We start from the raw sequence: 110,569 nt of genomic DNA, 5'->3' as shown, positions 1-110,569 counted from the left end.
GCTCTCCGGGGCGCGGCTTCTCCAGAATCGCGTGCACGCGGCTGAGGCTCTCGGCCTCGATCGGCAACTCACAGGTCGGATCGCGGCCGATGCGATAACGCTCCTCCCTCAGCACGGTTCGGCTGATCCGCCGCTCCCCCAGCCAGAGCTCCGCCACGGCCTGGCGCTCCAGCAGCTGGCCCCAGGCCGAGCGGATGGCGGCGGGGCGTCCGTCGGGTCCGCCACGGCTCCAGGCGGTCAGAAAACGCCGCCATGCCGCACGACGACCACCGCCCCGTGGCGGCTCGGCAGGGGGCTCAGTGCTGGATCCCGAGACCGGCTCGCAGGCACTCTCAGCAGCGGAGCGCTCGACCATGCGGGGAGGACCAGACGTGCCCGGGAATACGCTACGCGCAGCGATGTCCCCGCCCCGTGCTGCGCCAGCGCGATCCCTGGGAGCCCTTCAGGCTCTGGCTGGCCATCACGATCGGGCTCTATGCGATCAGGGCCAGCTTCGCCGCCACCTGGGTGGGGGCCATCCCGGGCTGGGTTCTGCTGGTCATGGTGCTGGTGGCCCTGCTGCTGGCCAGCAAGGCCCTGCTCTTCCCCGGCCGGGTCACGCCGCAGCGCACGGGCGATGGCGGTTGGTGGAGCGATCTCCAGGACGACTGGCGCCTGTGGTGGCGCCGCCGCCGCGGACACCCATGACCCCGTCAGCAGCCCAGCTGCGGTTGCGGGATCAGCCGGGCAAGGTGGCCCGGCTCGATCCGGCACGGCCCCTCACCATCGGGCGTGAGCGCAACAACCGTCTCTGCATGCCTGAGCAAGCCGGGCTCTCACCCCATCACGCCGTGGTCCGCCACTCCAGCAGCCATCAGAGCTGGGTGGTCTGCGACTGGCAGAGCGCCGATGGCACCTTTCTGCAGGGGGAACGACTCCAGAAGTGCCGCCCCCTGGCCGATGGCGACGAGATCCGGCTGGGACTCAGCGGTCCCGTGCTGATCTTCGAACTCGCCGCTCCGGCTCCCGCCGCCACAGCCCAGCCAGCGGCCAAATCGGTGGTGGCCACGGCCAAATCAGTGGCGGCCGCGGCCAAAACCGTGGCGCCGGTGGTGAGCAGCCTCGACTTCGGCGGTCAGCAGATCGCCCTGGATCAGATCCGCTCGGCCACCGTGCAGAGCCTGCCCCGCCATCCCCACATCTTCAGCTGGTGGCTGCTGGTTTGCCTGGGGGGGCTGCTGCTGCTGCCATTCCCTTTCCTGTTCTGGCCCCTGGAAGTGGCGGCCCTGGCCGGCTGGATCCTGCTGGGTTCCCGCAAGGAGCACACCCTCACCGTGGTGCTGCGTGATGGCCGCGCCCAGCGCCGCAGCTTCGCCAACCGGCTCACGGCCCTGTCCCACCGCAACGGGATCCGCAAGGCCATCGGCCAGAGTCTGGAGTCCTGAGACCCCAAGCCAGCCCTCCGTGACCTGGATCCTGCCGGAAGGCGCCAGTCTTGACCTGGAGGGGATCTCCAGCCCGCTGCGGGTGCTTCGCGGGCTCGGGGGCGGCACCCAGGGCCAGGTGTTCGAGGTGGAGGTGGCCGGCGAGCGGCTGGCCCTGAAGTGGTATCTGCCAGCGTGCATCGCCCGCGATCCCCACCTGAAGCGGCGCCTGGGCGAGAGCATCCGCGCCACGGCCCCCAGCGAGGCCTTCCTCTGGCCCCTGGCCCTGGTGACGCCCGGCCCTGGTGCCTTGCCGTTGCTGCGCCTTGGCGAACCAGGCTTCGGCTACCTGATGGAGTTGCGCCCACCGGGGTTCTTGGGGGCCCATGAACATGTGGGCGGCCACCTGGACATCGGCCTGCTCCAGGTGCTGCGGGCCTGCTTCTTCCTGGCTGAAGGCTTCCATGCCCTCCACCTCAAGGGCCTCTGTTACAAGGACATCTCCCTGGGCAATCTGTTCCTCGAGCCCTCCAGCGGCCGCATCCTGATCTGCGACAACGACAACGTGGATGTGGATGGGCGGGATCTGGGCAGCGTGCTGGGCACCCCGGGGTTCATGGCGCCGGAGATCCTGATGGGCATCGCCCGGCCGGGAGCCAACAGTGATCTCTTCTCCCTGGCGGTGCTGATCTTCCGCCTGCTCACCCGTCACGACCCACTGCGGGGTCGCCGCGAACTGGAGATCCGCTGCCTGGATGAACCCGCCCGGCGCCGGCTCTACGGCGAAGACCCGCTGTTCATCTTCGATCCCACAAATCCGAGCAACCGTCCCGACCCGATCGAGCACGCCGCGGCCCTGATCACCTGGCCGATCTATCCCGAGCCGATCAAGCGGCTGTTCGAGCAGACCTTCTGCGCCGGCCTGCACGCGCCCCAGCGCCGGGCACTCACCGGCCAGTGGATGGCCGCCCTGGCCGAGGCCCTCGACCAGCGTCAGCTCTGCGGCCACTGCGGCCAGGAAACCTTTCCGGCAGCGAGCGATCCAGGTCCCTTGTGCTGGAGCTGCGGCTGCCCCATACCGCCGCCCACAAGGCTGCGGCTGCCCCACGGCCAGGTGACGGCGGCAGCCGGCAACGAGCTGCATCCCCATCACTTCGACCGCCTGCTGCCCCTGAGGCTGGATCAGCCGCTGGCCCGGGTGGAGGCCCATCCGAGCGATGGCTCCCTGCTCGGGCTGCGCAACCTCAGCGGCCAGGCCTGGCAGGCCGAGCTCAGGGCCGGCAACCGGGTGGTGGTGGTGGAGTCTGGACAAGCCTGTAATCTCGCGCCACTGGTGCGGCTGACCACACAGGCCGGAGCGGTCGAGCTGCCCACCTGAGCCTCTTCACGCGCCCGGATCCGATGCCCTTCCCCAACGTCAGGCTCGCCAACCGACCCCTGCATTTCATCTACATCTGCGATTGCTCCGGCTCCATGGCGGCCCAGGGCAAGATCCAGGCCCTGAACCAGGCGATTCGTCAATCGCTGCCGGGGATGGCCGCGGTGGCCCGCCAGAACCCCGAGGCGCGTGTGCTGGTGCGGGCCGTGAGTTTCGCCGACCGGGCCGCCTGGCACCTGGAGGAGCCCACGGAGGTGGAGCGGCTGCAGTGGCTGGATCTGCAGGCCGGCGGCATCACGGCCATGGGCGAAGCGCTGGAGCTGGTGGCGGCGGTGCTGCGGTCCCCCCCGATGGAGGAGAGGGCGCTGCCGCCTGTGCTGGTGCTGATCTCCGACGGCCAGCCCACTGACGACTTCGATGCCGGCCTGGCCAGCCTGATGCGTCAGCCCTGGGCCCAGAAGGCGGTGCGCCTGGCGATCGCCATGGGCCACGACGCCGACACCGACGTGTTGCAGCAGTTCATCGGCAGCGATCCCTGCGGTGGGCTTCCCTCCGGGGAAATCCCAGGCGCCAGCGGGAAGACGCCCCTGCACCGCTCGGGCCGCTCGCCTCGCCGGCCCCTGCAGGCCAGCAACGCCACCTCCCTGGCCCAGTACATCCAGTGGGCCTCCACCGCCGTGGTGGGCGCCGCCTCGATGCCGGCCAGCCGCATGGCGGGTCTGGGGCCCCAGGCCAACATCCCCCTGCCGGATCTGCCTCCCACCCTGATGGATCCCACCGACGACGTCGGTCCCCTGGTGTGGTGAGCGGCTGGAGGCCGCCGCTGCAGGCCCGGCGCGTCGGTGCGGCTCACCAGCGAAAGGGCCGCTCCTGCCAGGACGCGGTCGCCGTCGCCCGCTGCCGCAGTCGCGACGGCCAGCCCGTTGAGGTGATGGCTGTGGCCGATGGCCATGGAGGTGAGCACTATCCCTTCAGCGACGTGGGCAGCGCCCTGGCCTGTGAACAGGCGCTGCTGGCGGTGGAGGAGCAGCTGAGCCTCTGGTCGCTGCAGGGCACACAGGCCCCGGGGCTCGATGCCTGGGCCCACTGGCTGGGCGCGGAGCTGCCCGAACGGATCCACAGCCGCTGGCTGGCACGGGTACGGCAGCACGGGCAGCAGCAGTCGATGGACTCGGAGGCCGAGGTGTCACGGCTTTATGGAACCACCCTGGGCGTGGTGGTGATGGCCCCCCGCTGGTGGGGTTACACCGGTCTGGGGGACTGGGATCTGGTGCGGGTGGACGCCGATGGACAGGGGGCACTGCTGAGCGAGGAAGAGGCTGCAGTCGGCGGCGGTGAGGCCACAGGCAGCCTCTGCCTGGAGGAGGCCGCCCAGCTGTTCCGCAGCGGGCTGGAGCCGATCAGCCCCCCGGAAGCCAGCTTCGGCCTGCTGCTGAGCACCGATGGCATCCGCAAGTCGTGCGCCACCGACGCGGACTTCCTTGTGCTCGCCGCTCACCTGATGGCCACCCCCGCCGCCGGGGCCAGCGAAGTGCTGTGCGCGAACCTGGATCAGATCACCAGCGAGGGCAGCGGAGACGACGTGTCGGTGGCGATGGCCCTGCACGGCAGTTTCTCCCCCCCCTGCGAGGTGACACCCGCTTTCGATCCATCCATGAAGGCCAGCCCCTTGCCGGCTCGGAGACCCCTCCTGTTCGGGGCCTTGCTGGTGGCCAGCACCGGCCTCGGGGCGGGCTGGTACTGGCTGCAGCAGCGGAGCCTGCCGTCACCGCCGGCGGCTGCCGTGCGACGCCAGATCGACCAGCTCTGCCAGGGCCCCGCCGGCGCCATCGCCGGCACCCTCAGCAGCCGGCGCAGCCAGTTCACTGGGCTGCGCCAGGGGCGCCTGGCGGCAGCACCGCTGTTGCGCGGAGCCGATCTGGATCCCCTCGGGGCCCTGATCGCCAGCAGCTTCGATCCCGCCACTGGTGGGATGGTGCAAGGGGAGGCCCTCGGGGCCCTCAGCCTCTGCCCGCTCCTCGCGGCTGCCCTGCAGCAGCAGTGGCAACCCCCGACCATCCCTGATCTCCCCGCCCGCCGATGAACGACCACCAGCTCGGAGCCGCCCTCAGGCAGCAGGTGCTCAGCGATCTCCAGCACGGCCGCGGCGCCGAGGGGCGCCGCCTGCAGGCGCTGGCCGGCGACCTCTGCGGCGAGGAGCAGATCAAGCTGCTGCCAGCCCTGCGCCATCTGGTGCTCTCGGCCGCCTTCACCAGTGCGGCCAGCCAGAGCCCGCCTCTCTCGGGCTCGCGGTTGCTGCCCAGGCTGATGCAGGAACTCGAGGAGGTCTTCAATCCCGCCATCTGCACACGCATGGAGCGCGTGGTGGAAGGACTGCTTGACCTGCCACCCAGGGAGGCCCCAGACCCCCCGACGGCCACGATGCCCATGCCCAGCACGGAGTCACGCAGTCCGGCAGCACGCCGACCGGCCAGGTCAGTTCCGGTGAAGCCGGTGGTGAAGACGATGCCCGCTCCAGTCACTCCATCCGTGCAGGTTCCGGCCAGTCGAGGCGGAGGCAGCCATGCCCTGCTCGGTGTCCTTGCCTTCCTCACGGGCGGTCTGGCGGTGGCCCTGGTGGGGGCCGTGATGCTGCTGCAGCAGCCCCCCCGCAGCAACCTGGAGAGCCCCTCCACCCCAAGGCCCAGCCCGGCGCCAGCCGTGACCACCGCCAAGCCCGTCACGCCACCCCGGGAACCGAGCCTGCCGGAGCCCGAGCCAACCACTCCGCCGCAGCCGCCGGCCGCCAACACCGACCAGGCCATCGCCAGCGTTCAGGGTCTGTACGCCGCCCTCAGCGGCAAGGCCTACAACCAGGCCCGCCAATTCTTCGGGGGAGCGGCGGCGGATCAGTTCGATCCCGCCTTCTTCAACCAGTTCGAGCGGGTGAGCGTGTCCGACCTGCGCGAAACCGGCCAGGAGGGCTCCAGTGTCACCCTCGAAGGCGTGGTGACCTTCGCCTATCCCGACGGCAGCGTCCAGAGCGAAAGTCGCCGGTTCACCGTCGACACCGCCAGCACTCCCGCCCTGATCATCGCGAGCGACTTCGGGGGGGTGATCAAGGCTCGCTAGCCGGGAGACGTCCCACGAGGTTGTTCAGGGGCCGGCGAGGGGCCGCCGCCAGGTCCTTCAGGCCGGACAAAGCGCCCCAATGGAGAGCTGGAGGGATGGAACCCTCCTTCCCATCAGACGCTCAGCCCGTCAACAGCCCCTGTCAGGCCGTGCCGCAGAAGGTGACATCGGGGAATTTGACCTTGGCCTCCTCGAGGGCCTTGCCCTTGCCCTCTTCCTGCCAGTAATTGATCACCTCGGTGGCCTTGTTGAGGATCTCCACCCGCTCGTTGTCGGTGATCCAGGATTTGGCTTCCAGCTCACCCTTGAGGGTTTCCCAGGCATCTTCCCGGGGCCAGAAGAAGTAGGCCGTGAGGGGGCTGGGACCACCACCCACGATCTGATCGACCGCCAGGGCGACGTTGTCGGGCAGCCAGAGGATCTTCAGCAGGAAGCGGCCCTCATCGGCCTTGGGGGTGTGACCGGAAGGGACCCCGTCCTCATCAACCGTGGCCGTGGCCAGGGCGGCACTGGCTCCGCGCAATGGAGGGCGACCCTGAGTGGGAGCCTCATCAGCGGTGCTCACCGCCACGGCCGCCTCAGCGGTGGTGTCTGTCGTGGCAGCGCTGTCAGGGGCCGTCATGGTTTCGGCGCTCAAGGCAAAAAGGCAAACAACTAACGTACCAGCTTCCGAACCACTCTCCCTGCAGCCGCGCGCCGTCCTCCTCTTCGACATCGACGGTGTGATCCGTGATGTCAGCGGCAGTTACCGCCGGGCCATCATCGAAACCGTGCACCACTTCGGCGGCTGGCGGCCGGAACCTGCGCAGATCGACGCCCTCAAGGCCGAGGGCCACTGGAACAACGACTGGCAGGCCTCGCTGGAGCTGCTGCGACGCCGGGGACTCCAGCCCCTGCCTTCACTCGACACGGTGGTGGACGTGTTCAGCCAGCTCTATTTCGGCGGCGATCCAGATGGTGATCCCAGCGGCTGGAAGGGCTTCATCGGCAGCGAACCGTTGCTGGTGCAGCAGGGCTTCTTTCAGACTCTGGAGGAGGCCGGCATCGCCTGGGGCTTCGTCAGCGGAGCCGAACCCCCCTCCTGCCGCTACGTGCTTCAGGAGCGCCTCGGCCTTGTGGATCCGCCCCTGATCGCCATGGGCGAGGCTCCCGAGAAGCCTGATCCCACCGGCTTTCTGCGGCTGGCCCTGACGCTCGGCACCACCCCCTCGGGCGGCGCGCTGCCGGTGGCCTACCTGGGCGACACCGTGGCCGATGTCCACATGGTGATGGCCGCCCGGCGCGAGCGCCCGGACCTGACTCTGCTCAGCCTGGCCGTGGCCCCGCCACACCTGCACGGACCGGAGCTGGCCAGCGCCCGTGCGCGTTACGAGGAGCGGCTGCGCTCGGCGGGGGCAGATCGGGTCCTCCCCAGCACCGCCAGCCTGGAACCAGCCCGGCTCCTGAACTGGCTGGGTGCGGGCCGGCTCAACGCTCCATCGCCGCCGGCGTCTTGAGGGCGGAGGCGGTGAGCACCTCATGCCCCACCTCGGTCACCGCCACGTCATCTTCGATGCGGATCCCGATCCCCTTCCAGCGCTCGTCGATCTGAGGCTGTCCATCGGGCACTGCCAGGCGGTCGCTCACATAGAGCCCCGGCTCCACCGTCAGGACCATGCCCGGCTCCAGGGGCTGGGGATGCTCCCCGAGGCGGTAGGCGCCCACGTCGTGGACATCGAGGCCCAGCCAGTGGCCGGTGCGGTGCATGTAGAGGTGGCGGTAGGCCCCCTGCTCGATCAGGTCGTCGACCGACCCGTTGAGCAGGCCGAGGTGAAGCAGGCCCTCCACCAGCACCCGCAGGGCCGCGCCATGGACCTGCTCGGCATCGGCGCCGGGGGCCACGCTGGCGATGGCGGCCAGCTGGGCCTCGAGCACCAGCTCGTACAGGGCCCGCTGCTCGCCGCTGAAGCGGCCATTGACAGGGAAGGTGCGGGTGATGTCGCCGTTGTAGTAATCCGACACACTGCAGCCGGCGTCGATCAGCAGCAGGTCACCGTCCCGAAGCGGTGCGTCGTTGCGGGTGTAGTGCAGCACACAGGCGTTGTCGCCGCCGGCGACGATCGAGCCATAGGCCGGTCCGCGGGCTCCCTGCTCGAGGAAATGCTGCTCGATCACCGCCTGGATCTGGCGTTCGCTCAGCCCTGGTCGGGCCACCTCACGGGCCAGCTCATGGGCTTCAGCGGAAATTCGCGCGGCCTCCCGCAACCGGTCCAGTTCAGCCGGACTCTTGCGCAGGCGCATGTCCTGCAGGATCGGGCAGGGGGCCACCAGCCCCAGGGCTGCACGGCCCGTGCGCGGCGCACGATCCAGCTGCTGGCCCCAGGCCTGAAGCACCAGAGACTCCACCGCGGCGTCGCGGCCCACACGGAACGCGATCCCTTCGGCGCCCTGGAGGTAGTCGGAAAGACGGGAGGCCAGCTCGGCTCGAGGGTGGGCCAGATCAGCTCCGAAGTGCTCGACCGCCCCCTCGCAGCCCCAGCGGAAGCCGTTCCAGACTTCGGCGGACGGATCCCTGGGCTCAACGAAGAGCACGAAGGGATTGTCGCTCTGGTGGGGGAGGAAGAGCGCGACGGCCCCCGGCTCATCGAAGCCGGTGAGGTACCAGAAGTCGCTCTGCTGGCGGAAGGGGTACTCCACATCGGCGTGGTGCCGCACCAGCGGTGCGGCCGGAATCACCGCCGCCGCACCGCCCAGGGCTTCCAGGAAACGCACACGACGCTGGTGGAACTCGGTCTGGGGGATCACCATGGGGTCTGCGCCTCTAGCGAGAAGATGGCATACCCCATTGAATGAACGTATCCCCATGCCGCGATCGGCCGCGACGACAACCCGATGAATGAACTCCTGGGTCTGGCGGCCCTGGTGGTGGTGATCCTGATCGGGTCGGCTGTCTGCTCCGGAGTGGAGGCGGCTTTGCTCACGGTCAATCCCCTGCGGGTGCATGAACTGGCCAGCAGGCCGAGGCGGGTGAGGGGGGCCAGGGCCCTGCTCGACCTCAAGAACCGCATGGGCCGCGCCCTGGCCGTGCTGGTGATCCTCAACAACGGCTTCAATATCTTCGGCAGCCTGATGCTGGGCAGCTACGCCGGCTGGGTGTTCTCCAGGCTCGGCGTCGACCGGATCGCCCTGCCGCTCTTCTCCGTGGGGCTCACCGTGCTGGTGATCATGCTCGGGGAGATCCTGCCCAAGGCCCTGGGCAGCCGCCTGTCGCTGCCGGTGTCGCTGGCCAGCGCCGCACCGGTGAGCCTTCTCCTGAAGCTGATGCTGCCGCTGGTGCTGCTGCTGGAGCGGATGATGCCGGCGATCACCGCCGAGAGCGAACTCACCACCGACGAGGAGGAGATCCGCCTGCTGGCCCGCCTCGGGTCCCAGAAAGGCCAGATCGAAGCCGACGAGGCCGCGATGATCGCCAAGGTGTTTCAGCTCAACGATCTCACCGCCCGGGATCTGATGGTGCCCCGGGTGGCCGCTCCCACTGTGTCGGGCCATGCGCCCCTGGAGAGCGTGCGCGATCTGTTGCTCACCAACACCGCCGGCTGGTGGGTGGTGCTCGGTGAGGAGGTGGATGAGGTGCTGGGGGTCGCCAGCCGCGAGGCCCTGCTGGTCGCCCTGGTGGAGGGCCGCGGCCGCGAAAGCGCCCTCAGCCTCACCGAACCGGTGGAGTTCGTGCCGGAGATGATCCGCGCCGACCGGTTGCTCACCGCGTTCCGCCGCAGCAGCCATTCGGTGCGGGTGGTGGTGGATGAATTCGGCGGGTTCGTGGGGGTGATCGGTGCCGACGCCGTGCTGGCGGTGCTGGCCGGCTGGTGGCGGCGGCCCCAGCCCGCCGGGGAGGCCCAGGGATGACGGCCACGGCCACGGCCCCGCCACCGGTTCTCGAGCGTTGCGAGCAGCTGTTGCTGCGCTGGCGTGGCCAGCTGGCCCTGAGCGCACGGGAGCGCTCAGCCCTGGGGCCGGAACTGGCCGCCTTGGATCGCCAGCTGGGGCGGCTGAGACGGCGGGAGCTCCATGTGGCCGTGCTTGGCCGGGTGGGCGTGGGCAAATCGAGCCTGCTCAATGCCCTGCTCGGGGAGGACCGTTTCGCCACCGACCTGGCCCATGGCTCCACCCGGGAGCAGCAGCGGCAGCTCTGGCCCGGGGCGATGGCTGTGCCACTTCAGGTGCAGCTGGTCGACACCCCCGGCATCGATGAGGTGGCCGCCGCCGCCAGGCAACGCCTGGCGGCCCGGGTGGCCCTCGGGGCTGATCTGGTGCTGGTGGTGCTCGATGGCGACCTCAGCCGGGTGGAGGCCGAGGCGGTGCAGCAGTTGCTGCGCTCGGGCAAGCCCCTGCTGCTGGTGGTCAACCGCATCGACGGCTGGCCCGAGGAGGAACGGGAGGCCCTGCTGGCCAGCATCCGCCGCCGGCTTCCCGCCGGGGCCCGTGAGCTGGAGCTGGTGGCCGTCGCCGCGGCGCCTCGGGGTGGCGTGCTGCGGCCGGACGGCCGGGTGCGCAGCGAGCCCCTGCCACCGCTGGTGGAGCCCCTGCGCGAGCGGCTCAGCGGACTGCTGCGGACCCATGGGGAACTGCTGCTGGCCCTCAACGCCCTGGCAGCCGGCGATCGCTTCAACCAGCGGCTCTCGCACTGGCGTCTGCGGCAGCACCGCCGCCAGGCCCAGACGCTGATCGGACGCTTCGCGGCCCTCAAGGCCACCGGTGTGGCCGCCAACCCTCTGATCCTGCTGGACCTGGCCGGAGGCCTGGCCCTGGACACGGCCCTGGTGCTGCAACTGTGCGACCTCTACGGCCTGCCGCTCAGTGGGCCCCAGGCCAGGACCCTGCTCAGCCGCCTCTCCGGCCACAGCGCCTTGCTGGGGGGCGCCCAGCTGGCCCTGCAGCTGCTGCTCGGAGGAGTGCGCCAGCTGCTGCTGCTGGCGGCGCCGGCCACCGCCGGGCTGTCCCTGGCACCGGCGGCACCGGTGGCCCTGGCCCAGGCGGCCCTGGCGATCCAGACCACCCGCCGGACCGGGCGGCTGGCTGCCGCCGCCCTGGTCCATGGAGCCAAGCGCGGACGGGCCCGCCCCGGGGCGCTGCTGCTCCGCCTGGGGCGCCATGACCCCCAGGCACGTCAATGGCTGGAGCAGTGGCAGCTGGAGGGCCGCGAAGCCGTGAACGCCAGCCTGCTGCCGTGACCGAATCCGGCGGCCAGCCAGCCTCGGTGGCGCTGTTCGGCACCAGCGCCGATCCCCCGACAGTCGGTCACCGCAGCCTGCTGGCGGGGCTCAGCCGGCGCTACCCCCTGGTGAGGACCTGGGCGAGCGACAATCCCTTCAAGAACCATGGGGCACCGCTGGACGTGCGGGCGGCCCTGCTGGAGGCGGTGGTGGCGGGCCTGGAGAGCCCCAACCTGCAGGTCGACCAGAGCCTGAGCAGCCCCAGGGCCCTCGACACCCTGGAGCGGGCGTCACGGCACTGGCCGGAGGCGGAGCTCGTCTTCGTGGTGGGCAGCGACCTGCTGCCCCAGATCCAGCGCTGGTACGCGGCCGAAGAGATCCTGCGCCGCTGCCGACTGGCGGTGGTCCCGAGACTGGGCTGGCCGCTCGATCTCCGGCAGATCGAGCAGCTGAACCAACGGGGCGGCCGGGTGGAGGTGCTGCCCCTGCAGATCCCGGCCACGGCCAGCTCCGCCATCCGCCGCCACCCCGACCCCCAACTGGTGCCGCCGGAGCTCTGGCCGGTGCTGCTGGAGCAGAATCTCTACGGTCTGCGCTCCTGTCTGGCCAGCCGCCCTCCTCCGCGCTGATGCGTCTTGCCCTGGCACAGATCAATCCCCTTGTGGGGGATCTGCGCGGTAATGCCGCCCAGATGCTGGAGCACTGTCGGCGTGCCGCAGCGGCGGGTGCCGATCTGGTCATCACCCCGGAGCTTTCACTCTGGGGATACCCCCCACGGGATCTGCTGCTGCGACCCTCCCTGCTGCAGGAGCAAGGACGGGTGCTCGAGGCCCTCGCCGCCGAGCTGCCACCGGGACTGGGCCTGCTGCTGGGCCTGGTGGATCCGATCACCGGACGCGAGCTGCCGGCCCTGCACAACGCCGCCGCGCTGGTGCAACGGGACAGCTGGCGGGTGGTGGCGCGCAAACGGCTGCTGCCCAGCTACGACGTCTTCGATGAACGGCGCTACTTCCAGCCAGGTGACCAGGCCTGCCTGCTGGAGTGGCCGGTGGGCGATCGGGTCTGGCGGCTGGGTCTCACCATCTGCGAAGACCTCTGGGTGGAGGAGCGGGTTCAGGGGCACCGGCTGGCGGGTGCCGACCCGATCGCGGAGCTGGCACCCCAACGCCCCGACCTGCTGCTGAACCTCTCCGCCTCCCCCTTCGCCCAGGGCAAACCGGACTTGCGGCTGGAGCTGGCGGCGGCGGCGGCCGCCCGGTTGGGCTGTCCGGTGGTCTACGTGAACCAGGTGGGCGGCAACGACGAGCTGGTCTTCGACGGGGGCAGCTTCGTGATCGATCCCCAGGCCCGGGTGCTGCGTCAGCTGCCCTGCGCCCAGGTGGCCCTCGAGCTCTGGGAGCCCAGCCCCCCGGAGAGGCCAGAAGCGGCCCCAGCGTCGCCGCTGCCGGCGCCCCTGGAGCAGCTGTTCCGGGTGCTGGTGCTGGGAGTGCACGACTACGCCCGCAAATGCGGCTTCCAGCGGGTGGTGCTGGGATTGAGCGGTGGCATCGACTCGGCCCTTGTGGCCGTGATCGCGGCAGCAGCCCTCGGACCCGAGCAGGTGCAGGCCCTGCTGATGCCCTCCCCCTACAGCTCCGCAGGGTCACGGCTCGACGCGATCGATCTCGCCAACCGATTGGGACTCCCCCACCAGACGGTGGCGATCGAGCCCTTGATGGGGGCCTTCGACCGGAGCCTGGATCCCGTTCTGGGGGGGGCTCCCCGGGGGCTGACCGCCGAGAACCTGCAGTCGCGCATTCGCGGCACGCTGCTGATGGCGGTGGCCAACCAGCAGGGCCGCCTGCTGCTCTCGACCGGCAACAAGTCGGAGCTGGCGGTGGGCTACTGCACCCTCTACGGCGACATGAACGGCGGGCTCGCGGTGATCGGCGATCTCTACAAGACCACCGTGTTCCGGCTCTGTGAATGGCTCGACAGCGAGGCTGCAGCCGGTTGCCGCCAGGCCCTGGGCCTGCCCGCCAGGGACGAGCTGATCGGCGCCGCCATCCGCACCAAGCCCCCCAGCGCCGAACTGCGCCCCGACCAGCGCGACACCGATTCCCTGCCCGACTACGACCAGCTCGACCCCCTGCTCAGGGCCTACATCGAGGCGCTGCTCTCTCCGGAGGAGCTGATCGCCCAGGGGCAGGTGGATGGCGAGCTGGCCCAGCGCGTGTACCGGCTGCTGCGCACGGCCGAATTCAAACGCCGCCAGGCAGCACCTCTGCTGAAGGTGAGCGGCCGGGCGTTCGGCGGGGGCTGGCGCATGCCCATCGCCGCCGGCCCCCTCACCTGAGGGGTCAGTGCCCAATCCGTGGCGAAAGCTGGCGATCCGGCGGCCAGCCCGCCAACCTGGAAGGAGCTTCTCATTGGCATGGCCAGCATGGGCCCAGCGGCACCGATCGCGAGCATCGGTGTACCCAGGGAGATCAAACGGGATGAACAGCGGGTGGCCCTCAGCCCGGATGGGGTGAGGGAACTGGTGTCCCAGGGCCTTGAGGTGCGTGTCGAGGCGGGAGCAGGCCAGGGGGCCGGCATGGAGGACGCGAGCTATGCCGAGGCCGGAGCGCGCCTGGTGGGGCGCGATGAGGCCTGGGGCGCCCATCTGGTGGTGAAAGTGAAGGAACCACAGCCGGAGGAGTTCGCCTTCCTTCGGGGTGATCAGGTGCTGTTCACTTACCTGCACCTGGCGGCCTACCCCGAGGTAGGCCGTGCCCTGCTGGAGGCTGGCACCACCGGCGTGGCCTACGAAACCGTCCAGCTCGACAACGGCAACCTGCCGCTGCTGGCGCCGATGAGTGAAATCGCTGGTCGCCTGGCCGCCCAGGTGGGGGCCCATCTGCTCGAGAAACCCCATGGCGGCAGGGGGGTGCTCATGGGCGGCTGCGCCGGGGTGCGGCCGGCGCGGGTGATCGTGCTCGGGGCCGGCACCGTGGGCTGGCATGCCGCCCGTGTGGCCGCGGCCATGGATGCGGAGGTGTTCCTGCTGGATCACACTCCCCAGCGCCTGCGCCTGCTCGAACCCCAGCGGATCGGCCGGATGGTGAGCCTGGTGAGCAGCAACAGCCTGATCGAGCGGCTGGTGCCCAGCGCAGACCTGGTGGTGGGCGCCGTGCTCACCCCCGGCAGCCGTGCCCCCACCCTGGTGGAGGAGGACGTGGTGAAGCGGATGAAGCCAGGCTCGGTGATCGTCGATGTGGCCATCGATCAGGGGGGCTGCATCGCCACCAGCCGCGAGACCACCCACACCGATCCCGTGGTGACCATCCACGGTGTGCAGCACTACGCCGTGGGCAACATGCCCGGCGCCGTGCCCTTCACCTCCACCGAAGCCCTCGTCAGCGTCACTCTCCCCTACATCATGGGAATCGCCGGACGGGGACTGGTGGAGGCGGTCACCGAGCGGCCGGAGCTGCTCTCCGGCCTCAACACAGTGGATGGGGCCGTCTGCCATCCCGGAGTGGCCAAGGCCCTGGGGATGCCGACCCGCCATCCGATGGCCTGTCTGCGCTGAGCCACTCCAGGGCAGGCAAGGGCCGCCTCAGGGCCTCGGGCTGCAGGCCCTCGCGCAGGGCCAGCACCAGACCGGCGGCTTCCGCATAGCTGGCTGCGGCGATCGCGCGCAGCCCAAGACGCTCGGCGCTCACCTCCAGAAGGGACGGGTTGCCGTCCACGGCAATCAGGGGAACGCCACGCTCCGCGCAGGCCAGAACAGCCTCGCCGCCCATGGCTCCGGCCGGCACCACCACCGCGCCGATCCGGCTGGGATGAATCAGGGCCTCAGGAGGGAGGAGCTGAGGCCCGGACGCGGGCCCCAGGGCGATCAGATCGGGGGCGCGGCTCAGACCCACCAGCACGCAGGGGAGGAAGGTGTGGCCCAGTTCCTCGGCCGCAGCCAGGGGATTCAGCCCCGGATCCAGCGCCAGGGGGGCCAGGGCCGGGGCATGGGCGCAGGGAATCCCCAGCTGACGGCTGAGCAGATGGCTGATCACGGCCTCGGCACCGGCCAGGGCATCCACGCCGCTTCCCTGGCGGTAGGAGGCCAGGACCTCGCTGCCCATGTCATCCGGGAACCGGGCCACCACGGCGATCGCGGTGGCTCCGGCCTGATGCAGGCGTTCCCCCGCCCGGATCAGGGCATCCGGCCGGCCGATCCGGCCGCTGCTCACCCCGCTGGGGCCGAGCGAGAGGGTCACCTCCAGGGGAACGTCGGTGCTGAGCACAGGGCCGATCGCGAGGCCCAGGCTGGCGCGGCAGGCCTCGGCCACCTGCAGGTGACGCAGGCGCAGGTCCTCGTCGATGCCGGCATCGAGCAGCAGGCCCACCCGCTGTGACGCGACTGGAGCCAGAGCCAGGTCGCCCGCCGCGAAGCGATTGAGGGCCCAGCCCTCCACGTAGTGGATGCGCGGATCACTCCAGTAGAGGGCCGCGGCGTTGAGGGCATTGGGATGGGTGATCAGGCAACCGGAGGCTGCCGCCAGCAGCCTCGCCGCCGGCAGGCCATCGCCGGCATAACCACCGATGGCGCAGCCGATGCCGGTGGGGATCACCAGCAGGGTGGGCAGCGGCCTGCTCAAGGGCTCTGAAGCAGGACAGCTTCGACCCTCAGCCTCCGCCGCAGCTGGGAGCCCTCCTCAGCCGGCAGGGCGGCGGTGATGGCCCAGCGCAATGCCTCTCCCCGCTGCTTCCTCAGGGCTGAGCGCACCTGGGGAAGCAGCGGACCGGGAGCAGCCTCCATCCAGAAGTCCACGGTCTCGAGCTGGGGCACAGACGAAAGGTTCAGCGCTGGAACCGTCCGAACTGAGCCTCGTAGAGCGCATCCTCCTGGCCGGCCAACAGGTTCAGATCGCTGCGGGGATAGGCCACACAGAGCAGGGCATAGCCCTCGGCCTGCAAGTCGGCCTTGACACCCATCGCATCGGGCTGGTGTACGTCCCCCTGGAGCAGACGGGCAGCACACGTGGTGCAGACCCCGGAACAGCAGGAGCTGGGCAAGGGAACGCCGGCCTCCTCGGCCGCGGCGAGCACGGTCTGATCCGCCCGGCAGGAAAAGGTGTGGATCACGCCGCCGAGATCGGCGGTCACGGTGAAGCTGTCACTCATGGCGTGGGGGGTACGCGGCAGGGGGCTGTCGATCCAGCGGTTCACCCCTCCATCTTCCCGGACGGCGGGGCGGCATCGAGTGGCAGCTCCAGCCACTGGCCGGGATGGGGCGCCAGGTATTCCGCCGGCTGGGGCTGCCCGGGGCCACAGGCGGGAGCGGTGAGGCAGAGATCGAAGCTGATCGAGAGGCGCAGGTCCTCCTCGTCCTCGCTGGGCAACACGGCGTGGTCGGTGCTGGAGGGGAAGATCACCAGCAGACCCGCCTGCGGGGCCAGGTCGTGCCAGCCCGCATTGAGGGGATGGCATGAGGCGATCGGGCCGTCATGGCCCACCGCCAGGCCGGGCACGAGCTCATTGCTGCAGCGCCCGTCGAAGAGGCGCAGACAACCGCTGCGGCCGCTGCCATCGCCGTTGAGGTAGTACACGGCGCTGAGATGGGCATTGGGATGGTGGTGACGCCCCACCACCTGGCCCGGCTCGGCCACCACAGGCCAGCAGCGCTGCAGATGCAGCCTGATGCGCCGGAGATCGAAGCCGAGGGCCCGGAGGTAATGCTGGGCTTCGCAGGTCACCTGGTCCAGCAACCATCGGAACTCAGGCTGGTGATGCAACTGCCAGACACCATGAAAATCCCCGGTCCAGGCGCATGCTGGATCGGGGTTGGCGTCCAAGTCGCCGCGCAGGGCCAGCACCTGCTGCAGCATCAGAGCCGAGTCGAGAGGATCAGGCCGCAGTTGCACCCTGGCGACCGCCAGGGGGAACAGCCTGAGGAGGCCCCGATCCGTCTCAGGCCATGGCTGTGGAACCACCGACCACTTCCAGGATCTCCTGAGTGATGGCCGCCTGGCGGGCCTTGTTGTAGTCGAGGGTGAGGCTCTTGGCGAGGGCCTTGGCGTTGTCGCTGGCGTTGTTCATGGCCGTCATCCGGCTGGCCAGCTCACTGGCCGCTGCCTCCTGGAGGGAGCGCAGCAGCTGGTTCTCCAGATAGAGCGGCAGCAGAGCGTTGAGCAACTGATCCGGACTCTGCTCGAAAACGAAATCAGACTGGAGTACAGGCTCCTGGTTCGGAGCGGTGCCGCGCTCCACTGCCAGCTGTCCTTCACGGGTGGTGAGACGGAAGATCTCATCATCAGGACTGGCGATGCCCTGAGGGTCGAGAGGCAGCAGCGTCTGGGAGATCGGAGAACTGCTTACCAGGTTGACGAATTTGGTGTACACCATCTCCACACGGTCGGTGGATCCTGAGAGGAATTCAGCGAGGATCTGATCGCCGATGGCACGGGCTTCCTCGGCGTTCGGGACCTGATCGAGGCCTGTGAACGTGGCCGTGATCGGATAGGAGCGGTTCTGGAAGTAGGTGGTGGCCTTGCGGCCGATCAGGACGAGAGAAATCTCGAAGCCCTGCGCCTTCAGCTCCCCGAAGCGCTGCTCCGTGCGCTTGATGATGTTGGCGTTGTAGCCACCACAGAGACCCCGGTCGGCGCTGACCACCATCAGGGTGATATGGCTGACGGGGCGCTCCTGTTGGAGCAGGGGCGTGTTGGCGACATCTTCAAAGCGCATGCGTGATTGAAGATTCTCGAGAACCCGGGCCAGCCGATCAGCGAAGGGCCTAGAGCGCAGCACCTGTTCCTGGGCACGGCGTACCTTGGCGGCGGCCACCAGCCGCATGGCCTCGGTGATCTTGCGTGTGTTCTTGACCGAACTGATCCGGTCGCGGATTTCCTTGAGGTTGGCCATGGTAGGGGGACCTCAGGCTGCGGCCAGAAGGGTGGACTTGACGTCGGTGATGGCGTCCTTGAGCATCGACTCAGCCTCACTGCTGAGCTGCTTCTCGGTCTGCACCTTGGTGATGAACTCGGGCTTGTTGGTCTTGAGGTACTCGCGCAGTTCACGGCAGAACTGGACCACCTGATCCACAGGCACGTCATCGATCAGGCCCTTGACGCCGGCATACACCACAGCCACCTGTTCGGCCAGGAGAAGAGGGCTGAACTGAGGCTGCTTGAGCAATTCGCGCAAGCGCTTGCCCCGTCCGAGCTGTGCCTGGGTGGCGGCATCAAGATCGGAGGCGAACTGGGAGAAAGCGGCCAGTTCATCGAACTGAGCCAGCTCGAGCTTGAGCGTGCCGGCGATTTTCTTGATCGCCTTGGTCTGGGCGGCGCCACCCACCCGGCTCACCGAGATGCCCACGTTGATGGCAGGACGCAGACCGGAGTTGAACAGGTCGGAGCTCAGGAACACCTGGCCATCGGTGATCGAGATCACGTTGGTGGGGATGTAGGCCGACACGTCACCGGCCTGGGTCTCGATGATCGGCAGGGCGGTCATGCTGCCCTTGCCCATGGCGTCGGAGAGCTTGGCGGCCCGCTCGAGCAGACGGCTGTGGCAGTAGAAGACGTCGCCGGGATAGGCCTCACGGCCGGGGGGACGACGCAGCAGCAGCGACATCTGGCGATAGGCCTGCGCCTGCTTGGTCAGGTCGTCGTAAACCACCAGGGTGGCCTTGCCCTCGTACATGAAGGACTCGGCGATGGCGGCACCGGTATAGGGGGCCAGGTACTGGAGGGCCGCAGGCTCAGAGGCACTGGCGGCGACCACCACGGTGTAATCAAGGGCGCCGCGCTCACGCAGCACTTCGACCACGTTGGCCACCGAGGCCGACTTCTGGCCGATGGCGACGTAGACGCAGATCACATCCTCGCCCTTCTGGTTGAGAATGGTGTCGATGGCGATGGCGGTCTTGCCGGTCTGGCGGTCGCCGATGATCAGCTCGCGCTGGCCACGGCCAATGGGGATCATCGCGTCGATGGCCGTGATGCCGGTCTGCATCGGCTCGTGCACCGACTTGCGCTGAATGATGCCTGGCGCCATCGACTCGATCAGTCGAGTCGAGGTGGTGGCGATTTCACCCTTGCCGTCGATCGGCACCCCCAGGGGATTGATCACCCGGCCGAGCATCGCCTCGCCGACAGGCACCTCAGCGATCCGGCCGGTGGCCTTGACGGTGCTTCCTTCCTGAATACCGATGCCATCCGTCAACAGCACGACACCGACGTTGTCGTCCTCGAGGTTCAGGGCGATGCCCTCACTGCCATCATCGAACTGAACCAGCTCGCCGGACATGACCTGCTGAAGGCCATAGATCCGGGCGATGCCATCACCCACCGAAAGCACGGTTCCGACGTTGCTGACCGAAACGGACTTGTCGTAGTCCTCGATCTGCTGCTTGAGGATGGCGCTGATCTCGTCGGGGCGGATGGAAACCATGGGTGGAGATCCCCGGGCGGGGAGACGATGGAAGGAAGGAGAGAGGCGGTTGGTGGAGGAGGGCTAGCCGGCCTTGGCCAGCGCCAGTCCGAGACGGCGCACCTGGCCGGCCAGGCTGGCATCGATCACCTGGGACCCCACGCTGACGACGAAGCCACCGATGAGGGACGGATCGATATGGAGATCGAATTCGACCTTGTCTGTGCCGGCGACGGCCAGGACCTTGGTGTGCAGGGCTTGCTGCTGCTGCTCACTGAGGGGGGATGCGGACGTGATCCGGGCGAGGGCGATGCCGCGCTGCTCCCGGTAGAGCTCGAGGAACCGATCCAGCACCGCATCGAGGATCGCAATGCGCTGACGGTCGGCCAGCACCTTGAGAAGCGTCAGGAAGGTCGGGGTGATGTCGTTCCCGAAGAGGGTGACCAGGACTTTCCTTTTGGCCTCGGGTTCGAGCACCGGGGAGCTGAAGGCAGCCCGCAGCTCAGGGGAGGAATGCCAGACCTCCAGCAGATCCTTGGCCTCCTGGGCCACCTGATCGGTTTCCTGGCGCTGATCGACGACCTGAAGCAGGGCTTCGGCGTAGGGCGTGGAGATGGAATTGAGGAGCGGCATCAGGCTTGCCCGAGGCTGTTGATGGATTGGTCGATGAACCGGGCCTGAGCTTCGGCATCCAGCTTGCCGGGCAGGGAAGCGAGGGCCCGCTCGACGGCCCGGCGGGCGGCTTCGCGGCGCAGCAGTTCACTCACCCTGGAGGCTTCCGACTGAAGGTCGGCCACAGCACCCTGCTTGAGGCGAGCCATTTCCTCGACGGTCCGTCGCTCGGAATCGAGGCGCAGGGCATCGGCACGGGCCTTGGCATCACTGCGGATCTTCTCGGCCTTCTTCTGGGCATCGGCCAGATCCTGCTTGGCGGCCGCCAGGGCCACCGTGGTCTCCTGGAGGCGCTGCTCGGCATCCTGGAGATCGGAGAGAATGGCCGCACGCCTGGTTTCGAGGATGCCGCCGAGCACCTTGGGTAGAAACCAGACCAACGCGGCGATCACGATCGCCAGGTTGATGATGTTGGTGTCGAAGAGGTTGAGGTTGAGGCCGAAGCCCCCCTCACTGGCCAGAAGGGCCGGAATCGGGTTGACGATGCTCATTGGGCAGCCAGCAAACGGGTGACGATCAGATCGCCGAGCCGGTCGGCTTCACCATTGAGAGTGTCTTCAGCCAGGTTGCGCTGAATGTCGATCTCCCGCCGGGCGGCCTCGCGGCTGCCGTTCGCTTCCGCCTGGGCCGCGGCGAGGGCACTGCGATAGAGACGATCCATCTCCTGCTCGGCCTCCACGATCAGGGTCTGGGCCTGCTGGCGGGCTTCGCGCAGCTGATGGCGCAGATCAGCCTCCAGTCGCTCGGTCTGAGCCAGCTGCTGCTTGGCTTCGGCGCGGCTGGTGGAGATGTAGCTCTCACGCTCCTCGACGGTCTTGCCGACAGGGCGGAAAAAGAGAGCGTTGAGAATGAAGGTGAGGAGGACGACCTGCACCGCCATCAGCGGCAAGGTGGCATCGAGGTCGAAGAGACCTCCCTCGGGAGCACCTGCTGCGGCAAGCAGTAGCCAGCTGGTCATGGGGCGGGGACGCTGGAGGGATCGGGTGGACCGCGCCGACCTGGGGCCGGAGGGGAAGGATTGGAGACGTGCGACAAGGGATCGGGGACCGTGGCCTCAGCCCCGGTGCCCCGTTCCTGCCGGAGGCGATCAGCCGGCGAAGGGGTTCGCGAACAGCAGCACCAGTGCGACGACCAGGCCGTAGATGGTGAGCGCTTCCATGAACGCCAGGGAGAGCAGCAGGGTGCCGCGGATCTTGCCTTCGGCTTCAGGCTGGCGGGCGATGCCCTCGACGGCTCCGCCTGCAGCGGTGCCCTGGCCGATGCCGGGACCGATGGCGCCGAGGCCGACGGCCAGACCGGCAGCCACAACAGACGCTGCAGAAGTGATGGAATCCATGGTGGAACGTTGGGGATGTGGGGCGCCGGAAGAGCGCGGGTTGAACCTGGCGCCTGGGACATCTCCGCTTGGGAGACGGGCCCGGTTCAGACCGGACCTGCGCGCAGGAGATTTAGCAGAACGGCCGACCGGCCCGGAGGCAGCTGATCAGCCAAGAGAGATCAATGGTGCTCTTCGTGCACGGCCTCACCGATGTAGTAGGCGGCGAGAGTGGCGAAGATCAGGGCCTGAATGGCACTGGTGAACAGCCCCAGGAACATGGCCGGGAGGGGCACGACCAGGGGCACGAGGAAGGCCAGCACCGCCACCACCAGTTCGTCGGCAAGGATGTTGCCGAACAGACGGAAGGAGAGAGACAGAGGCTTGGTGAAATCCTCGACGATCTTGAACGGAAGCATGATCGGCGTGGGCTCCACGTAGTACTCGAAGTACCGGAAGCCCTTGCGGCTCAGGCCTGCATAGAAGTACGCCAGAGACACCAGCAACGCCAGGGCGATGGTGGTGTTGATGTCGGCGGTGGGAGCACCGAGCTCGCCGCTGGGCAGGTGAATCAGTTTCCAGGGCACCAGGGCACCGCCCCAGTTGCTCACGAAGATGAACAGAAACAGGGTGCCGATGAAGGGGAGCCAATCGCGGTAGGCCTTCTCGCCGATCTGTTCACGGGCCAGATCACGCAGATACCCCCAGATGAACTCCAGCAGGTTCTGCACACCCCGGGGGTCACGCTCCAGGTTGCGCGTGCCGGCCACGACGAGGGCCAGCAGCGCGCCTATGACGAGCCAGGAGCTCAGGAAGACCTGGCCATGGATCTGAAAACCACCGACGTGCCAGTAGAGGTGCTGACCCACCTCCAGTTCGGCGAAAGGAAGAGAAAGAGGCAACGGAACCATCGAGGGGTACAGAGGTGCCGCTGAAGCGACGGATGGGGTGATCAGGAGATCACAGGATCGCTGATCAGGGGCGGACGAAGGCCTGGAGCAGAAGCGCCGGCTTGTAGAGCAGGAACCCGATCAGGGCGGGAAGGATCTCGAGCTGCGGGATCCGGGAGCAGCCCAGCACGAGCACCACCGGAACCAGAAGCTGACCCTTTCCCACCTGCTTGGAGTCGGGACCGATACGACCCACGCTGCGAGCAAGAAGGCGCAGGTAGAGCATGCCGGAGACCGCTCCAACCGAGAGGCTCAGAGCTGTGGTCCGATCGAACAGGTAGGCCGCCACGGGGACTGCCAGCACTGAAACGAGCAGAGTGGACAGCAACAGACGCCGTTGCAGGCGCCGGTACTCGTCCATGCCGTTGTCCGGTGTCTCCGCCACGGGGGCGGACTCGGGGGATGGGGCCGGCGGCACCAGAATGGGGACCGCCAGATCTCTCCCGGCCAGGCCACGCAGCAAGGTCGACCGCAGATCAGAAGCCTCCTGGGGGGAGACCTCAGGGGAATCAGGCCCGGCTGGAGGGCCGGATGCGGGGGTGGCCTGCAAGCGCGTCAGCACATCGGAAAAGGCGCGCGGAATCTATCACAATGCTGTTACATGTCAGTGGCGGAGCGGCCGCTGGCAGGGGCCAGCAGCAGCAGACGGCGGCTCCAGAGAGTGCGCGCCACGGAGGCCTGCTCAACCGGCGACCAGCCCAGGGGCAACCGGGCGATCGGAGTCGACTCCGGCGCGACCTCCACGGCCTTCAGCAGCGCCAGTTCCCGATCGTCGAGCTCGATCGGCCTCAGGTCAGGATCCAGCAGCGTGGCTCCCGGCCAGCCCCAGAGGCAGGGGTTGCGTCGTCCGCTGGCCGAGAGCAGCTCCTCGTCGCTGTCCCAGGTGCTGACGTGCAGCGGGTCTCGGCTGAGAAAGAACTCGAAGTGGCTGATGTCGGGATCGAGGCTTTCCACCAGGGCCCAGCGCTGTCGGTCGGGCAGGGCCCTGGCCCGCTCCAGCAGTTCCCCCTGCAGCAGGCGGGCCGGATCCCAGATCTCGGGGTTGGAGAAGCCGGCGAACTCGAGGCCGGCACTGGCCACGAAGCGGAAGAGGCCCGCCAGGTCGTAGCTGGTTTCCTGGGGATGGAGGTACATGTCGGCGAAATTGGCATCCGCCGCGGTGTCGAGGGCCCAGCGCTGCTCATGGTGGCGGCGCAGGCGGTTGGTGTCCGGCAGCTGCTCGAGCAGTGCGCGTCCCAGGCGCAGGCCGTCGCCATCGCCCACCACCTCCAGGGCCGTGAGCGCCCGCTGCACCCGGTGGATCTCCCAGCGGCCGCCATCGGCATACAGAAACAGATGGAGCAGGCCGCCGGGCCTGAGCAGTGACGCCAGGGCCTGCAGCCCCGCTTCGGGCTCACGCAGGTGGTGCAGCACCCCCACCGAATTGATCAGGTCGAAGGGGCCTTCACCCTCGAGCTCCAGCAGACTGCGCTGCTCGAGGCGCAGGGAGGAACAGTTCCGGGCGCCTCCGGAGCGGCGCAGACGCTCGCGGGCCACCTCCAGGGCACCCGCGCTGATGTCGACAGCGAGGATCTCCGCCCCGGGATTGAGGTGAGCCAGGTAGTCGGTGCTCACGCCTGTGCCGCAGCCGGCATCCAGCAGGCGCGGAGGCGGGCCCTCCTCCGGCAGCCGGCCTGTGCAGGCACTGCTGACGCAGGGGTAGCTCCAGCGCCAGTTGTAGCCGGGGGGAGGGCCATCCTGGAGTGGATCCCCGGGATAGGGGAAGCGGTCGTAGAAGGCGCTCACCGCCGGCGTGGCGGCATCGGCGGGGCCTGGGCTCATCGGCGAAGGGTTGCGGTCCATGGGGAGCTTTTCATGGGCCGGGCCCGGCCGAGGCCCATCCATGGCAGCCGGGGACGATCCGCGGGCAGTCCGCTGCAAACATTTGTTCATGCCAGGCGGGAGGACAGGACCACAGCCGTAACGTGACTCCGCCCGGTACACGCCCGTTCATGACCGTGACCGCCAGCAGCGGCAGCACCAGGGTCAGCCCCCAGCTCTACGACACCCTGCCGCTCTCCAGCGTCCGTCAGGCGGAGCAACAGGACCGCTTCCCCGAGAAGGTGGAGCTCGAGACCCTCCTCAACTTCTACCGGAGCGGCTCGGCCCGCGTGGAGGCGGCTCGGCTCATCTCCGCCAATGCCGACGCGATCGTCGCCAAGGCCGCCAACCGGATCTTCGCCGGCGGCACACCGCTCTCCTATCTCGATGCTCCGCTGACCCCCTTCAACGTGGGACAGACGGAAACGACACTTCTGGCCAGCGACCAGGTGGCCGCCGCCACCTCCGTGCGCACCTTCGCCCAGGGCAGTGGCGGCACCGGTCTGCTGGGCCGGATCCTCGAAGGGGTCCAGGCCGATGCCGATGTGCGTGTGGTGCTCCCTCCCGGCTTCAGCCCGATCAGCGTGGCCCGCTATGGCACCGAGCGCATGCGCAAGTCGCTGCGCGACATGGGCTGGTTCCTGCGCTACGTGGGCTATGCCCTGGTGGCCGGTGATCCCAGCATCCTCGAGGTGAACACCCGCGGCCTCCGCGACGTGCTCGAGAAGGCCTGCTCCCTCGCCGCCACCAACGTGGCCCTGCAGGAGATGCGCGCCGCCGCCGCCACCCTCTTCCGCAAGGACTCGGGGTCGAGGCAGCTGGTGATCGACTGCTTCAACGTTCTGCTCAAGGAGCTGGAGGTTCCCACCCCCTCCGCGCGTCAGCGTCTGGGAAGCCCCGAGAATCAGGGCCTCCAGCTGCCGGCCATCTACGCCCTGGCCGCCGAATCCCGCCAGCGTTTCGTGATGAAGCCCGGACTCTCCGGCCGCGAAAAGGCCGAGGTGATCCGTGCCGCCTATCGGCAGGTGTTCCAGCGCGACATCGTCAAGGGCTACTCCCAGGTGGTGGCGCCCGTGGAAGCCACCCAGGTGTCCCAGGGTCAGCTCTCGATGCGGGAGTTCATCCGTGCCCTCGGGCGCAGCAAGGAATACAGACGACAGTTCTACGGCCGCTTCTCCAACAGCCGGGTGGTGGAACTGGCCTTCCGCCATTTCCTCGGCCGAGGCGTGAGCACGATCGAGGAATTCCGTCGCTACTTCGCCATCGTCAGTCAGCAGGGACTGGCCGGCCTGGTCGATTCCCTGATCAACACCCAGGAGTACGCCCAGACCTTCGGGGAGGAGACCGTCCCCTACCTGCGCGGTCTCGGTGAAGAGGCCCAGGAGAGCGCCGGCTGGGGATCGAACCGCAAGCTGTTCCGCTTCAGTGCCCCCTTCGAAGGAGCCCCTCAGTACATCACCCTCTACGCCTCGTACCGCCAGCCCCTGCCCGATCAGCACCCCTACGGAGGAGGCAACGATCCCCTGGGTCTCAACTACGGGGCGATCTTCCCCTCGGGAACGGCCTCGGTGGCCACCCGGCCTGCCCCCTTCAACGACGACACCCGGCGCATCCTGGTGGGCAACGGCATGGCCGAGCCCGGTCAGATGGACAGCCCCCAGTTCCGGGCCTCCGTCCCCCGGCGTGTCGGTCCGAAGGTGGTGCGATTGCAGCAGATCGCCACCGGTGGCTCCTCGGTGCCCCGACGCGGTGGCCAACCCAGCATCCGCGGCACCGAATCCAGCACCCAGGCCGTGATCAGGGCCGTCTATGTGCAGGTGCTCGGCACCACCGGCTACGCCGGCGAGCAACTCAAGGTCGAGGAGATCAAGCTCGAAAACGGCGACATCAGCCTGCGCGAGTTCATTCGCCAGGTGGCTCGCTCGAACGCGTTCCGTCGCCGCTACTGGGCCAACCTCTACATCACCAAGGCCATCGAGGTGATGCACCGTCGTCTGCTGGGGCGGCCCACCTTCGGGCGGCGTGAGATCAACAGTTACTTCGATACGGCTGCGCGACTGGGCTTCTACGGCGTCGTCGACGCCATGGTCAACAGCCCGGAATACGTCGCGGCCTTCGGGGAGGACACCGTCCCCTACGAGCGCTTCGTCACCCCCTCCGACCTCAATGCCCGCAGGATTCCAGCCCTTCGCCGCGCCCTCGATCCCTCGGCCACTCCCGACCTCACCCCGGTGAGCCGGCCTCAGGTGGCTCCGTCGAACACCTTCCGCAGCAGTGGTGACATCACACCGCGCAACCTCCCCGACCGCCGCCTTCGTCAGGTGGTGGGTGGCTGGACGGCCCGTTTCGCCGAAGGTGAGGAGGCTCCCGCCACATCGGCAGTCAGCACCCCACAGAGCCTGCGGCAACCCCCCGAACCCACTCGCCGGTGGAGGATGTCTCCATCCAGTCCCGGCACGGCGTCCAGTGGCTGGAGTGCCAGCATCGGCCGCTCTGCTCGGGGCTCTGCCTCAGGGGCCCTCGGCCAGATGGCAGGCGGCTGGAGCGCCCAGGTCAGCGCCAATGGCTTCAGCGCAGCGGCGGCTCCCCAGCCCGGGGCCGCCATGTCCAAGGCCCTCGATGGAGCACGTCCCCAGGGCTTCAGCCGACGCCGCAGCCTCGGCCAGCCGGTGATGCTGCTTCCCGGAGCCGATGAGGCCATGCTCCAGCAGGTGATCGACGCCACCTACCGGCAACTGCTCAACCGGGTTCCCCTGGCCGCTGAGCGCCTGGGTGATGCCGAGTCGCAATTGCGCGATGGGCGTCTGTCGGTCTCTGAGTTCGTGGCGGTGATCGCCGGCTCCGATCTCTTCCAGCAACGGCTCAACCGCATGGCCCCGCTGCGGGCGGCCTCGGCCGCCTACCTCGCCCTGCTCGGCAGAGCCGCCCAGCCCAGGGAGGTGAGCCGCTACCTGGCCACCCGGGGCAAGAAGGGTCAGATGGCCGCCCTCGACGATCTGCTCTCCGCCAAGGAGTTCGCCAACAGCTTCGGTCGCGACACGGTTCCCTACCTCAGGGGCATGGCCACCGCTGATGGCATCCCCCTCGCTACGGTGAATCGCACGGCCCTGCTCTACGCCGGCAACGCCGGACTGACCCCGGCACCACGCGGGGCGATCTGAACCCGTGGCCATGACCCATCCCCCCGGACGGAAGTTCGGGGGATTTCTTCATGGAAAGATGATTTCTTCAGCTTCATCGTTGATCAGGAATGAGCCAGGGACGCGGCGACAGGCCTGCAAAGTGTGAACAAACTCAGAGGCTTTCCCTTAGGCGCAGAACAGGCCAGAGCCGTTGCCGGCCAAGGGGTTTGACCCAATCACATCGCCGTGAAGAACTGTTACCGGCCCAGGGAGGGGTGGCCCCCTCTGCCGCAGAATGACTCGGCGGTCGGCAAGCCTGATCGCCAGCCCACTCTCCCGATCAAACCGTCGGCGTTCACGTCAACGAAGTGAAGGAGCGAGGGGCATCCCTTACCCACCGGATATCGGTCTCCATTACGGCGACCGCTTGTTTCGAGGCAGAACTGCATGAGCATCGTCTCCAACTCGATCATCAACGCGGACGCCGAAGCCCGCTACCTCAGCCCTGGCGAACTCGACCAGATCAAGTCCTTCGTCGCCGGCGGTCAACGCCGTCTGCGCGTGGCTCAGGTCTTGGGTGAGAACCGCGAGCGCATTGTGAAGCAGGCCGGCGGCGCCCTCTTTCAGAAGCGTCCCGACCTGATCTCACCCGGCGGCAACGCCTACGGCGAGGAAATGACGGCCACCTGTCTTCGTGACGTCGACTACTACCTGCGCCTGGTGACCTACGGCGTGGTTGCGGGTGACGTCACCCCGATCGAAGAAATCGGCATCATCGGCGCTCGCGAGATGTATCGCGCGCTCGGCACTCCTCTGGAGGCCATGGCCGAGGTCGTCCGTGAGCTCAAGAACGCCTCCCTGGGGCTGCTCACGGGAGCCGACGCCGAAGAGGCAGGCTTCTACTTCGACTACGTCATCGGCGCCCTCTCCTGAGGCTTCGCCTCTCCTTGCCCACCGCCTCTTCCCAGGACACATGCAAGACGCGATCACCAACGTCATCAATCAGTCCGACGTCCAGGGTCTCTACCTGGACGATTCCTCGATCGGACGGCTGGAGCAGTATTTCTCCAGCGGCGAACTCCGTGTCCGCGCAGCGGCCACCGTCGGTGCCAACTCGGCAGCGATCATCAAGGAAGCCGTCGCCAAGACCCTGCTGTATTCGGACATCACCCGTCCGGGCGGCAACATGTACACCACCCGTCGCTATGCAGCCTGCATCCGCGACCTGGACTACTACCTGCGCTACGCCACCTACGCCATGCTGGCCGGTGACACCTCGATTCTCGACGAGCGGGTGCTGAACGGGCTTAAGGAGACCTACAACTCCCTGGGAGTGCCCATCGGCGCCACCGTCCAGTCGATCCAGGCCATCAAGGAAGCCGCTGCTTCGCTGGTGGGCCCCGAGGCCGGTCGTGAACTCGGCACCTACCTCGATTACATCAGCTCCGGCCTGGGCAACTGATCCCGACCCGACGCCCAACCCGCGAGGATCACCACATGCGCCTGTTCAAGATCACGGCCTGCATTCCCTGCCCTGAAAAGGTCAGGACCCAGCGGGAACTGCAGAACACCTTTTTCACCAAGTGGGTGCCCTACGAGAGCTGGTTCGCTGAACAGCAGCGGATCATGAAGCAGGGGGGCAAGATTCTCAAGGTTGAACTCGTCACGGGTCGCCGTCAGGTCAACGTCGGCAACTGACAGGTCTCAGAGCTCTCACTCCTGACTGGTCAATTCTGCACAGCCCGGCTATGGCCGGGCTTTTTTTTGTCCCTACCCCCTTCCCCCGAGGCTGCCGCCACGGCTGAATGGGGAACTGCGCCGCTGGCGCAAGTCCTTGCCGGCCATCATGACCCGACGCCCCAGGAGCCAAGCCAACTCTCGATCGCGCAACCAGCTGAGCGTGGCGGAGCCCAGCCAGTCTCCCCCGGCCCTGATCTGGTCCCAGTGGCCCGCGGAAGCCAGGCTGCTGCTGGTGATGGTGGCGATCTGGTGCGTGGCCGGACTGCTGATTCTCGGCTCGGCCAGCTGGTGGGTTGCCGCCCGTGAGAACGGGGATGCTGCCTTCTACATCAAACGCCAGGCCATCTGGCTGGTCGCCAGCTGGGGACTGCTCTGGCTGGCGATGCGCACCTCCCTGCGGCGCTGGCTGCGGCTTGCCGGCCCGGCGGTGCTGATCGGGGGGGCCCTGATTGCCTTCACCCTGGTGGCCGGCAGCACGGTCAATGGGGCCAGCCGCTGGCTGGTGATCGGACCGATCCAGATCCAGCCCTCCGAGCTGGTGAAACCCTTTGTGGTCTTGCAGGGGGCTTCCCTGTTCGCCCGCTGGAAGCGCATCGGCCTGGATCAGAAAATGCTCTGGCTGGGCACCTTTGCCATCCTGCTGCTGCTGATCCTCAAGCAGCCCAACCTCAGCACCGCCGCTCTCACAGGATTGCTGCTCTGGTTCATGGCCCTGGCGGCCGGTCTGCCCCTGCTCTCGCTGCTGGGCACGGCGGCGGCCGGAGGAGCCCTGGGCATCGCCAGCATCATGGTGAACGAGTACCAGCGGTTACGGGTGGTCTCCTTCCTCAACCCCTGGCGCGACGCCCAGGGTGACGGCTACCAGCTGGTGCAGAGCCTGCTGGCGATCGGGTCCGGTGGGGTGCTGGGCGAGGGATACGGCCTCTCGACCCAGAAGCTGCAGTACCTGCCGATCCAGTCGACCGATTTCATCTTCGCGGTCTTCGCCGAGGAGTTCGGGTACGTGGGCTCTGTGGTGCTGTTGCTGTTCCTGATGCTGTTCGGTTTCGTGGGGCTGCGGGTGGCTCTGGGTTGCCGCAGCAATCAGCAACGGCTGGTGGCCATCGGAGCCACCACCCTGCTGGTGGGACAGTCGATCCTCAACATCGCCGTGGCCAGTGGCTCGATGCCCACCACGGGCCTGCCGTTGCCGATGATCAGCTACGGAGGCAACTCCCTGCTGGCCAGCCTGCTCACAGCCGGCCTGCTGATCCGCTGCTCGCTGGAATCCCGCGGCTGGGAGAGCCGTCCCCAGCGCAACCGATCGACCCCAGGTGACGGGTCCAGCCCCAACCCTGCCCCGATAGGCTGAGTCACCCTTCCGGATGACAGGCCTGCCCCTCTCGGATCTCGCCCTCTGGAGCGAGCAGCTGCTTCAGCGCTCCCTCTCATCGCCTGGGCCGCTGACCTTCACGGTGGTGTTCAGCGCTGGTCTGCTCACCAGTCTGGGCCCCTGTTCACTCTCGCTGCTGCCGATCACTGTGGCCTACATGGCCGGCTTCTCCAGCCAGGAGGCGCCTGGGCGGGCCTGGCAGCGCAGCCTCAGTTTCGCCGCAGGAATCGTGGCAGCCCTCGTGCTGCTGGGGGGGACCACCTCTCTGCTCGGGCGGCTCTACGGCCAGGTGCCCGGGGTGGTGCCCACCGTGGTGGCCCTGCTGGCGGTGGTGATGGGTCTGAACCTTCTGGGTCTTGTGCGGCTGCCCCTGCCTGCCGGTCCCGATCCCGAGCTGTGGCGGCAGCGGGTGCCAGCGCCTCTGGGCCCTCTGGCGGCCGGTGCCGCCTTTGGCCTGGCGGCCAGTCCCTGCACCACGCCGGTGCTGGCGGTGCTGCTTGCCTGGATCGCCCAGCAGGGACAGCCCATGGTGGGCATGCTGCTGCTCACCTGTTTCGGCGCGGGCCAGGTGATTCCCCTGATGCTGGCGGGCACGGCGGCTGCGGCCATGCCCCGACTGCTGGCCCTGCGGGAGGGCAGCCGCTGGATCCCGCCGATCAGTGGCGTGGTGCTGCTGGCCAGCGGCGGGCTGACCCTGCTGGCCCAGCTGCCATGAAGGTCCTCAGCCGCCTGGCCGCCTGGATCTCGGATCTGCGGCTGGCCATCGGACTGCTTCTGGTGATCGCCCTGGCCAGTGGCCTGGGCACGATCATTCCCCAGCAGGACACGGCCGAGGTGTACCACCAGGCCTACGACGCCCGCCCCTGGCTGGGGCTGCTGGATGGCGACTGGATCCTGAAGCTGGAGCTGGACCACGTCTATGCAAGCACCTGGTTCCTGGCCCTGCTGGCCTGGCTGGGGCTCTCGCTGGTGCTCTGCAGCTGGCGGCGCCAGTGGCCCGCCCTGCAGACGGCCCTGCGCTGGATCGACTACCGCTCCCCCCGTCAGCTGAGCAAGCTGAGCCTGGCCGAATCGCTGCCAACAGCCCAGCCCCGCGCCGACCTCGACACCCTCGCCCAGGTGCTGAAGAGCCAGCGCTGGCAGCTCAGGACCCAGAGTGATCGACTGGCCGCCAGACGCGGGATTCTCGGCCGGGTGGGGCCGCTGCTGGTCCATGCCGGCCTGGTGGTGCTGATGGTGGGGGCGTCCTGGGGGGCCCTGGCCGGACAACGGCTGGAGCGCTTCCTGGCCCCCGGCCACGACCTGCAACTGCTCAACCAGCGCGGTGAGAACCAGATGACCCTGGCGGTCGACGCGTTTCGGATCGAGCGCGATCCCGCCGGGCGGCCGGAGCAGTTCCGCTCCGAGCTGCGCCTGCTCGATGCCGAAGGAGAGCCCCTGCGGCGCAGCGAGATCAGCGTCAACCATCCCCTGCGCTTCCGTGGGATGACCGTCTATCAGGCCGACTGGGCCCTGGCGGCGATCACCGTGCAACTGGGGCGCAGCCCTCTGCTGCAGCTGCCGTTGCGCAGCCTCCCTGAGCTTGGGGACCAGGTGTGGGGCCTGGCCCTGCCCACCAGGCCGGACGGATCCGAACCGGTGCTGCTGGCCCTGGGCAGTGAGCTGGGCCCGATCGATGTTTACTCGGCCCAGGCCCAGCTGATCGGCCGGATCACCCCCGGGGGCGAGGCCCTGGAGATCGCCGGTCTACCGCTGAAGGTGGTGGAGGTGATGCCAGCCAGCGGGCTGCTGCTGAAGCGGGATCCGGGAGTCCCGCTGGTGTACGGCGGTTTTGCCATTGCCCTGCTGGGCGGGGGCCTGAGCCTGATCGCCACCCGTCAGCTCTGGGCCATCGCCGATGACGACCAGGGCCAGCTGCATGTGGGCGGGCTCTGCAATCGCAACCTCACGGCGCTGGCCAACGAACTGCCGCTGCTGCTGGAGCACCTGAGGGCGGGGGCTGAGCTCAGCAGGGCTGCCGCTGACCATGGCTGACCCGGATCACCGTGTGCACGTTGCCACGGGGATTGAAGTCGGCCTCCAGCTGCATCCAGACCGGCGCGGCGGCGGCCACAAGATCATCGAGGATGCGGTTGGCCACCTCCTCGTGGGAGATGCTGCGGTCGCGCCAGCTGTTCACGTAGAGCTTGAGGGCCTTGAGTTCGAGCACACTCGGGCCGGGCTGGTAGATGAGGCGCAGCACGGCGAAGTCGGGATAGCCGGAGAACGGGCACTTGCAGGTGAACTCCGGCAGCTCGATCGACACCTCATAGGCACGGCCGCGGCGGGGATTGTCGAAGCAGATCAGCGGGGCCTCCTCGCTGATCAGTCGCTCGCCATAGCGCGGGCGGACGGTCTCCTCCTGGACATCCACGGCTGAGGTGGCGCTGGAGGCGGAGCCTGAGCTGGCCGTGCTGGAGCTGGCAGGGAAGGACATCAGCGGTGAACGAACGGGAGACGACGGGAAACCGATCGTAGGAACGGCCTTTTCATGAAGAATACTGAAGCAGAGGATGATTTTGTTCGCTCTGAACAGTGCGATTCGCTAGAAATGGCCTGAAGGACAAAACGTTGGACATCTTTGGGAGGGCCCTTCAGCCCTCCTGTCGGAAGTAGCCCCACGCCAGGCGAAGCAACGCTCCTTCCCACGACTCGGCACCGCACCTGCGGGGACGGTGTGCTCCATCCCTTCGAGACTTCAGTCATGACCCAGGACCAACTTGTCTACCGGGGTGTCCCCTACGACACCCACCAGCACCAGGTGCTCCTCAGCGTCGAGCCGGTGGAGCATGTGTACCGAGGCGTTCACTACCGCATGCCGCTGAAGCATGAGCCCCAGCCCGTGGACGAAAGCCTCGAACTTCACTACCGCGGGCACAGCTATCACCACCGCCGGCAGCAGGCCCAGCGCGATCTGCAGGCGGCCTGACTCTCGCCCGCCGGATGGCGAGTAGCAACAGCTACGCCGGAGCCCAGCGCACTCAGGCCTAATGGCCGCAGTGCGCTGGGTCTCCTTATGGACCTCCTCCTCGCCAGCAGTCACGGCGGTTTTCGCCTCAAGCCCCAGTCGGCATTGGGGATGGTCTGGCTACAGACCCACTTCGACGATGCCGTGTGGTCCCACCTGGCCACCGGCAGGGTTCAGGTGAGTCCGAGCTCCGCCGATCGCCTTTGTCAGGATGCCCTGTCCGCAGGGCTCCGAGTGAACCGCATCCCCAACCTTTCCCTTCCTCTCAGCGATCCCTCCTGAGAGACTTGATCCGAACCATTGGAGACTCCATGAAAAAAGTTGAGGCCATCATTCGTCCGTTCAAGCTGGAAGATGTCAAGGTGGCTCTGGTGAATGCCGGCATCGTTGGCATGACGGTGAGTGAAGTGCGCGGCTTCGGCAGGCAGAAGGGCCAGGTGGAGCGCTACCGGGGTTCTGAATTCACCGTGGAATTCCTGCAGAAACTCAAGCTCGAAGTGGTGGTCGACGACGACCGGGTCGACACCGTGGTGACCGCCATCCAGGATGCAGCCCGCACGGGCGAGATCGGCGACGGCAAGATCTTCATCAGCTCCGTGGGTACGGTCATCCGCATCCGCACCGGCGACCGCGACAGCACCGCGATCTGACTCGGCGACCAGTCACCGCTTCAGCACGGTCCAGCCGGGGATCCCTTGGGGTCTCCGGCTTTTTTTTCGGACCGCTTGATGGTGGTCAGCCGGCCGTGAGGGTGCGGCTCACCAGGGCGCGGATCGAGTCGTCCGCCACCAGGGCATCCGCCGGTGCAGGATCCGAACGCAGCCAGAGCAGATATTCGTGGTTGCCGGCGGGACCCGTGAGCGGTGAGGCGATCAGGCCCCAGGCCCAGAGGCCAAGCGGGGCCGCGGCGGCAATCACCGCCGTGATCGCCTCGGCATGGGCGAGAGGGTCACGCACCACGCCGCCTTTGCCGACCCGCTCGCGACCCACCTCGAACTGAGGTTTCACCAGAAGCACGGCCTCGGCCCAGCCGGGCTGAAGCAGGGCTCGCAGAGCCGGCAGCACCAGGGCCAGGGAGATGAACGAGACGTCGGCGACCGCCAGGTCTGGCCAGGGATCCTCAGGGCCATAGAGCTGCTCGGGAGTGAGGCGGCGCAGGTTGGTGCGCTCCCTCAGCACCACCCGAGGGTCGGTGCGCAGGCTCCAGGCGGTCTGGCCGTAGCCCACATCGATGCCGTAGACCCGCTCGGCGCCGTGCTGGAGCAGGCAGTCGCTGAAGCCACCGGTGGAGATGCCGCCGTCGAGGCAGACGCGCCCCGGCACCCGCAGGGGGAAGGCCTCCAGGGCCGCCACCAGCTTCTCACCGCCACGGGAGACGAAGCGGGGCGGGTGCTCCACCTCGGGCCGCAGATCCGGAGCCACCTCCTGGCCGGGCTTGTCGAGCACCCGGTCGCCGCTGCGCACCCGTCCGGCACGGATCAGCTGCTGCGCCTGCTGACGGCTTGCTGCCAGGCCCAGCCACACCAGATGCTGATCGAGCCGCTGCTTGCCTGCCATCGGGATCCCGTTGGGGTCGACCCATAGATTGACCAGGACGTTGCCACGCGCTGGCCCTTGATCGAGCGTTACACCCTGCCCGAGATGGGCCGCATCTGGAGCGAAGAGGCCAAATTCCAGAGCTGGCTTGATGTGGAGATCGCCGCCTGCGACGCCAATTGCCAGCTGGGACGGGTGCCTCAGGACGCCATGGCTGAGATCCGGGAGCGGGCGCGCTTCGAGGTGCCCCGCATCCTGGAGATCGAGGCCGAGGTCCGCCATGACGTGATCGCCTTCCTCACCAACGTGAATGAGCACGTGGGCGATGCGGGCCGCTTCATCCACGTGGGCATGACCAGCTCCGATGTGCTCGACACAGGCCTGGCCCTGCAGCTCAAGGCCTCGGTGGCGGCGCTGCGGGTCGAGCTCGATGAGCTGGCTGCCGCGCTGAGGACCCTGGCCACGGAGCACAAGGACACGGTGATGATCGGTCGCTCCCATGCGATCCACGGCGAACCGATCACCTTCGGCTTCAAGGTGGCGGGCTGGCTCGCCGAAACGGAGCGCAACCGGGAACGGCTGGAGCGGCTGGCCCAGGTGGTGGCGGTGGGTCAGATCAGTGGGGCCATGGGCACCTACGCCAACACCGACCCCCAGGTCGAGGCCCTCACCTGCGCCAGCCTGGGGCTGGAGCCCGACACCGCCAGCACCCAGGTGATCGGCCGTGACCGCCATGCGGAATACGTGCAGACCCTGGCGCTGGTAGGCACCTCCCTGGAGCGGTTCTCCACTGAGATCCGCAATCTGCAGCGCACCGATGTGCTGGAGGTGGAGGAGAACTTCGCCAAGGGGCAGAAGGGCAGCTCGGCGATGCCCCACAAGCGCAACCCCATTCGCAGCGAGCGGATCAGCGGTCTGGCACGGGTGCTGCGCAGCTACACGATCGCCGCCCTGGAGAATGTGGCCCTCTGGCACGAGCGCGACATCAGCCACAGTTCGGTGGAGCGGATGATGCTGCCCGACTGTTCCTGCACCCTGCACTTCATGCTGCGGGAGATGACGGAGGTGGTGAAGGGTCTCGGAGTGTATCCCGAGAACATGAGCCACAACCTGAATGTCTACGGCGGGGTGGTGTTCAGCCAGCGGGTGCTGCTGGCCCTGGTGGAGAGCGGCCTCAGCAGAGAAGACGCCTACCGGATCGTGCAGCGCCACGCCCACGACGCCTGGAACCGCGACGGGGGCGACTTCCGCGCCAACCTGGCCGCCGATCCCGTGGTGGTCGCCAGCCTTGACCCGTCCCAGCTCGACGCCTGCTTCTCCACCGACCTGCACCGCGCCCAGCTGGAGGTGATCTGGGAGCGGCTGGGGATCTGAACCGGCTGGATCTGCACTCCCGCTGTGCTGGCGGCTGATGGCTGATGGCACCGCAATGGCACCCTGATCAGGCCGTTTGGGGTGCTGCTGGACGGGCCGTGGCCGGAGTGGCAGGAACGGACGGCGGTGAGACGGGGACCGCTTCGGCGCGCAGGTCGAGGAATTCCGACACCGGAAAGCGGTTGATCGCCTGGAGCGCCTTGCGGGCGGTGGTCCGCAGCTGCTCGCTGATCGCTTCGGCGTAGGGCACCTGGGACAGAAGATCGACGGTGCGGCGCAGAATGCGCACGACGTCGCCTTCATCGAGGGAGGTGTTGGCGATCACGTCGTTCCAGCTGCTGCCGCGGGCCCAGGCATGGACCAGCCCCATCAGCTCGGGCTCCCACCAGGCCGGCACCACCACATGGGCCCGCTCCTGGTGGCGCAGCAGCTCCCGGCGCAGGCCACTCAGGTCGTGCAGGGCCTCCTCCGCCCGCGGCGGCGGCGGAAAACCGCTCCAGAGGTCGGGGCGGTTCACTTCGGTGCTGATCGCCTCGAACACCGCCGCCAGTTCCGCCGGGTTGAGTTCATCCAGGTGGCCGCTCATCAGGGCCAGACCCAGCCAGAGCTCGTTGTCGCCGCGCAGGGCGGCCACGGTGCGGCCCACCTCGGTGGGCTCCAGACCATCGGCTCCGGCGAGCGCACCGAAGGCGCGCAGGATCTCGATCAGGGCCAGGAACGTGTCCCAGTGGCGGTTGGCGCGGTGGTGCAGCAGCCTCTGGCGCTCCTCGATCTCCTCGCTCAGTTCCTCCATCCGCCGCCGCTGCTTCTTGAGCTGGCGCCGGTCGCCCCAGCGGTGGGCGGGATGCTGCTCAAGCTCCTCCTCCAGCCGCTGCACCAGCTCAGCCTGGCTGCGCACCTCCCCCGCCAGGTCGTACTGGGGGGTGTGCATGTCATGGCGGCGGGCCATCGACGCCACCGCCAGGGCCAGGCCACCGCTGGCGTTATCGCCATGGCGAATCTCCCCGGCATGCTCCAGGTGGGGCGCCGCGATCGAGTCCACCTGCAGGCAGCTCAGCTCGGCATGGAGGCTCACCACCCCATGGCAGGGCACCAGGATCCAGACGTTCTCCTCGGTGAGGCAGAGCAGCAGCGGGAACTGGCCGGAGCCCTTCTGCTTGGCCACGATCACCGCCGGGGTCACCCGGCCCCGCAGCTGGGGGGCCTTCAGGCTCACCAGAGTGCCCTCACTGGCGAACTGCAGGGCCAGGGTGAGTTCATGGGCCAGGGTTTCCTCGGCCTGCTGCTGCAGGATTCGCTGGATGCGCCGCTCCTCCCGCAGCCGCTCCCGCTGCTTCTCGTAGGCCTCGAAGTCGTCCCAGGGGATGTCTGCGTTGGGACCAGCCAGCTGGGCCAGCTGAGCGCGCAGGGAGGCGATGTTGGATTCGTCCTCCACCAGATCCAGGGTGGCCAGGTAGCGCCCGAAGCTGCGCTCCACCAGCTGCTTGGCCTTGGCCAGGTCGTGGCGCTGCAGGAGGTTCAGCACCATGCCGTAGCTGGGGGTGAACTGGCTCACCAGCGGATCGGCTGGACTGGTGGCCAGCTGTCCCGCCTCGCGCACCCCCTCGAAACGGCTCTGCACCGTGACCACATAGCCCTGCACATCCAGGCCGCGCCGGCCGGCCCGGCCGGCCATCTGCAGGAACTCGCTGCCCATCAGCGGCCGGTGACCCCGCTCGGTGCGCTTCGAGAGAGCCGAGATCACCGTGGTGCGCGCGGGCATGTTGATGCCGGCGGCCAGGGTCTCGGTGGCGAAGACCACCTTGACCAGCCCCTGCTGAAACAGCTCCTCGATCAGTTCCTTCCAGGCCGGCAGCACGCCGGCATGGTGGGCGGCGATGCCGCGGGTGAGGGCCTCGGCGTGGCCCCCCTCGCGCACCGCTTCCGGGGTGGCGGCCACGAAAGCCTCGAGCCGGGCCACGATCAGGGACTGCTCCGCCTCGCTCACCAGACAGACGCGGCCCAGGTCGCGCACCGCCTTGTCGCAGGCGCGGCGGCTGAAGATGAAATAGATGGCCGGCAGCATGTCGCGCTCGGCCATCTGCGCCACCACGAAGGGCAGTGGCGCCGCCTCCGGCTGGGGCGGTTTCGGGCTCCTGCCCTTGCGCCTCTCCCCCTTCGGCGCCCGCCACACCTTGCAGTTGGGGTGCAGACCCGTTCCCTGCTCGTTGAGCAAGGGGTGCAGGCCCTTGGCGCTGCAGAAACTGAAGGCCAGCGGCACCGGCCGGTGGTCGCTCACCACCAGCGTGGTGGGGCCATGCACCCGCTCGATCCAGTCGGTGAGCTGCCCGGCGTTGGCCACCGTGGCCGAGAGGGCCACCAGCTGCACCGGCGGCGGGCAGTGGATGATCGATTCCTCCCAGACCGTGCCCCGCTGGGAGTCGTTCATGTAGTGGCACTCATCGAGCACCACCGCCTCCACATCAGCGAGGGGATCGTCTCCCCGGTCCACCTCCGCGTAGAGCATGTTGCGGAAGATCTCGGTCGTCATCACCACGATCGGCGCTTCGCGGTTCACGCTCAGGTCTCCGGTCATCAGCCCCACCTGATCAGCCCCGAACTGCTCGCGGAAATCGCGCAGCTTCTGGTTGGAGAGGGCCTTCAGCGGCGTGGTGTAGAACACCTTCTGGCCATGGGCCAGGGCCCGGTGGATGGCGTACTCGCCCACCAGGGTTTTGCCGGAGCCGGTGGGGGCGCTCACCACCACGGAATGGCCCTGGTTGAGGGCGTCGATCGCCTCCAGCTGGAAGGGATCGAGGGGGAACGGGAAGAGCTGATCGAGGGGGGGCACCTCACTGGGGACCACAGCCAGATCCTTGCTGGAGCCCAAAGACAGATCCTTCACCGCCTCAGGCCTGTAGCTCTCGGCCAAGGATGCTGGAACCGCCGCTGGAACCGCCGCCGGATCAGGAGGAGCGTTGGAACCGGCGGTTTGCATCACCCAATCTTATGGGCTGCCCAGCGAGCAGAGTGGTTGAAGTGCAACTGCCCTGGCGGTGCCTTCCGCGTGGCCCGTGATCCGCTCGATTCGATTCAGCAGGCCCTCGCGGGGGTGCCCGAGCAGCGTCGGCGAAGGCTGCGCACATTTCGCCCCGGCCCCGCCGCCACCCTCCTGCCCGTCGATGCCGGCCCACTCCGAAGGCCCCTGCTTGATCTCGCCAGCAACGACTACCTCGGGCTGAGCGCCCACCCCAGCCTGAAGGCGGCGGCCATGGCCGCCATCGGGAGCGAAGGGGTGGGCTCCGGCGGATCACGGCTGGTGAGCGGCACGCGCCCCTCTCATCTCCGGCTCGAGGCAGCCCTCGCCCACTGGCTGGGGCGCGAGCGGGTCCTGCTCTTCCCCAGCGGCTTTCAGGCCAACCTGGCCGCGGTGCTGGCCCTGGCCGACCGCCACAGCGAGGTGATCGCCGACCGGCTGATCCACCACTCCCTGCTGGTGGGGATCCAGGCCAGCGGCGCCCGCCTGCGCCGCTTTCGTCACAACGATCGCTCCGACCTGCGCCGTCTGCTGGAGCGCGGAGCCCGCAGCGAGCCCGACCGGCGTCAGCTGGTGGTGAGCGAAAGCCTGTTCAGCATGGAGGGCACCAGCCCCGACCTGGCCGGCATCGCCGCAACCTGCAGGGAGTTCGGCGCCCTGCTGCTGGTGGATGAAGCCCACGCCCTCGGGCTGCTGGGCCCCGGTGGCCGCGGCCTGGCCTGGGGTCTGGCGGGGGTGAGCCTGGTGAGCGGCACCTTCGGCAAGGCCTTCGGCGCCGGCGGGGCCTTCCTCGCCGCCGATGGCCCCCTGGGCCCCTGGCTGCTGCAGAGCTCCGGCGCCTTCCGCTACACCACCGCCCTGGCGCCGCCGCTGGCGGCCGCGGCCCTGGCGGCCCTGGAGCTGCTCCAGGCTGATCCCGGCCAGGGCGAAGCCCTGATGCGCCGAGCCCGGCGCTGGCGGGACGGCCTCGAGGACGCCGGCTGGCGGCGCCCGCCCGGCGAGGGTCCAATCCTGCCGCTGCACGTGGGCGATGACGCCCTGGCCCTCGACCTGCAGGGCCATCTGGAGCAGGCCGGCCTGCTGGGGGTCGCGATCCGCCCGCCCACGGTGCCGGCGGGAACGGCGCGCCTGCGGCTGGTGCTGCGCCGCGACCTGCCCCACGGCAGCCTCGATCGCCTGCTCCAGGCCCTGGCCGCCTGGCCTCACGCCCCCGCCTCAGCCTCCGCCCCCGCCCCATGAACCGTCGTCCCCTGGAGCTGATCGCCATGCATGGCTGGGCCGGCGACAGCCGGGCCTGGCGGCCCTGGCAGCAGGCCGCGGCCCGCCGTGGCTGGAGCTGGCAGAGCGGAGAACGTGGCTACGGCCAGCTGCCCCCCCAGACGCCCCAGTGGCCGGAGCAGGGCGGCCCCAGGGCCGTGATCGTGCATTCCCTCGGGCTGCACCTGCTGCCGGCCCCTGTGCTGGCGGAGGCGCAGGCCGTGGTGCTGCTGGCCAGCTTCGGGGGCTTCGTGCCCCCCGGGCCCGGGGGCCGGCGCTGGCGGCAGGCCCTGCGCGGCATGGGCCGGCGCCTGGAGGCCGGCGACAGCGCCGCCATGCTCGCCGACTTCCTGCGGGAGGCCGCCGCTCCCGCGTCGGTGGAGCTGCTGCCGCCGGGGCCCTCGTCCGGGGTGATGCCCGCCGAAGGGGTGGAGCGGTTGCGCCAGGATCTGCTCCTGCTGGAGCAGTGCAGCGCCGTGCCTCCCACCTTCCCCAGCGGTGCCCGAAGCCTGATCGTCGAGGCCGGGGCCGATCGCATCGTGGCTCCCGAGAGCCGAGCGGCCCTGAGCAAAGCCCTGCCGGACGCAGAGCACTGGTCCCTGGCCGCTGCCGGGCACAGCCTGCTGGGCAGCGATCTGGTGGAGCCGGTCCTGAACTGGCTGGAGGCCGGACACTGATGGTCCTGCTCCGACCAGCCCCCTCGATGACCCAGCGGGTGCGACTGGCCTTCAGCCGCCGTGCCCGCCACTACAACGACGCCGCCAGCCTGCAGCGGGCCGTGGCCTGGCGTCTGGCCCGCCACTGCCGCGACCTGCCCCTCCCTGAGGGCCCGATGGCGGATCTGGGGGCCGGCACCGGTCTGCTCGGCGGCGCCCTGGAACAGCAGCGCCCTGGCTGGAGCCTGCTGCGCCTCGATGCCTGCGCGGCCCTGCTGGAGCAGGACGCCCGTCAGGGCCGCGCCAGGGCTGCCTCGCCACTGGCTGCGGCACCCCAGCTCCTCTGGGACCTCAACGACGGCCTGCCCGCGGCCCTCGGCGGGGCGGCGCTGCTGGTGTCGAGCTTCGCGCTGCACTGGCTGGATGATCCCGCCGCCAGCCTGCGCCAGTGGTGCGAGGCCCTGGCACCGGACGGTTGGCTGGGGCTGGCCGTTCCCACCGCCGGCAGCTTCCCCCAATGGCGCCAGGCGGCCGCCGCCGCCGGCGTGCCCTGCACCGCCCTGGCCCTGCCCGAGCGGTCCCGCCTGCTGGCCGTTGCCGCCTCACGTCTGGAGCTGCGGTTGGCCACGACCCTGCGCTTCAGCCAGCGCGGCCCCAGCGGCCGGGCCCTGCTGCGGCCCATGGGGGCCGTGGGCGCCGGCAGCACCGCCGCCCCACCCCTGGGGGTGGGGGCCTGGCGGCGGCTGGAGGCCCACTGGCCCCGCGACCATGACGGCCACAAGCACCTCAGCTGGGAGGTGCTGCTGCTGATCGGCCACCAACCCGCAACGGAGCTGAAGCGATGACACGCCTGGTGGTCTGCGGCACCGACACCGATGTGGGCAAGACCGTGGTGAGCGCCCTGCTGGTGCAGGGGCTTGGCGCGCAGTACTGGAAGCCGGTGCAGTGCGGCCTGGAGGAGGGGGGTGACACGGCCAGGGTGGCGGCCATGCTCGGGCTCAGCCCCGCTGAAGCTGCCGAGCGCCTCCTGCCGGAGGCCTACCGCTACAGCCATCCGGTCTCGCCCCACTGGGCCGGTGAGCTGGAGCAGCGGCCGATCGAGCTGGAGCGTCTGGCGCTGCCCCGGGTGAGCGGTCCGCTGGTGGTGGAAACCGCCGGCGGCCTGCTGGTGCCCCTGCGCCTCGACAGCCTCCAGATCGATCAGATCCGCCGCTGGGACCTGCCGGTGCTGCTGGTGGCCCGCAGCGGCCTGGGCACCCTGAACCACACTCTGCTCTCGGTGGAAGCCCTGCGCACCAGAGCCATCCCCCTGCTCGGCCTGGTGCTCAACGGCCCGCTCCACCCCGACAACCCCCGCACCCTGGAGGCCATGACCGGGGCGTCGGTGCTGGCCTGCCTGCCCCCCCTGCCCCGGCTGGATCGCAACGCCCTTGCCGAGCAATGGCAGGCCAGCGGCCTGGCCCGTAGCCTGGCCTGATGACACGAGGAAATCTGCTGGTCAGCGCATCAGTGGCTCTGCTCTGCACCGGCATCCTGGTGCTGTTCACCGATGTGGAGCTGGGGATGGTGCGCTGGTTCAACTGCGGACCCTGGGCCTCCGACATGTCCCGCCTGGAGAAGCGGTGCCGCTGATTCAGCCGCAGAGCGACCCTTGAACTGGCATCCCCATCTCTGGCACCCCACCACCCAGGTGGCCCGGGCCGATCCCCCCCTGAGAGTGGTCGCCGGCCGCGGCGCCGTGCTCGAGCTCGACGACGGCCGTGAGCTGATCGATGCCATCAGCAGCTGGTGGGTGACCCTTCATGGCCATGGCGAGCCGACCATCGCCACGGCCGTGGCGGAGCAGGCCCTGCGGCTGGAGCAGGTGATCTTCGCCAACTTCCGCCATCCCCCCGCCGAGCGTCTGGCCGAGCGGCTCAGCGCCGCCGCCGGGCTGGAGCGGTTGTTCTTCTCCGACGACGGCTCCACCGCCGTGGAGGTGGCCCTGAAGATCGCCTGGCAGTGGTGGCGCAACCAGGGCTCCGAGCGGCGTCAGCTGATTGCCTTCGAGGGCGCCTATCACGGCGACACCTTCGGGGCCATGGCCCTGGGGGAGCGCTCCCTGTTCTCCGCGCCGTTCGAGCCCCTGCTCTCCCCGGTGGCCCGTGCCCCCTGGCCCGCCACCTGGTGGGATGACCCAGACGTGGAGATCAAGGAAGCCGAGGCCCTTGCGGCACTGGAGCGGCTGCTGGAGGAGCCCACCGCGGCCGTGATCCTCGAGCCGCTGGTGCAGGGGGCCAGCGGCATGGTGATGGTGCGCGAGCGCTTCCTGCGTGAGCTGGAGCAGCGGGTGCGTCAGGCCGGTGCCCTGCTGATCGCCGATGAGGTGATGACCGGCTTCGGCCGCACCGGTGCCCTCTTCGCCTGCGGACGGGCCGGCATCCGCCCTGATCTGGTGGCCCTCTCCAAGGGCCTCACCGGCGGCTTCCTGCCGATGGGTGTCACCCTGGCGAGCGAGCGGATCTACCAGGGCTTCATCAGCGACGATCCAAGCCACACCCTGTATCACGGCCACAGCTTCACGGCCAATCCGCTCGGCTGCGCCGCCGCCAACGCCAGCCTGGATCTGCTGCTGCACCAGCCCGCACGCCACGAAGGCTTCGAGGCCCGCCACCGGCCCCATCTGCAGGCCCTTGCAGCGCACCCACTGGTGCGGCGGCCGCGGCTGTGCGGCACCATCGCCGCCTTCGATCTGGCGGTGGAGCGGCCGGGCTATCTCCACCCCGCCGGCCGCCGGCTGCAGCGCCATGCCATTGAGGCCGGGGTGTTCCTGCGGCCCCTGGGCCATGTGGTCTACCTGCTGCCGCCTCTCTGCCTCAGCGACGGCCAGCTGCGGCACTGCTATGCCGTGATCCGCTCAGCCCTCGATCAACTGAACTGAGTGAGGACCCTTGGCTGAAGCCCGCCCTCAGGGGCCCGCCAGGATCGCCGATTCCACGTCGGCGCGACTGAGGCCATAGGGGAACAGGCGCACCGTGATGCCGCCGCCGTGCTCCCAGCTCACCTTGAGTTCCTCCACCTCAAGCTCGATGCGGGCACTCCACGAGGGCTGCTTCAGGTCCCAGAGGCAGGGCTCGGCGGCGTCCCGGCAGGCACCCAGATCACTCAGCCACTGCTCGAGGGCCGGCAGCGGGTGGTTGTACAGGGGCGTCTGCAGGGGGGGTAAGGAGCTCATCCGCGGGCAGGCGTGCGGTGATGTCCTCAGTGTGCCGCTCGATCGGATCACTGGCCGAAGTGCTGAGCGGGGGCTGGGTGACCAGCTCCACCCCGCGCCACCAGGCCAGGCCCAGCCCCAGCACCAGGCTGAAGAGCAGGGCCAGGGCCAGCAGCACCAGGGCGAACCATTCCCCCCCCGAGAACGCCCGCCGCACCGAGAGGGGGCGACGCTCCGCGGCCGGCCCCGGCATGGCCAGGCCAGGAGCGGGACTGGCGACCGGCGGGCCCAGCGCCTCGACGCGCTGCAGCAGGGCGAGACGCAGCTGGCTGTCGTACGCCGAGCGGCGCTGAGGATCGCCCAGCACCAGGTAGGCCTCCTGCAGCCGGCGGAACTGGTCCTGGGCCTCAGGCAACGGCAGGGTGGTGGTGTCGGGGTGATACAGCTTGCTGAGGGAGCGGAAGGCCTGCCGCAGCTCCTGCGGCGTGGCTGTGCTCGGCAGACCAAGCAGCGCGTAGAGAGATGGGCCCGTGACCGGGTGCTCGCCGCCTGTCACCAACCACGCGCCATGGTTGGCTGATCCTAGAGAGCTCGACCAACGGTGCTGCAGTGATCACAGCCCCCGCCGATCCCGTTCCAGCTGGCCTCTGGGACAGCCTGGGCTGGGAGCCCACCCCCGAGCAGCTGCAGCAGTTGACGGCGTTGCAGCAGCAGCTGCGCCACTGGAACGCCCGGCTCAACCTCACGCGCCTGGTCGATGGCGACGACTACTGGATCGCCCAGGTGTACGACAGCCTCTGGCCCTGGCGCGACCAGCTCAACGCCCCGACCCAGTCCCTGCGCTGCCTCGATGTGGGCACCGGTGGCGGCTTCCCCGGCCTGGCCCTGGCGATCGCCCTGCCGGCCGCCCAGCTCACCCTGGTGGATTCCGTCGGGCGCAAGGCGGAGGCGGTGAAGGCCATGGCCGCCAGCCTGGGCCTGGGCGAGAGGGTGCAGGTCCGCTGGGAGCGGGCGGAGACCACCGGTCACACCCCCAGCTGCCGCGGCCGCCAGGACTGGGCGATGGCACGGGCGGTGGCCGCCGCCCCGGTGGTGGCGGAGTATCTGGTGCCCCTGCTCAGCACCAGCGGCCGGGCCCTGCTCTATCGCGGCCAGTGGAGCCCGGAGGATCTGGCCTGCCTGAAGCGGGCCGCCACCTGCCTGCGCGCCGAGGTGGAGCAGGTGGAGCGGATCGACCTGCCTGGAGGACGGGGGGTGCGCCACGCGGTGGTGCTCAGGCCGAGCGCCCCCTGCCCCGCCATCTATCCCAGGGCCGTGGGTCTGCCCGCCAAGCAGCCCCTGGCCTGAGCCCGATCACGCATCCGCCATCAGCCGACGGACGCTGGTGCCCCCCAGCCGCTCGCGCAGGCTCCTCAGCAGCGTCGGAATCCGCTCGGCCCAGGGGCTGGCCGTCAGCACCGCCAGCAGATCGGCTTCGCTCACCTCCCGGTCCAGGGCCTCGGCATTGGCGCCGGGGAACCAGTGGCTCCCCTGGCCCAGCAGGCCGTAGCGAGCGCGGGCGTAACCCTCCAGGTCCCAGGCCTCCAGCAGGTTGTGCAGCCAGAGCAGCACCGGCAGGTTCAGCCCTCCGGGGGTGGCCTCCCAGGTGGGCAGACCATCGCTCCAGCTCTCGAGCCAGCGAGCGCCGAGGGACTCGAGCCTGGCGCGCTCCAGCCGCTCCTGCACCGGGGCCAGCCAGCACTCGGCCTCGGGCAGACGCGCCACCGCCTGCAGATGCAGGTCGAGATCAGCCGGGCCGGCGGCGCCCACGCTGATCGTGTGGATCGCCGCCTCACGCAGGCAGAACAGGTCGTTGAACTCGATGGGGTGAAGCGGAGCGCACAGCCGGCTGATCCGCTCGGAGGGGGTGTGCAGGTGGCCGCCCTTGTCGGTGGGGCTGATCACGAACACGCCCATGTCGTGGCGGCGGGCGGCCTCGAGAGCCGGGCGATTGTCCTGGCGGATGTAGTACCAGTGCAGGTTGATGTAGTCGAAGGCATCACTGGCGATCGCCTCGAGGATCAGGGGCAGGGGCGCGTGGGTGGAGAAGCCCACATAGCCGATGCGGCCCTGCTGCTGCCAGCGCCTGACCACGTCGAGGCAGCCGCCGGGCCGCAGGGTCTGCTCCAGATGCTCGGGCAGGTTGAGGCCATGGATGCCGAGCAGATCGAGCCGCTCGATGCGCAGGCGCTCAAAGCTCAGCTCCAGCTCCGCCTCGAACTGGGCGGGATCCTCATGGGGCGGCACCTTGGTCTGGAGGATGCGCCGGGGATCGGGCACCTCCCGCAGCAGATCACCCAGTTGCCGCTCGGATGTTCCGTAATGGCGGGCGGTTTCGATGTGATGGAACCCGGCGGCCACGGCCTTCTCCAGGGTGGCGCGCAGGTTGGCCTGGCTGGCGGCGGTGATCTCGCCGGCCGGCAGATCGCTCCAGCTCTGCTGGTAGCGCATCCCCCCCAGAGAGAGAACCGGCATGGCCAACTCCGTGCGCCCGAAGCGACGGCAGGGCAGCTCCGCCGTCAAGGCCGAGGCAAGGTGCGCTGAACCCGGGATTGGCTCGGATAGCCCAGAGGCAGCAGCTCCTGGGAGCGCAGGCGCTCATCGAGCTGGGCCACGTCTTCGTACGGCACCCAGTGGATGCAATCAACCGGACAGGTGTCGATCGCCTCCTGGATGATCTCGGTGCTGTCGCCGTCCTGGCGGATCGCCCGGGACCGACCCCAGACCGGTTCCACCAGGAAGGTGTTGCCAGCCACATGCGCGCAGTAGCGGCAGCCGATGCAGACGGCCTCATCGACCCAGACGGCCTGCTGACGCAGGCTGCCCCCAAGCAACGGCTCATGGCCGCTGGGTTGCACCCTGGAGCGGGCCGGTGCCGCGTAGGCCAGGGAGGGATCGACCTCAGCCATCCCAGCGGGTGACCACGAGCTCGATCGAACCATCCAGGCTGGAGGTCTGCTCGCTCACCTGGAAGCCCTCCTGGGCGGAGGCGGCCAGAACCTGGTGCAGGGCATAGCGCTGGGTGATCTGGGCGAGAAAACGTTCGACCGGAATCGGCTGCTTCCACAGCTCCAGGTCGGTGACGAGCTCATAGGTGCCGGATTCGGCATTCCAGCGGAAGCCGATGTCGCAGCCGTCGTTGCGGGTGAGGGCCACATCGGCGAGCACGGTCTGGCCGCGGTATCCACGGACCGGCCGCTGCCCCAGCTCAGGGTCGTGGCCGAGGTCCCGCAGGGCCTCGAGCAGGGCCACGCGGTCGCGCAGTTCGGTCTTGACGGTGCTGAAGTGGGACATCGGGGCGGCCGAAGGGTATGGGTGAAACTCAGGCGGAACGCTGGTGCAGGCTCACCGAGGGGGTGACAGCCTGAGCCGCGGCCTGAAAGGCCTCGGACGTGGAGCGGCGCTGTTCCAGCGAACCGAGTTGGGTCTCGATCCGCTCGGTGAGCCGCTCGCAGGCTGCACCCTGGACGCCTTCCACAAGCTCCTCGACCCGCCCATCGGGGCGAATACGGAAGCGGATGGTGGTCTGGGCCATCCAGGGTCACTCAGGTAGGCAAATGTTAACCAGCTTCCCGTTACGCTGCAGGGAGCCGCCTCAGCGGATCAGGCCCTCGTCCACCAGGGTCTGCAGCCGCTCCAGCACCGCCGGACTCTCCAGCTGCTCCAGGGCCACCCGCGCCTCGTCCCTCACGGTGGAATCAGCGTCCTGGAGCATCACCGCCACCAGCGTTTCCACCAGTTCCCCCTGACGTGGATCCACCAGGTGGTCGTAGAGGCGCCCCAGCGACCAGGCGCTGTTGCTGCGCACCACCGGCTCGGAATCGATGCGCAGGCTCACCAGCAACTGGGCGGCGGCCTGATCGGCCTTGGCCGCGCCCGTACCGCCCACATCCGCCAGGGATCCCGCCGCCCACAACCTCACGGCCGCGATGTCGTTCTGCAGGGCCCGGATCAGAGGATTGAGCACGGGCGACTCGGGGTAATTGCCCAGGCTCCAGGCCACGGCCTTGCGCACGTAGCCGTTGCTGTCGTCCTGCAGCAGGGCCAGCAGGGGGGCCACCGCACGCGGATCGGGGTTGCGGCCCAGTGCATAGACCGCGCTCATGCGCAGGATCGGACAGGTGGCCTCCAGCAGGGGCAGCAGCAGCGGGATCGCCCGGGGGTCGCGGTGCTCACAGAAGATGCGCAGCCCCTGCATGCGCTGGTCATGGCCGCCCCTGAGCCACTCCAGCCCCAGGTCGCATTCCGCGGCGATGTCGGCCTCGGCGGGCTCGAGTGCATCGAGATCCTCGAGCGGATCGCCCAGCAGCTCCTGGGCCAGCTCGCCAGCCAGCAACTCCGGGTCGAAGGCCAGCTCGGCCGGACCGTGGGCGTAGGGGGGCAGGGAACCGCCGGGATCGGGGTTGGCTTGGTCGGTCATGGGCCTCAACCGATCGGAGCGGGGGCGGCCATGTCACCCGGAAGCCAGATCCTGGCACTCACCGCAAACAGAGCCAGACCGAACAGCACGATGATGGCGGCCGGCAACAGGGTGGAGCGGAAGAACGACACGGCACTGGCCAGGGAGGTGCCCCATTCTGGATGCTGGGGTCATCGGACTTCCGTAGGGTTCGCCCAGTCGCGTCCGGCCCTTGGCACCCGAACCAGCCAGCGAGCGCATCACAGCGGTCGAGGCGGCCTCCGGCCCCCGCCGCCGCCTGGTGGCGGTGACGGCCCAGGGGGTGGCCAGCGGCACTCCCTACATGGTGGGCAGCAAGCTGCTGCAGGGTTGGCTGGCGGCCAACCAAGTGCCCCTGAGCCTGATCGGCCTGCTCGGCCTGGCGGAACTGCCCTACACCCTGAAGATGCTCTGGGCGCCGGCCCTCGACCGCTGGCCACTGCCCTGGCCGGACCGCAGGCGTGGCTGGTTGCTGCTGCTGCAGATCACCCTGGTGGTGGTGATCGCTGCCATGGCTCTGCTGCGACCCGGCACTGGCGGGGGCAGTCTCACGGTGATCGGCCTCATGGCCGTGCTGCTGGCCGTCTGCAGCGCCACCCAGGACATCGCCGTCGACGCCTACCGCACGGACCTTCTCCCGCCGGCGGAGCGGGGCGGCGGAGCGGCTGCCTCCGCCCTGGGCTATCGGGGAGCCATGCTGGCCATCGGTGCCGGGGGGTTCATGCTGGCCGGCCGCTTCGGCTGGCCAGCGGCGTTCCTGGCCTCGGCCGCGCTGCTGCTCGCGGTGGTTCCGTTCACCCTGGCGGCGCCGCGGCTGGCACCGATCGAGCATCCCGTCACCAGCCTGCGGCAGGCGGTGGTGGGCCCGGCACGTGATTTCCTCCGCCGCACCGGCTTCGGACGGGCCGCTCTGCTGCTTCTGCTGGTTCTGCTCTACCGCTGGCCCGATGGCCTGCTCAGCCTGATGGCGGTCCCGTTCCTGATTCAGCAGGGGTTCAGTCCCGGGCTGATCGGGGCGGTGCAGGGGGGCTGGGGCATCGCCGCGACGATGATCGGCACGGTGCTCGGCGGCGTGCTCTTCAGCCGTCTGGGCATGAACCGTTCCCTCTGGCTGTTCGCCCTCATCGGAGCGATCGGCAACCTCTCCTATTGGGCCCTGGCCCAGTTCGGTGGCGGAAAGACCGCACTGGTTCTGGCTGTCGGCATGGAGAACATCGGCGGCGGGATGGTGGGAGCGGTGTTCGTGGCCTTGCTGATGAGCCTCTGCAACCCGCGCTTCTCCGCCACCCAGTACGCCCTGCTCTCCGGGGTCTATGCCCTGAGCCGCTCAATCCTGGCCGCGCCAGCCGGGCTGGTGGCCGAACGGGTGGGCTGGAGCAGTTTTTTCCTGTTCACGGTGGGAGCCGCACTGCCGGCCTTTCTGCTGATGCTGCGGCTCACCCCCTGGAACGGCGCCGGCCCCCGCGGCGCCTTCGATCCAGCGAAGGATCCCACCTGAGGCGACCTCCTGGAACGACCCCCACCGGGTCTGAGAACAGCGCAGCCAGGAGGCGGGCGGTGGTCAGAGTGACGTGACCGCCGCCCGCCGCCTGAGCTGACCGCAGGCGGCATCTTCATCGAGACCGCGGCTGGCTCGGACACTCACGGCCACATGCCGCTCCTGCAGCGCCCTGCGGAAGGCCTCCACCCGCTCAGGGCTGGGGCGCTGAAAATCCTCCTCCTCGATCGGGTTGTAGGGGATGAGGTTCACGTGGCTCTGGAACCCGCGCAACAGCGCCGCCAGGGCCGATGCCTGGCGTGGGTGGTCGTTGAGGCCCCCCAGCAGGATGTACTCGAAGCTCACGCGCCGGCCGGTGATCTCCACATAGCGGCGGCAGTCATCGAGCAGCGTCTCCAGCGGGTAGGCGCGGGCAGTGGGGATCAACTGCTCCCGCAGACCCTGATCCGGAGCATGCAGACTCACGGCCAGGGTGAACTGGGCACGGCCCAGTTTCTCCAGGGCAAGCTCGGCCAGTCTGGGAAGGGTACTGGACACCCCAACGGTGCTGACCGTGATCTGGCGCTGGGCCATGCCCAGGTCGGTGCAGAGGCAGTGAATGGCCCCCAGCACGGAATCGATCGTGAGCAGGGGTTCGCCCATGCCCATGAACACCACGTGGCTGGGACGGCGGCCCATCACCTCGCGCACGCACAGCACCTGATCGACGATCTCGTGCACCGCCAGGGAGCGCTGCAGCCCGCCCTTGCCGGTGGCGCAGAAGCGGCAGGCCATCGGACAGCCCACCTGACTCGAGACGCAGACCGTGAGGCGATCGCGGGAGGGAATGCCCACGGTTTCGAGGCTGAGGCCATCGGCGGTCCCCAGCAGCAGCTTGGTGGTGCCATCGTTGGCCACGCTGCGCTGCAGTTCCCTGGATCGGCCGAGCGGATCGGCGCCAGCAGGGTCTGCCTGAGCAGTGAGGCTCTCCCGCCACGCTTTTGGCAGCACGCTGATGTCAGCCAGGCGCCGGGCCCCCTTGGCATAGATCCAGTCGTGCAGCTGACGGCCACGAAAAGCGGGTTGCCCCTGGCTGACCGCCCAGGCTTCCAGCTCGCCCAGGCCCAGGCCCAGCAGGGGCACGTCCTGGGGCGAGGGCGCCGCGGCGATCACGACCAGATCAGCAGTCCATGGCCGAGCCAGCGCTCCACCGCCACCAGAGCGATGAAACCGAGCATGGCCAAACGACCGTTGAGCCGTTCGGTGTGGGTGTGGAAGCCGAAGCGGGGCAGGCGCCGCTTCGGAATGAGCGTGGGTTCCAGCAAGGGAATCAGTCCTCTGTGAGTAGACCCTCTTCCTGCAGGCCCTCAACGGCCGCGGGATCGGGGATGAGCTCTTCCTCCAGACCTTCCTCCTGGGTGGGCCTGGCAAAGGCCGCGAAGGAACTGGCGGCCGCCTCGATGCCCCGCTTGCTGCGAACCGCATCGAGCTCGTCCTCGGAAGGATCCTCCAGCACCGCCTTGGTGACCGGGGCCGCGGCGGGCATCTCCACCGTGTAGTCCGGGCGGAGATTGGCCACGCGCCGGTAGCTGCCGGCCTCCTCGTCGAGGATGTCGGGGTGGGGACCGGCTTCTGCACGCAGTTCCTCCTCGAAGCCACCGAAGCCGGTGCCGGCGGGGATCAGGCGGCCGATGATCACGTTCTCCTTGAGACCGCGCAGCCAGTCGCTCTTGCCCTCGATCGCCGCTTCGGTGAGCACCCGGGTGGTCTCCTGGAAGCTGGCGGCGGAGATGAAGCTGTCGGTGTTGAGCGAGGCCTTGGTGATGCCCAGCAACACCGGCGTGAACTCGGCGGGGGCGCCACCGGTGATGGCCATTGCCTGGTTCACCTGCTCCACCTGGCGGAGCTCGATCAGCTCACCGGGCAGCAGGGTGGTGTCACCGGCATCCTCGATGCGCACCTTGCTGGTCATCTGGCGCACGATCACCTCGATGTGCTTGTCATCGATGGTGACCCCCTGGGATTTGTAGACGTTCTGCACCTCCTGCACCATGCGGAACTGCAGCTTGGAGATGGCTTCCTGGGCCGCCTCCATCGAGGGCTTGCGGTCCCGCAGGTCCTCGAAGTAGCACTCCAGCAGTTCGTGGGGATTGATCGGACCGTCGGTGAGCATTTCACCGGCCGTGACCTGCTGGCCGTCGTTCACCATCACGTTGCGCCCGAGCAGGATCGGGTAATCGGTGCTGACATCGTCGTGCTCGATCACGGAGACGGTGACCGAGTCGTCGTCTTCACCCAGCTTGATCGTGACGGTGCCGGGCTTGCGGCAGAGCACGGCGGATTCCCGCGGACGGCGTGCTTCGAGCAGTTCCTCGATCCGGGGCAGACCCTGGACGATGTCCCCGGTCTTCTGCCGCTCGAACACCAGCAGCGCCAGGGCATCCCCCCGTTGCACGAGTTCGCCGTCGCGCACGTGCAGCACCGAATCCGGCGAGACCATGTACGGACGGCCCAGTCGGATGGTGATCAGGCTGCCGTCGATGGCTTCCACCTGACCGCAGCAGGGAGCCTCGATCCCGCTGGCGAGGGGCTCACCATCCACCAGGCGCTGACCCACGCTCACGGCCAGCTCGGCGCTGCCGATGTCGATCCCGCGGGTGTCGCCCTCACGCTCGACGATCAGGCGACGCACCGGTTCCCCTTCCACCGGATCGGGCAGTTGCACCACGCCGTCTTCCTTGCAGAGGATCTGGGTGGTGGCCACCACATCGCCGCTCTTGACGCTGGTGCCGTCCTCCACCTGCAGCTCGGTGTGGGTGGAGCCGTGACTGGCATCGGAGAGGGTGTCACGGCGGACCAGCAGGGTTTCGAGGATCACCAGCTGCAGGCGCTCGATCGTCTTGGCGCGCTTGTCGGGGACAGCCTCCACATCCACCGTCATCTGGGGAGTGGTGTCGAAGGTGTCGAGGATCAGCTGGGTGCGCAGCAGCTCGACACCATCCACGGACTTGATCAGTTCACCGTCCTTGAAGGTGAGCCGCTGGGTGGCCTTGAGGCCCAGGGAAGGGCCACCGTTCTGCTTGACGCTGGCCAGCTCGGGAAGGTGGGCCTGGTCGGGGATGGGGTATTCCTCCACCGGCCGCAGCAGCAGGGCACCACCCTCAGGAGTGTCGACAGCCTCGACGAACACCATCGCCTCGGGAACCAGGCCAGGGGCGATCTCCTCACCGGGATTGTGCAGGCGACCTTCGTCGCTGTAGCGGGCATGGATCTTGGCGTCGCTGACGAGGTGCAACGTTCCCGAACGCACGATGATCTCGCGCAGGATGTCGTTCTTCTGGGTCACGGTGACGATCCCGGCCGTCTGGCTGAAGATGTCCTTGACCACCTCGGTACCGGCCTCGATCCACTGGCCGTCCTCGATCATCAACAGGGAGATGTCCTTGTTGATCTCGTGAGTCTCCTGGGGAATCCAGAGAACGGTTCCGCCCTTGGACACCTCGTAGCCGTTCTTGGCGGAGCGTGCCTTCTTGATCGAGAGACCGGGGGCGTACTTGATCAGACCGCCGGTCTGGGTGCGGAAGCGGTCGTCGGCCAGCTCGGCGATCACCTCACCGCTGCCGATCTTGCTTCCCGGTTGGGTCTTGAGCAGATAGCGGATGTTGTCCTTGCCCTCCAGGTGCCAGATCTCACCGGAATGGGTGGATTCACCCACAAGCTTGCAGTCCTTGAGGGTCAGGCTGGCGGTGACGATCTGGACTTCGCGGGAATCACCGGTGGAATCGCGCAAACGCACCGCACCGCCGTGTTCGCTCACCAGACGGCTCTCGGCCAGCACCTCACCAGTGGTGACCGCGGTATTGCCTCGGACCACGGGCTGGGCATTGGGGGGCAGGTTGTACACGTCGCCCGCCAGGACCCAGAGACGCCCGAGTCGCTGGGCCTTGAGGGTGATGTTGCCCTGGCGGTCGGTCGACTCGCGGGGTTGAATCACATCCTCGTAGCGCACCTGACCCGCCAGATCGCAGATCACATCCTTGGTGGCCTTCTCCACGCTCTTCTTGACCGCGGCGCCAGCGGAGATCTGCGCCAGCACCATGTCGGACGGCACCTCATCACCATCGGCGACGAAGAGAACGGAACCTGAGGTGATGTCGAGCCGCTGGATCTTGCCCTTGCCGCTGGGCTTCACCGAAAGGGTGAAATCGGTTTCCGAGAGCTGCGCCTCAACCCCGTGAGACGTGCGGTGGGAGCGCACCCGGGCCCTGGGGCCGAACTCCACGGTTCCTGCCACCGAGGAGCGCACCACGCCGGTTTCGGCCGTGGACACACCACCGGTGTGGAAGGTGCGCATCGTCAGCTGGGTTCCGGGCTCACCGATCGACTGGGCCGCGATGATGCCCACCGCTTCGCCCAGATCCACCAGCTGGTTGTGTGCCAGGGCCCAGCCGTAGCACTTGCGGCAGACCGAGCGGGCGGCTTCGCAGGTGAGGGGGGAGCGGACCACGACGGTCTTGACGCCAGCGGCCTCGATCCGCCGGGAGAGCTCGTTGTCGATCTCGCCGTCGCGTTCGACGAGCAGGGATCCGTCGGAGCCGTGCACGGGCTCACCCGCCAGACGGCCCACGAGCTTGGCGAAGAACCGGCCCTTCTCATCGGCATGGATGGGGATGCCTCGGGTGGTGCCGCAGTCGTCCTCACGCACGATCACATCCTGAGCCACGTCCACCAGCCGGCGGGTGAGGTAGCCGGAGTCGGCGGTGCGCAGGGCCGTGTCCACCAGACCCTTGCGGGCGCCATAGGAGGAGATCACGTATTCCGTGACAGTGAGACCCTCACGGAAGTTGGTGCGGATCGGCAGGTCGATGATCTCCCCCTGGGGGTTGGCCATCAGGCCGCGCATGCCCACCAGCTGGCGCACCTGGGACATGTTGCCCCTGGCGCCGGAGTTGGCCATCATCCAGACGGAGTTGAGCGGGTCGTTCTCGTTGAAGTTCTTCTTGACCTCCTCCACCAGCCGCTCATTGGTTTCGGTCCAGGTGTCGATCACCTTGGTGTGCCGCTCCACCTCGGTGATCTCCCCCAGCCGGTAGCGCTCTTCGGTATCGGTGATCTGCTGCTCGGCCTCTTCCAGCAGACGGGCCTTCTCGAAGGGAATGCGCAGGTCTTCGACAGAGATCGAGACCGCGGCCTGGGTGGCGTAGTGGAAGCCCAGATCCTTGAGGTCGTCGGCCATGGAGGCCGTGGCCGCTGTGCCGTGGTGCTTGTACGCCCAGGCCACGAGATTGCGCAGGGCCTTCTTGTCGATCTCCCGGTTGCGGAAACGCGGCGGTTCCTTGCTCAGGGGAGCGCGGCGGTCCTGGGAGTTGGGCTTGGAGGGGGTGGTGGTCATGGCGGCGAGCGAAAGAGAAGACCGAAGAGGAAAACCTGGTGTAATCAGGTGAAGGGGACGACGTGCTGCAGCAGGTCAGCTCAGGTGGCGGCCACCGCGTCGATGATCGTTCTGTTCATCACCACCCGGCCCACGGTCGTGAGCAGGTAACGGGTGATCAGTGCACCGTCTTCGTCGAAGCGGTCGCGGCGGTACTTCCACTGCTCGATGCGGGTGCCATCGCTGAGCGTCTCTTCATGCACGGGGGTCTCTGCCTCATCCTCGTCATCGACCTCGCCCTTGAAGCGGACCCAGACCCACTGGTGCAGATCGAGATGCCGTTCCTCGAACGCATTGATCACGTCGTTGAGACCAGCGAAGGTGCGGCTGCGGTCACCGAAGCTGGGCATGACCTCCTTGCGATCCACCGCGGTGAGGTAGTAGATGCCGAGCACCATGTCCTGGGACGGGGTGATGATCGGCTCACCGGTGGCCGGCGAAAGAATGTTGTTGCTCGCCAGCATCAGCATGCGCGCCTCGGTCTGAGCCTCGATGGCCAGGGGCACATGCACGGCCATCTGGTCACCGTCGAAGTCGGCGTTGAAAGCGGGGCAGACGAGGGGGTGCAGCTGAATGGCGCGTCCATCCACCAGCTTCGGCTCGAACGCCTGAATGCCGAGCCGGTGCAGGGTCGGGGCCCGGTTGAGCATGATCGGGTGACCTTCGATCACTTCCTGCAGCACCTGCATCACCTCATCATCAGCCCGCTGAATCAGCTTCTTGGCCGCCTTGATGTTGTTGACGATGTTCTGCCGGATCAACCTGTGAATGACGAACGGCTGGAACAGCTCGATCGCCATTTCCTTGGGCAGGCCGCACTGGTGCATCTTGAGCTTGGGACCCACCACGATCACGGAACGACCGGAGTAGTCGACCCGCTTGCCCAGCAGGTTCTGGCGGAAGCGGCCCTGCTTGCCCTCGATGATGTCGCTGAGTGACTTGAGCGGCCGGTTGTTGGCACCCACGACGGTCCGGCCGCGGCGGCCGTTGTCGATCAGAGCATCCACAGCCTCCTGCAGCATCCGCTTTTCGTTGCGGACGATGATCTCGGGCGCGAGAATCTCCTGCAGCCGCGCCAGGCGGTTGTTGCGGTTGATCACCCGGCGATAGAGATCGTTGAGATCGCTGGTGGCGAAGCGACCGCCATCGAGCTGCACCATCGGGCGCAGGTCGGGGGGGATCACTGGGATGGCATCAAGCACCATCCAGTCGGGGCGGGCATCGGTGGCGATGAAATTGTCGATCACGCGCAGCCGCTTGATCAGCTTCGCCCGCTTCTGACCCTTGCTGCCGGCGATGTCCTCGCGCAGCTGCTCGGCAATCTCGGTGAGGTTGAGGTCTTCGAGCAGGCGCTTGAGGGCCTCGGCACCGATGCCCACCTCGGGCTCATTCTCGATCTCGGAATCTTCGGCATAGATCTGATCCTCGATCTCCAGCCACTCATCTTCGGTGAGAAGCTGCTTGTAGGTGAGGTCCTTGTGATCGCCCGGCTCGAGCACCACGTAGCAGTTGAAGTAGACGATCTGCTCGACATCCCTCAGGGGCATGTCCAGCAGGATCGCCACATAGCTGGGAATCCCCTTCAGGTACCAGACGTGGGAGACCGGAGCCGCCAGCTTGATGAAGCCCATGCGGTGACGTCGCACCCGGCTCTCGGTGACCTCAACGCCGCAGCGCTCGCAGACGATCCCACGGTGACGCACCCGCTTGTACTTACCGCAATGGCATTCCCAGTCTTTGGAGGGGCCGAAGATCTTCTCGCAGAAGAGCCCATCCATCTCGGGCTTGAGCGTGCGGTAGTTGATCGTTTCGGGCTTGGTCACCTCACCGACCACCTGACCATTGGGCAGGGTGCGCTGACCCCACTGCATGATCCGCTCCGGCGAAGCCAGAGTGATCTTGACGTAGTCGAAGTGGTTCTCGGTGCGGGAGTTGCTGTTGGTCATGGCCGAAGGGCGCGCGGACGTCGAGTGAAACGGTGAAGCTCAGGGCGTTGATTCAATCGTCGTCATAATCAGCGACGCCGAGGGATTCATAAGTGGGCCGGTTGGGGGTGCTGCGGCGGGGATTGACGTCCTGCATCAGATCAACCTCGACCCCCTCATCGGTGTAGACGGCGATATCCAGACCGAGCGACTGCAATTCGCGCATCAGCACCTTGAAGGATTCCGGGGTGCCGGGACGGGGAATCGGCTTGCCCTTGACGATGGCGTTGAGGGCCTCGTTGCGGCCCTGCATGTCGTCGGACTTGACGGTGAGCAGTTCCTGCAGGGTGTAGGCCGCGCCATAGGCCTCGAGGGCCCAGACCTCCATCTCCCCGAGTCTCTGGCCGCCCTGCTGGGCCTTGCCGCCCAGGGGCTGCTGAGTGACCAGGGAGTAGGGACCGGTGGAGCGGGCGTGGATCTTGTCGTCAACCAGGTGGACGAGCTTGAGGATGTGGGCATAACCCACAGTGACCGGCTGATCAAAGGGTTCGCCGGTGCGGCCATCGATCAGCTGGATCTTGCCTGGGTTCTCAGGGTCGTAGACCCACTCCTTGCCAGGCTCGCTGGCCGCCTCCTCCAGATACTTCTGCACGGTGTTCTTGGAGGTTTCGTTGCCGTGCATCTCGTCGAACGGCACCACCTTGACCCGGCAGTTCAGGTGCGAGGCCGCCCAGCCCATCAGGCACTCGAACACCTGACCCACATTCATCCGGGAGGGAACCCCCAGGGGATTGAGGACGATGTCGATCGGAGAGCCATCGGGCAGGTAGGGCATGTCCTCGCGGGGGAGGATGCGGCTGATGATGCCCTTGTTGCCATGGCGGCCGGCCATCTTGTCGCCCACCTGGATCTTGCGCCGCTGGGCCACATAGACCCGCACCACCATGTTCGCCCCCGGCGGCAGCTCATCCCCCTGCTCTCTGGTGTAGATGCGGACGTCCACCACCCGGCCACGTTCGGTGCTGGGCACCCGCAGGGAGTTGTCGCGCACATCGCGGGCCTTCTCACCGAAGATCGCCCGCAGCAGCTTCTCTTCCGGCGGCTGATCCGATTCGCCCTTGGGTGTGACCTTACCGACCAGGATGTCACCGGATTCGACGTATGCGCCAATGCGGATGATCCCCATCTCATCGAGGTTACCCAGGCTTTCTTCAGCCACATTCGGGATCTCACGGGTGATCTCCTCGGGCCCGAGCTTGGTCTGACGGGCCTCGATCTCATACTTCTCGATGTGCACCGAGGTATAGAGATCGTCCTGAACGAGTCGCTCACTGACGAGGATCGCGTCTTCGTAGTTGTAACCCTCCCAGGGCATGTAGGCGATCAGCACGTTCTGACCCAGAGCGATCTCGCCACCCTCACAGGCGGAACCATTGGCCAGCACCTGGCCGGCGATCACCTGGTCACCCTGGCTGACGATCGGCCGCTGGTTGAGGCAGGTGTCCTGGTTGGAGCGCTGATACTTCTGCAGGTGATGGATGTGATCGGTGCCCTGCTCGTCGCGGATCACAATCGCCGTGGCATCCACAAAGGTGACGGTGCCGTTCACCCGGGTGATCGGCACCATGCCCGAGTCGCGGGCCACCTGGGTTTCCAGGCCCGTGCCCACCAGGGGGCGCTCGGGCCGCAGCAGGGGAACGGCCTGACGCTGCATGTTCGAGCCCATCAGGGCGCGGTTGGCGTCATCGTGCTCAAGGAAGGGAATCAGCGAGGTGGCCACCGAGATCACCTGCACCGGGGAAAGCTGCACGTAATCCACCTGCTCGGGTGGCACTTTCTCGAAGTCCTGGCGATAGCGGACGGGGATCAGCTCAGCGAGGATGCGGCCATCGGCATCGGTGGCCACATCACCTGGGGCGACGCGGCACTCATCTTCGAGGTCGGCGGAGAGATAGATCGGATCGCCCTGCTTGTGGACGAAACCGTTCTCCACCTTCCAGAAGGGCGTTTCGATGAAGCCGTATTCATTGACGCGGGCGTGGGTGGCCAGCGAACCGATCAGACCGGCATTGGGACCCTCAGGAGTCTCGATCGGGCAGATGCGGCCATAGTGGGACGGGTGAATGTCCCGTACGGCGAAACCTGCCCGCTCACGGGTGAGGCCGCCTGGACCGAGGGCACTGATGCGCCGCTTGTGGGTCAGCTCCGCCAGGGGATTGGTCTGGTCCATGAACTGACTGAGCTGGCTGGAGCCGAAGAACTCCTTGATCGCCGCCACCAGGGGCTTGGGATTGACCAGCTGCGCGGGGGTGAGCGATTCGGTCTCACCTACCGTCATGCGCTCCTTGATGATCCGCTCCAGCCTGTTGAGGCCCACCCGCACCTGGTTCTGGAGCAGTTCCCCGACGGAGCGCACCCGACGGTTGCCGAGGTGATCGATGTCGTCGAGAGAAGCCCCGCCCACATCGAGCTCGAGGTTGATCAGGTAATCGATCGTGGAGAGCACGTCCTCAGCGGTGAGGGTGCGCACCGCATCAGGAATGGTAAGACGCAGCTTCTTGTTGATCTTGTAACGGCCCACACGGCCGAGGTCATAGCGCTTGGGATCGAAGAAGCGGCTGTGCAGCAGCTGCTGACCGCCACTCACGGAGGGGGGCTCACCGGGACGCAGCTTCTTGTACAGCTCGAGCAGGGCCTGGTCTTCCGAGGAGATGCCTTCGTCGTTGGCCGCTTCGATCGACTTCTTGTAGTACTCCGGGTGCCGGAGCTTGTCGAGCACGTCGTTGTCGGAGAGGCCGATCGCCCGCATCAGCACGTGGGCATTGATCTTGCGCGTCTTGTCGACACGGACGTGGAGCAGATCGTTCTTGTCGGTTTCAAACTTCAGCCAGGCACCCCGGTTGGGGATCAGGCTGGCGTTGAAGGTCTTGCGGCCGTTCTTGTCCTGCTCGTCCTTGAAGTAGACGCCTGGGCTGCGCACGATCTGGTTGACGATCACCCGCTCGGCGCCGTTGATGATGAAGGTGCCGCGCTCGGTCATCAGCGGCAGCTCGCCGATGAAGACCTCCTGCTCCTTGATCTCACCGGTTTCCTTGTTGACCAGCCGGCAGGTGACATACATCTGCGAAGCGAAGGTGGCATCGCGGCGCTTCGCTTCCTCGACGTCGTGGCGGGGCCGCTTCAGGCGGTACTCCGTGCCGACGAAATGGAGCTCAAGCTTGCCGGTGTAGTCAGTGATCGGAGAGAAGCTGTCGAGCTCCTCGATCAGACCCTTCTCCAGGAACCACTTGAAACTCGCCCGCTGCACCTCGACCAGATCGGGCAGGTAAGTGACGGTCTTGGCGACCTGAATCGCGCTGCTCATGCGGGGACCTGCAGGAACGGGTGAAAAGGTGGATGGGCTGCGCCGACGGGAACACGCCTGACGCATTGGACTGCCGCAAGGACAACCAAAGGCACGGCAGGGCCCTCCCCGGGTGAGGGGAGAACCCTGCCGTGTTCACGCTGATGAATCTCGAATCGGAGCTGCCGACCTCGACAATGGTGCGCTCACGCTACCAGGCCAATAAAACATCATACACTATGAGGCTCGGATGGTCTGGGGAGGGCAAACAGGCGTAAGGCATTCGCGGTTGAGTCCGCCGCCACCTGCTCGAGGGCCTCGCCTCTGAGCTCCGCCACACGGCTGGCCACGGCGGCCACGTAGGCGGGTTCATTGCGCTTGCCACGGCGGGGAACCGGTGCCAGGAACGGGCAGTCGGTTTCCACCAGGTAGCGATCGGCCGGAACCTGTTGGGCACAGAGATGGGTGTCGAAGGCCTTGGGGAAGGTGACCGTTCCGCTGAAGCTGATGTACAGACCCAGCTCAAGGAACGACGCCATCTCCTCCGGGGTGCCGCCCCAGCAGTGCATGACTCCCCTGGGGCAACGTCCCTCGGCCTGCCGCTGACGCAGCTCATCAAGCATGGGAGCAGCGGCATCGCGGCAATGAATGATGACCGGCAGATCCAGCTCCACGGCCAGATCGAGCTGGGGGCCAAGAACCTGCAGCTGACTGTCGAGGTTGGAATCCCGGAAGAGATCCAGACCCAGTTCACCTATGGCCACCACCCTCGGGTCGTCGAGGGCGGCCTGGCGCAGCACAGCCTGGGTGCTGGGGCCCCAGTGCTCGGTGTCGAGGGGGTGAACCCCCACCGAGTAGCGCAGTTCCGGAAAACGATCGGCCAGGGCCCGGATCGGAGCGATCTGGGATGGCTCCACGCAGGCATGCAGCAGGGACACCACTCCGGCTTCCCGCCAGCGCTGAGCCACCTCCTCCAGGTCGGCCTCAAAGGTGCTGAACACCACGTGGCAGTGGGAGTCAACCAGCGCCGGAAGCGCGGTGGCCACGGCAGGCATGGTGCTGACGGTCATGGGGACGGCGAGCCGCTCAGGCGTTGCCGGCAACGGGCTCGATCGCCTGCTTGACGGCGGTGCTGAGCCGCGATTTCTGATTGGCGCCGGTGTTGCGATGGATCACACCGCGCTTGACGGCCTTGTCGATCTTGCTGAAGGCGGCGTTGAGGCTGGCCTGAACGGCCGTCTTGTTGTCCTCGCCGGGCTCCTGGCTGTAGACGCTCACAGCCGTGAAGCAGCGCTTCATCAGCGTGCGCACCGCCGACTTGTAGGTGCGGTTCTGCAACCAGTTGCGCTCGGCAATCAGGATGCGCTTCTTCGAAGACTTGTTATTGGCCACAGGCGGGTTCAGCGCTGATTCAGCAGTTGTCGATCTTACCCTCACGGGCCCGCCCGCCAGAGAGCCAGCTCTAGCCTGCGAAACTGACCCAGCTGCGCCGCCCTCCGCCAGCGCCTTTGCCCGTGCCGAACACCCTGAGCGACCCCGCACCAGCCCTGGCCCTCGACAGCCTGGACGATCTCGATGCAGCTGCGGCCAGGCTCGCGCACATCGCCGGCCGCACCAGTGGCGGTGCCAGCCAGGAGGCGGCCGCCAGTGTGGAAGCCATCCTCGAGCAGGTGAAACGAGACGGCGATGGCGCCCTGCTGGAGCTGAGCGAACGCTTCGACGGCTTCCGGCCGGATCCCCTTCGCATTCCCCGCGAGGAGCTGGCCAGCGCCTGGAAGGCCTGCCCCTCCGACCTGCGCAGCGCCCTGGAGCTGGCCCACCGGCGCATCCTCGATTTCCATCAGCGTCAGAAGCCCGGCGACCTGGAAGTGACGGGTGTGCACGGCGAGCGCCTGGGGCGCCGCTGGCGTCCGGTGGCCAGGGCAGGGCTCTATGTGCCCGGCGGACGGGCCTCCTATCCCAGCACCGTGCTGATGAATGCCGTTCCAGCCCGGGTGGCCGGGGTCAAGCGAGTGGTGATGGTGACGCCCCCGGGTCCGCAGGGACGACCCGACCCCACGGTCCTGGCCGCCGCCCACCTGGCCGGGGTCGAGGAGGTCTACCGGGTCGGTGGGGCTCAGGCCATCGCCGCCCTGGCCTACGGCACAGAATCGATCCCCCGGGTGGATGTGATCAGCGGCCCGGGCAACCTCTACGTGACCCTGGCCAAGAAAGCCGTCTACGGCCAGGTGGCCATCGATTCCCTGGCGGGTCCCAGCGAGGTGCTGGTGATTGCCGACCAGAGCGCGGATCCTGATCACGTGGCGGCCGATCTGCTCGCCCAGGCCGAGCACGACCCCCTGGCGGCGGCCATCCTGCTCACCACCAGCGCCGCCCTGGCGGCGGCTGTGCCCAAGGCCCTGGAACAGCAGCTGCGCCACCACCCCCGGGCGGATCTCTGCCGTGCAGCCCTGGAGGACTGGGGGCTGATCGTGCTCTGCCCTTCCCTGGAAGACGCGGCCCGGTTGAGCGACCACTTCGCGCCCGAGCACCTGGAGCTGCTGGTGGAGAGGCCCGAACCCCTGGCCGGGAGGATCGAGAACGCCGGCGCGATCTTCATCGGCGCCTGGAGCCCCGAGGCGGTGGGCGACTACCTGGCCGGTCCGAACCACACCCTCCCCACCTCCGGCACCGCCCGGTTCTCCGGTGCCCTCAGTGTGGAAACGTTCATGCGTCACACCAGCCTGATCGCCTTCAACCGCCAGGCCCTCGAGGCCACCGGTCCAGCGGTGATCACCCTGGCCGAGAGCGAGGGGTTGCACAGCCACGCCGATTCCGTGCGCCGCCGGCTCGACTGAACCCCTCAGGCTGATGGGCTGGCCCGCTCGAGATCCCGCACCCGGGGATCCCCGTCAACGATCTCGCCCACGAGGACCTGGTCGGTGAGACCCACGAACAGCCCGTTCTCCAGCACGCCCGGCAGGTTGTTGATCGCCTGCTCCAGGGCCGCTGGATCGGCGATGCCGCCGGCGAAGCTGAGATCGAGCACCAGGTTCCCCTGGTCGGTGACCACCGGACCTGCCTTCCTCACGGCCATGCGCAGGTCACCGGTGGCGCCCATGGCCTCGAGCTCCGCCTTCACCTGGCGCCAGGCCCCGGGCAGAACTTCGACCGGCAGGAGGAACCCCAGGTTGAGGCGCTCCACCAGTTTGCTGGAATCCACCACCACCACGAAGCGGTCGGCCCTGCGGGCCACCAGCTTTTCCTGCACGTGGCAGGCCCCACCTCCCTTGATCAGCTGGAAGGCGGGGTCGACCTCATCGGCGCCATCGATCGCCAGGTCGATGCGGGACACGGCATTGAGGCTCTGCAGGGGGATGCCCAGCTCAGCGGCGAGCACCTCTCCCTGGAACGAGGTGGTCACCCCGGTGATGCCGGAGAGTTGACCCCGCTGCAGGCGTGCGCCGAGTTCCTGGATCATCAGGGCGGCGGTGGAGCCGGAGCCCAGGCCGAGCACCATGCCGTCCCGGATCTGATCGACGGCGGCCGTGGCGACAGCCAGCTTCATCCGGTCCTGCAGCTCGGCCATGGGGGTGGAACCAGGGGGTGAGACCGTAGCAAGCGGATGCTTCAACTCCTGGACAACCCAGCTGGTGCAGGGCGATTCAGGACGCCCGCGGCAGGGCGGCGGGCCGGATCGAAAGCTGCAGCTCCCGGTTGCCACGCACCACCTTCAGGGGCAGGGCCTCGCCGACACGGGAGGCCTCGACCCGCTGGAGCAGGGCAGCGGGATCGGCCACGGGTTGATCGGCCGCCGCCACCACCAGATCCCCACGCCTGAGCCCGGCGGATTCCGCCGGGCTGCCCTGGAGCACCCGCTGCACCAGGGCGCCGTCACGCTCGGGCAACTGCAGCACCGCCTCAGGATCGCGGTTGTTCTCGCGGGCACGGCGAGCCGTGAGCGGCACCAGCTGCAGGCCGAGATAGGGATGGACCACATCGGCGCCTGTACGCAGCTGATCGGCGACACCCCGGGCCAGATTGATCGGAATGGCGAAGCCGAGGCCGGCGCCGGGACCGGAGCGCACCAGGGTGTTGATGCCGATCACTTCACCGGCCGCATTGATCAGCGGCCCCCCGGAATTGCCGGGGTTGATGGCCGCATCGGTCTGGATCAGATCGAGCCGCTTGTCGGCGAAGCCGAGGCTGTTGATGTTGCGGTGCAGGCTGCTGATGATGCCGAGCGTGACCGTGCGCTCCAGGCCATAGGGGCTTCCGAGGGCGATGGCCCAGTCGCCGACCTCCAGGGCTTCGGAATTGCCCAGGGGAGCTGCCTTGAGGTCGCGGGGGGAATCCTCGAGGCGCACCACCGCCAGATCGGTGACAGGGTCGGCGCCCACCACGGTGCCATCGAGCTGGCGACCATCGGCAAGGGTGATCACCACCTGATCGACCCTCTCGACCACATGGGCATTGGTGAGCACCAGCCCGGCGTCGATCACCACACCGGATCCCTGGCCGCGCTCACGGCTGCTGCCCGCCGGGTCACCGAAGAGATCGCGCAGCAGAGGATCCAGCAGAGCCGGATCGAATGCCTGGCGAGGCACGTCCCGCTCAGTGTCGATGCGCACCACCGACGGGCTGGCCCGGCGGGCCGCCTCGGCAACGAAATTGTGGGTCCGAGCAGCAGCCGGTGGCGAAGCGCTGGCCGGAACGACATCAGTGGACAGTTCAGGGGCGAGGGCCAGGGCCTGGGCCTGGGAGGGCAGCCCCAGGATCAGTCCGATCACCAGCAGCAGAGCCAGCCAGCGGCGATGGCCAGGCCAGAAGCTGCGCGGAGCCAGTATCGAACCGACGACGGAGCGGGCGTGAGCGGGACTGCACATGGAGCCGAGGTTAGGTCGCACAACCGGTAGCCGCTGGCTCCGGCCAGGGCGACCAGCGCAGCAGCCGCTGGCTCCAGCGACCGTCGTCATACAGCTCCAGCAGACGGCCGCCCGGGTCCTCCGGCCGGCCCATCGGGCAGGGCTGAACCGCCCCGAAGCTGCAGAGCGTGGAAGGACAGGCCAGGACGGGAATGCCCTGCCGGTCCTGCCCGCCCAGAAGTCCCTGCCAGTGCTGATGGACATGGCCGCAGAGCAGCAGCCGGGCGGAGGACGTCGCCAGGAGGATCCCGGCCAGCTCGGCGCCATCGCGCAGACGGATGGAATCGAAGCCTGGATCGCCGATCGGCAAGGGCGGGTGATGAACCACCACCAGGGCGGGGGAGCACTCCTGCCGCAGACGCTGCCGCAGCCAGTCCCGTTGGCGGGAGCCGAGCCAGCCGCCCATGTCCCCGCTGCGGTGACTGGAGAGCAGCAGCAGACGCCAGGGGCCCAGCCGCAGTTCAGCGGGCGCCAGCACGGCATGGCGCCCAAGGGCCGCCTGCAGCAGGGCGGGGTGATCGTGATTTCCCGGCAGCAGCGCCAGGGGCAGCCCGGAAGCGGTAAGCAGCTCTCGGAGCTGCACATAGCCTCCCCAGCTCTCGTCCTGACAGAGATCACCGCTGATCAGCAGCAGGTCCGGGGCATCCCCAAGGGCGGCCAGGGCCTGCTCGAGGCCATGGCGCAGCTGAGCCAGAGGGGTGCGTCCCCTGTAGCGGCCCCGCCCCTGACGGAGCAGATGGGGATCACTGAGCTGCAGAACCCTGAGCGGATGAGCGCCTGTGGACACCGCCCCTGAATCCGTCTGACAGATCGGGCCCCGCTCTTGAAGGGCTCGCAACAGAAGAGACCACGGATGGTGGTCTTCACACTAAGTTGCCGCAACAGCGCTGCCAGCCCATGGCCTCGATCCCCCCCGGCACCCGTGTGCGATGTGCCCTCTGCCAGGTGGAGATCCAGGGCATGGTGGGCGGCCAGGACCAGGTGATCTTCAGCCAGGGGGCTCCGGGAACCCGCGCCAAGCTCTGGGCCAGGGTCTGTCAGTACGTCAGGGAACCCCAACGCTGCCTCAACCAGGACCAGGCGCTCAGGGGCGAGGTCGGCGCCGACGACTTCTACGGAGAGGCCCCCAGCCTCGGTCTGTTCGACGCACCGGGTGGGGCAGCTCCCTCGGCCTGAGCCCTCAGGCGCCTGGGTCTGCCGTGCCGGCTTGTACGCTCGAAGTCATGCCCGGCGGGCATCACCCTGACGATCGAGTGCTGCCTCCCAGGCGACCTTGAACTCAGGGGCAGTTTTCTGCAGAGGCCGGTCGGGCGTCCGACCCGCTCTCCAGCCCCGCCGGTGCCCCATCCACTCATCCCCGATCTGGAGCGTCTGGTCACCCCGCTCGCCGAGGCTTCGGGCCTGGCGCTTGAGGGAGTGGAGATCCAGGCCCACCGGCTGCCGCTCACGCTGGTGTTCCAGATCCGCCACGCCGACGGACGGGACGTCAACCTGGACGACTGCGCCGCCTTCAGCGGTGTGCTCGGCGAGGTCGTCGACGCCAGCGAGCTGATGCCCCAGGCCTATGTTCTGGAAGTCAGCAGCCCTGGGATCGGCGAGGAGCTGCTCGACGACCGCGATTTCCACAGTTTTCGCGGGTTCCCCGTGGCGGTGCGCTTCCGCGATGGCCAGGGCCTGGAGACCACCCGCGAAGGCCTGCTGCTGGAGAGGGACGAGCAGCACCTCCAGCTCAATCTGCGCGGCCGCATCAGCCGGATCCCCCGTCCCGATGTGATCTCGGTCCGCCTGGTCACACCCGCCACGGACTGACCGCTTCCGCTCCCTCCCCCCTTCACCCCTTTTTGACCCGATGGCACTCGTTCTCCTCCCCGGTCTGCAGAACCTGATCGAGGACATCAGCGAGGAGAAGAAGCTTCCTACCCAGGTGGTGGAGGCAGCCCTGCGCGAGGCCCTGCTCAAGGGCTACGAGCGCTACCGCCGCACCCTTTACCTGGGCATCAGCGAAGACCCCTTCGAGGAGGATTACTTCAGCAACTTCGACGTGGCCCTCGACCTCGACGAGGAGGGGTACCGGGTGCTGACCAGCAAGATCATCGTGGAGGAGGTGGAGAGCGAGGACCACCAGATCGCCCTGGCCGAGGTGCAGCAGGTGGCCGAGGACGCCCAGGTCGGAGACACCGTGGTGCTCGATGTCACCCCCGAGAAGGACGACTTCGGCCGCATGGCCGCCGCCACCACCAAGCAGGTGCTCGCCCAGAAACTGCGCGACCAGCAGCGGCGGATGATCCAGGAGGAGTTCGCCGATCTCGAAGACCCGGTGCTCACCGCCCGGGTGATCCGCTTCGAACGCCAGTCGGTGATCATGGCCGTGAGTTCAGGCCTGGGCCGGCCTGAGGTGGAAGCGGAACTGCCGCGGCGGGATCAGCTCCCCAACGACAACTACCGGGCCAACGCCACCTTCAAGGTCTTCCTCAAGGAAGTGAGTGAGGTCCCCCGCCGCGGACCGCAGCTGTTCGTCTCCCGGGCCAATGCCGGTCTGGTGGTGTACCTGTTCGAGAATGAAGTTCCGGAAATCCAGGAAGGTTCGGTGCGGATCGTGGCCGTGGCCCGCGAAGCCAATCCCCCCTCACGGGCTGTCGGCCCGCGCACCAAGGTGGCCGTCGACAGTGTCGAGCGCGAAGTGGATCCCGTTGGGGCCTGCATCGGCGCCCGGGGCTCCCGCATTCAGCAGGTGGTCAACGAGCTGCGCGGCGAGAAGATCGACGTGATCCGCTGGTCTCCCGATCCGGCTCAGTACCTGGCCAACTCCCTCAGCCCCGCCCGCGTCGAGATGGTGCGCCTGGTGGACCCTGAGGGACAGCACGCCCATGTGCTCGTCCCCCCCGACCAGCTCAGCCTGGCGATCGGCCGCGAGGGCCAGAACGTCCGGCTGGCCGCACGTCTCACCGGCTGGAAGATCGACATCAAGAATGCCGCCGACTACGACCAGGTCAGTGAGGACGCCCGGGCGGCGGAGCTGATCGCCCTGCGCGAGGAGGATGAGCGGCAGCAGGCCGAGGCCGAAGCCCGTCTGGCGGTGGAGCAGGCCGCCCGTGCCGAGGAGGATGCCCGCCTGCGGGAGCTGTATCCCCTGCCCGAGGACGAGGAGGGCTACGACAGCTACGCCGAGGATGGGGACGCCGAAGCGGATGACCAGGCGGAGCCGCTGGCAGAGACCGGGGACGTGACCTCGGTTGACGTTGATGCGGAGACTGAGCTCGAGACAGGAGCCACCGCCGAACTGCAGTGAGCGGAGGGGTGGTGCTGCGGCGCTGTGTGTCCTGCCGGGAACGGCAGGATCGCCGCCGGCTCTGGCGGATCATCCGCCAGTTCGGGGATGGGGTGGTGCTCGAGGGGACCGTCACCGGGGCCATGGGCCGATCGGCTTATGTCTGTCCTTCCAGCAGCTGCATCGAGGAGGCCAGGCGCCGCAAACGCCTGCAGCGTTCCCTGCGCTGTCAGGTGTCGGATTCCATTTACAGGGCACTGGAGGAACGGTTGAGCGAGTCACTCGCTGCAGCCTCTGAGGCAAGATGAACAGTGGCCGCACCGCGCGTGGGGCTCGGAGGCACACGGTGCCCCGACCGATTGGAGACCTGAATGACCAGCAGCGGCAAAGTCAGAATTTATGAGCTGTCCCGGGACCTTGGCCTGGAGAACAAGGACGTGCTCGACGCCGCTGAGAAGCTGTCCATTGCGGTCAAGAGCCACAGCAGCTCCATCAGCGACAGGGAGGCCGAGCGCATCCGCAGCCTGATCAGCACCCCGGGCAACGGCGGCGCAGCCCCGGTGGCCCAGCCCGTCCGGCCAACGCCACCGGCGAGCGAGCCGGCCAAGGCCATCCTGTCCGTCAAGAAGGCCGCCCCGGCCGCTCCCGCGTCGCCCGCGACCCCGGCCAGTTCCGTTGCTGCCGCCAAGCCGAAGCCGCCGGCCGTCAAGCCGGCAGGCAGCCCGCAGAAGCCTGCAGCCCCTGCCTCGACCGCACCCCCGGCCGCCAAGCCGCTCATCGTCAAGCCGGCACCCAGGCCGGAGATCGTGGCGCAGGCTCCAGCCGCCCCGACGAAGCCGGCGGCTCCCACCCAGCCGCCGGCGGTGAGGAAGGTGGTGCCCCAGGCCGGACGTCAGACGCCCGCCACCGCCACGCCAGCCCGGCCGTCGGCACCTCTGAAACCCACCCCGGTCTCCGCCGCGCCGGCCGCCAGACCTGCCGGTGCACCGAGCCGCCCGTCCGCACCTCCGGTGAGCAAGCCCGAGCCACCCCAGGTGCGCAAGCCTGAGTCGACAGCGGCGGCCAGCCCCAGCCCGACTCCCCGGCCTGCCACCAGCCCCCGTCCCGTGCCCCGTGGCAGTGCCCCTGCCCCCTCCCGGCCGGCCTCTCCCCAACGGCCCGGAGCCCCGGCCCCCGTGCGAACGGCCAGCGGCTCAGGCCCGGGCCGTCCGCAACTGGTGGGACGGCCCCAGCCTGGCCAACCCGGCACCAGCAACCGTCCGGCACCTCCTTCCGGCCGCCCGGCCCTGAGCCAGCGGCCGGCCGGTGCGCCCCAGCCGCGGCCCACCCCGCAGGTGGGTCGGCCCACCCAGGCCCGCAGTCCCCTGGAGCTGGTGGGCAAACCGATCCGACGTGATGCCGCCGGCCCCGGAGGAACCAGCCGTCCAGGAGCTCCGGTGCGTCCCGGCATGCCTCAGGGCATGCGCAAGCCGGTGGCCCCTGGCGAGCTGATGCAGCTCCAGAAACCCGGCAACCGCCCGGTCGCCGCCCCACCCCGGCGGCCCGAACGCAGCGAAGGCAGTCCCGACGCCCCGAGGCCCACCGCCACCCCACCATCAGCTCCGCGGCGTCCGGCCTTCCGCACGCCCCAGGCCGCAGGCCCGGGCCGGGCACGACGCCCCGAATGGGATGACAGCGCCAAGCTGGAGGCCCTGCGCAGCAAGTCGCCCCAGAAACAGCGCCAGAAGGTTCACATCATCGGCGACAACGATGATGCGCTCACCGCCGAAACCGGTGGTTTCGCCGGCGAGCACGAGGCGATGGTGCTCCAGGCCAGCCTGGCCCGGCCGGCCAAGCCGCGCACCCGCCCCACCACCCCGGGTGCCAAGCCCGTGGTGGCGATGCGCAAGCGCAAGAAGGAAACCACCCGCCAGAGGCAGAGGCGCCGCGCGATGGAACTGCGCGCCGCCCGGGAAGCCAAGGCCACCCGGCCCGAGATGCTGATCGTGCCGGAGGGCAACCTCACGGTGCAGGAGCTGGCCGATCGCCTGGGCGTGGAAAGCTCCGAGATCATCAAATCCCTGTTCTTCAAGGGCATCATCGCCACGGTCACCCAGACCCTCGATCTCTCCACAATCGAGACGGTCTCCGAGGAGTTCGGGGTGCCTGTCCTCCAGGACGACGTCGAGGAGGCCGCCAAGAAGACCGTCGAGATGATCGAGGCCAGCGACCTCGAGCACCTGATCCGCCGCCCGCCGGTGGTCACGGTGATGGGACACGTCGACCACGGCAAGACCAGCCTGCTCGATGCCATCCGCAAGACCCGCGTGGCCGCCGGAGAAGCCGGCGGCATCACCCAGCACATCGGCGCCTATCAGGTCACGATTCCCCACGCGGGCGAAGACCGGCGCATCACCTTCCTCGACACCCCGGGACACGAAGCCTTCACCGCCATGCGGGCCCGGGGCACCAAGGTCACCGACGTGGCCGTGCTGGTGGTCGCCGCCGACGACGGTGTCCGGCCCCAGACTCTTGAGGCGATCAGCCACGCCCGGGCCGCGGAGGTGCCGATCATCGTGGCGATCAACAAGATCGACAAGGAGGGCGCCCAGCCCGAGCGGGTCAAGCAGGAACTCTCCGCCCTGGAGCTGGTTTCCGAAGACTGGGGCGGCACCACCGTGATGGTGCCGGTGAGTGCCACCAAGGGCGAGAACATCGACAAACTGCTGGAGATGATCCTGCTGGTGACCGAGGTCGAGGACCTCCAGGCCAATCCGGACCGGATGGCGAAGGGCACCGTGATCGAGGCTCACCTCGACAAGGCCAAGGGTCCCGTCGCCACCCTGCTGATCCAGAACGGCACCCTCAAGGCCGGCGACGTGGTCGCAGCCGGGCCGGTGCTCGGCAAGGTGCGCGCCATGGTCGACGACTCCGGCAAGCGGGTGAAGACCGCAGGTCCGTCCTCGGCGGTGGAAGCGCTCGGCTTCAGCGAGGTGCCCACGGCCGGCGATGAATTCGAGGTCTATCCCGACGAGAAGATCGCTCGTTCTGTGGTGGGGGACCGGGCCAACGAAGCCCGTGCCACCCGCCTGGCCCAGCAGATGGCCTCCCGCCGGGTCTCGCTGGCCTCGATGTCCGGTCAGGCCAGCGAAGGGGAGCTCAAGGAGCTCAATCTCATCCTCAAGGCCGATGTCCAGGGCAGCGTCGAGGCCATCCTGGGTGCTCTCGAGCAGCTGCCCCAGGGCGAGGTTCAGGTGCGGGTGCTGCTCTCCGCCCCTGGCGAGATCACCGAAACCGACGTGGATCTGGCGGCCGCCTCCGGGGCCGTGATCATCGGCTTCAACACCTCGATGGCCTCCGGTGCCAAGCGCGCCGCCGATGCCAATGGCGTCGACGTCCGCGACTACGACGTGATCTACAAGCTGCTGGAAGACATCCAGCTGGCCATGGAGGGCCTGCTGGAGCCCGAGCTGGTGGAGGAATCCCTTGGGGAAGCGGAGGTGCGCGCCGTCTTCACCATCGGCAAGAGCGCCGTGGCCGGTTGTTACGTCACCAGCGGCAAGCTGCAGCGCAACTGCAAGGTGCGGATCCTGCGCAACAAACAGGTGGTGTTCGAGGGCGATCTCGACTCCCTGCGTCGCAACAAGGACGACGTCAAGGAAGTGGCCACGGGCTTCGAGTGCGGCATCGGCTGCGATCGCTTCGCCAACTGGCAGGACGGCGATCGGGTGATGGCCTACAAGCTGGTCACCCAACGCCGGACCCTCAGCACCTGATGTGAGCCCCCGCAGCGAACCCCTGCTCTGGCTGCAGCTTCTCGGAGTGGCAGCCATCCCGGCGGAGCTGCTGGCCGTGGTGCTGATCCTGGCGGGCGCCGATCCCGGTCCGGTCCCAGCGGTCGAGAGGCTGCTGCTCTGGGCGCTCGGCGCCCTGCTGCCGGCGGTGCTGCTGTGGCAGCGGCCGGCTGATTGCTGGTCGTTGCTGCTGCTGCAGACTCCGGCCCGCGGGCGCCGCGAGGTTCAGCGGCGCCTGAGTGCCCTGCAAGCGCCCCTGCCCATTCGCCTTCTGGCCGCTGTCTGGGCGCTGCTGTTGCTGCCGGTGGTCTGGCGTCTCGACTCCCTTTCCGCCCAGATGGCGGCCATCGCTCCTCTGCCGGAGGCCTCCAGGCTGGTCACGATCCTGCTGTCCGTACCCTTGCTGGCGATTCTGGTCTGGCAGGGACAGCAGCTGATCCAGGCCATCTGGCTGCTCAGCCGCAGCTCTGAGCAGGTGGCGGGAACCACCGCCATGACGCCTGAAGCACTGCTGCGGGAGCGGTTGAGTCTTGGGCTGCCTCTGCTCCTTCCCGATCCGCTCAGCCTGGTCGAGGACAGGCAACACCAGGTTGCGGAACCCAGCCCCTCAGCGGTCACGCCAGATCAGCAAGCCAAAACCGATGCAGGCGCTGAGCTGGATGAACAGGTCTCCTGAGGCCACTTCTGCACCGGCGGATGCACGCATGGCCATGGTGGCCAACCCAATCGCGCCCGAGGCGGCGAGGGCGAACCAGAGGGCACGCCTGAGCCCTTTCCAGGGGGCTCTGGCTTCTGCCAGGAGCCGCTCACGCCACTCCGGATCAAGGTCGGTGGAGCTGGGCTGGGGCTTGGGCCGAGTCGAAGGCATGGGCCAGGGGCCTGTGGAACCCCTGAATGCTAATTTCAAGTCGCTGCCGGTGTAGCTCAGTGGTAGAGCAACTGATTCGTAATCAGTAGGTCGTCGGTTCAAGTCCGATCACCGGCTTATGAACACAAACCCAGCCCTCAATTCTCAGGTCTCAATCCTGGTTGTTTTGGGAGCTCCAACCTCCCATTGACCGGGCTTCCCGTTGGGCAACGGCTGCAGCCAACTGCTGCAGACGCTGATCAGGAGAACCAACCAGCTCAATCAACAGGGGGCAATTCTGGGACGGGAAGACATCAAACCGGCCTTCACGGTAAATCTGCTTGAAGAGCGCATCGACTTCGTCGCGGTAGGGCTAATCAACCGGACGAATTCCATCGTCTTCCATCGCAACCGGCCAGGCATCGGACTTGGGCACGAAGGCCAGAATGTCGAGCCGGTCAAGCGCCTCTCTCACTGCAGGCACCATCGAAGTAACGTACTCATCGTCAATATCCGTTGTCCCCTGATTAGCCGTATACTGAGAATAGGCAAGATAATCAACTGGCGCCCGATCAAAGATGACTCTGTGATCAGATGCCGTGTAGCGATGAACACGACTGATGCTGTAATACAGCTGAATCCCGTTATGCAGTCGCGTCGAAGCCTCGCGAAAGAGAATCTCGTAAGGTCCCTGCAGACCCAGAGCCCGATACGGATCTTCCTCCCGGATGTAGTCGCCATGGCCAACAACCCAATCGTTCACGACCGTGGACTTCCCCAGGGAATGGGATCCGGAAACGGCAATTCGCATCCCCAACAGCCTGAAACCCGCTCAGCCTAGGGAACAGGAACGAGATCCAAGAACGATCCCCGACCCAGGTTGGGCAATCCGAAGATTCCGGACCAAACAAAAAGCCCCCCGCAGTGCGGGAGGCCATGGGGCTTGCGCCCTTGCTGATGGTGGACCCGCAGGTCCTCCGCAGGATCAGCCGATCGCCGGAGCGGTCAGCGCCACGGGGGTGGCTTCAGCGGAAGCCAGGTCCAGAGGGAAGTTGTGAGCATTGCGCTCGTGCATCACTTCCATGCCCAGACCGGCACGGTTCAGCACATCAGCCCAGGTGTTGATCACGCGGCCCTGGCCGTCGAGGATCGACTGGTTGAAGTTGAAGCCGTTCAGGTTGAAGGCCATCGTGCTCACGCCCAGGGCGGTGAACCAGATGCCGACGACGGGCCAGGCAGCCAGGAAGAAGTGCAGGCTGCGGCTGTTGTTGAAGGAGGCGTACTGGAAGATCAGGCGACCGAAGTAACCGTGGGCAGCCACGATGTTGTAGGTCTCCTCTTCCTGACCGAACTTATAGCCGTAGTTCTGGCTCTCGCTCTCGGTGGTTTCACGCACCAGGGAGGAGGTCACCAGGGAGCCGTGCATGGCGGAGAACAGGGAGCCGCCGAAGACACCCGCCACACCCAGCATGTGGAAGGGGTGCATCAGGATATTGTGCTCAGCCTGGAACACCAGCATGAAGTTGAAGGTGCCGGAGATGCCGAGGGGCATGCCGTCGGAGAAGGAACCCTGACCGAAGGGGTAGATCAGGAACACCGCCGAAGCAGCGGCCACGGGGGCGCTGTAGGCGACGCAGATCCAGGGGCGCATTCCCAGGCGGTAGGAGAGTTCCCACTCACGTCCCATGTAGCAGAAGATGCCGATGAGGAAGTGGAAGACCACCAGCTGGTAAGGACCGCCGTTGTACAGCCACTCGTCGAGGCTGGCGGCTTCCCAGATGGGATAGAAGTGCAGGCCGATGGCGTTGCTCGAAGGAACAACGGCGCCGGAAATGATGTTGTTGCCGTAGAGCAGGGAGCCGGCAACAGGCTCACGGATGCCGTCGATGTCGACGGGAGGAGCGGCGATGAAGGCCACGATGAAGCAGATCGTGGCAGCCAGCAGGGTGGGGATCATCAGCACACCGAACCAACCGACGTAGAGGCGGTTGTTGGTGGAGGTGACCCACTCGCAGAACTGGCTCCAGGCAGACGCGCCCTGGCGTTGCTGAAGAGTGGTGGTCATGAGAGCGAGAGGTGTGGCCCCGTGAGGGGTCGGTTAGGTAAGACGACAAGCCGGAGCGGGGAAACCCGTCCGGTGGACCCGAAAGCCCTTCGTCTGCCTCAATGTAACAGGACATTGCGGGATGTGTGAAGCGCTTAAGGTTTGCTTCGGGGTGGTGCGGGGCTGGCGCGGTGGATTTCAGTCAAAGCAACGGACTCGGGTGCCTTCGACTTGCCCGACCCAGGCGAGCGAATGGCCAAGGTCCGTGTGTGGCCTTCGCGACATTTCTGCCGGAATCCGTACCAACGCGCACCAAACGGGCTTAAGGTTTTCTTTAGTTCCTTCGAGATGGTGAACCCATGGTCCTGATCTGCTGGGATCTCGGCGGCAACCGCTCCACCGAAACCTTGCCTGTCAGCCAGGCGCGCCAGCGCCGGCTTCAACTGGAACGCCTCGGAGCCGTCATCTACTGGAGTGAGCGCCTGGTCAACGCCTGACGCTCTTGCTAACTGTTCGGAACACCCATTCGATCCGCCGCGGCGATGCCCTTGCCTTCACGCGCCTCGAGACCCCTCATCGCCGGGGCCCTGGCTTTGCTCGCACTGGGTCTGGCCGGCTGTCCCACGACTCCGTCCAAGGACAGTCAGCGCCTGGAGCAACTGGAGCAGCGCCTCCAGCAGATCGAACAGCGCCTGGCGAGTCCGGCCCGCCCTGATCCCGCCGACCCCTCCGGAAAGCCGCCTGCCGGGGTGGTCAAGTCGCTGACCTTCAGGATGGACAGCCAGGATGACCGCCTGCGCATCTACTGGGCCGATGGCAGCACGACGGATCTCCCCTGCACCAAGGAGCAGGGCACCTGGGCCTGTGGCTGATCTGGACACGGTCAGCCCCTGAGCCGAGCGCGCCTGTTCCATGGTGGCGTGCATGCGCCAACTTCTTGCTCTCTCGGCCTGCCTGACAGTGCTGGCGGCCACCCCTTCCCTGGCTCAGGACAGCTACGAGCTCTTCCCCTTCACCCGCCAGCGGGCCACCAACGTGGCCCGCATGTACGCGGAGCGGCTCAATGGTGGCCTGACGGTCTACCGGCCAGATGCCTGCATGTACAACCGCGGTGGCGGTGACTGCCTGATCAGGGGCGACGCCAAGGGGTACATCTTCCGTTTCCTCGGCGGGCCTCCGGGCTGGCAGATCCTGGGGCTGGCACCCACTGCGGAAACCGAGATCGAAGTCTCCGCCGATGGCCGCTCCGTGGTGAAGGTGATCTACAACGGAGCCCCCCGTCCCCCGGAACCGGCTCCTCAGCAGTCACCAACCCCGGAGCCTGAACCAGACGCCCCGGCGATCTGATCCCTGGTGGATCAGATCGCCGGGGCGAGATGTCCGGCGAGTTGCTGCAGACTCTCGGCCCAGGCCTGCTCGCAGGGCCAGCGTTCGCGGCGGGTCAGGCTGAGGGCGATGCCCTTCTCGCCGTAGGCCGCCTCGTTGATGAACACCGGCCAGAGCGGCTCGGGATCGCTGGGCTGGTAGCGAAGGGTTTCACCTCCCGCCGTGATGAAGAGGGGATCACCGGGGCGGATCAGCTGCCAGTCGCGATGCTGACGCAGCGGATGCAGACAGGCAGCCGGACGGCCATCGGGATGCCGCGGCAGATCGAGACTGCCCAGGTGGCGGTGCACCGTGAGCCCCCGGGGCAGGGGCTGATCACCCCGCCGTGCCGAGGCCAGCACCGCCAGAGCGGCCTCCAGGGCCAGCTGAGTCTGGTGACTGATCGCGGCATTGACCACACCCTGAGGCACCGGGCCCACCTCGACCACCAGGCCGCAGGGCCAGCGCTCCAGCAGAAATCCCTTCTGACTGGCATCGGCCTCATGCAGATAGATCGGCAAGCCCAGCAGAGCCTGGATGCCCGCCGCCAGGGCCAGATCCGCAGGCCGTCGCCCATAGACCACCAGGGAATTGCCCATGGCGGCGGTGGTGCTGTGCAGATCGAGCACCAGGGCGCAGGGCCGTGACCCGGCCGGTCCGTGCAGAGCCAGCAGCTCGCGGGCGCGCTGCACCTCCCGGTCAGCCGGGCCCGGGGCCTCGAGCAGGGCGCTGGTGAAGGAGCGGTTCAGGTCACGATCGAGATAGCGGCGGCCTGCGGCGAGGGCTCCGGGATTGCCGATCACCAGCTGCAACGCCAAGCCGGCGGAATCAAGGGCGCCCGGATGAGCCAGCCAGTGCTCCAGAAGCCAGGGGGCGTTGCGCTCGTTGCCATGGGTGCCGGCCACCACCAGAACCTCTGCCGCGCCCATCGCCACGCCTCCTGCGGATCGGATCTGAGGCCAGCCTGGCGCAGCGTGAGGCCGCTGAGGGCCAGAGTTGGAACCTGCGCCGGAGACTGCCATGGCTGTTCCACCCCTGCTGGTCGCCAGCGTGCGCTCCGCCTGGCACTGCCAGTGGCAGCAGTTGATGAAGGGCCTCGGTCCAGCTGACACGGCCGGGAACTACCGCCGGCCTGAGAGCGCCTTCGCCACCGCTCCGGAACTGCCGGCCACCGCCGGCGACACGGGCGTTCATGCGCTAATCGTGGGGCGCAGCTGCCCCTGGGCGCACCGGGCCTGGCTGGTGTGGAGCCTGCGCCAGCTCGCCGGCAGCCTGGAGCTGGTGATCGTGGAACCTGATCCCCAGGCGGGCCGCTGGCGCTTCGACACCCCCTACGAGGGGGCCAGCGCCCTCGTGGATCTCTACCGGCGCAGTGGCGGCGACCCGAAGGCCCGTGCCACGGTGCCCGCCCTCTACGACCGCCCTGCCCGCCGGATCCTGGTGAACGAGAGCGCCCGGCTGATCGAACTGCTCAATCGCTGGCCCGCTCCCGAGGGAGCTCCGGATCTCTTGCCCGAGGATCAGGCGCAAGCGATCGACCATTGGCGGCAGCGGCTGCAGGGAACGGTGAACGATGGGGTCTATCGCTGCGGTTTCGCGCGCACCCAGGCCGCCTATGACCGGGCCGAAGCCGACCTGTTCACGAGCCTCGAAGCAGCGGAAACGGCTCTGGAGCAGGGCGGCCCCTGGCTCTGCGGCAACCGGCTCACCCTGGCGGATGTGGTGCTCTTCCCCACACTGATCCGCCTGGAGCTGGTCTATGCCCCCCTGTTCGGCTGCAGCCGCCGCCCCCTCTGGAGTTTCCCGGCCCTGACGGCCTGGCGCGCCCGCTTCCATGCCCTGCCTGGGGTCGCGGCCACGTGCTTCCCGGACTCGTGGCGCCGCGACTACTTCGGGGCGCTCTTTCCCCTGCACCCCTCGGGGATCGTTCCGGCGGGGGCGGATCTGGCCACACTGGTGGCAGGCCCTGCCCCCGAGCGACCCCAGCCATGACCGATCGATCCCAACACGAGGGCAGCCCGGACGATCCGGTGTTCGAGGGCGTCTATGGACCGTTCACGATCACGGCCCTCGACCGCCGTGAGGTGCTCGGCTACCGCCTGGCCCTGCTGGGGGTGGCCCTGGCCCAGGCGGGCCTGCTGCTGCAGTGGGCCCACTGGGGCAGCCAGGGGCTCTGGCCCTGGCTGCTGCTGATGGCCGTGGGGCTGGGGCTGGCCCTGCGCTGGATTCACATCTATCTGCGTCCACTGCACCGGGCCCTGCAGCTGTTCTGGTTGCTGGGCTGTGCGGGCGGGATCGCCCTGGCCCTGCACCAGGGCCAGGGCGCCATGCTCGACACCCTGGCGGCCGATTCCCGCTGGATCTGGGCGGTGGGGCCGTTCTTCGCGGCCTTAGCGGGGGTGGGCTTCAAGGAATTCTTCTGCTTCCAGCGGCCCGAAGCGATCGGGGTGACCCTGCTGCTGCCAGTGGCTCTGCTGGGCCGCCTGGTGGGCCTGCTCGGGGACCGCACCACCTTCACCCTGCTGGCCATCGAGGCGGCGCTGCTGCTGATCCTGACCTTGCGCAAATTCCCGATGCAGGCCGCCGCCGATGTGGGCGACAAAAGCGTCTTTGCTTACCTGGAGAGCCAGAGGCCTCCCTCGCGAGCGTGACCCTGATCAGCCTGGTGGGGGTCAGCAAGGACTTCGGCCTTCGCACCCTCTTTGCAGACCTCAACCTGCACCTGCAGGAGCGCGACCGCCTGGGGCTGATCGGCCCCAATGGCGCCGGCAAATCCACCCTGATGCGGCTGCTGGCGGGCCTCGAGCCGCCCGGGGAGGGGGAGCGGCGCTGCTCCGGGCGGCTGAAGGTGGTGATGGTGGCCCAGGAGCCGGATCTCGATCCCGAACGCACCGTGCTGGAACAGGTGTTCGAGGACAGCGGCGAGAAGATGGCGTTGCTGCGCCGCTTCACGGAAGTCAGCCAGGACCTGGCGGACGACCCCGCGGATCAGGCCCTGCTGGGGGAGCTCAGCGATCTGCAGGAACGCATGGATCAGGCCAACGCCTGGAGCCTGGAGCAGCAGTGCCGTGAGGTGCTCGAGCGGCTGGGCATCAGCGACGTGCACCGGCGGGTGGGCGACCTTTCCGGCGGATTCCGCAAACGGCTGGCACTGGCTGCGGCCCTGGTGGCCGAGCCCGATGTGCTGCTGCTCGATGAGCCCACCAACCACCTTGACGCCCTCTGCATCGAATGGCTGCAGGGGCAGCTGGAGCGCTTCCCCGGCGCCCTGGTGCTGATCACCCACGACCGCTACGTGCTCGATCGGGTGGCGCGCCGCATCGTCGAAGTGGATCGGGGAGTGGCCCGCAGCTATCCCGGTAACTACGCCACTTACCTGCAGACCAAGGCCGACGAGGAGGCGATCGAAGCCGCCAGCGCCGCGAAGTTCAAGGGCGCCCTGCGGCGGGAACTGGAGTGGCTGCGCCGCGGTCCCCAGGCCCGCAGCACCAAGCAGAAAGCCCGGATCCAGCGAATCGAGGCGATGCAGGAGGCTCCGAAACGTCAGAGCAGGGGACAGCTCAGCCTGGCCACCGCCCATCGCCGCCTCGGCAAGAAAGCCATCAGCGCGGAGCATCTCAGCGTGTGGGCCGAACCGAGCACGGGTCCTGCCGAGGGGGCGCCTGGGTCGGGACCACCCCTGCTGCGTGATTTCAGCTACGACTTCAGCCCCGAGGACCGGGTGGGGATCATCGGGGCCAACGGTTCGGGGAAATCCACCCTGCTGGATCTGATCGCCGGCCGCCGCCAACCGCATCAGGGGCGCCTGGAGCTGGGCAGCACGGTGAAGCTGGCCTACTTCGATCAGCAGGCCGAGGGACTCTCCAGCGGCCGGGGGCTGGAGCGCAAACTCATCGACTACGTGCAGGAGGAGGCCAGCCGCATCGAGGTGGGCGGGGTGGCGGTCAGCGCCTCCCAGCTGCTGGAACGGTTCCTGTTCCCTGCCGCCCAGCAGCACAGCCCGATCGGCCGCCTCTCAGGCGGTGAGCGGCGGCGGCTCTACCTCTGCCGGCTTCTGATCAGTGCTCCCAACGTGCTGCTGCTCGATGAGCCCACCAACGACCTCGACGTGCACACCCTCACGGTGCTCGAAGACTTCCTGGAGGATTTCCGCGGCTGCGTGGTGGTGGTCTCCCACGACCGCTACTTTCTCGACCGCACCGTGGACCGGTTGTTCTGCTTCGAAAACGGAGAGCTCAGGCGGCACGAGGGCAACTACAGCGCCTACCTGGAGAGGGCGGCAACGGCGCCCTCAGCGGGCACGGCTGCCGCGGCACCCACTCCACCAGCGGCTTCGACAGCAGCGGTCCAGGAGCCGGTGGCCCCAGCCGCCCGGCGTCGCAGCTTCAAGCAGAACCGGGAACTGGAGGAGCTGGAGCGGTCGCTGCCGGAATGGGACGCGCAGAGGGCCCAACTGGAGCAGGAACTGGCAGGCGGCGCCGGCGGTGACTATTCCCGCCTGGAGAGCCTCACCCACGACCTGGCCGCCCTGCTGGAGCGGATCGAGCACGGCGAGGAGCGCTGGCTGGAGCTCAGTGAGCTGAGCGCTTGATCAGCGCTGGATCACATTGCCCCCGGAGCACGGGTGGCCCCCCGTATGGTGGTTGCGAAAAGCTCCGGTGCCGAAGGCCGGCCTTCCTATGACTTCCATCGACGAGCACATCCGCAAGGATCAGATCGAGATCGAAACGGCCAAGGCCGTCGGCAACGAGGCGAAGGTGCGCCACCTCGAAGACGAACTCAAGTCCCTCGAGGAATACAAATCGCATCACCCCGAAGACGATCACGATCCCAATTCCCTCGAGGTCTATTGCGATCTCAACCCGGAAGCTCCCGAGTGCCGGGTCTACGACGACTGATCAGGCTGATCGATCGATTGGCTGAGGGGGAGATGTGACGGGATGCGCTCCCGGAGCCCTCGCCCTCACTGGATTCCAAGCTCCTTCCAGACCTCAGCGAGCAGTCCGTCGAGGCCTGAGTTGGTGGCCGCTGAGATCAGCAGCACCTCGCCTTCCCACAGAGCGGCCAGGGCGGCGCGGGCGGCCTCCAGCTGATCGGGCGATAGGAGTTCCATCTTGTTGAGAGCCAGGATCCTGGGCCGCTGATCGAGGCCATGACCGTAGGCCTTGAGCTCCTGCTCCACAACCGCCAGGTCGCTGGTGACATCGGGGCTGGAGGCATCCACCAGGTGCACCAGCAGGCGGGTGCGCTCGATGTGGCGCAGGAAATCGTGGCCGAGGCCGGCCCCCTGGGCCGCTCCGGCGATCAGGCCCGGGATGTCGGCGAAGACCGTGCCATCGCCGCTGGGACGACGCACCACCCCCAGGTTGGGCACCAGGGTGGTGAAGGGGTAATCGGCAATCTTGGGCTTCGCGGCGGAGAGCACGCTGATCAGGGTGCTCTTGCCCGCATTGGGCAGGCCGATGATGCCCACCTCCGCCAGCAGCTTGAGCTCCAGCTGCAGCTGGCGCTCCTCACCGTCCTTGCCCTCGGTGAACTTCTCCGGAGCCCGGTTGCGGTTGCTCAGGTAGTGGGCGTTGCCGAGGCCGCCGCGTCCACCGGCCGCCACCCGCAGCCGGTCACCCGGTTCGGTGAGGTCACCGAGAAGCTCCTCGCTGTCCTGCAGGCGCACTTCGGTGCCGCAGGGCACCCGGATCACCAGGTCGTCGCCACTGGCACCACTGCGCCTGTTGGGACCGCCGCGGCGTCCTTCCGGGGCCTCGAACAGCCGCTTGTACTTGAAGTCGAGCAGGGTCTGCAGGTTCGGATCGGCCTCGAGCCAGACGGTGCCGCCATGACCGCCGTCCCCGCCGGACGGACCTCCGGCGGGGACGTACTTTTCACGCCTGAAGGCGACGATGCCATCTCCGCCGCGGCCGCCCTGGACCGCAATGCGGGCTTGATCAATGAACTGCAAGGGAAGACCGCAGAGACTGGGCCGGATGAATCACCAACCCTAGGATCGGCCGGTCTGAGGGCTGATGTTGGCTGAGGTGCGCTTCCAGAAGGTCAGCAAGACCTTCCCTCCCCGGCGGGGCAGTGCGCCGGTTGAGGTGCTGCGGCAGCTGGATCTGACCGTGCACAACGGCGAATTCCTGGTGCTGGTGGGGCCGTCGGGCTGTGGCAAGAGCACCCTGCTGCGCATCCTGGCGGGCCTTGAAACCCCCAGCGGCGGTGAGATCCTGGTGGGGGAGCGCGCCGTGAACGGCCTGCGGCCGGCCCAGCGGGATGTGGCGATGGTGTTTCAGAGCTACGCCCTTTACCCACACCTGAGTGTGGCCGACAACATCGGCTTCGGGCTGCGGCGCAGCCGGCCCAGAACCACCATTCAGCATCTGCAGGACGGACTCCACCGCTTCACGAGGCGCCTGCCCGCCGGGCTGAGGGTCGCTTCGGAGCGGGAGCGACGGATCGAGGAGCGGATCAAGGCGGTGGCCGAGCAACTGGAGCTCACCCCACTGCTCGAGCGCCTGCCCAAGGAACTCTCCGGCGGCCAGAAGCAACGGGTGGCCCTGGGACGGGCCATCGCCCGCCAGCCGAAGGTGTTCCTGATGGATGAGCCCCTCAGCAACCTCGACGCCAAGCTGCGCACCGGCACCCGGGCGCAGATCGTTGCCCTGCAGCGAGAGCTGGGCATCACCACCCTGTATGTCACCCATGACCAGGTGGAGGCGATGACGATGGGCCACCGCATCGCCGTGCTCAACCAGGGACGACTGCAGCAGCTGGGGACCCCGATGGAGCTCTACGAGCATCCCGCCAACCTGTTCGTGGCTCAGTTCATCGGCAGCCCGCCCATGAACCTGTTGCCGGTGGAGCAGGCTGGAGCCGATCAGGTTCAGCTCGCCGGTCGTCGCTTTCTGGTGGAAGGGGAGATGGCCCTGGCCCTCGAAGCCCGTACCGGTGGCGGCAGCCTCACAGCCGGTCTGCGGGCGGAGCACTTCAAGCTGGCGCCGGCCACCAACCGCAACCTGGCAGCGGAGATCACCCATCTCGAGGCCCTCGGCAATGAAGTGCTGATCAGCTGTCGCCTGATCGAGGGCAGCCATCTGATTCAGGTGCGCACCGACCCGGGCCAGCGCCTGGCGGCAGGTCAGACGATCCACCTGGACATCGATCCCCAGGGATGGCGCTTCTTTGAGGCCAGCGGGGAGTCCCTGCCAAGGCCCGAGCCGACCGTCACCAAGCCCGGCTCCAGAGGACATCAGGACGAGATGCAGGTTGTGCTGCCGGACCTGACCTGAAGCGGAGTCTCATTTCGGCCAGATCACGCTGCAGCCCTGACCGCCATCCCCTCGTTCAGCATCACTGACCCGCTCCACCCAGGGCACGCTCGCCAGCCACTGACGCAGTCCGCGCTTGAGCTTGCCGGTGCCGATGCCATGGATCACCCAGAGGGGGCCATTGGCGTTGCGCAGCTGCTCCTCCACCGCGGCTTCCGCTTCATGCACCCGCATGCCGCGCACATCGACGGTGTTGCGTTCACTGCGCACCTGAGGGCCTGAGCCGCCCAGGTGGCGCCCGCTGGCCCGCACCTCGATCACAGGCTGAGCCGGCTCGGGCGGGGAGGGCCTCTCCCCCTCCAGGCTCTCGATGCCGGAGAGATCCACCTGCAGCCGCAGCACACCGCAGCGCACGCTCAGTTCGCGGCCATCCGCGCTGATCGCCAGCACCTGGGCCGCCTTGCCCAGGGAGAGCAGGCGGATGCGCTCCCCCACCGCCGGCCGCCAGCCGCTGGCGGCCCGGCGCCGGGGCTGGGGCGTGTGCTCCACCTGGAGCTGCTTCAGCCGCACTCCGGCCTGGCGGGCCCGTTCGCCGTCGCCGCCGCCCTGGCGCAGCCGCCTGATGATGCGCCGCACCTCCTGCTGCCCGTCGCGGATGGAGCGCTCCAGGGCCTGGCGCCGCTGCTCCTGCAGTTCCGCCGACTGCTCCTGCTGCTGCTGCCAGCGCTGCAGCAGTTCCTCATGCAGCAATTCAGTGCGCGCCAGCAGAGCCGCCGCCTCCTCGGCCGCCTCCTGCTGGCGGCGGCGCTGGTCTTCGAGGCCGCGGATCACCTGATTCAGTTCCCCCTCGCCCCGGGGCGCAAGCAGGCCATTGGCCTCGGCGATCACGGACTGATCCAGGCCCAGGCGACTGGCGATCGCCAGGGCATTGCTGCGTCCTGGGATCCCCCATTGCAGGTGATACGTGGGGGAGAGGGTGTCGCTGTCGAAGGCCACCGAGGCGTTCTCGAAGCGGCTGTCGGCGTACTTGAGCGCCTTGAGCTCACCGAAGTGGGTGGTGGCGATGGTGAGCCGGGCCCGCTCCGCCAGATGGCGCAGCAGGGCGATCGCCAGGGCCGTGCCTTCGGTGGGATCGGTGCCGGCCCCCACTTCATCGAGCAGCACCAGGGTGGCGCCTGGCGCCGTGGGGGCGTCGAGGGCTTCAAGGATGCGGGCGATGCGGCGCACGTGGCCGCTGAAGGTGGAGAGGTTCTGCTGCAACGACTGTTCATCGCCGATGTCGGCCAGCACCAGGGAGCACCAGGGCAGCTGGGGAGTGCCGGAACAGGGCAGAAAAAGCCCAGCCCGGGCCATCAGGGCAGCCAGACCCACGCTTTTGAGGGTCACCGTCTTACCGCCGGTGTTGGGGCCGGTGATCGCCACCACCCGCAGCTCCGTGCCCACCGACACCGTGACCGGCACCACCTTGGCCTCCCCGCCGCGGGGCTCCTGCCAGAGCAGCAGCGGATGGCGCAGATCGCTCAGCAGGACTGGCGCCTGGGGGTCGGCGGAGAGTTCCGGGCACACGCCTCCCAGCCATTGGCCATAGCGGGCCCTGGCCAGGGCGACATCGAGGGCCACCAGCACCCGATGCAGCTCTTCAAGGGCTGGCGCCTCCTCGGCCACCTGGGCACTGAGGCCGGCAAGCACCCGCCATTCCTCCTGGCGCTCCCTCCCTTCCAGTTCCCGGATCTGGTTGCCGAGCGTGATCACCGCCTTCGGCTCGATGAACACGGTGCTGCCCGAGGCGGAGGTGTCGTGCACCAGACCCGGCAGCTGGGACGCGGCTGTCACCTTCACCGCCAGCACCGGGCGGCCGTTGCGCTCGGCGATGACGCTGTCCTGGAGTAGTCCCCCCTGGCGACGCATCAGCTCCTGAAGACGATCGCGGCGCTGCTGGCGCAAGCCGGCCAGCTGCTGGCGCACGCCAGCCAGCTCCGGGCTGGCCCGGTCCGCCACCCGGCCACCCTCCTCCAGGCAGAAGAGCAGGCGCTGCTCCAGCTCCGGCAGGGTGCGCAGATCGCCCATCAGCTGGCTGCAGACGGGGCGCAGCCCGGGATCCTCGATCTGCCGGCGCAGGCGGCGGGCCACCGCCTGGGTGAAGGCCACCGCCAGCAGATCCTCGCCGCCTGCGGTGCCCCCCTTGGCGCAGTGGCGCAGGGTGGCCGTGAGATCGGCCGCCCCCTGGAAGCTGAGCCCCCCTTCGATCAGGCCATCGAGGCCCAGCAGCTCGCTGGTTTCAGAGAGCAGGCGCAGGCTCTCGGAGCGATCGGCGGCCAGGGGCAGGGCCCGGCAATGGGCAGCACCGGCGCTGGTGCTCGCGAAGCTGGCCAGGTGCTCACCGAGCCGTTCCCACTCGAGCAGCTCCAGGGCTTCGACGGCGATCGCCGTCATGGCGGCGGGGCTCAAACCGGCTCCTGCCCTCGCCCGGCCTGGGATCGCGCCTTGAGCGGAATCACTGCCTGACCGGTGTTGGAGGCGATGCCGGTGGGAGGCTCGTAGAGCATCTCCAGCCAGTTGCCCTCGGAATCCTGCAGGTAGAAGGAAGCGGTGCCGTCACGATGGTCATGGACGGGACCGACCCGGTGGCCGGAGGCCTCAAGCTGGGCGTGGACCCGATCCACCCCGGCACGGTCCTCGAAGTGGAACGCGAAATGGGGACCGGCCTGGCGGTAACTGGGGGAGAGCAGGGCGATGCCATCGCCGGATTCGGGCGACTGGAGGTAGGCCCAGTCATCGGCGTCCCAGGTGACGCGCAGACCGAGCGCCTCGTAGAAGGCCTTGGCCCGGGCCATGTCCTCCACCCGCACGGCCACATGGCCCAGTCGCTGCACGGCCATGGCCGTTCCCTGACGCTGACGCCATTCTGAGTGGCCGCTGGGCACCACCGCGGCTGCACCGGCTTCGCTGGGCACCGCCGTGGTCAGCCTTCCCGCAGCCAGCGAGCTGCCTCGCAGGCGTGATACGTGAGGATCAGATCGGCCCCGGCCCGCTTGAAGCAGAGCAGGGTTTCCAGCACCACCGCCCGCTCATCGATCCAGCCCCGCTCCGCGGCCGCCTTGACCATGGAGTATTCACCGCTGACGTTGTAGGCGGCGATCGGAAGTTCGGTTTCGCCGCGCAGGCGGTGGATGATGTCGAGGTAGGCCAGGCCAGGCTTCACCATCAGGATGTCGGCACCTTCCTGCTCATCGAGCAGGGCTTCGGTGAGAGACTCGCGGCCATTGGCCGGATCCATCTGGTAGGTGCTCTTGTCTTTGGGAATGGGTTTGCTGGAGTCGGTGCGCGGGGCGGAATCCAGGGCTTCGCGGAAGGGACCGTAGTACGCGGAGGCGTACTTGGCGGTGTAGCTGATGATTCCCACGTGCTCGAATCCCTCCTCATCGAGGGCCTCGCGGATCGCACCCACGCGGCCATCCATCATGTCGCTGGGGCCGATCAGGTCAGCGCCGGCCCTGGCCTGAGCCACGGCCTGGCGGCAGAGGATCGCCACGGTCTCGTCATTGAGCACCTCGCCCTCGGCACTGACGATGCCGTCGTGGCCATCACAGGAGTAGGGGTCGAGGGCCACGTCGGTCATGATCGCCATCCCAGGGTGATCCTGCTTGAGCCGCCGGATCGCCCGGGGGATCAGGCCACCCTCGTTGAAGCATTCAGCTCCGTCCTCGGTCTTGAGACCGTCGGCGACCTTCGGGAAGAGCACCACGCAGCGGATGCCGAGATCCCAGGCGCGGCCCACCTCCTCCACCAGACCTTCGAGGCTCCAGCGGAAGGCGCCGGGCATGGCGCCGATCGGCTCGTTGCTGGCGCCTTCATGAACGAACAACGGCAGGATGAAATCCGCCGGGCTCAGCTGAAACTCACGCACCATGGCGCGCAGCGCCGGTGTGCGGCGGAGGCGCCGCGGACGGTAGGTCAGCTCCATGCAGTCGAATCACTTGAGACGATCCTAAAGCCCAGGCTTCCACACCATTTTTTTCTCTCAATCGATAGGAAGTCTGAAATCTGGCGCCAGCAGCCATCGACAACTGGGAGTGACCGGCCGCCAAACATTCGCACGGTACAGATTCGCACTGAGAGGATCAATTTTTCCCTCTCAATTCAGTCGTTTCAGGAAGACGATCACACCTGGATGACTTTCAGAGTTGGGCCGCCCGCATCCACTCCCGGCGCGGGTCAACACTGCGGGCCTCGCGCAGCTTCTCCAGCAGTTGCCTCTCGGTGTCGCTGAAGTGCTCCGGCAGCTTGAGGGTGAGGCTGAGCAACAGATCACCACGGCCGTCCTTGACGGGCCAGCCTTTGCCCTTCAGGCGCAGGCTGCGGCCCAAAGCCACGCCGGGGGGCACCTGCACAGTGGCCTCCCCGTCAGGGGTGGCCACCCTCACCTCACCGCCCAGGGCCAGCTCATCGAGGCTGAGGGGCAGATCGGCTCGCAACTGATCTCCATCCAGGCGCCAGATCGGGTGGTCCTGAAGCTGAAGATTGAGATAGAGGTCGCCGCGACGGCCGGTGCCGGGCTGCAGGTTGCCCTTGCCCTTGAGCCGGAGGCGGCTGCCGCTGCGGACACCGGCCGGGATGCGCACCTGCACCCGTTCCTCATTGACGGCCAGGGTGCGCTCGCAGCCGCGGAACGCTTCGGCGAAAGTGAGGCTGATGGTCGCTTCCGCGTCCAGGTTGAGGGTGCCGCTGCGACCCGTCGCCGGTCCGCCGAACCCGCTGGGGAAGCCGCCAGGAAAACCGCCTGAGAACCCGAAACCACCGGGTCCTGCTCCGAAACCGGAACCACCCTGGGCTCCACCGAAGCGGCCCAGCAGGTCGTTGATGAAGTCATCGAAGTTGCCGTAGCGGCCGAAATCCACATCGAAGCCCGGGGCCCCGCCAGCCCCCCCGCCGGCCTGGCTCCAGTACTGGCCGAACTGTTCGTAGCGCCGACGCTTGTCGGGATCGGAGAGCACCTCGTAGGCCTCGCTGATCTCCTTGAACTTGGCCTCGGCCGTGGAATCACCGGGATTCACATCCGGGTGGTACTGGCGGGCCAGCTTGCGAAACGAACGCTTGACGGCATCGGCATCCGCGCTGCGCTCGATGCCCAGCACCTTGAAATAGTCGCGATAGCCGTTGGCACTCATCGAGGCAAGCTCATCGGTTCGCGAGGCAGCGCATCTGAGCTCCAGTGTCCCAGCCAGAGGCTTGAACAGGTGGCCCCGGAAAGGGCGGAAGCCCGAACGCAGCCTTAGCCTCGGGTCATCTGAACATGTGAGGTCCATGCCTGACGCCCCGTCCGGCCAGCGGCTGCCCACCCGGCTGCTTTCCCTGGCGCTGATGAGCCTGAGCCTGGTGCTGGTGGGAGCCGCCGGCAGCAGCCGCAACCAGGCCCTCGCCCGTGGTGGAAGTCCAGCGGGCAGCACCAGCGGCAGCGTCGGGGAAGCCGTGAGCCCCTCCACGGCGGAGCAGAAGGCGCTGGTGGAGCACCTGCGCAGCCGGGGAGCGATCTTCTACGGCGCCTGGTGGTGCCCCCACTGCTTCCACCAGAAGAATCTGTTCGGCACGGAAGCGGGCCGACGATTGCCTTACGTGGAATGTGACAAGGATCAGACCGGGCGTGAACGCTGCCAGGCGGCCAAGATCCGGGCGTTCCCCACCTGGGATCTCGATGGTGAACGGCGTGAAGGCCTGCTGACCATCGAGGAACTGTCGGTCTGGAGTGGCTTCAAGGCCAAGGCCGGGGGCGGCGCTGCCAGCAGCCGCTGAATCCATCGGTGCTCAGGCGAAGCCATAGGGGGCGGTGGTGTCGCGCAGACGCTGGGCCAGTTCCTTGATCACGGCCTGAACGATCTCCGGATGATCCGCCATCAGGGCCTGAAGCATGGCCTGCTCGATGCGATACAGGGTGGTGGGGTCGATCGCGCTGACGGAAGCCGAGCGAGGTTCGGGATCGAGCGCGGCCAGCTCTCCCACGATTTCGCCATCGCCAAGCTCCACCACGGTCTGGTCACCGATGTGAATCCGCACATTGCCGGTGACGATCACATACATGGAGGTGCCGAGATCCCCCTTGGCAAACAGCTGCTCGCCCGCCGTGAGATGCACTTCCTCCACAGCTTCAGCCAGCTGGAGCAGCACCTCGGATGGCGTGGCCGCGAAGATGCCGACGGATCGAAGCCTCTGCATCTTGTTGTGCGTGGCCGCGCTGGTCATGGGCTTGCGGTAAGGCTGGTTGAAGGACGATCAGACCAAGGTCTGCAGGCGATGAAGCCGTCCTGCCGCTCAGTATGTCGTCAAAGCGGAGGCTCTTCTGGCTGGTGGGGGTCTGCAGCACAGGCGGATTCAGCGAGCGCGAGGCGGATGGTGATCAGCAACCGCTCGAAACCGTCGCTGGCTTCCAGCCCCTTCCAGAACCACTGGGTTTCAGGATTGCACTGCTCCACCTGCTCCCTGAGGTCCGCCGGCAGGGCAGACCAATCAGGACGGTGGGGCAGCTCAGGGCGGCTCATGGGGGGGCTGTGAGTTCAGTAGTCGTAGACGCCAACGGCACAGCGACGCACGGTGCGCCGGCCCACTCCGGCCACGCTGACGGGCGTGAGCGGACGGCCGACGCGGGCCTGCGCGGGCGGAACCAGGGCATTCAGGAGCTGACCTGGAATGGTCTGCAGGGGGCCTGATCCAGCCAGGGCGAGGGCGGCAACCAGAGCAGCGGTCCTGTGGGTGGTGGTCATGGAGTTCCTCGTTGCACGAAGTGACTGGGCAGTTCGCCCATGGACTTGATCGTCTTCAACTCATCCTTGCTGATGGCCCTGGCCCCCGGGGGTGGCACAAAGGCGAAGGACTGGCCGGCGGCCGCGGGTCCCGTCTGAAAGTCACGGAGTTGAATGCTGTACTCAGGCGAGCCAGGTACCGCCGTGGAGGTGATCACGTAGCGGCAGGGATAGGGTCGCTCCCCCTGGGCGATCCAGATCTGGAAATCGACCTCCTTCTTGCGAAAGGCGAGGTGATCACACTCGACACCACCCACGACGCCGCTGCCGAGATCCTTGACATCCGTGACGCCCTCGGTGAGCTCGGCATAGGCATTCGGCAGCAACAGGTCAGCCGCCGGCAGCGGTCTGCGGTACTTGTCCTTGAGCTCATCCACCAGGGAGACGATCGTGCCCCTGAACGGAACCTGCATGTAGACGTTGGCCTTTTTGCCCAGCAGGGTGAAGGTGGAGCCATCGAAGATCGTTTCGACGTCGGCGAAACCGGTGGATCGGGTGGCCCGGATGCGACCGGGACGTGCCAGCGACACCGTTCCGGAACTGGCCAGCGTGAGACGTTGCTGTTCGGTGGTCACAACCTCCAGATCGGAGTCGTAACGGAATGACATGGCCTGCTGCGCCGACATGTACGTGGTCATCCCCTTGAGCAGCGCCAGGGCTTCAGCTTCTGCCGCCCCTGCGGCAGGGGCGGTGACCACCCCCGCGGTGACGGCGATCAAGCCTGCACAGACCTGAGCGGCAAGACTGCGGCCAACGCCGGGCTTTAGGAATAAATCCGGTAGTTCTGTTGACATTGTGACTCGGTTGCATCTAACGAAATTACGGCCTTGGTGCCAGCGGAATACCGCCCGAAGAACCGCAATCGGAACCTTCTCAGCCTAGGGCGTGGCTCATCGGTGGCAACAGGTGGCAACACCTGCAGAGCACGCGAGAGGTGCATCGATCAGCCTTCCCTGTGATGTTTCATGTCCTATCCAGGCAGCCATACCCTTCCAGATCGAACTCAATCAGAATCTGCCACTCCAAATCACTGATCCAACACACCAAGCCACCCGGTGTGCCGCACCCGCTGGGGGCAGATGGAGCGAAAATCGATCCCCTGAAGCGGGCATTCTTGCTGTGGGCACACATCGGCCTGATGGCTACGGTTCGGGTCAACCATCCCTGAGGACAGTCCCATGATCGAATGCATGAGCGGGCTGCCGGAAGGCACCCTCGGCTTTTCCTTTCAGGGCCAGATCACGGCCGACGATTATGACCACGTGCTCACGCCTGCCCTGGATCGCGCCCTTGAGGAGCACGACCGTCTCAAGCTGCTCGCCCAGCTGGGGCCCGCCTTTGAGGGCTACGACCTGGGCGCGGCCTGGGCCGACGGCCGCGAGGCGTTGCGACACTGGGATGGGTTCGAACGCCTGGCGGTTGTGTCGGATGTGGCCTGGGTGCGGACGGCCGTGACGGCTTTCAGCCTGGTGATGCCCTGCCCGGTGCGGGTCTTCAGCAACGCGGAACTGGAGGAGGCCCGGCGGTGGTTGGCGGAATCGCTGGGCACCATGCACATCAGACGGGACGGCGAAGTGATTGACGCACAGCTGATCGGCACGATCGAGTCCAGCGTGTATGAGCGGATCGAAGCCGACCTCGACGCCGAGATCCAGGGGATCGAAGGTGTGAAGCTGCTGCTGGATCTGCGCCAGTTCGATGGCTGGGCCGGCCTCGGTGCCCTGGGGCGCCACCTGGCGCTCGTGCGCGACCATCGCCGGGCTGTCCGGAGAGTGGCGGTGGTGGGCGACAGGGCCTGGCAGGCCCTGGCGGAAAAACTGGTCTCGAAATTCATCGATGCCGAGACCCGTTTCTTCGAGGGCGCTGATCATGCCCTGGCTGAAACATGGATCAGGCAATGAACAGGAGCACCAATTCAATCGCCGTGACCTTGAACTCTGAAACTCCGACTTACTGCCAATGGGAAGGGGGCCTTCCAGCCCCCCGTGAGTCAATTGGGTGATACAGATATCAGATCCTTGAGCCAGACTTGAGACTTCCCTTGCGGGGGGGGGGGGGGGGGGGGGGGACTTCTGAGAACACCAAGGAACTCGGAGTAAGCTGAAAGGGCAATTATGCACACGCCCTGTGTGCAATTTTTCCCTGGCCGCCATGCCCGCAGCCAGCCCTGGGAGATCGGCTTCCGGGGAGCCGCCAAAGTCGCCCCAGGCTGGACTGTGAGCCGGCATCGAGCCCGCATCCGCCTGCAGGTGCGCCACCCCGGTCAGCCAGCACAGGGGGTTGTGTTGCCACTTGAATGGTCTCCGGCATCTGTAAGTCCGGCCCTCCAGCTGATCGGGCGGATCTACAGCTCGTGGCCAGCAACCAGCAGACGCTCAGGGGGGCCCTGGCCTCCACGCTGGGACTGAGCGACACAATGGCCCCGACCGCCGACTGGGAAGCCATAGCCAACAGCCTGCGGGATGCCCTCCAGAACGGCCGGAACGAGATCCTTGAGCAGACCTGGAGAAGCAACTACGCGCCCTACATCGAGGAAGCGGTCCTTCTGCTCACGGAGTCCAAGCCACCTGCCGATGGCCACGAACTTCTCCGGCGCACCTTGATCCGGTGGAGCGGCAAGCCACCCAGCCGTGCGGCCTGCTACATCGCCCTGCGCAATCTCACGGATCACGCTGTCACCCGCCACCACCAACCCAGCTGCTGGCGGATCAGCAGCGCCAGCATCAAGGAGCTGCGGGGTCGCCCAGCCGCGAAACGCACCAAGGCCACCCTTGATGATCAGGAACTGCTGGATCTGATCGACGCCATCGAGGCCCGCAATCCCCCCCTCTGCCAGGAAAGATGACGCCTCTCCATTCCGACCATTTCAACCACCAGGGGGCCTGATGGAACCGACCAATGCGTCCTTACAGCGAGGCCGTCAAGGCTGATGTCCGCCGGCGGATGGGGCCTCCCCACCGCCAGAGCTGCACTGAGATCGCCCAGGAACTGGGCATTCACGTGATCACCCTCTACAAGTGGCGGAAGGCCTGGCGGCTGCAGGGGGAGGTGGTGCCAGCCACCCAGAAGGATCCGGAGGGTTGGGGTCCCTCCGACAAGTTCACAGTGGTGCTGGAGAGTGCTGGCATGAATGCCACCGAACTCAGCACCTACTGCCGCGAACGGGGCCTTTTCCCCGAACAGGTGGACCGCTGGCGCCAGGCGGCGCAGGATGCCAATGCGCAGCCACTGCTGACCATGGCCGAGCAGAAAGACCTGGAGAAGCGCCACCAGGCCGATCAGCGGGAGATCAAGCGCCTGCAGCAGGAATTGCGCCGTAAGGACAAGGCCTTGGCAGAGGCGGCTGCTCTGCTGATGGCGTCAAAAAAGATCCAGGCCTACTGGGGAGAGGACGGGGACGATTGACCTCTCCAGTTGATCGCCGTAAGGCGCTGGAGATCCTCGATGCCGGTATGGCGGCTGGTGCACGGTCTTTTGAACTGGCCACGCTGCTGGGCGTGGGGCTGAGCACCCTGCAGCGCTGGCGGCGTCAGTTCGCAGGTGATGGGGACGGCCATGATGGCCGTAAAGGCAGCCACCGCCTGGTTTCTCACCGATTGACAGATGAGGAACGCCAGCGGATTCTCCTCACCTGCAACCAATCAGAATTCGCAGCTCTGCCACCCGCGCAGATCGTTCCTGTGCTGGCCGATCGGGGCGTCTACATCGGCTCAGAGCGCAGCTTCTATCGGGTGCTCCACGCCCATGGCCAGGCTCACCATCGCGGTCGGGCCCGTCCACCGCAGGAACCCCGCGCAGTGCCACGACTCGAGGCAAGGGGGCCGAATCAGGTGTGGAGCTGGGACATCACCTACCTGCCCACCAGCGTGCGTGGTGTCTGGCTCTATCTCTATCTGGTGATCGACGTCTGGAGCCGCAAAGTGGTGGCCTGGGATGTCGCCGATCGCGAGGACGCACAGATCGCCGCTGATCTCGTCAGCCGGGCCTGCCTGCGGGAGCGGATCAGTAGAAGGCGCCGCCAGACGCTGATCCTCCATGCCGACAACGGCAACGCCATGAGAGCGGCCACCCTGGAAACCCGGCTGGAGGAGCTGGGCGTTCTGCGGTCGTTCTCCAGGCCGAGGGTCAGCAATGACAACCCCTACTCGGAGTCGCTGTTCCGCACCGTGAAATACCGGCCGGACTACCCCCGGCGGCCATTCAACAGCGTGGAAGAAGCCTGCTCCTGGGCCTGTGCATTCGTGGACTGGTACAACCACCAGCACCGCCACAGCGGCATCCGGTTCGTGACTCCCGATCAGCGCCATAGCGGCCAGGCCGTTGCGATCTGCAGCCAACGAGCCCAGCTGTACGAACAGGCCCGTCAACGGCATCCTCGCCGCTGGAGCGGCAGCACACGCTGCTGGCGTCAGCCGGAGGTGGTCTGGATCAACCCACCAGATCCAGAAAACAGCACCAATCCGACTACGTTGGTAATGGCCGCCTGATCAGCGGCAGGGACGTCATCTTTCCTGGCAGTCACCGTCCCGGCTGGGCCAACGTGCTTCGGCTGCTCACCCAGTACGGGCTGAGGCCCACGGAACTCCAGCACCTCACGGTGAAGACGGACGAGGCCGGCATCAAAAGGCTGTGGTGCAGCTACCGCAAGGCCTGCGGGGCGCAAAGGACTGAGCCCCGCTGGCTGATGGCCTGTCCGCTGAATGATCGGCTCGACAGCCTGGTGGAGTGGAACTTGCCGGGAGCACTCGCCGCAGGCCTGCTGAAGCTTCCCACGAGCTCAGATGGCAGCGTGGCCAGGCTTAATGGACACTATTTGGAGCAGTTCCTGTCCAGGCAGCCCGAATGGCGCGCCCTCAAGCAACAGTGCGAGGCCAGGGGGGAGTGGCTGCGGCCCTATGCCTTCCGGGACAGCTACAGCCTGCGATGCCATCGCTTCGGGGTGGAAGTGGGGGCTGTGGCGATGGCCATGGGTCACATCACAGCCTTGCGGTGCATTCCAGCAGCTACCGGTGGGCGTCACACGCAACCACTGCCGCGGCCTTTGGGACAGCTATTCCACGATGAGGTTTGGCGAGAGGGTCGCTCTCGGTGTGCAGAGCGTCATCTCCAAGTCCCAGGTGACCCCGACTGTTAGCAAAGCAGTCCGCTCGGTCTCGCCCATCCACCAGGGTGGCAAAACCATGGAACTGCTCGTGACCCTGTTCGTCGGTCAACCACCAGCCATCCTGACGGTGGCCGGCTCTTTTCTGGCGGGCTACCTGGCCCTGAGGTTCCGATGGCCCGGTGTTGCCCGCCATCCCAGTGCTCTGTTGTTCGGGGCCATCGCCTGGGGGATCTTCGCTGGCTGGGAATGGCTGGTGCTGCTCAGGACGCCGGAAGCGAACATCCGGGTCGATCTGCTTGTGATCGGGCCCGTGCTGTTGCTCCTCTCGGCCTGGTCACTCCTGCGGGCGTTTCGATAGCCGCGGTGGCTGATCGCGCCACACGGATGCTGTGCATGCTTGCCGCTCTCGCCAGCCTGGTGATCGTTGGCACGGGCACCACCGGCATGCGAACGGGGGATCTGCCGTTTCTGGCCTTCCTGCTTGTCCCCTACCTGCTGATGGGACTGCTGGCCTGGAGGGAGCGGGAGCGGCCCCGCCTTTCGAACCTGCTGTTCGTCGCTGTGCTGGTGCTCTCCCTGGGAGGCACGCTCCTCCTGGGAATCGACAGCTACCGCTTCCACACCGTGCCCGAACACCGACTGGTGCAGCGGATGACGATCATCGTCGTGCCGACGCTGCAATCGACAGCCGTGATCGCGATCGCTCTGCTGCTTCAGGCGTATCGGATGCTGACAGGCCATGGCCGTGCAGGGGCTGGCCGATCAAGGCGCCGCTGAGCAAACGGCGAAGGGTCAGGCCTTGTTGCCCAAACCCTTGAGGGCGTCGCCGACGGCATCGGCAGCATCCGCCACCTTGTCCTTGAGGCCACCGGCTGCATCGATCACCTTGGCCTGAATCTGCTTGGCCTCGCCTGCGGCCTTGAGTTGGTCATCACCGGTGAGCTCACCGGCCGCAGCCTGAAGCTTGCCCTCGGCATCCTTGGCGGAAGCCTTGATCTTGTCTTCCAGGCTCATGGTGATAAGTCGAAAGAACTGAAGTGAACCTTAGGCCCAGCGAGGTGAAGGATCTTCGGCAGGGATCAGGCCCGTTTGAGCACCCTGAGCACCACCAGCAGGATCACCGCACCGAGGGTGGCCACCACGATGCTGCCCAGCAGACCGCCCCCCACGGCTCCACCGAGACCGCTGAAGAGAAGCCCACCGAGCAGGGCGCCGATGATGCCCACCACCAGATCGCCGACGAGCCCGAAGCCTCCCCCTTTGACGAGAACCCCGGCAAGCCAGCCGGCAATCACACCGACGAGGAGAAACCAGAGAACGTTCATGGTGGAACCTGCTCGGGACAGGAGGGCCATCGGACCGTAACCCTCGTGGTTGCGACAGCCATGGTCTCGTAGAACTTCGTAGTCCTTGCTACCGCAGTCGCCGCTTTCGTCGCATCCCTTGGCTCCAGGATGCTGGAAGCTGTGGTCAGGTCTGGCGGCTGATCCCAAGACCGATTGCTGTTCTCTGACCTTTGCTGCGGACAGGGGGGCGCCTTGAACGCAAAATGAAGACCTTTCTTCGTCCTCATGTGTGACCGCCGGGCCTCCTGGGCGCTGCTCCTCAACGTCCTGCTGACAGTGGCAGGGCTGGCCGCACCCGCCAGCGCCCAGCCTCAGGTCCTGGGCAGCCCGATTCGCTCCCTGCTCGAGAACGGAGCAGGCCGGCTGCTGTGGATCTATGACGGGATCCGCCACGTGGAACTGCCCCTCGACGATGGCAAGGCGGTGATCGGCCTCAGCTGTGAGCGTCAGACCTGGACCGTGTTCACGATCGAGCGCGGCGGGAAGGAGGTGTACAGCTTCCGTGAGGACCCTGCCTGGGGATACCAGCCTGCTGGACCCATCGCCGCATCCAGACTCTGCACCGCCCCTGTGCGCGTCGCTGAGTGACGCGAGGCCGCTTGTCGCCGCCGCTTAACTGTGCGGCTGGAGAGGGCAGGATTGCGGCGATCTGCGCCGTGGGCCTGTTCCTGCTCCTCACCTCTGTCGCGCTGGCGGGGGCCGACACGCCACCACCCTCTGCTTTTCTCTGGCTGGTGGCCGCGTTCGCCACGCTCTCCGGTGTGGCCTACCGCCGAGTGAAGACCTATCTCCGGGCACGCCCACTGCCGGGTGGCCGACAGGCTCGGGCAGCTGCCTTCGAGGGCTGCGCCGTGGGCCTCACCCTCGGGCTGATGTGGATGCTCGGGAGTGGCGGGGAGCCGGGTGTGACGCCATCCATCTCCGATCGCGTCATCTTCTTGGCTGTGATGGGTGGCCTTGGAGCAAGCACTGCCGCGGTTCTCTGGTGGATTGCGGCCTGGATGCACCGGCGGCTTAGTCACCAGGCTTCAGCACGCCGCCGACGCTGAAGGTGGAGTTGCCCGAGAGCAACGCCAGGCCCTTCGGCATGCCTGGTTGCGATCGACTGACCGGCGGGAGGCACGTGCGCATCGCAGGGACTGAGCAGGAGTACCGGCACATGACCGTCTCGTGCCGGATACGGAGGGAAGACCCAGGCCGGCGTTTTATGCCATTCCCGCATCTCGGTGAATGCACCCTGCACGGGTAAGTATGAGGGCGAGGCGTGGATGAGGCAGCGCCTCGCGTCGAATTTTTCAGCAAGTCGACATCGAAGCGGCTGAGGCCAACAATGGTGCTAAACTAAATATTATTCTTGAAGGTCAGGAAATCATGATCGGTTTTCCCAGGCGGGGAGGTACTGTCGCGATAATCTCTGCTTTGGCCACTGCCTCGTCGGTACTTCAGCCTCATGAAGCAAGCGCCTTGGTGGTGGATGTTCCAGGATTTGGTATTTATGACATCATTACGGTTCAAGAACAGTACGCTCAGTTAACAACTGAACAGCAAATTCAATTACAGAACCAAGAATGGTTCGGCGATCAAGCTAACGCGAACATTTTTGGGCAGGCCTGGTTGACGGCTGCTCAAAACTCGAGCCTAAATGCAAACGCAAAATTTGTCTTTTCTGTATCTTCTACAACTCCTCCGGAGTCCTCTGTAGCTAGTATCAATTGCAATAGTACCTCCAATTGCGCGTCTGCAGTTAACGCAACTAATACTCCCTTGAATTTTGCCTATGCAACCCCCGTACCCGGTCCTATCTCCATACTTGGAGCCGCGAGTGCCTTCGCTTATAGCCGCAAGCTGAGGAAGCGCATCAAGTTCAGCAAGCAGCCCGTCTCCAACGCCTGAATTCGGGTTGCTCACGAACGGTCCAGAAGCCCTGCCGGGTGGCAGGGCTTCTGTTGTTTGCATGCATCAGAAGTATGGCTACAGATGCTCGCCGCTTATAATTTTCGAACTTGTCTCTTTCATCTCCCTCCGATGCCAGAACTGGAAAGCACGTCAGATCCAAATCGTGGAGGGATCTTCAATCTCGGCGAAATGGACGTCGAGCTGCTGGTCAGCACGCTGCGGGCGTTGGCCAAGGGTTTCTTTGTCATCTATCTGATCGTCTTCCTGCGCCAATTGCTACCCCTTGATGTCACAAGCCTCGGCTGGCTTCAGGGGCTGATCACCGTACTCATCAACAACTCAGCCATCCCCCTCGGTGGCTTCGGCTTCCTGCTGCTGGCCGCCCTGATCTCACCCACAGCCCGCACGGTGAGGCTGCTGCTCTTTGCCTCCCGCTGGGCCCTGCCCGCAGCCCTCGGCTTCCTTCTGCTGATCCCCCTGCAGGGCTACGTGGCTTACAAGGCACTTGCTCAGGTGGAGTCAACAGCCAACCGACAATCCGCCGTGGCGAACGACCAGCTCGCCACCCTGGGCAAACAGATCTCGGCAGCCACCACTCCCGAAGACCTCAACAGCGCGATCAAGGACCTCCCCCCACCGGTCATCGAACGGACCGGATCACTGCCCCTGTCACAGGCCCAGGAGGAACTGCTGGCCGGCATCGAGCAGGAGCGCACGACGCTTCGTGCACGCAAAAGTCAGCAGATGAGGGGCGTGCGCTGGAGTGCAGCCAAGGAGGCCATCGGCAACAGTCTGGCCGCGCTTGTACTGGCACGGGTGCTCTACACCGGGCGTCTCAGACGCCTGTGGGTGATCTTCAGCAGCCCGTTTCCAGCAGAAGAGACCTAGACGGCACGACCTGCAGGCTGGAATGAACCAACCCGATTCAGGCCATGCTCCGCCCTCCCGTGCCTTGCTGAGATCGTTCAGATCGCGCCGTCTGTGGATCCTCCTGGCTGCCCTGCTCGCCTGCCACCACCTCTGGGTCTTCCATTCCACCCAGGACGAACTCCAGCTGCTGGTGATGCTGATGCTGATCTGGGGTGGCGCCCTCCTCTGCATCGAGGATCTGCTGCCCAGCCTCGACCCCCGGCCCACCCGTGGCGGGCTGATCCTCGGGGCCGTTCTGGTGGTGTGGTCAGTGCTGCGGGCGGAGCTGATCCTGGCCCGTGATTTCGTGATCTACCTGCTCCCGCTGATCGAGGGCCTCGGCCTGGCGCTGCTCTGCGCACCCCCGCGCCGTCTGCGGCCCTTCGCCGCCTCGCTGCTGATCCTGTCCCTGTTCATGCCCGCCGTGCTGGTGCGGAAGTTCTACGACCACTACCCCGAAGCGCCGCTCAGTCATCTCACCGCGCTGGCCACGGGGGTGGGGCTTCAGACCGTGGGGATCCCCGCGGATGTGCAGGGGCGTCTCGTCTCTCTTCCCTATGGGGCAGTGGAGGTGTCCGGACCCTGCAGCGGCCGGGATCTCATGGTGATGGTGATCCTGGTGGCCGTCATCTTCCTGCTCGCCTTCCCGCTGGATCGCTGGCGCAACCGGATGTTCGTGCTGCTGGCGGCGGTTCCCCTGGCCATGCTCAGCAACGTGATCCGCATCGCCCTGCTGGCGCTGATCGTCGGCTTTCAGGTGCCGCACCAGCAGGTGCTCTTCGACTTCTTCCATGAGGACATGGGTTCTCTGGTGTTCTCGGTGATCGCAGTGGCGCTGCTGGCCAGGCTCTACCTTCTGCTGATCGACCGGCAGCTCGCCGCTGCAGCCGTGCCTCCCGATGCCGGTTCCTGATCGCCGGCTCCGGGCCGTTCTCGGAGGTCTCTGCCTGTTGGCCGGCGCCGCCCTGGTCCGCCAGATCGCCATGCCGCCCTGGCCCCGCGCCGCGATCCCCGTGGCCTCGTCGCTGTCCCTGCCGGAGGGGTATCAGCTGAAGCAGCTGGAGGTTCGCGGCGGTGAGCGGCAGCGCGACTGGGCCCGCAGTCGCACCCGCCGGATACTGCTCGTTCCCGGCCCGACTGCTCCAGGGACAAAGCCGGCCGCTGCGGTGGAGCTGACCCTCACCCGCCTCGTCGCCCGCGAGCCCGATCGGTTGCAGGTGGCGGAGCTCACCCGCTCTGATCCGGCACTGTCCCTCCGCAGCCGTCGCCTGCTGCAAGACATGGGCCAGGAACAGGCCCTCGGCACCCTCGGCGACGATCCCACCCTCCAGGGCTGTGTGGTGGCCGGCGGTAGCAGCGGCATCACCGCCTCCAGCCTTGGGCAGATCAGCGGCCCACCCCCTCGCGACCCCGGTGATCGCCTGCAGCGACTGCTGGGGCTGAGGCCCCACCGGACCTACGCCTGTGTCCTGCTCAGTCTGCGTGGTACCAACCGGCTGGGTGGTGACAGCCTGCTGCGCGATCTCTGGTCGAGGCTGGGCACCCAGTCGATTGAGTGATGCCAGGCCTCCTCACCTCTGAAGTGAAGCTCGATGATGGTGCCGACTTCATCTGCCGCGCGCCTAATCCCCAGGCACTGACTGCGCAGATCTAATGCAGGATCGTCAACGTCACGCACAACGCCCAGCCTGATCACGATGTCTTCGTCTGAGATCATGGCGAGAAGCGCAGACTCTCGGCTCGCCTGGACAACGTTCACAACCCGAACGTCTAGTTCGACGATCAGCCGTAAATTGTTTTCCCATCCCCACTTCAGGCTTCGCTACCAGCTGAGCCAATCAGGGGGGAGGGGGGCAGCGACCATCAAGGTAAGAGCCGAAGGTTCTGCAAATGTCACACCACGGGCTCCTGACACCCTCACCTGCTGAGTTCTTGGCAGGTATAGGGACGCGATCAGTGCTGGCGTCGGCCTCCGCTTCCTGGTTCCCTCTGATGCCTGGGCGATTGAGCCGCAGGCTGGATAACAGTTTGGTCAGCCTGCTGTCAGCGCAGCTGCTCAGTGGCAACACTTCAGTCAGGCGCTTGGTCACATTCACGCTGCACTGCGCGTGATGCCCCACGATCCCGATGTCAGTCAGGCCGCGTGTTATGTCAGCACCGATCTGCACCGCTCATGCGTGCTGCATCACTCACCACCAATCAATCAGGGCATGCAACTTCAGACACGGTGGAGGAGGTTTCAACCATGCGTTGCTGGGGCACTGCGTTGTCAGTCCTGTAATTTAGAATTGAGGGCTGCGGCTTGCCAAAAGCCAGCTCTTGACAAGCCACCCTCTATATGGCAGCGACAGAACTGACGATCGCTTGTTGACCACGCTGCTTTGCCAGTGTTACACTGGCTTGTGATAATTCTTGCAGTGCTAAGCTTAAAAAGGATTTAAACTCTTGGCTTTGCAATAATTTCTCTCAACAACCCAAAAATGTTTTCAAAATGAAACAGGAAAAGCGCATTCTCCTTGCCGCGGTCGCCGCGAGCGGGCTGTTCTTGCCTCTTGCTTCACATGCCATTGATCCGGCTTATGCCAAGAAGCTCGAGAAATCTGGCTGTACCCAGCTAACAGAGTTGAAAGGCTGCGACATCAACAAGAGCAAAGCCGAAAACGCCAAAGCTGGTTTCGGAACGGCACCGGCTGTCGCCGCTTCGCCTTACGCCGGCAAGTGGGTCGCCAAGAATCCCGGAACTGGGCAAACAGCGGCGTCCCAGCAAGTGGTGTAACTCAGGAGGATCAGCCCCGGCGTAGCCGGGGCTGACGGCTCACCTCCCTCAGATTTCAGCTGTGGCAATGGGTGGGCCGGTCTGTGACCCTGTTCGGAGAACTACCACCAAACCGAACACAGACCATGACCCTCACCCATAGTGGCGCCTCCGAGCTGAGCCAGCTCATGGAGGGCACCACCGCTGGCGCCCTGATCCCAGAGATCGTGCGCCGGGGTTTCCAGGACCTGCTGGAAGCCGAGGTTTCTGCCCTCACGGGCGCTCAACTCCATGAGCGCTGCCCCGATCAGCGCTCCACCCATCGCAACGGCTACCGGGAGCGGCTGCTCACCACCCAGGTGGGCGACCTCAGCCTGGCCATTCCCAGGTTGCGGCAGGGCAGCTTCTTTCCCAGCTGGCTGGAGCCACGCCGCCGGGTGGACAAGGCGCTCTACGCCGTGGTGATGGAGGCCTACACCGGCGGGATCTCCACCCGCAAGGTCGACGCCCTGGTGGAGGCGCTGGGCGGGGCCAGCGGCATCTCCAAATCGGAGGTGAGCCGCATCTGCCAGGGGCTCGATGAGCAGGTGAAAGCCTTTCTGGGCCGGCCGCTTGACCATGCCCGCTTTCCCTACGTCTACCTCGACGCCACCTACCTCCACGGCCGCCTGGGCCGAAATATGCAGGTGGTGTCGCGGGCGGTGGTGGTGGCGATCGGCATCAATGCCCTCGGCTACCGCGAAGTTCTCGGCATTGCCGTGGGCGACAGCGAGGCGGAGGGCTTCTGGCGTCAGTTCCTGGGCTCACTCAAGGAGCGTGGCCTCGACGGCACCCGCCTGGTGATCTCGGATGCCCACCTGGGCCTGACGGCAGCGATCAAGCGGATGTTCCAGGGCAGTAGCTGGCAGAGGTGCCGGGTGCACTTCCTGCGCAACCTGCTGAGCCATGTGCCCAAGGCCGGCCAGGACATGGTGGCCGCTGCCATGAAAGCGGTGTTCGTGATCCAGGCTCCAGATCAGGTGCGCGCCCACTGGCAGCGGGTCACCGAGATGCTGCGCAAGCAGTTCCCCGGCGCCGTGCCCGTGATGGAAGCCGCCCGGGACGACGTGCTGGCCTTCCTGCACTTCCCCCAGGAGCACTGGCGCAAGGTCTGGAGCACCAACCCGCTCGAGCGCCTCAACAAGGAGATCAAACGCCGCACCAACGTGGTCGGCATCTTCCCCAATGATCCAGCGATCGTGCGCCTGGTGGGCAGCCAGCTGCTGGAGCAGCAGGAGGAATGGCAGCTGGAGCGTCGCCGCTTCTTCTCTGAGGCCACCATGGCCAAGATCCCAGAGCCAGAAGAGCCCTTGGAGCTCACCGATGCAGATCCGAACGCCCAGCCGGCTGCAACCATCAGCTGAAGCGCACCAGCTTCTACCTCGATCTACACAGAACACATCGATCGCTGAGTTGCCAATTCAGCGATCAGGGTTCATAATGGATCAATGGAGCTGCGCAATCAGCTTCCAAGCAGTCATCCCCTGACTGCTCCTGTTCACCCTCCGGAGAGGGTCACAGGACCTCCTGAGTTACACCACTCGGAGGGGCGCTACCGGGCAAACCGTGGCCACCATCCGCATTGATAACAAAAACAAGGTGTTGGTAAATGGCAAGTCTGTCGCCAGCAAGCTCAGTGACGGTGCCTTGGTTTTCAAAACCGGCTTTATCACCTTCACGATTCAAGGCGATCCCCGCATCGCCAATGAGAGCAGTTGGTTCGATTCCGATGCTCGGACCAAAGGCCCGATCCGTCGCCAGTAATCCGTAGGTCAAATCTAAGAGTCAGCAGGATCTTTGCTCCAGCTGCAGTCCCGCTATTGCCTTTTGGTAGCTCGAATGACAGCGGGATCAAGAGGTTGCGGATGGCTTGTGGGCCTGCAGGGGCATCAGCAACAAAGCTCTCCAGGCCCGGCATAACCAGGCGTGGAGAGCTGTCGCTACTACTGAGTAGTTCCTTGGCTCAGTTGCAGTCGGCCTTGGTCGTGTAGGTGATCGACTGGTAGCGGCCGTCGGTGGTGCGAACGGCCAAACAGTTGTTGGTGCGGGGCTGACGAGACTCGTAAGACACCAGTAATTGCAATGGGAAGGGGGCCTTCCAGCCCCCCATGGGTCATTTGGGTGATAAGGCTGACCTACCCCATCTCCCTATAGGAGTCAGGCGGCCACAGGGGCGGTCTGACGGGAGAAACGAACGATGTTGTTCGCTGTTACGGGTTTGCTCTTACCGAGCAGGCTTCAGTCACCCTCCTCATACCCCGTCGAAACCATTGCAGCCCCCCGACAACCGCCGCCGCAGCGGGGGTGGAATGGAGCTGAGCGGAATCGAACCGCTGTCCGAAGCACCGGTGTGAGCCACCTAGTCCGCCCGAGGACGGACCTTGTCATTGTGGCAGCAGACAAGGGCCGGCGGGCAGAGCGGCAGGGTGGGCATGACCGAACCCAGGCAGCGGAGCGAAACCAGGATGGGCCGATTCATCGGCGAGCCGCTGGCCGGTGTGGCCGTGCTGCCCCCCGGCCTCGAGGCGGAAGGCGCCGCTGAGCTCAACGCTCTGGGCGCCACCTCGGTGCAGGTGTTGCGGCGGGCCGTGGCCTTTCGCACCGATCTGGAGGGCTTCTACCGCCTGCAGCTGCAGGCCAGGCTTCCCTTCCGGATCCTGCGGGAGCTGGCCCGCTTCAGCTGCGACGGCCCCCGCCAGCTCTATGAGGCCGTGGCCGGAGCCGTCGACTGGGATCAGTGGCTGCCGCCGAGCCGCAGCTTTCGGGTGGATGTGAGTGGCAGCCTGCCTGGTCTGGCCCACAGCCACTTCACCGCACTGCAGGTGAAGAATGCTTTGGTGGATGGGCAGCGGCAGCGCTGGGGCGAGCGCTCCTCGATCGATCTCAACGACCCCGAGCTCTGCCTGCATCTGCATCTGGGCCAGGTGCCCGGCGGACGCGGCGGCGTGGGGGTGCTGAGTGTGGACGGGGCTGGCGGCAGCCTGCACCGGCGCGGCTGGCGGGCCGCCGTGGGCCTGGCGCCGTTGAAGGAAAACCTCGCCAGTGGCCTGATCGCGCTCACGGGCTGGGATGGCTCGGTGCCCCTCGCCGATCCCCTCTGCGGCTCCGGCACCCTGCTGATCGAAGCCGCCTGCCGGCAGCTCGGCCGCGTGCCTGGCCTCGATCCCCTCGGAGGAACGCCGCGGCCGCAGCTGCTGCGCCACTGGCCCGATTTCAAGGACACGCTCTGGGAGCGGGAGGTGCAGGCCGCCCAGGCCATGGCGGCGGAGCCCCCCGCGCTGAAGCCGATCGTGGGGCTGGAATGCGACCCCGATGTGCTCGCACAGGCCCGCGCCAACAGCGTCAGCGCCGGCGTGGCGGAGCACGTGCACCTGCAGCAGGGCGACTGCCGCGACTTCGAGCCGCCCGGTGGACCTGGAGTGATCGTCTGCAACCCGCCCTACGGCGCCAGGCTCGGGGGTGGCGACGACCTCGAAGGCCTCTACGCCGATCTCGGCGCGATGCTCAAGCGACGCTGCTCGGGGTGGAGCCTGTGGCTGCTCAGCGGCAACCCGGAACTCACCGGGGCCCTGCGCATGAAGGCCCGGCGGCGGATTCCGGTGAGCAATGGAGGCATCGACTGCCGTTGGCTGCACTACGAGATCCGCTGATACGGGACCCACTGAGCCACTGGCTCCACAGGCAGCCCCTAGGCCTCCTCGTCCTCGCCCTGGGCGCAGGCCTGGAGCACCTCCTGGGTGTGGCGGGCCAGCAGTGAGAGCATCAGCTCGAAGAGGAACTGCTCGCAGCGCTCCAGATCAGCATCGGCATTGCTGTAGTGCTGGCTGAGCTGAGTCACCATCGCTTCGCTGGGGGGCAGGCCCAGCACCAGGGAGAGCAGCAGCAGCAGACAACCGCCGAGATAGGAGCCCTCATCCCCCGCGGTCTGCAACTGGTTGGCCCGCTCGCACACATCGGCGTAACCGATCCGCTGCAGGTGATGGAAGCCACAGGCGCAACCGGTCTGCAGGCGCAATTCGGCCCGGATCTCCGGTGACAACCGCTCCAGGCTGGAGGCGCTGGGCACCGACTCCCGGCGCAGGCTGCTCCAGATCCGGCTGGGTACCGGCTCGGATGGCAGACCCTCGGGCAACGCCTCAGCCAGATCATGGCAATCGATCAGCATCTGGCACCAGAGCTCGGTGAGCAGCACGTCCTGGCGCCGTTGTTCCGCCGTTTCCTGCGGCGGCGGATCCTGAGGCTGCTCCAGCTCCGCGGGGTCGTGGCTGGATCGGGGAAACGGCTTCGGGCTCATCGGCCCAGCAGGGCGCGGGTGGTTTTGCTCAGTCCTGCGGTGGTCTGGGGAAGGTAGGGGCCCTGGATCAGCTGACCGCCGATGCGCAGCAGCACACCAGCCAACACCAGATCCACCACCAGCAGCAGCAGCACAGCCTGGAGCCAGCCCCAGCCGAAGCTCTGGTGCAGCCACAGCACCAGGGCCACGTGGCCAGCCACCGAGGCCAGCAGCATCAGCGTGCCGCCGGCCGCCAGCAGCACGCCACCGCTGATCAGCCGCCGCTTTTCGTGATCCACCTCCTGCAGCGCGATGCGCACGTGCAGGTCCATCACCGACGTCACCAGCGCCGTGACACGACCCGCCGCCACCCGGCCCATCCCGGCGCCGCCTGAGCGCCGCCCCTGGCGATCATCGTCGGCCGGACTCATGAGGAACGCCGGCCCGGAGCCAGCAGCAGCCCGGCGATCAGGCCCACCGCCGCGGCCACACCCACCGCCAGCAAGGGGCGTTCACGCACGGGCTTCTCGATCCGGGGCCGCAGGCTGCTGTTGAGTTCATCGAGAAGATGCTCCAGCTGTTCCTCCAGAGGACCGATGCGATCCACCAGGTCGCGGGTGCGATCGCCCGCCACATGGACCAGGTCGAGCAGTTGCTCCTGCACGCCGCTGGCGGTGCGGCCGGTCTGCTGGGCGATCACCGAGACCACCTCATCGAGGCTGCCGCGGGTGGCCTCCAGGGTTTCGCGGGCCACCTGCGGCCACTCACGCTGGATGGTGGGCAGCAGGGCATCGAAACGCTCGCGGAAGCGATCGCGACTGACGATGGGGGTTTCGGGTTCCATGACGTGACGTTCCTCGGGGACTCTGACCTTCACGATAGGTAGGGGCTTGAGATCGTCACCGGTTCCGCTAGGTTCTGGGTGCTCAGCACTGCACGCGGGCCTGTTGGTTTACATCAATCAGGTCGAACTCTCTCAGTTCAAGTCGTTCGGCGGAGCGATGGCGATCCGGCTGGAGCCATCCTTCACCGTGATCACCGGCCCAAACGGCTCAGGCAAGAGCAACATTCTTGATGCCGTGCTGTTCTGCCTCGGCCTGGCCAGCAGCCGCGGCATGCGCGCCGAGCGGCTGCCCGACCTGATCAACAGCGCCGTGGTGCGTCAGGGCAAGGCCGCCGAAACGGTGGTGAGTGTGCGCTTCGACCTCAGCGACTGGCAGCCCGATCCGGCCGAAGCGGGGCTGGAGGCCCCGGCGGAGGGACCCTGGATCCAGACGGGGCAGAAGGAATGGACCGTGAGCCGGCGGCTGCGGCTGGCCCCCGGCGGCACCTACAGCAGCAGTTACAGCGCCGACGGAGTTCCCTGCAACCTGCAGCAGCTGCAGAGCCAGCTGCGGCGACTGCGCGTGGATCCCGAAGGCAGCAACGTGGTCATGCAGGGAGATGTGACCCGGATCGTCTCGATGGGCGCCCGCGAACGGCGGGGACTGATCGATGAACTGGCCGGGGTTGCCCTGTTCGATTCCCGCATCGACCAGACCCGCGCCAAGCTCGATGAGGTGCAGGAGCGCCAGGAACGCTGCCGCATCGTCGAACAGGAGTTGCTGGGGGCCCGCCAGAGGCTGGAGCGCGACTGCGCCAAGGCCCGCACCTATCAGGACCTGAGGCAGCGCCAGCAGCTCGGCCGCCTTCAGGAACAGGTGCTCGCCCATGAACAGGCCGGCAGCCAGCTGGAGGCCCTGCAGCGGCGTCAACAGGCCCTGGAGGCCCAGGAGCTGAACGACCGCACGGCCCTCGCCGCCGCCCAGGAGGCCCTGAAGCAGGCCAGCGCAGGGCTCAGCCTGCTTCAGGCCGAGGTCAAGGCCCTCGGGGAGGACAGCCTGCTGGTGGTGCAGGCGGAACTGGCCGGCCTGGAGACCAGCGCCCGCGAGCTGAAGCGCCAGGCGGAGCGGCAACAGCAGCAGGCGGAGTCCCTTCAGGGCCAGCGTCAGGAGCTGCAGCGCCAGCACGCCGAGCTGCAGCGCCAGCGCCAGGAGCTCAGCGCCGATGACCGGCACGCCAGCGCCCTGGCGGCGGCGGAGCAGGCCTGCCTGAGCGCTGAGAGCGCGGTGGAGCTCTCCCGGCGACGGCTGGGGGACGTGGCAGGTCGCTCCGGCACCTGGCTGGAGGAGCAGAAGCACCGCAGCCAGCGGCGTCAGGAGCTGCAGCAGTCGGTGGCGCCCCTGCTGGCGGAACAGCAGCAGCTCAGCGAGAGACTGCGCCAGGCCGAGGAGCGCCTGCTGGAACTGGAGGGGGAGCTGGCCAGCGGTGGCAGCGCCGACCGGGAGCAGCAGCGGCGCCTGCAGGAGCTGCTGGCCGAAGCCGAAGCTGTGCAGGCCCAGGTGGAGCAGCAACAGAGTCAGGCCCGGGAGCTGGCAGAGACCCTGGCCCTGCAGCAACGCACCCGCACCCGACTGGAGCAGGAACAGGCCCAGCTGGAGCGGGAGATCGCCCGGATCGAAAGCCGCCGCGACACCCTCCAGGAGAGCCGTGGCACCGGTGCCCTGCGCCTGCTGCTGGAATCGGGTCTGGGGGGGCTGCACGGCCCCGTGGCTCAACTGGCCGAGGTGGAGGAGCGCTTCCGGCTGGCCCTGGAGGTGGCCGCCGGCGGCCGCCTGGCCCAGGTGGTGGTCGATGACGACCGCATCGCCTCCCAGGCGATCGAGCTGCTCAAGAGCCGCCGGGCCGGTCGCCTCACCTTCCTGCCGCTCAACAAGATCCGCGGCAGTGGCAGTGGAGGTGGCAACGCCGCC

118 protein-coding genes and 1 tRNA gene (2 of these 119 running past the window's edge) are annotated in these 110,569 nt (G+C 67.3%); 64 read left to right on the top strand and 55 right to left on the bottom strand.

Annotated features, from left to right (window positions below; translation table 11 throughout):
- On the bottom strand, positions 1–355 hold the start of the coding sequence (locus I1E95_RS12390) for a transglycosylase domain-containing protein (RefSeq protein WP_197162687.1). 1,961 nt of this gene lie to the left of the window's left edge; only the first 355 of its 2,316 coding nucleotides appear in the window; its start codon is at positions 353–355; the stop codon falls past the left edge of the window.
- Between the two features lie 56 nt (positions 356–411).
- Between I1E95_RS12390 and I1E95_RS12385 the strand changes: the two genes are divergently transcribed.
- Genes I1E95_RS12385 through I1E95_RS12360 form a run of 6 tightly spaced genes read left to right on the top strand, consistent with a single transcriptional unit; the run spans position 412 to position 5,892 of the window.
- A complete protein-coding gene (locus I1E95_RS12385) occupies positions 412–687 on the top strand; it encodes a hypothetical protein (protein ID WP_197162677.1) in 276 nt (91 codons plus the stop codon).
- A complete protein-coding gene (locus I1E95_RS12380; protein ID WP_197162675.1) occupies positions 684–1,424 on the top strand; it encodes an FHA domain-containing protein in 741 nt (246 codons plus the stop codon). The genes I1E95_RS12385 and I1E95_RS12380 overlap by 4 nt, the downstream gene beginning before the upstream one ends.
- Positions 1,425–1,443: 19 nt before the next feature.
- Complete coding sequence (locus I1E95_RS12375) at positions 1,444–2,781, top strand: protein kinase (protein ID WP_197162673.1); 1,338 nt, start codon at positions 1,444–1,446, stop codon at positions 2,779–2,781.
- 23 nt (positions 2,782–2,804) lie between these two features.
- On the top strand, positions 2,805–3,587 hold the full coding sequence (locus tag I1E95_RS12370; protein ID WP_197162671.1) for a VWA domain-containing protein: 783 nt from the start codon (positions 2,805–2,807) through the stop codon (positions 3,585–3,587).
- The gene (locus I1E95_RS12365) at positions 3,584–4,864 is read left to right on the top strand and encodes a protein phosphatase 2C domain-containing protein (RefSeq protein WP_197162669.1); all 1,281 of its coding nucleotides are present in this window, start codon (positions 3,584–3,586) and stop codon (positions 4,862–4,864) included. The genes I1E95_RS12370 and I1E95_RS12365 overlap by 4 nt, the downstream gene beginning before the upstream one ends.
- Positions 4,861–5,892 (top strand): hypothetical protein, encoded by a 1,032-nt coding sequence (locus tag I1E95_RS12360; RefSeq protein ID WP_197162667.1) that lies wholly within the window; start codon positions 4,861–4,863, stop codon positions 5,890–5,892. The genes I1E95_RS12365 and I1E95_RS12360 overlap by 4 nt, the downstream gene beginning before the upstream one ends.
- A 142-nt stretch (positions 5,893–6,034) precedes the next feature.
- Here the strand turns inward: I1E95_RS12360 and I1E95_RS12355 are convergent, their stop codons facing one another.
- On the bottom strand, positions 6,035–6,514 hold the full coding sequence (locus I1E95_RS12355) for a 30S ribosomal protein PSRP-3 (protein ID WP_197162665.1): 480 nt from the start codon (positions 6,512–6,514) through the stop codon (positions 6,035–6,037).
- A gap of 100 nt (positions 6,515–6,614) precedes the next feature.
- Between I1E95_RS12355 and I1E95_RS12350 the strand changes: the two genes are divergently transcribed.
- The gene (locus I1E95_RS12350) at positions 6,615–7,388 is read left to right on the top strand and encodes a TIGR01548 family HAD-type hydrolase (protein WP_231594618.1); all 774 of its coding nucleotides are present in this window, start codon (positions 6,615–6,617) and stop codon (positions 7,386–7,388) included.
- Here I1E95_RS12350 and I1E95_RS12345 read toward each other — a convergent pair.
- Complete coding sequence (locus I1E95_RS12345) at positions 7,360–8,679, bottom strand: aminopeptidase P N-terminal domain-containing protein (protein ID WP_197162661.1); 1,320 nt, start codon at positions 8,677–8,679, stop codon at positions 7,360–7,362. The two genes, I1E95_RS12350 and I1E95_RS12345, sit on opposite strands and share 29 nt — an antisense overlap.
- An 84-nt stretch (positions 8,680–8,763) precedes the next feature.
- Between I1E95_RS12345 and I1E95_RS12340 the strand changes: the two genes are divergently transcribed.
- The 5 genes from I1E95_RS12340 to ald all read left to right on the top strand — a co-directional run bounded on the left by I1E95_RS12340 (position 8,764) and on the right by ald (position 14,637).
- Positions 8,764–9,777, top strand: coding sequence for a CNNM domain-containing protein (locus I1E95_RS12340; protein ID WP_197162660.1), 1,014 nt, complete (start codon positions 8,764–8,766; stop codon positions 9,775–9,777).
- The gene (locus I1E95_RS12335) at positions 9,774–11,102 is read left to right on the top strand and encodes a DUF697 domain-containing protein (RefSeq protein ID WP_197162652.1); all 1,329 of its coding nucleotides are present in this window, start codon (positions 9,774–9,776) and stop codon (positions 11,100–11,102) included. The genes I1E95_RS12340 and I1E95_RS12335 overlap by 4 nt, the downstream gene beginning before the upstream one ends.
- On the top strand, positions 11,099–11,713 hold the full coding sequence (locus I1E95_RS12330) for a nicotinate-nucleotide adenylyltransferase (protein WP_197162650.1): 615 nt from the start codon (positions 11,099–11,101) through the stop codon (positions 11,711–11,713). The genes I1E95_RS12335 and I1E95_RS12330 overlap by 4 nt, the downstream gene beginning before the upstream one ends.
- Positions 11,713–13,419 (top strand): NAD+ synthase, encoded by a 1,707-nt coding sequence (locus tag I1E95_RS12325; protein WP_197162648.1) that lies wholly within the window; start codon positions 11,713–11,715, stop codon positions 13,417–13,419. Before I1E95_RS12330 ends, I1E95_RS12325 begins: the two co-directional genes overlap by 1 nt.
- Positions 13,420–13,497: 78 nt before the next feature.
- The gene (gene ald / locus I1E95_RS12320) at positions 13,498–14,637 is read left to right on the top strand and encodes an alanine dehydrogenase (protein WP_197162646.1); all 1,140 of its coding nucleotides are present in this window, start codon (positions 13,498–13,500) and stop codon (positions 14,635–14,637) included.
- Here the strand turns inward: ald and I1E95_RS12315 are convergent.
- The 13 genes from I1E95_RS12315 to I1E95_RS12255 form a co-directional block, all read right to left on the bottom strand.
- On the bottom strand, positions 14,549–15,700 hold the full coding sequence (locus I1E95_RS12315; RefSeq protein WP_197162644.1) for a DUF3326 domain-containing protein: 1,152 nt from the start codon (positions 15,698–15,700) through the stop codon (positions 14,549–14,551). The genes ald and I1E95_RS12315 overlap by 89 nt on opposite strands.
- Positions 15,697–15,891 (bottom strand): hypothetical protein, encoded by a 195-nt coding sequence (locus tag I1E95_RS12310; RefSeq protein ID WP_197162642.1) that lies wholly within the window; start codon positions 15,889–15,891, stop codon positions 15,697–15,699. The genes I1E95_RS12315 and I1E95_RS12310 overlap by 4 nt, the downstream gene beginning before the upstream one ends.
- 11 nt (positions 15,892–15,902) lie before the next feature.
- Positions 15,903–16,226, bottom strand: coding sequence for a 2Fe-2S iron-sulfur cluster-binding protein (locus I1E95_RS12305; protein ID WP_197167491.1), 324 nt, complete (start codon positions 16,224–16,226; stop codon positions 15,903–15,905).
- A gap of 41 nt (positions 16,227–16,267) precedes the next feature.
- The gene (locus I1E95_RS12300) at positions 16,268–17,035 is read right to left on the bottom strand and encodes a TIGR02466 family protein (RefSeq protein ID WP_197162640.1); all 768 of its coding nucleotides are present in this window, start codon (positions 17,033–17,035) and stop codon (positions 16,268–16,270) included.
- Complete coding sequence (locus I1E95_RS12295) at positions 17,013–17,966, bottom strand: F0F1 ATP synthase subunit gamma (protein ID WP_197162638.1); 954 nt, start codon at positions 17,964–17,966, stop codon at positions 17,013–17,015. The genes I1E95_RS12300 and I1E95_RS12295 overlap by 23 nt, the downstream gene beginning before the upstream one ends.
- Positions 17,967–17,978: 12 nt before the next feature.
- Positions 17,979–19,496 (bottom strand): F0F1 ATP synthase subunit alpha, encoded by a 1,518-nt coding sequence (gene atpA, locus I1E95_RS12290; protein ID WP_197162636.1) that lies wholly within the window; start codon positions 19,494–19,496, stop codon positions 17,979–17,981.
- Positions 19,497–19,559: 63 nt separating this feature from the next.
- Complete coding sequence (gene atpH / locus I1E95_RS12285; RefSeq protein WP_197162634.1) at positions 19,560–20,108, bottom strand: ATP synthase F1 subunit delta; 549 nt, start codon at positions 20,106–20,108, stop codon at positions 19,560–19,562.
- The gene (locus tag I1E95_RS12280; RefSeq protein WP_370594545.1) at positions 20,108–20,638 is read right to left on the bottom strand and encodes a F0F1 ATP synthase subunit B; all 531 of its coding nucleotides are present in this window, start codon (positions 20,636–20,638) and stop codon (positions 20,108–20,110) included. Before I1E95_RS12280 ends, atpH begins: the two co-directional genes overlap by 1 nt.
- Complete coding sequence (locus I1E95_RS12275; RefSeq protein WP_197162632.1) at positions 20,635–21,105, bottom strand: F0F1 ATP synthase subunit B'; 471 nt, start codon at positions 21,103–21,105, stop codon at positions 20,635–20,637. Before I1E95_RS12275 ends, I1E95_RS12280 begins: the two co-directional genes overlap by 4 nt.
- Positions 21,106–21,234: 129 nt before the next feature.
- Complete coding sequence (gene atpE, locus I1E95_RS12270) at positions 21,235–21,483, bottom strand: ATP synthase F0 subunit C (RefSeq protein ID WP_010315318.1); 249 nt, start codon at positions 21,481–21,483, stop codon at positions 21,235–21,237.
- 161 nt (positions 21,484–21,644) lie between these two features.
- Entirely contained in the window at positions 21,645–22,373 is a 729-nt protein-coding gene (atpB, locus tag I1E95_RS12265; RefSeq protein ID WP_006171982.1) for a F0F1 ATP synthase subunit A, read from the bottom strand.
- 64 nt (positions 22,374–22,437) lie between these two features.
- Positions 22,438–22,875, bottom strand: a complete 438-nt coding sequence (locus I1E95_RS12260) for an ATP synthase subunit I (RefSeq protein WP_231594616.1) — start codon at positions 22,873–22,875, stop codon at positions 22,438–22,440.
- A gap of 134 nt (positions 22,876–23,009) precedes the next feature.
- Positions 23,010–24,233: a class I SAM-dependent methyltransferase gene (locus I1E95_RS12255; RefSeq protein ID WP_197162630.1), complete on the bottom strand. Its 1,224-nt coding sequence runs from the start codon at positions 24,231–24,233 to the stop codon at positions 23,010–23,012.
- Between the two features lie 170 nt (positions 24,234–24,403).
- On the opposite strand from I1E95_RS12255, the gene I1E95_RS12250 reads away from it, so the two are divergent.
- The 7 genes from I1E95_RS12250 to I1E95_RS12220 all read left to right on the top strand — a co-directional run bounded on the left by I1E95_RS12250 (position 24,404) and on the right by I1E95_RS12220 (position 32,540).
- Positions 24,404–27,433: a phycobilisome rod-core linker polypeptide gene (locus tag I1E95_RS12250; protein WP_197162628.1), complete on the top strand. Its 3,030-nt coding sequence runs from the start codon at positions 24,404–24,406 to the stop codon at positions 27,431–27,433.
- A 408-nt stretch (positions 27,434–27,841) separates the two neighbouring features.
- A complete protein-coding gene (locus I1E95_RS12245; RefSeq protein WP_197162626.1) occupies positions 27,842–28,327 on the top strand; it encodes an allophycocyanin in 486 nt (161 codons plus the stop codon).
- 40 nt (positions 28,328–28,367) lie between these two features.
- A complete protein-coding gene (gene apcB, locus I1E95_RS12240; RefSeq protein WP_006171987.1) occupies positions 28,368–28,856 on the top strand; it encodes an allophycocyanin subunit beta in 489 nt (162 codons plus the stop codon).
- Positions 28,857–28,891: 35 nt separating this feature from the next.
- Complete coding sequence (locus tag I1E95_RS12235; protein WP_197162624.1) at positions 28,892–29,092, top strand: phycobilisome linker polypeptide; 201 nt, start codon at positions 28,892–28,894, stop codon at positions 29,090–29,092.
- 148 nt (positions 29,093–29,240) lie between these two features.
- Complete coding sequence (locus I1E95_RS12230) at positions 29,241–30,485, top strand: FtsW/RodA/SpoVE family cell cycle protein (protein WP_197162622.1); 1,245 nt, start codon at positions 29,241–29,243, stop codon at positions 30,483–30,485.
- A 13-nt stretch (positions 30,486–30,498) separates the two neighbouring features.
- On the top strand, positions 30,499–31,221 hold the full coding sequence (locus tag I1E95_RS12225; RefSeq protein ID WP_197162620.1) for a cytochrome c biogenesis CcdA family protein: 723 nt from the start codon (positions 30,499–30,501) through the stop codon (positions 31,219–31,221).
- Complete coding sequence (locus I1E95_RS12220) at positions 31,218–32,540, top strand: cytochrome c biogenesis protein ResB (RefSeq protein ID WP_197162618.1); 1,323 nt, start codon at positions 31,218–31,220, stop codon at positions 32,538–32,540. The genes I1E95_RS12225 and I1E95_RS12220 overlap by 4 nt, the downstream gene beginning before the upstream one ends.
- Here I1E95_RS12220 and queF read toward each other — a convergent pair.
- Positions 32,512–32,982, bottom strand: a complete 471-nt coding sequence (gene queF, locus I1E95_RS12215; RefSeq protein WP_231594615.1) for a preQ(1) synthase — start codon at positions 32,980–32,982, stop codon at positions 32,512–32,514. The two genes, I1E95_RS12220 and queF, sit on opposite strands and share 29 nt — an antisense overlap.
- Before the next feature lie 267 nt (positions 32,983–33,249).
- On the opposite strand from queF, the gene I1E95_RS12210 reads away from it, so the two are divergent.
- Together I1E95_RS12210 and I1E95_RS12205 are read left to right on the top strand one after the other, a co-directional pair.
- Positions 33,250–33,474 (top strand): DUF4278 domain-containing protein, encoded by a 225-nt coding sequence (locus I1E95_RS12210; protein WP_197162616.1) that lies wholly within the window; start codon positions 33,250–33,252, stop codon positions 33,472–33,474.
- Between the two features lie 350 nt (positions 33,475–33,824).
- Complete coding sequence (locus I1E95_RS12205) at positions 33,825–34,163, top strand: P-II family nitrogen regulator (RefSeq protein WP_006171995.1); 339 nt, start codon at positions 33,825–33,827, stop codon at positions 34,161–34,163.
- A gap of 85 nt (positions 34,164–34,248) precedes the next feature.
- On the opposite strand, the gene I1E95_RS12200 is transcribed toward I1E95_RS12205, so the two are convergent.
- The gene (locus I1E95_RS12200) at positions 34,249–35,070 is read right to left on the bottom strand and encodes a TlyA family RNA methyltransferase (RefSeq protein WP_197162614.1); all 822 of its coding nucleotides are present in this window, start codon (positions 35,068–35,070) and stop codon (positions 34,249–34,251) included.
- Positions 35,071–35,127: 57 nt separating this feature from the next.
- Between I1E95_RS12200 and purB the strand changes: the two genes are divergently transcribed.
- Positions 35,128–36,423 (top strand): adenylosuccinate lyase, encoded by a 1,296-nt coding sequence (gene purB / locus I1E95_RS12195; protein ID WP_197162612.1) that lies wholly within the window; start codon positions 35,128–35,130, stop codon positions 36,421–36,423.
- A gap of 67 nt (positions 36,424–36,490) precedes the next feature.
- Here the strand turns inward: purB and I1E95_RS12190 are convergent, their stop codons facing one another.
- Positions 36,491–39,400, bottom strand: coding sequence for an RNA helicase (locus I1E95_RS12190; RefSeq protein WP_197162611.1), 2,910 nt, complete (start codon positions 39,398–39,400; stop codon positions 36,491–36,493).
- A 69-nt stretch (positions 39,401–39,469) separates the two neighbouring features.
- Here I1E95_RS12190 and I1E95_RS12185 point away from each other — a divergent pair, with 69 nt between their 5' ends.
- The 6 genes from I1E95_RS12185 to bioA are packed head-to-tail and all read left to right on the top strand — an operon-like array spanning position 39,470 to position 44,272.
- Complete coding sequence (locus I1E95_RS12185; RefSeq protein ID WP_197167486.1) at positions 39,470–40,678, top strand: aminotransferase class I/II-fold pyridoxal phosphate-dependent enzyme; 1,209 nt, start codon at positions 39,470–39,472, stop codon at positions 40,676–40,678.
- Positions 40,675–41,373, top strand: coding sequence for an alpha/beta hydrolase (locus I1E95_RS12180; protein ID WP_197162609.1), 699 nt, complete (start codon positions 40,675–40,677; stop codon positions 41,371–41,373). The genes I1E95_RS12185 and I1E95_RS12180 overlap by 4 nt, the downstream gene beginning before the upstream one ends.
- Positions 41,373–42,197 carry a methyltransferase gene (locus I1E95_RS12175; protein WP_231594614.1) on the top strand — a complete coding sequence of 275 codons (825 nt, stop codon included), beginning with the start codon at positions 41,373–41,375 and terminating at the stop codon, positions 42,195–42,197. The genes I1E95_RS12180 and I1E95_RS12175 overlap by 1 nt, the downstream gene beginning before the upstream one ends.
- Positions 42,194–42,829 carry a dethiobiotin synthase gene (bioD, locus tag I1E95_RS12170; RefSeq protein WP_197162607.1) on the top strand — a complete coding sequence of 212 codons (636 nt, stop codon included), beginning with the start codon at positions 42,194–42,196 and terminating at the stop codon, positions 42,827–42,829. Before I1E95_RS12175 ends, bioD begins: the two co-directional genes overlap by 4 nt.
- Positions 42,829–42,984, top strand: coding sequence for a hypothetical protein (locus I1E95_RS12165; RefSeq protein WP_197162605.1), 156 nt, complete (start codon positions 42,829–42,831; stop codon positions 42,982–42,984). Before bioD ends, I1E95_RS12165 begins: the two co-directional genes overlap by 1 nt.
- A 19-nt stretch (positions 42,985–43,003) precedes the next feature.
- Positions 43,004–44,272 carry an adenosylmethionine--8-amino-7-oxononanoate transaminase gene (bioA, locus tag I1E95_RS12160; protein ID WP_197162604.1) on the top strand — a complete coding sequence of 423 codons (1,269 nt, stop codon included), beginning with the start codon at positions 43,004–43,006 and terminating at the stop codon, positions 44,270–44,272.
- A 27-nt stretch (positions 44,273–44,299) separates the two neighbouring features.
- Here the strand turns inward: bioA and I1E95_RS12155 are convergent, their stop codons facing one another.
- Together I1E95_RS12155 and I1E95_RS12150 are read right to left on the bottom strand one after the other, a co-directional pair.
- Positions 44,300–44,566 carry a DUF3143 domain-containing protein gene (locus I1E95_RS12155; RefSeq protein ID WP_197162602.1) on the bottom strand — a complete coding sequence of 89 codons (267 nt, stop codon included), beginning with the start codon at positions 44,564–44,566 and terminating at the stop codon, positions 44,300–44,302.
- A complete protein-coding gene (locus I1E95_RS12150) occupies positions 44,493–45,101 on the bottom strand; it encodes a J domain-containing protein (RefSeq protein ID WP_197162600.1) in 609 nt (202 codons plus the stop codon). Before I1E95_RS12150 ends, I1E95_RS12155 begins: the two co-directional genes overlap by 74 nt.
- Positions 45,102–45,157: 56 nt before the next feature.
- Here I1E95_RS12150 and I1E95_RS12145 point away from each other — a divergent pair, with 56 nt between their 5' ends.
- On the top strand, positions 45,158–45,892 hold the full coding sequence (locus I1E95_RS12145) for a 16S rRNA (guanine(527)-N(7))-methyltransferase RsmG (protein ID WP_197167476.1): 735 nt from the start codon (positions 45,158–45,160) through the stop codon (positions 45,890–45,892).
- A gap of 6 nt (positions 45,893–45,898) precedes the next feature.
- On the opposite strand, the gene I1E95_RS12140 is transcribed toward I1E95_RS12145, so the two are convergent.
- From I1E95_RS12140 to I1E95_RS17140, 6 genes are read right to left on the bottom strand one after another with little or no spacing between them, the layout of a single operon-like run.
- Entirely contained in the window at positions 45,899–47,059 is a 1,161-nt protein-coding gene (locus I1E95_RS12140) for an aldo/keto reductase (protein WP_197162599.1), read from the bottom strand.
- Between the two features lie 44 nt (positions 47,060–47,103).
- The gene (locus I1E95_RS12135; protein ID WP_197162597.1) at positions 47,104–47,493 is read right to left on the bottom strand and encodes a ferredoxin; all 390 of its coding nucleotides are present in this window, start codon (positions 47,491–47,493) and stop codon (positions 47,104–47,106) included.
- A complete protein-coding gene (locus I1E95_RS12130; RefSeq protein WP_197162595.1) occupies positions 47,486–47,878 on the bottom strand; it encodes a DUF1257 domain-containing protein in 393 nt (130 codons plus the stop codon). Before I1E95_RS12130 ends, I1E95_RS12135 begins: the two co-directional genes overlap by 8 nt.
- A 28-nt stretch (positions 47,879–47,906) precedes the next feature.
- The gene (locus tag I1E95_RS12125) at positions 47,907–48,119 is read right to left on the bottom strand and encodes a DUF2997 domain-containing protein (protein WP_197162593.1); all 213 of its coding nucleotides are present in this window, start codon (positions 48,117–48,119) and stop codon (positions 47,907–47,909) included.
- A gap of 60 nt (positions 48,120–48,179) precedes the next feature.
- The gene (locus tag I1E95_RS12120; protein ID WP_197162591.1) at positions 48,180–49,004 is read right to left on the bottom strand and encodes a HEAT repeat domain-containing protein; all 825 of its coding nucleotides are present in this window, start codon (positions 49,002–49,004) and stop codon (positions 48,180–48,182) included.
- 5 nt (positions 49,005–49,009) lie between these two features.
- On the bottom strand, positions 49,010–49,135 hold the full coding sequence (locus tag I1E95_RS17140) for a hypothetical protein (RefSeq protein WP_255110479.1): 126 nt from the start codon (positions 49,133–49,135) through the stop codon (positions 49,010–49,012).
- Positions 49,136–49,215: 80 nt separating this feature from the next.
- Between I1E95_RS17140 and I1E95_RS12115 the strand changes: the two genes are divergently transcribed.
- On the top strand, positions 49,216–50,520 hold the full coding sequence (locus I1E95_RS12115) for an MFS transporter (protein ID WP_231594611.1): 1,305 nt from the start codon (positions 49,216–49,218) through the stop codon (positions 50,518–50,520).
- 63 nt (positions 50,521–50,583) lie between these two features.
- Here I1E95_RS12115 and rlmN read toward each other — a convergent pair whose 3' ends face one another.
- The 7 genes from rlmN to rpsT all read right to left on the bottom strand — a co-directional run bounded on the left by rlmN (position 50,584) and on the right by rpsT (position 62,590).
- Positions 50,584–51,672, bottom strand: coding sequence for a 23S rRNA (adenine(2503)-C(2))-methyltransferase RlmN (rlmN, locus tag I1E95_RS12110; RefSeq protein WP_197162589.1), 1,089 nt, complete (start codon positions 51,670–51,672; stop codon positions 50,584–50,586).
- Complete coding sequence (locus I1E95_RS12105) at positions 51,669–51,824, bottom strand: high light inducible protein (protein ID WP_197162587.1); 156 nt, start codon at positions 51,822–51,824, stop codon at positions 51,669–51,671. The genes rlmN and I1E95_RS12105 overlap by 4 nt, the downstream gene beginning before the upstream one ends.
- A gap of 5 nt (positions 51,825–51,829) precedes the next feature.
- Positions 51,830–55,891 (bottom strand): DNA-directed RNA polymerase subunit beta', encoded by a 4,062-nt coding sequence (locus tag I1E95_RS12100; RefSeq protein ID WP_197162585.1) that lies wholly within the window; start codon positions 55,889–55,891, stop codon positions 51,830–51,832.
- Positions 55,892–55,971: 80 nt separating this feature from the next.
- On the bottom strand, positions 55,972–57,876 hold the full coding sequence (locus tag I1E95_RS12095; RefSeq protein WP_197162583.1) for a DNA-directed RNA polymerase subunit gamma: 1,905 nt from the start codon (positions 57,874–57,876) through the stop codon (positions 55,972–55,974).
- A gap of 52 nt (positions 57,877–57,928) precedes the next feature.
- The gene (gene rpoB / locus I1E95_RS12090) at positions 57,929–61,219 is read right to left on the bottom strand and encodes a DNA-directed RNA polymerase subunit beta (protein ID WP_197162581.1); all 3,291 of its coding nucleotides are present in this window, start codon (positions 61,217–61,219) and stop codon (positions 57,929–57,931) included.
- Positions 61,220–61,428: 209 nt separating this feature from the next.
- Positions 61,429–62,268: a TatD family hydrolase gene (locus tag I1E95_RS12085; RefSeq protein ID WP_197162579.1), complete on the bottom strand. Its 840-nt coding sequence runs from the start codon at positions 62,266–62,268 to the stop codon at positions 61,429–61,431.
- A gap of 16 nt (positions 62,269–62,284) precedes the next feature.
- Positions 62,285–62,590, bottom strand: a complete 306-nt coding sequence (gene rpsT, locus I1E95_RS12080; protein ID WP_197162577.1) for a 30S ribosomal protein S20 — start codon at positions 62,588–62,590, stop codon at positions 62,285–62,287.
- A gap of 122 nt (positions 62,591–62,712) precedes the next feature.
- Between rpsT and hisD the strand changes: the two genes are divergently transcribed.
- Entirely contained in the window at positions 62,713–64,035 is a 1,323-nt protein-coding gene (gene hisD, locus I1E95_RS12075; protein WP_231594610.1) for a histidinol dehydrogenase, read from the top strand.
- A gap of 5 nt (positions 64,036–64,040) precedes the next feature.
- Here the strand turns inward: hisD and rpiA are convergent, their stop codons facing one another.
- The 3 genes from rpiA to I1E95_RS12060 form a co-directional block, all read right to left on the bottom strand.
- Positions 64,041–64,766: a ribose-5-phosphate isomerase RpiA gene (gene rpiA / locus I1E95_RS12070; protein ID WP_197162575.1), complete on the bottom strand. Its 726-nt coding sequence runs from the start codon at positions 64,764–64,766 to the stop codon at positions 64,041–64,043.
- A 76-nt stretch (positions 64,767–64,842) separates the two neighbouring features.
- Positions 64,843–66,063, bottom strand: a complete 1,221-nt coding sequence (locus I1E95_RS12065) for a trypsin-like peptidase domain-containing protein (RefSeq protein ID WP_197162574.1) — start codon at positions 66,061–66,063, stop codon at positions 64,843–64,845.
- 10 nt (positions 66,064–66,073) lie between these two features.
- The gene (locus I1E95_RS12060; protein WP_197162572.1) at positions 66,074–66,889 is read right to left on the bottom strand and encodes a metallophosphoesterase; all 816 of its coding nucleotides are present in this window, start codon (positions 66,887–66,889) and stop codon (positions 66,074–66,076) included.
- 110 nt (positions 66,890–66,999) lie between these two features.
- On the opposite strand from I1E95_RS12060, the gene I1E95_RS12055 reads away from it, so the two are divergent.
- The 6 genes from I1E95_RS12055 (at position 67,000) to I1E95_RS12030 (ending at position 73,819) form a co-directional block, all read left to right on the top strand.
- Complete coding sequence (locus I1E95_RS12055; protein WP_197162570.1) at positions 67,000–67,278, top strand: hypothetical protein; 279 nt, start codon at positions 67,000–67,002, stop codon at positions 67,276–67,278.
- Positions 67,279–67,440: 162 nt separating this feature from the next.
- Entirely contained in the window at positions 67,441–67,911 is a 471-nt protein-coding gene (rimP, locus tag I1E95_RS12050; protein ID WP_197162568.1) for a ribosome maturation factor RimP, read from the top strand.
- A gap of 40 nt (positions 67,912–67,951) precedes the next feature.
- Positions 67,952–69,391 (top strand): transcription termination factor NusA, encoded by a 1,440-nt coding sequence (gene nusA, locus I1E95_RS12045; protein ID WP_197162566.1) that lies wholly within the window; start codon positions 67,952–67,954, stop codon positions 69,389–69,391.
- A complete protein-coding gene (locus I1E95_RS12040) occupies positions 69,388–69,678 on the top strand; it encodes a YlxR family protein (RefSeq protein ID WP_197162564.1) in 291 nt (96 codons plus the stop codon). Before nusA ends, I1E95_RS12040 begins: the two co-directional genes overlap by 4 nt.
- Positions 69,679–69,741: 63 nt before the next feature.
- Positions 69,742–73,125: a translation initiation factor IF-2 gene (gene infB, locus I1E95_RS12035; RefSeq protein ID WP_197162562.1), complete on the top strand. Its 3,384-nt coding sequence runs from the start codon at positions 69,742–69,744 to the stop codon at positions 73,123–73,125.
- Between the two features lies 1 nt (position 73,126).
- Entirely contained in the window at positions 73,127–73,819 is a 693-nt protein-coding gene (locus I1E95_RS12030) for a low-complexity tail membrane protein (RefSeq protein ID WP_197162560.1), read from the top strand.
- On the opposite strand, the gene I1E95_RS17265 is transcribed toward I1E95_RS12030, so the two are convergent.
- Positions 73,751–74,011 (bottom strand): DUF3493 domain-containing protein, encoded by a 261-nt coding sequence (locus tag I1E95_RS17265; RefSeq protein WP_197162558.1) that lies wholly within the window; start codon positions 74,009–74,011, stop codon positions 73,751–73,753. The genes I1E95_RS12030 and I1E95_RS17265 overlap by 69 nt on opposite strands.
- A 45-nt stretch (positions 74,012–74,056) precedes the next feature.
- On the opposite strand from I1E95_RS17265, the gene I1E95_RS12020 reads away from it, so the two are divergent.
- Positions 74,057–74,128: transfer RNA gene (locus I1E95_RS12020), tRNA-Thr, on the top strand.
- Positions 74,129–74,363: 235 nt separating this feature from the next.
- On the opposite strand, the gene I1E95_RS12015 is transcribed toward I1E95_RS12020, so the two are convergent.
- Both I1E95_RS12015 and psbA read right to left on the bottom strand, forming a co-directional pair.
- A complete protein-coding gene (locus I1E95_RS12015) occupies positions 74,364–74,801 on the bottom strand; it encodes an ATP-binding protein (protein ID WP_231594608.1) in 438 nt (145 codons plus the stop codon).
- 174 nt (positions 74,802–74,975) lie between these two features.
- A complete protein-coding gene (gene psbA, locus I1E95_RS12010; protein ID WP_197162556.1) occupies positions 74,976–76,055 on the bottom strand; it encodes a photosystem II q(b) protein in 1,080 nt (359 codons plus the stop codon).
- Between the two features lie 338 nt (positions 76,056–76,393).
- On the opposite strand from psbA, the gene I1E95_RS12005 reads away from it, so the two are divergent.
- Genes I1E95_RS12005 through I1E95_RS11995 form a run of 3 tightly spaced genes read left to right on the top strand, consistent with a single transcriptional unit; the run spans position 76,394 to position 77,381 of the window.
- The gene (locus tag I1E95_RS12005; RefSeq protein ID WP_197162554.1) at positions 76,394–76,531 is read left to right on the top strand and encodes a hypothetical protein; all 138 of its coding nucleotides are present in this window, start codon (positions 76,394–76,396) and stop codon (positions 76,529–76,531) included.
- A gap of 45 nt (positions 76,532–76,576) precedes the next feature.
- Entirely contained in the window at positions 76,577–76,906 is a 330-nt protein-coding gene (locus I1E95_RS12000) for a carbohydrate porin (RefSeq protein WP_197162552.1), read from the top strand.
- Positions 76,907–76,958: 52 nt separating this feature from the next.
- Positions 76,959–77,381: a hypothetical protein gene (locus I1E95_RS11995; protein ID WP_231594607.1), complete on the top strand. Its 423-nt coding sequence runs from the start codon at positions 76,959–76,961 to the stop codon at positions 77,379–77,381.
- Between the two features lie 11 nt (positions 77,382–77,392).
- On the opposite strand, the gene I1E95_RS11990 is transcribed toward I1E95_RS11995, so the two are convergent.
- Complete coding sequence (locus tag I1E95_RS11990) at positions 77,393–78,328, bottom strand: aspartoacylase (RefSeq protein WP_197162550.1); 936 nt, start codon at positions 78,326–78,328, stop codon at positions 77,393–77,395.
- Positions 78,329–78,419: 91 nt separating this feature from the next.
- Here I1E95_RS11990 and I1E95_RS11985 point away from each other — a divergent pair, with 91 nt between their 5' ends.
- The 4 genes from I1E95_RS11985 to I1E95_RS11970 all read left to right on the top strand — a co-directional run bounded on the left by I1E95_RS11985 (position 78,420) and on the right by I1E95_RS11970 (position 82,297).
- Positions 78,420–79,391, top strand: a complete 972-nt coding sequence (locus tag I1E95_RS11985) for a glutathione S-transferase C-terminal domain-containing protein (protein ID WP_197162548.1) — start codon at positions 78,420–78,422, stop codon at positions 79,389–79,391.
- Complete coding sequence (locus tag I1E95_RS11980) at positions 79,388–80,050, top strand: DUF2301 domain-containing membrane protein (RefSeq protein ID WP_197162547.1); 663 nt, start codon at positions 79,388–79,390, stop codon at positions 80,048–80,050. Before I1E95_RS11985 ends, I1E95_RS11980 begins: the two co-directional genes overlap by 4 nt.
- Positions 80,047–81,990, top strand: a complete 1,944-nt coding sequence (locus tag I1E95_RS11975) for an ABC-F family ATP-binding cassette domain-containing protein (RefSeq protein ID WP_197162545.1) — start codon at positions 80,047–80,049, stop codon at positions 81,988–81,990. Before I1E95_RS11980 ends, I1E95_RS11975 begins: the two co-directional genes overlap by 4 nt.
- 88 nt (positions 81,991–82,078) lie before the next feature.
- Positions 82,079–82,297: a Calvin cycle protein CP12 gene (locus tag I1E95_RS11970; RefSeq protein ID WP_006172041.1), complete on the top strand. Its 219-nt coding sequence runs from the start codon at positions 82,079–82,081 to the stop codon at positions 82,295–82,297.
- Positions 82,298–82,362: 65 nt separating this feature from the next.
- Here the strand turns inward: I1E95_RS11970 and cgtA are convergent, their stop codons facing one another.
- Positions 82,363–83,355: an Obg family GTPase CgtA gene (gene cgtA / locus I1E95_RS11965; RefSeq protein ID WP_197162543.1), complete on the bottom strand. Its 993-nt coding sequence runs from the start codon at positions 83,353–83,355 to the stop codon at positions 82,363–82,365.
- A gap of 67 nt (positions 83,356–83,422) precedes the next feature.
- On the opposite strand from cgtA, the gene I1E95_RS11960 reads away from it, so the two are divergent.
- Positions 83,423–84,682 carry an ABC transporter ATP-binding protein gene (locus I1E95_RS11960; RefSeq protein ID WP_197167469.1) on the top strand — a complete coding sequence of 420 codons (1,260 nt, stop codon included), beginning with the start codon at positions 83,423–83,425 and terminating at the stop codon, positions 84,680–84,682.
- A gap of 9 nt (positions 84,683–84,691) precedes the next feature.
- Here I1E95_RS11960 and I1E95_RS11955 read toward each other — a convergent pair whose 3' ends face one another.
- From I1E95_RS11955 to I1E95_RS11940, 4 genes are all read right to left on the bottom strand, one after another.
- Positions 84,692–87,094: an endonuclease MutS2 gene (locus tag I1E95_RS11955; protein WP_197167458.1), complete on the bottom strand. Its 2,403-nt coding sequence runs from the start codon at positions 87,092–87,094 to the stop codon at positions 84,692–84,694.
- 11 nt (positions 87,095–87,105) lie between these two features.
- Entirely contained in the window at positions 87,106–87,540 is a 435-nt protein-coding gene (locus I1E95_RS11950) for a VOC family protein (protein WP_197167460.1), read from the bottom strand.
- An 83-nt stretch (positions 87,541–87,623) separates the two neighbouring features.
- Positions 87,624–88,625, bottom strand: coding sequence for a porphobilinogen synthase (gene hemB / locus I1E95_RS11945; protein WP_197162541.1), 1,002 nt, complete (start codon positions 88,623–88,625; stop codon positions 87,624–87,626).
- A gap of 214 nt (positions 88,626–88,839) precedes the next feature.
- Positions 88,840–89,829 carry a DnaJ C-terminal domain-containing protein gene (locus I1E95_RS11940; RefSeq protein WP_197162539.1) on the bottom strand — a complete coding sequence of 330 codons (990 nt, stop codon included), beginning with the start codon at positions 89,827–89,829 and terminating at the stop codon, positions 88,840–88,842.
- Positions 89,830–89,965: 136 nt separating this feature from the next.
- On the opposite strand from I1E95_RS11940, the gene I1E95_RS11935 reads away from it, so the two are divergent.
- Positions 89,966–90,451, top strand: a complete 486-nt coding sequence (locus tag I1E95_RS11935; protein WP_197162531.1) for a hypothetical protein — start codon at positions 89,966–89,968, stop codon at positions 90,449–90,451.
- Positions 90,452–90,463: 12 nt separating this feature from the next.
- Here the strand turns inward: I1E95_RS11935 and I1E95_RS11930 are convergent, their stop codons facing one another.
- From I1E95_RS11930 to I1E95_RS11915, 4 genes are all read right to left on the bottom strand, one after another.
- Positions 90,464–90,898, bottom strand: coding sequence for a cyclic nucleotide-binding domain-containing protein (locus tag I1E95_RS11930; RefSeq protein WP_197162529.1), 435 nt, complete (start codon positions 90,896–90,898; stop codon positions 90,464–90,466).
- 80 nt (positions 90,899–90,978) lie between these two features.
- Entirely contained in the window at positions 90,979–91,194 is a 216-nt protein-coding gene (locus I1E95_RS11925) for a hypothetical protein (RefSeq protein ID WP_197162527.1), read from the bottom strand.
- Between the two features lie 15 nt (positions 91,195–91,209).
- On the bottom strand, positions 91,210–91,416 hold the full coding sequence (locus I1E95_RS11920) for a hypothetical protein (RefSeq protein WP_197162525.1): 207 nt from the start codon (positions 91,414–91,416) through the stop codon (positions 91,210–91,212).
- On the bottom strand, positions 91,413–92,174 hold the full coding sequence (locus tag I1E95_RS11915) for a DUF2092 domain-containing protein (RefSeq protein WP_231594606.1): 762 nt from the start codon (positions 92,172–92,174) through the stop codon (positions 91,413–91,415). Before I1E95_RS11915 ends, I1E95_RS11920 begins: the two co-directional genes overlap by 4 nt.
- A 459-nt stretch (positions 92,175–92,633) precedes the next feature.
- Here I1E95_RS11915 and I1E95_RS11910 point away from each other — a divergent pair, with 459 nt between their 5' ends.
- The 6 genes from I1E95_RS11910 to I1E95_RS11890 all read left to right on the top strand — a co-directional run bounded on the left by I1E95_RS11910 (position 92,634) and on the right by I1E95_RS11890 (position 97,336).
- A complete protein-coding gene (locus I1E95_RS11910) occupies positions 92,634–93,356 on the top strand; it encodes an STAS/SEC14 domain-containing protein (RefSeq protein WP_231594605.1) in 723 nt (240 codons plus the stop codon).
- Between the two features lie 452 nt (positions 93,357–93,808).
- Positions 93,809–94,300: a hypothetical protein gene (locus I1E95_RS11905; protein ID WP_197162521.1), complete on the top strand. Its 492-nt coding sequence runs from the start codon at positions 93,809–93,811 to the stop codon at positions 94,298–94,300.
- 53 nt (positions 94,301–94,353) lie between these two features.
- Entirely contained in the window at positions 94,354–94,860 is a 507-nt protein-coding gene (locus I1E95_RS16950; protein ID WP_231594603.1) for a helix-turn-helix domain-containing protein, read from the top strand.
- On the top strand, positions 94,857–95,942 hold the full coding sequence (locus I1E95_RS11900; RefSeq protein WP_231594602.1) for an IS3 family transposase: 1,086 nt from the start codon (positions 94,857–94,859) through the stop codon (positions 95,940–95,942). The genes I1E95_RS16950 and I1E95_RS11900 overlap by 4 nt, the downstream gene beginning before the upstream one ends.
- Before the next feature lie 693 nt (positions 95,943–96,635).
- Positions 96,636–96,917 (top strand): hypothetical protein, encoded by a 282-nt coding sequence (locus I1E95_RS11895; RefSeq protein ID WP_197162519.1) that lies wholly within the window; start codon positions 96,636–96,638, stop codon positions 96,915–96,917.
- 26 nt (positions 96,918–96,943) lie between these two features.
- Positions 96,944–97,336: a hypothetical protein gene (locus tag I1E95_RS11890; protein ID WP_197162518.1), complete on the top strand. Its 393-nt coding sequence runs from the start codon at positions 96,944–96,946 to the stop codon at positions 97,334–97,336.
- 15 nt (positions 97,337–97,351) lie between these two features.
- Here I1E95_RS11890 and I1E95_RS11885 read toward each other — a convergent pair whose 3' ends face one another.
- Positions 97,352–97,573 (bottom strand): CsbD family protein, encoded by a 222-nt coding sequence (locus tag I1E95_RS11885; protein WP_197162516.1) that lies wholly within the window; start codon positions 97,571–97,573, stop codon positions 97,352–97,354.
- Positions 97,574–97,638: 65 nt separating this feature from the next.
- On the bottom strand, positions 97,639–97,884 hold the full coding sequence (locus tag I1E95_RS11880; protein WP_197162514.1) for a GlsB/YeaQ/YmgE family stress response membrane protein: 246 nt from the start codon (positions 97,882–97,884) through the stop codon (positions 97,639–97,641).
- A 246-nt stretch (positions 97,885–98,130) separates the two neighbouring features.
- Here I1E95_RS11880 and I1E95_RS11875 point away from each other — a divergent pair, with 246 nt between their 5' ends.
- The 10 genes from I1E95_RS11875 to I1E95_RS11825 all read left to right on the top strand — a co-directional run bounded on the left by I1E95_RS11875 (position 98,131) and on the right by I1E95_RS11825 (position 107,154).
- Positions 98,131–98,493 (top strand): hypothetical protein, encoded by a 363-nt coding sequence (locus tag I1E95_RS11875; RefSeq protein WP_197162512.1) that lies wholly within the window; start codon positions 98,131–98,133, stop codon positions 98,491–98,493.
- Positions 98,494–98,504: 11 nt separating this feature from the next.
- A complete protein-coding gene (locus I1E95_RS11870; protein ID WP_197162510.1) occupies positions 98,505–98,954 on the top strand; it encodes a hypothetical protein in 450 nt (149 codons plus the stop codon).
- Positions 98,955–99,276: 322 nt separating this feature from the next.
- Positions 99,277–99,798 carry a hypothetical protein gene (locus tag I1E95_RS11865; protein ID WP_197162508.1) on the top strand — a complete coding sequence of 174 codons (522 nt, stop codon included), beginning with the start codon at positions 99,277–99,279 and terminating at the stop codon, positions 99,796–99,798.
- A gap of 192 nt (positions 99,799–99,990) precedes the next feature.
- Positions 99,991–100,689, top strand: a complete 699-nt coding sequence (locus I1E95_RS11860) for a hypothetical protein (protein ID WP_197162506.1) — start codon at positions 99,991–99,993, stop codon at positions 100,687–100,689.
- Positions 100,690–100,753: 64 nt separating this feature from the next.
- On the top strand, positions 100,754–101,623 hold the full coding sequence (locus I1E95_RS11855) for an exosortase/archaeosortase family protein (RefSeq protein WP_231594601.1): 870 nt from the start codon (positions 100,754–100,756) through the stop codon (positions 101,621–101,623).
- Positions 101,610–102,269: a hypothetical protein gene (locus tag I1E95_RS11850; protein WP_197162503.1), complete on the top strand. Its 660-nt coding sequence runs from the start codon at positions 101,610–101,612 to the stop codon at positions 102,267–102,269. Before I1E95_RS11855 ends, I1E95_RS11850 begins: the two co-directional genes overlap by 14 nt.
- 932 nt (positions 102,270–103,201) lie before the next feature.
- The gene (locus I1E95_RS11845; protein WP_197162501.1) at positions 103,202–103,486 is read left to right on the top strand and encodes a hypothetical protein; all 285 of its coding nucleotides are present in this window, start codon (positions 103,202–103,204) and stop codon (positions 103,484–103,486) included.
- A gap of 125 nt (positions 103,487–103,611) precedes the next feature.
- The gene (locus I1E95_RS11840; protein ID WP_197161565.1) at positions 103,612–104,868 is read left to right on the top strand and encodes an IS256 family transposase; all 1,257 of its coding nucleotides are present in this window, start codon (positions 103,612–103,614) and stop codon (positions 104,866–104,868) included.
- A gap of 202 nt (positions 104,869–105,070) precedes the next feature.
- The gene (locus tag I1E95_RS11835) at positions 105,071–105,268 is read left to right on the top strand and encodes a hypothetical protein (RefSeq protein ID WP_197162499.1); all 198 of its coding nucleotides are present in this window, start codon (positions 105,071–105,073) and stop codon (positions 105,266–105,268) included.
- A gap of 668 nt (positions 105,269–105,936) precedes the next feature.
- A complete protein-coding gene (locus I1E95_RS11825) occupies positions 105,937–107,154 on the top strand; it encodes a class I SAM-dependent RNA methyltransferase (protein WP_231594600.1) in 1,218 nt (405 codons plus the stop codon).
- 38 nt (positions 107,155–107,192) lie between these two features.
- Here the strand turns inward: I1E95_RS11825 and I1E95_RS11820 are convergent, their stop codons facing one another.
- From I1E95_RS11820 to I1E95_RS11810, 3 genes are read right to left on the bottom strand one after another with little or no spacing between them, the layout of a single operon-like run.
- A complete protein-coding gene (locus I1E95_RS11820; protein ID WP_197162497.1) occupies positions 107,193–107,798 on the bottom strand; it encodes a hypothetical protein in 606 nt (201 codons plus the stop codon).
- Positions 107,795–108,208 (bottom strand): phage holin family protein, encoded by a 414-nt coding sequence (locus I1E95_RS11815; RefSeq protein WP_231594598.1) that lies wholly within the window; start codon positions 108,206–108,208, stop codon positions 107,795–107,797. The genes I1E95_RS11820 and I1E95_RS11815 overlap by 4 nt, the downstream gene beginning before the upstream one ends.
- Positions 108,205–108,621, bottom strand: a complete 417-nt coding sequence (locus I1E95_RS11810) for a YqjD family protein (RefSeq protein ID WP_197162495.1) — start codon at positions 108,619–108,621, stop codon at positions 108,205–108,207. Before I1E95_RS11810 ends, I1E95_RS11815 begins: the two co-directional genes overlap by 4 nt.
- A gap of 103 nt (positions 108,622–108,724) precedes the next feature.
- Here I1E95_RS11810 and smc point away from each other — a divergent pair, with 103 nt between their 5' ends.
- A protein-coding gene (gene smc, locus I1E95_RS11805; RefSeq protein WP_197162494.1) for a chromosome segregation protein SMC crosses the window boundary here: on the top strand, positions 108,725–110,569 show its 5' portion. 1,764 nt of this gene lie beyond the right edge of the window; 1,845 of the gene's 3,609 nt are visible here — the first part of the coding sequence; its start codon is at positions 108,725–108,727; its stop codon lies beyond the right edge, outside the window.

Source organism: Synechococcus sp. CBW1107 (genome assembly GCF_015841355.1).
Classification (GTDB): Bacteria; Cyanobacteriota; Cyanobacteriia; order PCC-6307; family Cyanobiaceae; genus Regnicoccus_A.
Note: the sequence above shows the minus strand (reverse complement) of the source record. Positions and strands in the feature narration are given on the sequence as shown.

Bases quoted from the DNA above. Each gene is read 5' to 3' on its own strand.
- I1E95_RS12380 (WP_197162675.1), top strand. From the start codon at position 684: ATGACCCCGTCAGCAGCCCAGCTGCGGTTGCGGGATCAGCCGGGCAAG.
- I1E95_RS12370 (WP_197162671.1), top strand. From the start codon at position 2,805: ATGCCCTTCCCCAACGTCAGGCTCGCCAACCGACCCCTGCATTTCATC.
- I1E95_RS12360 (WP_197162667.1), top strand. From the start codon at position 4,861: ATGAACGACCACCAGCTCGGAGCCGCCCTCAGGCAGCAGGTGCTCAGC.
- I1E95_RS12355 (WP_197162665.1), bottom strand. From the start codon at position 6,514: ATGACGGCCCCTGACAGCGCTGCCACGACAGACACCACCGCTGAGGCG.
- I1E95_RS12345 (WP_197162661.1), bottom strand. From the start codon at position 8,679: ATGGTGATCCCCCAGACCGAGTTCCACCAGCGTCGTGTGCGTTTCCTG.
- I1E95_RS12340 (WP_197162660.1), top strand. From the start codon at position 8,764: ATGAATGAACTCCTGGGTCTGGCGGCCCTGGTGGTGGTGATCCTGATC.
- I1E95_RS12335 (WP_197162652.1), top strand. From the start codon at position 9,774: ATGACGGCCACGGCCACGGCCCCGCCACCGGTTCTCGAGCGTTGCGAG.
- I1E95_RS12325 (WP_197162648.1), top strand. From the start codon at position 11,713: ATGCGTCTTGCCCTGGCACAGATCAATCCCCTTGTGGGGGATCTGCGC.
- ald (WP_197162646.1), top strand. From the start codon at position 13,498: ATGGCCAGCATGGGCCCAGCGGCACCGATCGCGAGCATCGGTGTACCC.
- I1E95_RS12305 (WP_197167491.1), bottom strand. From the start codon at position 16,226: ATGAGTGACAGCTTCACCGTGACCGCCGATCTCGGCGGCGTGATCCAC.
- I1E95_RS12295 (WP_197162638.1), bottom strand. From the start codon at position 17,966: ATGGCCAACCTCAAGGAAATCCGCGACCGGATCAGTTCGGTCAAGAAC.
- atpA (WP_197162636.1), bottom strand. From the start codon at position 19,496: ATGGTTTCCATCCGCCCCGACGAGATCAGCGCCATCCTCAAGCAGCAG.
- atpH (WP_197162634.1), bottom strand. From the start codon at position 20,108: ATGCCGCTCCTCAATTCCATCTCCACGCCCTACGCCGAAGCCCTGCTT.
- I1E95_RS12280 (WP_370594545.1), bottom strand. From the start codon at position 20,638: ATGAGCATCGTCAACCCGATTCCGGCCCTTCTGGCCAGTGAGGGGGGC.
- I1E95_RS12275 (WP_197162632.1), bottom strand. From the start codon at position 21,105: ATGACCAGCTGGCTACTGCTTGCCGCAGCAGGTGCTCCCGAGGGAGGT.
- atpE (WP_010315318.1), bottom strand. From the start codon at position 21,483: ATGGATTCCATCACTTCTGCAGCGTCTGTTGTGGCTGCCGGTCTGGCC.
- atpB (WP_006171982.1), bottom strand. From the start codon at position 22,373: ATGGTTCCGTTGCCTCTTTCTCTTCCTTTCGCCGAACTGGAGGTGGGT.
- I1E95_RS12255 (WP_197162630.1), bottom strand. From the start codon at position 24,233: ATGAGCCCAGGCCCCGCCGATGCCGCCACGCCGGCGGTGAGCGCCTTC.
- I1E95_RS12250 (WP_197162628.1), top strand. From the start codon at position 24,404: ATGACCGTGACCGCCAGCAGCGGCAGCACCAGGGTCAGCCCCCAGCTC.
- I1E95_RS12245 (WP_197162626.1), top strand. From the start codon at position 27,842: ATGAGCATCGTCTCCAACTCGATCATCAACGCGGACGCCGAAGCCCGC.
- apcB (WP_006171987.1), top strand. From the start codon at position 28,368: ATGCAAGACGCGATCACCAACGTCATCAATCAGTCCGACGTCCAGGGT.
- I1E95_RS12235 (WP_197162624.1), top strand. From the start codon at position 28,892: ATGCGCCTGTTCAAGATCACGGCCTGCATTCCCTGCCCTGAAAAGGTC.
- I1E95_RS12230 (WP_197162622.1), top strand. From the start codon at position 29,241: ATGACCCGACGCCCCAGGAGCCAAGCCAACTCTCGATCGCGCAACCAG.
- I1E95_RS12225 (WP_197162620.1), top strand. From the start codon at position 30,499: ATGACAGGCCTGCCCCTCTCGGATCTCGCCCTCTGGAGCGAGCAGCTG.
- I1E95_RS12220 (WP_197162618.1), top strand. From the start codon at position 31,218: ATGAAGGTCCTCAGCCGCCTGGCCGCCTGGATCTCGGATCTGCGGCTG.
- queF (WP_231594615.1), bottom strand. From the start codon at position 32,982: ATGTCCTTCCCTGCCAGCTCCAGCACGGCCAGCTCAGGCTCCGCCTCC.
- I1E95_RS12210 (WP_197162616.1), top strand. From the start codon at position 33,250: ATGACCCAGGACCAACTTGTCTACCGGGGTGTCCCCTACGACACCCAC.
- I1E95_RS12205 (WP_006171995.1), top strand. From the start codon at position 33,825: ATGAAAAAAGTTGAGGCCATCATTCGTCCGTTCAAGCTGGAAGATGTC.
- I1E95_RS12200 (WP_197162614.1), bottom strand. From the start codon at position 35,070: ATGGCAGGCAAGCAGCGGCTCGATCAGCATCTGGTGTGGCTGGGCCTG.
- I1E95_RS12190 (WP_197162611.1), bottom strand. From the start codon at position 39,400: ATGCAAACCGCCGGTTCCAACGCTCCTCCTGATCCGGCGGCGGTTCCA.
- I1E95_RS12180 (WP_197162609.1), top strand. From the start codon at position 40,675: ATGAACCGTCGTCCCCTGGAGCTGATCGCCATGCATGGCTGGGCCGGC.
- I1E95_RS12175 (WP_231594614.1), top strand. From the start codon at position 41,373: ATGGTCCTGCTCCGACCAGCCCCCTCGATGACCCAGCGGGTGCGACTG.
- bioD (WP_197162607.1), top strand. From the start codon at position 42,194: ATGACACGCCTGGTGGTCTGCGGCACCGACACCGATGTGGGCAAGACC.
- I1E95_RS12165 (WP_197162605.1), top strand. From the start codon at position 42,829: ATGACACGAGGAAATCTGCTGGTCAGCGCATCAGTGGCTCTGCTCTGC.
- I1E95_RS12155 (WP_197162602.1), bottom strand. From the start codon at position 44,566: ATGAGCTCCTTACCCCCCCTGCAGACGCCCCTGTACAACCACCCGCTG.
- I1E95_RS12140 (WP_197162599.1), bottom strand. From the start codon at position 47,059: ATGCCGGTTCTCTCTCTGGGGGGGATGCGCTACCAGCAGAGCTGGAGC.
- I1E95_RS12135 (WP_197162597.1), bottom strand. From the start codon at position 47,493: ATGGCTGAGGTCGATCCCTCCCTGGCCTACGCGGCACCGGCCCGCTCC.
- I1E95_RS12130 (WP_197162595.1), bottom strand. From the start codon at position 47,878: ATGTCCCACTTCAGCACCGTCAAGACCGAACTGCGCGACCGCGTGGCC.
- I1E95_RS12125 (WP_197162593.1), bottom strand. From the start codon at position 48,119: ATGGCCCAGACCACCATCCGCTTCCGTATTCGCCCCGATGGGCGGGTC.
- I1E95_RS12120 (WP_197162591.1), bottom strand. From the start codon at position 49,004: ATGACCGACCAAGCCAACCCCGATCCCGGCGGTTCCCTGCCCCCCTAC.
- I1E95_RS12100 (WP_197162585.1), bottom strand. From the start codon at position 55,891: ATGACCACCACCCCCTCCAAGCCCAACTCCCAGGACCGCCGCGCTCCC.
- I1E95_RS12095 (WP_197162583.1), bottom strand. From the start codon at position 57,876: ATGACCAACAGCAACTCCCGCACCGAGAACCACTTCGACTACGTCAAG.
- rpoB (WP_197162581.1), bottom strand. From the start codon at position 61,219: ATGAGCAGCGCGATTCAGGTCGCCAAGACCGTCACTTACCTGCCCGAT.
- I1E95_RS12085 (WP_197162579.1), bottom strand. From the start codon at position 62,268: ATGACCGTCAGCACCATGCCTGCCGTGGCCACCGCGCTTCCGGCGCTG.
- rpiA (WP_197162575.1), bottom strand. From the start codon at position 64,766: ATGGCCGAGCTGCAGGACCGGATGAAGCTGGCTGTCGCCACGGCCGCC.
- I1E95_RS12065 (WP_197162574.1), bottom strand. From the start codon at position 66,063: ATGTGCAGTCCCGCTCACGCCCGCTCCGTCGTCGGTTCGATACTGGCT.
- I1E95_RS12055 (WP_197162570.1), top strand. From the start codon at position 67,000: ATGGCCTCGATCCCCCCCGGCACCCGTGTGCGATGTGCCCTCTGCCAG.
- nusA (WP_197162566.1), top strand. From the start codon at position 67,952: ATGGCACTCGTTCTCCTCCCCGGTCTGCAGAACCTGATCGAGGACATC.
- infB (WP_197162562.1), top strand. From the start codon at position 69,742: ATGACCAGCAGCGGCAAAGTCAGAATTTATGAGCTGTCCCGGGACCTT.
- I1E95_RS17265 (WP_197162558.1), bottom strand. From the start codon at position 74,011: ATGCCTTCGACTCGGCCCAAGCCCCAGCCCAGCTCCACCGACCTTGAT.
- I1E95_RS12015 (WP_231594608.1), bottom strand. From the start codon at position 74,801: ATGCGAATTGCCGTTTCCGGATCCCATTCCCTGGGGAAGTCCACGGTC.
- psbA (WP_197162556.1), bottom strand. From the start codon at position 76,055: ATGACCACCACTCTTCAGCAACGCCAGGGCGCGTCTGCCTGGAGCCAG.
- I1E95_RS12005 (WP_197162554.1), top strand. From the start codon at position 76,394: ATGGTCCTGATCTGCTGGGATCTCGGCGGCAACCGCTCCACCGAAACC.
- I1E95_RS12000 (WP_197162552.1), top strand. From the start codon at position 76,577: ATGCCCTTGCCTTCACGCGCCTCGAGACCCCTCATCGCCGGGGCCCTG.
- I1E95_RS11995 (WP_231594607.1), top strand. From the start codon at position 76,959: ATGCGCCAACTTCTTGCTCTCTCGGCCTGCCTGACAGTGCTGGCGGCC.
- I1E95_RS11990 (WP_197162550.1), bottom strand. From the start codon at position 78,328: ATGGGCGCGGCAGAGGTTCTGGTGGTGGCCGGCACCCATGGCAACGAG.
- I1E95_RS11985 (WP_197162548.1), top strand. From the start codon at position 78,420: ATGGCTGTTCCACCCCTGCTGGTCGCCAGCGTGCGCTCCGCCTGGCAC.
- I1E95_RS11980 (WP_197162547.1), top strand. From the start codon at position 79,388: ATGACCGATCGATCCCAACACGAGGGCAGCCCGGACGATCCGGTGTTC.
- I1E95_RS11970 (WP_006172041.1), top strand. From the start codon at position 82,079: ATGACTTCCATCGACGAGCACATCCGCAAGGATCAGATCGAGATCGAA.
- I1E95_RS11955 (WP_197167458.1), bottom strand. From the start codon at position 87,094: ATGACGGCGATCGCCGTCGAAGCCCTGGAGCTGCTCGAGTGGGAACGG.
- I1E95_RS11950 (WP_197167460.1), bottom strand. From the start codon at position 87,540: ATGGCCGTGCAGCGACTGGGCCATGTGGCCGTGCGGGTGGAGGACATG.
- hemB (WP_197162541.1), bottom strand. From the start codon at position 88,625: ATGGAGCTGACCTACCGTCCGCGGCGCCTCCGCCGCACACCGGCGCTG.
- I1E95_RS11940 (WP_197162539.1), bottom strand. From the start codon at position 89,829: ATGAGTGCCAACGGCTATCGCGACTATTTCAAGGTGCTGGGCATCGAG.
- I1E95_RS11935 (WP_197162531.1), top strand. From the start codon at position 89,966: ATGCCTGACGCCCCGTCCGGCCAGCGGCTGCCCACCCGGCTGCTTTCC.
- I1E95_RS11930 (WP_197162529.1), bottom strand. From the start codon at position 90,898: ATGACCAGCGCGGCCACGCACAACAAGATGCAGAGGCTTCGATCCGTC.
- I1E95_RS11925 (WP_197162527.1), bottom strand. From the start codon at position 91,194: ATGAGCCGCCCTGAGCTGCCCCACCGTCCTGATTGGTCTGCCCTGCCG.
- I1E95_RS11920 (WP_197162525.1), bottom strand. From the start codon at position 91,416: ATGACCACCACCCACAGGACCGCTGCTCTGGTTGCCGCCCTCGCCCTG.
- I1E95_RS11910 (WP_231594605.1), top strand. From the start codon at position 92,634: ATGATCGAATGCATGAGCGGGCTGCCGGAAGGCACCCTCGGCTTTTCC.
- I1E95_RS16950 (WP_231594603.1), top strand. From the start codon at position 94,354: ATGCGTCCTTACAGCGAGGCCGTCAAGGCTGATGTCCGCCGGCGGATG.
- I1E95_RS11895 (WP_197162519.1), top strand. From the start codon at position 96,636: ATGGAACTGCTCGTGACCCTGTTCGTCGGTCAACCACCAGCCATCCTG.
- I1E95_RS11890 (WP_197162518.1), top strand. From the start codon at position 96,944: ATGCTGTGCATGCTTGCCGCTCTCGCCAGCCTGGTGATCGTTGGCACG.
- I1E95_RS11885 (WP_197162516.1), bottom strand. From the start codon at position 97,573: ATGAGCCTGGAAGACAAGATCAAGGCTTCCGCCAAGGATGCCGAGGGC.
- I1E95_RS11880 (WP_197162514.1), bottom strand. From the start codon at position 97,884: ATGAACGTTCTCTGGTTTCTCCTCGTCGGTGTGATTGCCGGCTGGCTT.
- I1E95_RS11875 (WP_197162512.1), top strand. From the start codon at position 98,131: ATGTGTGACCGCCGGGCCTCCTGGGCGCTGCTCCTCAACGTCCTGCTG.
- I1E95_RS11865 (WP_197162508.1), top strand. From the start codon at position 99,277: ATGATCGGTTTTCCCAGGCGGGGAGGTACTGTCGCGATAATCTCTGCT.
- I1E95_RS11860 (WP_197162506.1), top strand. From the start codon at position 99,991: ATGGACGTCGAGCTGCTGGTCAGCACGCTGCGGGCGTTGGCCAAGGGT.
- I1E95_RS11850 (WP_197162503.1), top strand. From the start codon at position 101,610: ATGCCGGTTCCTGATCGCCGGCTCCGGGCCGTTCTCGGAGGTCTCTGC.
- I1E95_RS11845 (WP_197162501.1), top strand. From the start codon at position 103,202: ATGAAACAGGAAAAGCGCATTCTCCTTGCCGCGGTCGCCGCGAGCGGG.
- I1E95_RS11840 (WP_197161565.1), top strand. From the start codon at position 103,612: ATGACCCTCACCCATAGTGGCGCCTCCGAGCTGAGCCAGCTCATGGAG.
- I1E95_RS11825 (WP_231594600.1), top strand. From the start codon at position 105,937: ATGACCGAACCCAGGCAGCGGAGCGAAACCAGGATGGGCCGATTCATC.
- I1E95_RS11820 (WP_197162497.1), bottom strand. From the start codon at position 107,798: ATGAGCCCGAAGCCGTTTCCCCGATCCAGCCACGACCCCGCGGAGCTG.
- I1E95_RS11815 (WP_231594598.1), bottom strand. From the start codon at position 108,208: ATGAGTCCGGCCGACGATGATCGCCAGGGGCGGCGCTCAGGCGGCGCC.
- I1E95_RS11810 (WP_197162495.1), bottom strand. From the start codon at position 108,621: ATGGAACCCGAAACCCCCATCGTCAGTCGCGATCGCTTCCGCGAGCGT.